77 protein-coding genes, 1 pseudogene and 1 riboswitch are annotated in these 89,003 nt (G+C 72.4%); of the genes and pseudogenes, 27 read left to right on the top strand and 51 right to left on the bottom strand.

Translation table 11 applies throughout. The features are described from left to right. Nucleotides 1-28: 28 nt before the first annotated feature. Nucleotides 29-1,294: a sugar ABC transporter substrate-binding protein gene (locus IIE03_RS16490; RefSeq protein WP_192863850.1), complete on the bottom strand. Its 1,266-nt coding sequence runs from the start codon at nt 1,292-1,294 to the stop codon at nt 29-31. A gap of 31 nt (nt 1,295-1,325) precedes the next feature. Continuing rightward, the gene (locus IIE03_RS16485; protein WP_192863849.1) at nt 1,326-2,411 is read right to left on the bottom strand and encodes a LacI family DNA-binding transcriptional regulator; all 1,086 of its coding nucleotides are present in this window, start codon (nt 2,409-2,411) and stop codon (nt 1,326-1,328) included. 125 nt (nt 2,412-2,536) lie between these two features. On the opposite strand from IIE03_RS16485, the gene IIE03_RS16480 reads away from it, so the two are divergent. Then, on the top strand, nt 2,537-4,558 hold the full coding sequence (locus IIE03_RS16480) for an amylo-alpha-1,6-glucosidase (protein WP_192863848.1): 2,022 nt from the start codon (nt 2,537-2,539) through the stop codon (nt 4,556-4,558). On the opposite strand, the gene IIE03_RS16475 is transcribed toward IIE03_RS16480, so the two are convergent. From IIE03_RS16475 to IIE03_RS16455, 5 genes are all read right to left on the bottom strand, one after another. After that, entirely contained in the window at nt 4,555-6,390 is a 1,836-nt protein-coding gene (locus tag IIE03_RS16475) for a serine/threonine-protein kinase (protein WP_192863847.1), read from the bottom strand. The two genes, IIE03_RS16480 and IIE03_RS16475, sit on opposite strands and share 4 nt — an antisense overlap. A gap of 359 nt (nt 6,391-6,749) precedes the next feature. Beyond that, entirely contained in the window at nt 6,750-7,370 is a 621-nt protein-coding gene (locus tag IIE03_RS16470) for a TetR/AcrR family transcriptional regulator (RefSeq protein ID WP_192863846.1), read from the bottom strand. Next, on the bottom strand, nt 7,367-9,079 hold the full coding sequence (locus tag IIE03_RS16465; protein WP_318843027.1) for an FAD-dependent monooxygenase: 1,713 nt from the start codon (nt 9,077-9,079) through the stop codon (nt 7,367-7,369). The genes IIE03_RS16470 and IIE03_RS16465 overlap by 4 nt, the downstream gene beginning before the upstream one ends. A gap of 225 nt (nt 9,080-9,304) precedes the next feature. Continuing rightward, nucleotides 9,305-9,793 carry a hypothetical protein gene (locus IIE03_RS16460; RefSeq protein WP_192863845.1) on the bottom strand — a complete coding sequence of 163 codons (489 nt, stop codon included), beginning with the start codon at nt 9,791-9,793 and terminating at the stop codon, nt 9,305-9,307. A 240-nt stretch (nt 9,794-10,033) separates the two neighbouring features. After that, nucleotides 10,034-10,678 carry a hypothetical protein gene (locus tag IIE03_RS16455; protein WP_193107587.1) on the bottom strand — a complete coding sequence of 215 codons (645 nt, stop codon included), beginning with the start codon at nt 10,676-10,678 and terminating at the stop codon, nt 10,034-10,036. 293 nt (nt 10,679-10,971) lie between these two features. Here IIE03_RS16455 and IIE03_RS16450 point away from each other — a divergent pair, with 293 nt between their 5' ends. Continuing rightward, complete coding sequence (locus IIE03_RS16450) at nt 10,972-13,281, top strand: rhamnogalacturonan lyase family protein (RefSeq protein WP_192863843.1); 2,310 nt, start codon at nt 10,972-10,974, stop codon at nt 13,279-13,281. Nucleotides 13,282-13,357: 76 nt separating this feature from the next. On the opposite strand, the gene IIE03_RS16445 is transcribed toward IIE03_RS16450, so the two are convergent. Further along, nucleotides 13,358-13,819, bottom strand: a complete 462-nt coding sequence (locus IIE03_RS16445; protein ID WP_192863842.1) for a DUF4395 domain-containing protein — start codon at nt 13,817-13,819, stop codon at nt 13,358-13,360. Beyond that, nucleotides 13,816-14,298: a thioredoxin family protein gene (locus tag IIE03_RS16440; protein ID WP_192863841.1), complete on the bottom strand. Its 483-nt coding sequence runs from the start codon at nt 14,296-14,298 to the stop codon at nt 13,816-13,818. The genes IIE03_RS16445 and IIE03_RS16440 overlap by 4 nt, the downstream gene beginning before the upstream one ends. A 262-nt stretch (nt 14,299-14,560) precedes the next feature. Here IIE03_RS16440 and urtA point away from each other — a divergent pair, with 262 nt between their 5' ends. The 12 genes from urtA (at nt 14,561) to IIE03_RS16380 (ending at nt 25,579) form a co-directional block, all read left to right on the top strand. After that, on the top strand, nt 14,561-15,829 hold the full coding sequence (gene urtA / locus IIE03_RS16435) for an urea ABC transporter substrate-binding protein (RefSeq protein WP_192863839.1): 1,269 nt from the start codon (nt 14,561-14,563) through the stop codon (nt 15,827-15,829). Between the two features lie 28 nt (nt 15,830-15,857). Next, the gene (urtB, locus tag IIE03_RS16430; RefSeq protein ID WP_192863838.1) at nt 15,858-16,739 is read left to right on the top strand and encodes an urea ABC transporter permease subunit UrtB; all 882 of its coding nucleotides are present in this window, start codon (nt 15,858-15,860) and stop codon (nt 16,737-16,739) included. Further along, nucleotides 16,736-17,803 carry an urea ABC transporter permease subunit UrtC gene (gene urtC, locus IIE03_RS16425; protein WP_192863836.1) on the top strand — a complete coding sequence of 356 codons (1,068 nt, stop codon included), beginning with the start codon at nt 16,736-16,738 and terminating at the stop codon, nt 17,801-17,803. The genes urtB and urtC overlap by 4 nt, the downstream gene beginning before the upstream one ends. Next, complete coding sequence (gene urtD / locus IIE03_RS16420) at nt 17,800-18,654, top strand: urea ABC transporter ATP-binding protein UrtD (protein ID WP_192863834.1); 855 nt, start codon at nt 17,800-17,802, stop codon at nt 18,652-18,654. Before urtC ends, urtD begins: the two co-directional genes overlap by 4 nt. After that, complete coding sequence (locus IIE03_RS16415) at nt 18,654-19,352, top strand: ATP-binding cassette domain-containing protein (RefSeq protein WP_192863833.1); 699 nt, start codon at nt 18,654-18,656, stop codon at nt 19,350-19,352. Before urtD ends, IIE03_RS16415 begins: the two co-directional genes overlap by 1 nt. Nucleotides 19,353-19,422: 70 nt before the next feature. Next, the gene (locus tag IIE03_RS16410) at nt 19,423-19,725 is read left to right on the top strand and encodes an urease subunit gamma (protein WP_192863831.1); all 303 of its coding nucleotides are present in this window, start codon (nt 19,423-19,425) and stop codon (nt 19,723-19,725) included. Nucleotides 19,726-19,734: 9 nt separating this feature from the next. Then, on the top strand, nt 19,735-20,205 hold the full coding sequence (ureB, locus tag IIE03_RS16405) for an urease subunit beta (RefSeq protein WP_192863830.1): 471 nt from the start codon (nt 19,735-19,737) through the stop codon (nt 20,203-20,205). Continuing rightward, nucleotides 20,205-21,905 (top strand): urease subunit alpha, encoded by a 1,701-nt coding sequence (locus IIE03_RS16400; protein WP_192863829.1) that lies wholly within the window; start codon nt 20,205-20,207, stop codon nt 21,903-21,905. Before ureB ends, IIE03_RS16400 begins: the two co-directional genes overlap by 1 nt. A gap of 10 nt (nt 21,906-21,915) precedes the next feature. Then, nucleotides 21,916-22,605, top strand: a complete 690-nt coding sequence (locus IIE03_RS16395; RefSeq protein WP_318843026.1) for an urease accessory protein UreF — start codon at nt 21,916-21,918, stop codon at nt 22,603-22,605. 97 nt (nt 22,606-22,702) lie between these two features. Further along, on the top strand, nt 22,703-23,464 hold the full coding sequence (gene ureG / locus IIE03_RS16390; protein WP_192863860.1) for an urease accessory protein UreG: 762 nt from the start codon (nt 22,703-22,705) through the stop codon (nt 23,462-23,464). 7 nt (nt 23,465-23,471) lie between these two features. Continuing rightward, nucleotides 23,472-24,344 carry an urease accessory protein UreD gene (locus IIE03_RS16385; protein WP_192863827.1) on the top strand — a complete coding sequence of 291 codons (873 nt, stop codon included), beginning with the start codon at nt 23,472-23,474 and terminating at the stop codon, nt 24,342-24,344. Continuing rightward, entirely contained in the window at nt 24,341-25,579 is a 1,239-nt protein-coding gene (locus IIE03_RS16380) for a HoxN/HupN/NixA family nickel/cobalt transporter (RefSeq protein ID WP_192863826.1), read from the top strand. The genes IIE03_RS16385 and IIE03_RS16380 overlap by 4 nt, the downstream gene beginning before the upstream one ends. Here IIE03_RS16380 and IIE03_RS16375 read toward each other — a convergent pair. Next, the gene (locus tag IIE03_RS16375) at nt 25,544-25,933 is read right to left on the bottom strand and encodes a MarR family transcriptional regulator (RefSeq protein WP_225997878.1); all 390 of its coding nucleotides are present in this window, start codon (nt 25,931-25,933) and stop codon (nt 25,544-25,546) included. The two genes, IIE03_RS16380 and IIE03_RS16375, sit on opposite strands and share 36 nt — an antisense overlap. An 86-nt stretch (nt 25,934-26,019) precedes the next feature. Here IIE03_RS16375 and IIE03_RS16370 point away from each other — a divergent pair, with 86 nt between their 5' ends. From IIE03_RS16370 to IIE03_RS16360, 3 genes are all read left to right on the top strand, one after another. Beyond that, entirely contained in the window at nt 26,020-27,075 is a 1,056-nt protein-coding gene (locus IIE03_RS16370; RefSeq protein ID WP_192863824.1) for a substrate-binding domain-containing protein, read from the top strand. A 165-nt stretch (nt 27,076-27,240) separates the two neighbouring features. After that, a riboswitch (cyclic di-AMP (ydaO/yuaA leader) is annotated at nt 27,241-27,409 on the top strand. After that, nucleotides 27,408-28,295: a C40 family peptidase gene (locus IIE03_RS16365; RefSeq protein ID WP_192863822.1), complete on the top strand. Its 888-nt coding sequence runs from the start codon at nt 27,408-27,410 to the stop codon at nt 28,293-28,295. (Overlaps the previous riboswitch by 2 nt.) A 43-nt stretch (nt 28,296-28,338) precedes the next feature. Then, nucleotides 28,339-29,265, top strand: a complete 927-nt coding sequence (locus IIE03_RS16360) for an alpha/beta hydrolase fold domain-containing protein (protein ID WP_192863821.1) — start codon at nt 28,339-28,341, stop codon at nt 29,263-29,265. A gap of 26 nt (nt 29,266-29,291) precedes the next feature. On the opposite strand, the gene IIE03_RS16355 is transcribed toward IIE03_RS16360, so the two are convergent. The 20 genes from IIE03_RS16355 to IIE03_RS16260 all read right to left on the bottom strand — a co-directional run bounded on the left by IIE03_RS16355 (nt 29,292) and on the right by IIE03_RS16260 (nt 55,361). Then, nucleotides 29,292-30,380 carry an NAD(P)-binding domain-containing protein gene (locus IIE03_RS16355; protein WP_192863820.1) on the bottom strand — a complete coding sequence of 363 codons (1,089 nt, stop codon included), beginning with the start codon at nt 30,378-30,380 and terminating at the stop codon, nt 29,292-29,294. Nucleotides 30,381-30,533: 153 nt separating this feature from the next. Next, nucleotides 30,534-31,160: an antibiotic biosynthesis monooxygenase gene (locus IIE03_RS16350; protein ID WP_192863819.1), complete on the bottom strand. Its 627-nt coding sequence runs from the start codon at nt 31,158-31,160 to the stop codon at nt 30,534-30,536. Nucleotides 31,161-31,286: 126 nt separating this feature from the next. Then, nucleotides 31,287-32,669, bottom strand: a complete 1,383-nt coding sequence (locus tag IIE03_RS16345) for an alginate lyase family protein (protein ID WP_192863818.1) — start codon at nt 32,667-32,669, stop codon at nt 31,287-31,289. Nucleotides 32,670-32,878: 209 nt separating this feature from the next. Beyond that, complete coding sequence (locus IIE03_RS16340; protein WP_192863817.1) at nt 32,879-35,203, bottom strand: HelD family protein; 2,325 nt, start codon at nt 35,201-35,203, stop codon at nt 32,879-32,881. A gap of 1,024 nt (nt 35,204-36,227) precedes the next feature. Then, on the bottom strand, nt 36,228-36,560 hold the full coding sequence (locus tag IIE03_RS16335; RefSeq protein WP_225997877.1) for an ArsR/SmtB family transcription factor: 333 nt from the start codon (nt 36,558-36,560) through the stop codon (nt 36,228-36,230). Further along, a complete protein-coding gene (locus IIE03_RS16330) occupies nt 36,557-37,030 on the bottom strand; it encodes an SRPBCC domain-containing protein (protein ID WP_192863816.1) in 474 nt (157 codons plus the stop codon). The genes IIE03_RS16335 and IIE03_RS16330 overlap by 4 nt, the downstream gene beginning before the upstream one ends. Before the next feature lie 29 nt (nt 37,031-37,059). Continuing rightward, nucleotides 37,060-38,295: an MFS transporter gene (locus IIE03_RS16325; RefSeq protein ID WP_192863815.1), complete on the bottom strand. Its 1,236-nt coding sequence runs from the start codon at nt 38,293-38,295 to the stop codon at nt 37,060-37,062. 35 nt (nt 38,296-38,330) lie between these two features. Next, nucleotides 38,331-38,693: a hypothetical protein gene (locus tag IIE03_RS16320; RefSeq protein WP_192863814.1), complete on the bottom strand. Its 363-nt coding sequence runs from the start codon at nt 38,691-38,693 to the stop codon at nt 38,331-38,333. Nucleotides 38,694-39,141: 448 nt separating this feature from the next. After that, on the bottom strand, nt 39,142-43,542 hold the full coding sequence (locus IIE03_RS16315) for an FtsK/SpoIIIE domain-containing protein (RefSeq protein WP_192863813.1): 4,401 nt from the start codon (nt 43,540-43,542) through the stop codon (nt 39,142-39,144). A 1-nt stretch (nt 43,543) separates the two neighbouring features. After that, nucleotides 43,544-45,505, bottom strand: a complete 1,962-nt coding sequence (locus tag IIE03_RS16310; protein WP_225997876.1) for a discoidin domain-containing protein — start codon at nt 45,503-45,505, stop codon at nt 43,544-43,546. Further along, entirely contained in the window at nt 45,502-46,827 is a 1,326-nt protein-coding gene (locus IIE03_RS16305; RefSeq protein ID WP_192863812.1) for a LysM peptidoglycan-binding domain-containing protein, read from the bottom strand. Before IIE03_RS16305 ends, IIE03_RS16310 begins: the two co-directional genes overlap by 4 nt. A 24-nt stretch (nt 46,828-46,851) precedes the next feature. Further along, on the bottom strand, nt 46,852-47,538 hold the full coding sequence (locus IIE03_RS16300) for a hypothetical protein (protein WP_192863811.1): 687 nt from the start codon (nt 47,536-47,538) through the stop codon (nt 46,852-46,854). Beyond that, entirely contained in the window at nt 47,535-48,212 is a 678-nt protein-coding gene (locus tag IIE03_RS16295; protein WP_192863810.1) for a hypothetical protein, read from the bottom strand. Before IIE03_RS16295 ends, IIE03_RS16300 begins: the two co-directional genes overlap by 4 nt. Further along, nucleotides 48,212-49,723, bottom strand: a complete 1,512-nt coding sequence (locus IIE03_RS16290) for a hypothetical protein (protein ID WP_192863809.1) — start codon at nt 49,721-49,723, stop codon at nt 48,212-48,214. The genes IIE03_RS16295 and IIE03_RS16290 overlap by 1 nt, the downstream gene beginning before the upstream one ends. A 9-nt stretch (nt 49,724-49,732) precedes the next feature. Beyond that, nucleotides 49,733-50,020 (bottom strand): hypothetical protein, encoded by a 288-nt coding sequence (locus IIE03_RS16285; RefSeq protein WP_192863808.1) that lies wholly within the window; start codon nt 50,018-50,020, stop codon nt 49,733-49,735. Between the two features lie 4 nt (nt 50,021-50,024). Next, nucleotides 50,025-50,321, bottom strand: a complete 297-nt coding sequence (locus IIE03_RS16280) for a WXG100 family type VII secretion target (RefSeq protein WP_192863807.1) — start codon at nt 50,319-50,321, stop codon at nt 50,025-50,027. Nucleotides 50,322-50,573: 252 nt separating this feature from the next. Next, a complete protein-coding gene (locus IIE03_RS16275) occupies nt 50,574-51,845 on the bottom strand; it encodes a lipase family protein (protein ID WP_192863806.1) in 1,272 nt (423 codons plus the stop codon). 135 nt (nt 51,846-51,980) lie between these two features. Continuing rightward, complete coding sequence (locus IIE03_RS16270) at nt 51,981-52,613, bottom strand: DUF6580 family putative transport protein (protein WP_192863805.1); 633 nt, start codon at nt 52,611-52,613, stop codon at nt 51,981-51,983. After that, nucleotides 52,613-53,017: a DUF4430 domain-containing protein gene (locus IIE03_RS16265; RefSeq protein WP_225997888.1), complete on the bottom strand. Its 405-nt coding sequence runs from the start codon at nt 53,015-53,017 to the stop codon at nt 52,613-52,615. Before IIE03_RS16265 ends, IIE03_RS16270 begins: the two co-directional genes overlap by 1 nt. A 205-nt stretch (nt 53,018-53,222) precedes the next feature. Continuing rightward, nucleotides 53,223-55,361 carry a DNA gyrase/topoisomerase IV subunit B gene (locus tag IIE03_RS16260; protein WP_192863803.1) on the bottom strand — a complete coding sequence of 713 codons (2,139 nt, stop codon included), beginning with the start codon at nt 55,359-55,361 and terminating at the stop codon, nt 53,223-53,225. Nucleotides 55,362-55,592: 231 nt separating this feature from the next. Here IIE03_RS16260 and IIE03_RS16255 point away from each other — a divergent pair, with 231 nt between their 5' ends. After that, a complete protein-coding gene (locus IIE03_RS16255) occupies nt 55,593-55,790 on the top strand; it encodes a DUF7455 domain-containing protein (RefSeq protein ID WP_192863856.1) in 198 nt (65 codons plus the stop codon). A 287-nt stretch (nt 55,791-56,077) separates the two neighbouring features. On the opposite strand, the gene IIE03_RS16250 is transcribed toward IIE03_RS16255, so the two are convergent. The 3 genes from IIE03_RS16250 to IIE03_RS16240 all read right to left on the bottom strand — a co-directional run bounded on the left by IIE03_RS16250 (nt 56,078) and on the right by IIE03_RS16240 (nt 59,710). Further along, a complete protein-coding gene (locus IIE03_RS16250) occupies nt 56,078-57,802 on the bottom strand; it encodes an RNA polymerase sigma factor (protein WP_192863802.1) in 1,725 nt (574 codons plus the stop codon). 268 nt (nt 57,803-58,070) lie between these two features. Then, nucleotides 58,071-58,427, bottom strand: a complete 357-nt coding sequence (locus IIE03_RS16245; protein ID WP_192863801.1) for a universal stress protein — start codon at nt 58,425-58,427, stop codon at nt 58,071-58,073. A gap of 11 nt (nt 58,428-58,438) precedes the next feature. Then, entirely contained in the window at nt 58,439-59,710 is a 1,272-nt protein-coding gene (locus IIE03_RS16240; protein ID WP_192863800.1) for a DUF4192 domain-containing protein, read from the bottom strand. A 141-nt stretch (nt 59,711-59,851) separates the two neighbouring features. Here IIE03_RS16240 and IIE03_RS16235 point away from each other — a divergent pair, with 141 nt between their 5' ends. Further along, nucleotides 59,852-60,577 carry a hypothetical protein gene (locus IIE03_RS16235; protein ID WP_192863799.1) on the top strand — a complete coding sequence of 242 codons (726 nt, stop codon included), beginning with the start codon at nt 59,852-59,854 and terminating at the stop codon, nt 60,575-60,577. Nucleotides 60,578-60,750: 173 nt separating this feature from the next. Then, complete coding sequence (locus IIE03_RS16230; RefSeq protein ID WP_318843025.1) at nt 60,751-61,893, top strand: polyprenyl synthetase family protein; 1,143 nt, start codon at nt 60,751-60,753, stop codon at nt 61,891-61,893. 106 nt (nt 61,894-61,999) lie between these two features. Here IIE03_RS16230 and IIE03_RS16225 read toward each other — a convergent pair whose 3' ends face one another. Next, nucleotides 62,000-62,371, bottom strand: coding sequence for an Rv2175c family DNA-binding protein (locus tag IIE03_RS16225; protein WP_192863798.1), 372 nt, complete (start codon nt 62,369-62,371; stop codon nt 62,000-62,002). Between the two features lie 118 nt (nt 62,372-62,489). Between IIE03_RS16225 and IIE03_RS16220 the strand changes: the two genes are divergently transcribed. Next, entirely contained in the window at nt 62,490-63,749 is a 1,260-nt protein-coding gene (locus IIE03_RS16220) for a protein kinase domain-containing protein (RefSeq protein ID WP_318843024.1), read from the top strand. Between the two features lie 38 nt (nt 63,750-63,787). Here the strand turns inward: IIE03_RS16220 and lgt are convergent, their stop codons facing one another. The 4 genes from lgt to IIE03_RS16200 all read right to left on the bottom strand — a co-directional run bounded on the left by lgt (nt 63,788) and on the right by IIE03_RS16200 (nt 68,398). Then, nucleotides 63,788-64,837, bottom strand: coding sequence for a prolipoprotein diacylglyceryl transferase (gene lgt, locus IIE03_RS16215; protein ID WP_192863796.1), 1,050 nt, complete (start codon nt 64,835-64,837; stop codon nt 63,788-63,790). 83 nt (nt 64,838-64,920) lie between these two features. Then, a complete protein-coding gene (locus IIE03_RS16210) occupies nt 64,921-66,270 on the bottom strand; it encodes a class II 3-deoxy-7-phosphoheptulonate synthase (protein ID WP_192863795.1) in 1,350 nt (449 codons plus the stop codon). Nucleotides 66,271-66,298: 28 nt separating this feature from the next. Further along, nucleotides 66,299-67,522, bottom strand: coding sequence for a pyrophosphate--fructose-6-phosphate 1-phosphotransferase (locus IIE03_RS16205; RefSeq protein ID WP_192863794.1), 1,224 nt, complete (start codon nt 67,520-67,522; stop codon nt 66,299-66,301). 141 nt (nt 67,523-67,663) lie between these two features. Beyond that, nucleotides 67,664-68,398, bottom strand: coding sequence for a lysophospholipid acyltransferase family protein (locus IIE03_RS16200; RefSeq protein ID WP_225997875.1), 735 nt, complete (start codon nt 68,396-68,398; stop codon nt 67,664-67,666). Nucleotides 68,399-68,465: 67 nt separating this feature from the next. Here IIE03_RS16200 and IIE03_RS16195 point away from each other — a divergent pair, with 67 nt between their 5' ends. Next, nucleotides 68,466-69,200 (top strand): hypothetical protein, encoded by a 735-nt coding sequence (locus tag IIE03_RS16195; protein ID WP_192863793.1) that lies wholly within the window; start codon nt 68,466-68,468, stop codon nt 69,198-69,200. A 71-nt stretch (nt 69,201-69,271) separates the two neighbouring features. On the opposite strand, the gene IIE03_RS16190 is transcribed toward IIE03_RS16195, so the two are convergent. Continuing rightward, nucleotides 69,272-70,216, bottom strand: coding sequence for an ROK family glucokinase (locus IIE03_RS16190; RefSeq protein WP_192863792.1), 945 nt, complete (start codon nt 70,214-70,216; stop codon nt 69,272-69,274). Between the two features lie 253 nt (nt 70,217-70,469). Between IIE03_RS16190 and IIE03_RS16185 the strand changes: the two genes are divergently transcribed. Then, on the top strand, nt 70,470-72,293 hold the full coding sequence (locus tag IIE03_RS16185; protein ID WP_192863791.1) for an AMP-dependent synthetase/ligase: 1,824 nt from the start codon (nt 70,470-70,472) through the stop codon (nt 72,291-72,293). Nucleotides 72,294-72,441: 148 nt separating this feature from the next. Further along, nucleotides 72,442-74,136, top strand: a pseudogene (locus IIE03_RS16180) (DEDD exonuclease domain-containing protein); the annotation flags it as partial. Nucleotides 74,137-74,319: 183 nt separating this feature from the next. Here the strand turns inward: IIE03_RS16180 and IIE03_RS16175 are convergent. The 5 genes from IIE03_RS16175 to IIE03_RS16155 all read right to left on the bottom strand — a co-directional run bounded on the left by IIE03_RS16175 (nt 74,320) and on the right by IIE03_RS16155 (nt 80,140). Further along, on the bottom strand, nt 74,320-75,768 hold the full coding sequence (locus IIE03_RS16175; protein WP_192863790.1) for a mannitol dehydrogenase family protein: 1,449 nt from the start codon (nt 75,766-75,768) through the stop codon (nt 74,320-74,322). 29 nt (nt 75,769-75,797) lie between these two features. Beyond that, nucleotides 75,798-76,685, bottom strand: coding sequence for a carbohydrate ABC transporter permease (locus IIE03_RS16170; protein ID WP_192863789.1), 888 nt, complete (start codon nt 76,683-76,685; stop codon nt 75,798-75,800). After that, nucleotides 76,682-77,569: a carbohydrate ABC transporter permease gene (locus tag IIE03_RS16165; RefSeq protein ID WP_192863788.1), complete on the bottom strand. Its 888-nt coding sequence runs from the start codon at nt 77,567-77,569 to the stop codon at nt 76,682-76,684. The genes IIE03_RS16170 and IIE03_RS16165 overlap by 4 nt, the downstream gene beginning before the upstream one ends. Further along, nucleotides 77,566-78,930 carry an ABC transporter substrate-binding protein gene (locus IIE03_RS16160; protein ID WP_192863787.1) on the bottom strand — a complete coding sequence of 455 codons (1,365 nt, stop codon included), beginning with the start codon at nt 78,928-78,930 and terminating at the stop codon, nt 77,566-77,568. The genes IIE03_RS16165 and IIE03_RS16160 overlap by 4 nt, the downstream gene beginning before the upstream one ends. Before the next feature lie 433 nt (nt 78,931-79,363). After that, nucleotides 79,364-80,140 (bottom strand): DeoR/GlpR family DNA-binding transcription regulator, encoded by a 777-nt coding sequence (locus tag IIE03_RS16155; protein ID WP_192863786.1) that lies wholly within the window; start codon nt 80,138-80,140, stop codon nt 79,364-79,366. Nucleotides 80,141-80,316: 176 nt separating this feature from the next. Between IIE03_RS16155 and IIE03_RS16150 the strand changes: the two genes are divergently transcribed. Continuing rightward, nucleotides 80,317-80,598, top strand: coding sequence for an Lrp/AsnC family transcriptional regulator (locus IIE03_RS16150; RefSeq protein ID WP_192863785.1), 282 nt, complete (start codon nt 80,317-80,319; stop codon nt 80,596-80,598). Nucleotides 80,599-80,812: 214 nt separating this feature from the next. On the opposite strand, the gene IIE03_RS16145 is transcribed toward IIE03_RS16150, so the two are convergent. The 5 genes from IIE03_RS16145 to ctaE all read right to left on the bottom strand — a co-directional run bounded on the left by IIE03_RS16145 (nt 80,813) and on the right by ctaE (nt 85,873). Further along, complete coding sequence (locus IIE03_RS16145; protein WP_192863784.1) at nt 80,813-81,448, bottom strand: superoxide dismutase; 636 nt, start codon at nt 81,446-81,448, stop codon at nt 80,813-80,815. A 96-nt stretch (nt 81,449-81,544) separates the two neighbouring features. Further along, nucleotides 81,545-83,215 (bottom strand): cytochrome bc1 complex cytochrome b subunit, encoded by a 1,671-nt coding sequence (qcrB, locus tag IIE03_RS16140; protein ID WP_192863853.1) that lies wholly within the window; start codon nt 83,213-83,215, stop codon nt 81,545-81,547. A gap of 56 nt (nt 83,216-83,271) precedes the next feature. After that, complete coding sequence (gene qcrA / locus IIE03_RS16135; protein WP_192863852.1) at nt 83,272-84,330, bottom strand: cytochrome bc1 complex Rieske iron-sulfur subunit; 1,059 nt, start codon at nt 84,328-84,330, stop codon at nt 83,272-83,274. A 5-nt stretch (nt 84,331-84,335) separates the two neighbouring features. Continuing rightward, nucleotides 84,336-85,115, bottom strand: a complete 780-nt coding sequence (gene qcrC, locus IIE03_RS16130; protein ID WP_192863783.1) for a cytochrome bc1 complex diheme cytochrome c subunit — start codon at nt 85,113-85,115, stop codon at nt 84,336-84,338. A 104-nt stretch (nt 85,116-85,219) separates the two neighbouring features. Next, nucleotides 85,220-85,873 (bottom strand): aa3-type cytochrome oxidase subunit III, encoded by a 654-nt coding sequence (ctaE, locus tag IIE03_RS16125; protein ID WP_192863782.1) that lies wholly within the window; start codon nt 85,871-85,873, stop codon nt 85,220-85,222. A 186-nt stretch (nt 85,874-86,059) separates the two neighbouring features. Between ctaE and IIE03_RS16120 the strand changes: the two genes are divergently transcribed. Both IIE03_RS16120 and trpD read left to right on the top strand, forming a co-directional pair. After that, nucleotides 86,060-86,500, top strand: a complete 441-nt coding sequence (locus IIE03_RS16120; protein ID WP_192863781.1) for a response regulator transcription factor — start codon at nt 86,060-86,062, stop codon at nt 86,498-86,500. A 100-nt stretch (nt 86,501-86,600) separates the two neighbouring features. After that, complete coding sequence (gene trpD / locus IIE03_RS16115) at nt 86,601-87,632, top strand: anthranilate phosphoribosyltransferase (protein ID WP_192863851.1); 1,032 nt, start codon at nt 86,601-86,603, stop codon at nt 87,630-87,632. Between the two features lie 142 nt (nt 87,633-87,774). Here the strand turns inward: trpD and IIE03_RS16110 are convergent, their stop codons facing one another. Both IIE03_RS16110 and IIE03_RS16105 read right to left on the bottom strand, forming a co-directional pair. After that, on the bottom strand, nt 87,775-88,194 hold the full coding sequence (locus IIE03_RS16110; RefSeq protein ID WP_192863780.1) for a cytochrome c oxidase subunit 4: 420 nt from the start codon (nt 88,192-88,194) through the stop codon (nt 87,775-87,777). After that, nucleotides 88,191-89,003: cytochrome c oxidase subunit I (locus tag IIE03_RS16105; protein WP_192863779.1), on the bottom strand; the 813-nt coding region annotated here is incomplete at its 5' end. The genes IIE03_RS16105 and IIE03_RS16110, both read right to left, overlap by 4 nt.

The raw sequence follows: 89,003 nt of genomic DNA, 5'->3' as shown, positions 1-89,003 counted from the left end.
GCCGTCGTCCCGGCCGGCCTGTCGGTCGTCACGGCGCGACCGCCTCCATCGACGACTGCACGGAGCTGAGGATCGCCTGCGGGTCGCCGCCGGCGAGACCTTCGAGCTGGGCGTTGAAGTCCGCGATCACCTCGGAGACGCCCTCGAGCGGCGGCACGCCCTGCGCGTCGTCGACCCCGTCCAGGAAGGCCGCCTGCTCGGGGAACTCCTCGCTCCACCGGTCGCGCACGGAGGCGACGGACGGCATGACGCCGAAGCCCTCGGCGAACGTCATCTGCTGCTCGTCGGCGACGAGGTGACGCACCAGGTCGATCGCGGCCTCCTTGTTCTGCGAGTCGGCCGCGACGCCCCAGCAGTTGGTGAACTGCAGGGTCCCGGCGCCGCCCGGGCCGCTGGGCAGCGGGACCACGGTGTAGTCGACGTCCGGGAAGTCGTTGGCCAGCGCGCCGGTGACCCAGTTGCCCTCGATGGTCATGGCCGCGGCCTGCAGGCCGAACGCCTCGCCACCCCAGCCCGCGTCGACCGCGGACGGGTAGGCGGCGATGCCGTCGGCGAGCATGTCCTGCACGAAGGCGAGCGCCTCGGCGTTCTCGGGGCTGTCGACGGCCGCCGAGCCGGCGTCGTCGAGGAGTCCGCCGCCCGCCTGAGCCATGAACGCGCCGACGCGCTGCCACTCGGGCCCGAAGGTGAGGCCCACCTGGTCGTCGGTGGTGAGCCGCTCGGCGACCGAGCGCAGGTCCTCCCAGGTGGCCGGGTGGTCCGACGCGGTGAGCCCGGCCTCCTCCCATGCGTCGTCGTTGATGATCAGCGCGAGCGTCGAGAAGTCCTTCGGGGCGCAGTAGAAGGTGTCGTCGTAGGTGAACGACTCGACGAGCGTCGGGTAGAAGTCCGCCTCGATCTGGTCGCCGTACGGCTCGAGCGAGCCGTTGGCGGCGTAGCCGGGGAAGCCGTCGACGCTCACGTAGAACAGGTCGGGCGGCGAGCCCGCCGCGAAGCCCTGGCTGAGCTGCTGCGGCAGGTCGGCCGCGACGCTGAGGTTCGCCTCGGTGCCCGACTCGGCCGACCACGCGTCCAGCGCCTCGGTCACCGCCCGGGTCTCGGCGTCGCCGGACGAGCCGATGAGCACCTCCAGCGGGCCACCGGCGTCGCCCCCGTCGCCTCCGTCGCCGGTCTGGCCGTCGTCGAAGCCGGATCCGCCGCACGCGGCCAGGGCCAGCGTCGCGGCCGCGGCGGTGAGGACCGCGAGCCGCCGGCGCACGGCCCGGCGGTTCGTCGATGTGGTCGTCGTTGACATGGTTCCTTCTCCTTCGGAGCGGGAGCCGCCGCTACCGGCGGTGCTCGGTACGGCTCGTCGTGCGCACGACGAGCCGGGGTTCGATGAGGACCTGGTGGTCCGGGACGTCTTCGGGCCGGCCGTCGATCTGGGCACGCAGCTGCTCGACGATGCGGGCGGCCACCTGGTCGATGGGCTGAGCGACGCTCGTCAGGCCGACCGCGCCGGCCACGGGGGTGTCGTCGAAGCCGGTGATCGCGACGGGTGCCCGGTCCGGCTCGGAGCGGGCGAGCTCTCGCACGGCCTCGAGCGCACCGAGCGCGATCGAGTCGCTGACGCAGACCAGCGCGGTGACACCGGGATCGGCGAGCGCGCGGTTCGCGGCCGCGGTTCCTTCGGCGACGCCGTCCTCCGCGCGCTGCACGACGGCGTGCTCCAGCCCGGCCTCCTCGTAGGCGGCGAGCCAGCCGGCGTGACGGTCGTCGCCCACGCCCGAACCCTCCGGCCAGCCGAGGAACGCGATGCGGCGATGGCCGGCGTCGAGCAGGTGCCTGGTGGCGGCGCGCGTCCCTGCGCGGCCGTCGATGTCGACCCAGGCGTGGTGGCCCGGCTTGGGCGGCACGCCCTCGGCGGAGGCCTCCGCGGCCCTTCCGGCGGGTTCCGGGTCCCACGGACGGCCGAACGTGGCGAAGGGGATGTCGTGGTCGCTCAGCCACCGGGTCCGCGTGTCGCCGGAGTGGGTGGCGGTCAGGACGAACCCGTCGATCCCCGTGGTCGTGCGCAGGTTCTCGTACTCGCGGATCTCGGCCTCGTCGTCCGCGGCCGCGAAGAGCATGATGCGCAGGCCCGAGCCTTGCGCCTCCTCGGTGAGCGCGTGCAGGAAGCGGTCGAGCACCTGGCCGCTGATGCCGTCCGCCGCCGGGGGCATCCGCAGCCCGAGCAGGAAGGAGCGGCGGGTGCGCAACTGGCGCGCCACGACGTTGGTCCGGTAGCCGAGCTCGTCGATCGCCCGCAGGACCCGCTCGCGGGTGTCCGGCCGCACGATCTCGGGCGAGTTCAGCACGTTGGAGACCGTCTGGCGGGACACGCCTGCCCGCTCGGCCACCGTGACCAGCGTGGGCGTCGACGCCTGTGTCATGTGCGCTCCCTCGCGACGTGCCGGCTCGTCGCCGAGCCGGGTTTGAACGATCCAAGAGTGGACGGTAGCGTGAACTCTTGGATCGTTCAAGTCGCTGCGCTTTTCGCGCCGAAGGAGTCGCCGCCATGGCTGGAGTCCAGCCCTTCCTGCACGACCTGCTCGTCACGCTCCAGGCCCCCAGCCAGGTCTGGTCCGCCGGGGACGGGCAGGTCCACCCGAACGGCGCGCAGGGCGTGTACCACGCCGACGTGCGCGCGCTCAGCTCCGCCGTCGTGCGCGTGAACGGCGTGCTGCCCGAGAGCGTCTCGGCCGGCCGGACCGGGCCGGGCGAGCTGGAGGCGGTCGGCCTCCTGCGCATGATCGACACGCCGGGTGCCGACCCGACGGTCATACTGTGCCGCCGTCGGACCGTCCGCCCGGGACACGTCGCCGAGCGGCTCGAGCTGTCCAGCGCCACCGCCGAGCCCGTCGCGGGGCGCGTGACCCTCCGCGTGGCGAGCGACCTCGCGCCCCTGGAGCGGATCAAGCAGGGCACGCCGTCGTCTCCCCTGCCACCTGCCGTGACGGGCGAGGGCGTGTCATGGCACGAGGGCGACGTCGGCGTCGTGGTCGCGGCGCCCGGCGCGTCCGTCGCTGCCGACGCCGACGGCGCCACGCTCACCTGGGACGTCACGGTCCCGCCGGGACGCCCGCTGACGCTCGACTGGTCGGTCCGGACGCGCGCGCCGGGCGTGGTGTCGGCGCCGGCGAGCGCCGCGCCCGAGTGGTCGGTCCCCGTGGTGGAGGCGGACGACAGGCGGCTCGCCGCCCTGGTCGCCCGCTCTCTCGAGGACCTGGCGGGGCTGCGCATGAGCGCCGGTTTCGCGCCGGAGGAGACCTTCCTGGCGGCGGGGGCGCCGTGGTTCTTCACACTGTTCGGGCGCGACTCGCTCTGGGCCGCCCGCATGCTGCTCCCGCTCGGTACGGACCTGGCACGGGGCACGCTGCGGACGCTCGCCGCACGGCAGGGCACGGTCACCGACACGGAGACGGCCGAGCAGCCCGGCAAGATCCTGCACGAGATCCGCGGCGGCGACCTCGACGTCGGCGGGGGCACGGTGCTTCCGCCGCTGTACTACGGCACGGTCGACGCCACGAGCCTGTGGATCTGCCTGTTGCACGACGCGTGGCGGTGGGGCCTGGCGGCCGACGACGTCGAGGGGCTGCTCCCGGCGCTGGAGCACGCGCTCGCCTGGATGCGGGACCACGGCGACAACGACGGCGACGGGTTCCTCGACTACGCCGACGAGTCGGGACACGGGCTGAGCAACCAGGGCTGGAAGGATTCCGGTGACGCGGTCCAGTGGCGCGACGGCACGCTCGCCGAGGGGCCGATCGCGCTGAGCGAGGTGCAGGCCTACGCGTACGAGGCCGCCATGGGCGGCGCGGAGCTGCTCGACGCGTTCGGGCGGGAGGGCGCGGGTGAGTGGCGTGCCTGGGCCGCGGATCTCAGCTCCCGGTTCCGGAAGCGGTTCTGGCTGTCCGACGACGACGGCCCGTACGTCGCGATCGCGCTCGACCGGCACGGCGCCCCCGTGGACTCGGTCACCTCGAACATGGGCCATCTGCTCGGCACGGGCCTGCTCGATCCCGAGGAGGAGCGACTGGTCGCGCGGCGGCTCGTGGCGCCGGACATGAGCTCGGGCTACGGGCTGCGCACGCTGTCGTCCCGGTCGGCCGGCTACTGGCCGTTGCGGTACCACGGCGGCACCGTGTGGACGCACGACACCGCGGTCACCCTGCTCGGCATGGCCCGAGCGGGGCTGGGCGAGGAGGCGGCGGTGCTCGTGCGGGGCCTGCTCGACGCCGCTCCGCACATGGGCTACCAGCTGCCCGAGCTGTACGGCGGCAACGCGGTGGGCGACGGGCCCGGCCCCCTGCCCTACCCGGCCGCGTGTCACCCGCAGGGGTGGTCGGCGGCCTCCGCCGTCGTGCTGCTCACCGCGATCCTCGGACTCTCCCCGTCCGACGGCGGGCTCGACATCGCGCCGATCGTCCCGTCACCGGTCGGGGCGCTCCGGGTCGAGGGACTGCGCGTCGCCGGGAGGACGGCCACGGTCGACGTCGACGCCCACGCGGGCGCCACGCTGTCGATCGGCGACGCCTAGCGTTGCGCCGCCCACGACCAGCCGTAGCCGTACTTGTGCCGGACCGCGACGGTGTCCAGCGGCTTCCCGAGGTCCGGCAGGGTGACCGTGAGCGTCACCTCGGCCGGGTCGGTGACGTCGCCGTGGGTCCAGAACGTGTCGGTCGCGGACGCCTCCTCGGGGACGCTGGGGCGGGTGGTCCCGTCGGCCGCGACGGCGTAGACGCCGAGCCACTCGCTCGGGGTCTGCGCGGGGTACTCGGGCGTTCCCGCCTGGTCGCAGGCGATGGTCAGCGTGACCACGCGCCCCTGCACGCCGTCGACCCCGGCCTTCCAGCACGAGGCCTCGCCGAGCCGCTTGACAGTGCCCTGCGCCCAGGGGTTGTCGTCGCTGCCGTCGGGCGGCGTGGCGGTCGGGGCCGCCCGGGTGGTGGGGTCCCCGGACGGCGAGGGACGCGCGCCCGCGGTGCGGCCCGACGTCGGCTCCGCCGCACCGGCTCCTCCCGGATCCGGATCGAGCAGCTGCAGGACGCCGAACGTCGCCCCGGCGAGCACCGCGACCCCGGCCACGGCCCCGGCGGCGACGAGCCCGCGCGACGCACGACGGCGGGGCGCGGGCGGGGCGCCGACTTGCCGACCCGGTCGGTCACGCGGTGACCGACCGGGTCCCTGGTCGGCACTTCGGTGAGCGATCGGCCGTTCGATCTGCCGATCATTCACGGACCGACCGACCAGAGTGGCCGCGGCCGGCGCGTCGCTCGCGGTGTTCCCGCCCCCGTGCCGCTCGTCCGGTCGGCCGGCGCGTGGCCGGCCAGGTCCCTGGTCGGCGCCTCGGTACGTGATCGTTGGTTCGACCTCGAGATCGTCCACGGGCCAACCGGACAGACCCTTCCCGGCCTGCGTGTCCCACGCGGCACGCGCCGCCGACGCGGCCTGCTCGCGCGCACCGCCGCCCTCGCGCGGCCCGGCGTCCGGTGCGGCACGCCCGCCGGCAGCCGCATCCGCCAGCTCCCGGAGCCCCGACACCTGGAGGATCGCCTCGATCGTCGGCCGCCGCGCCGGATCCCTGACCAGGCACGCGTCGAGGAGCGGCCGCAGGTAGTCCGGGCAGTCGTCGTACGACGGCTCCTGCGCCGCGACCCGGTACAACACGACGGCCGGGTGCTCCCCCTCGAAGAGGGCCTTGCCGGTGGCGGCGCGGTAGGCCAGGGCGCCGAGGGACCAGACGTCGGCTGCCGGCGTCGTCCGCCCGGCCTCCGCCTGCTCCGGCGCCATGTACAGGGGCGTGCCGACGGGCTGGCCCGTCATGGTCACGCGCGTCGCGTCGTTCAGCGCCACGACGCCCAGGTCGATCAGGCAGGGACCGTCCGGCCCGAGGATCACGTTGGACGGCTTCACGTCGCGGTGCACCAGGCCCGCGCCGTGGATGGCATGCAGCGCCTCGGCGATACCGGCGACCAGCGTCAGGACCGCGGCCCGCGGCAACGGCCCCTGCTCCGCCAGCGCCCGCGACAGGGTGGGGCCGGGGACGTACTCGGTGGCGAGCCAGGGCAGCTCCGCCTCGGGATCGGCGTCGACCAGGTTCGCGAAGAACCTGCTGCGTACCCCGGCGGCAGCCTTCACCTCACGGCGGAAGCGCGCCCGGAACTCGCCGTCGTACAGCTGGTCGCCCCGGATGACCTTGACGGCGACCTGCCGGCCGCGGCGGTCGGTCCCGAGGTACACGGACCCCATGCCTCCGCTGCCGATCCGCCCGCGGATCCGGAACGGCCCGATGGTGTGCGGGTCGCCGGGTACCAGTGCCGCGGGCTCGGCCTGGGGGATCGACCACTGCGCGGGCACGTCCTGGGGCACCGGACCGTCCTTCCTCTCTCGGCCGCGACGCGAACCAACCGTTCGCGAGATCAGCATGCGAATGCTATCGCCGCGCGACGCGCCCCCGGCCAGAACTGACAGGCCCACCTGGACACACCATCGGCCAGGACCGACGGGCCTACCCGGGCCACGCCGTGGGCAGAGCCGGCGTGCCCGCTCTGCCGCGCCGTCGGCCAGAACCGGCAGACCACCTGGCCGCGCCTGCCGCGGTGCGGCCGCTCCTCGACACGTGCCCGGTCTGGGATCGGCTGGTCAGGCCGGCGTCGTTTAGCTCTGGTACGCGCGACTCGACAACGGACGACCGCGCCCGGCCGCACGGCTGACTGTCGGCGCACAGGTCACGACCGCAGCAGTCCCGCCTGGCGGTAGACGCGGCGGAGGTGGTCGAGCATCTCCTCGGGGGTGATGTCGCCGGGCTGCAGCAGGCGGTAGAGCAGCGCGCCGACGGTCATGTCGAGCAGCGCCTCCACGTCGGTGCCGGGCGGGAGGTGACCCTCGGTGACGGCGCGCCGCAGCACGGGCAGTGCGACCCGCCGTCGGGGAAGGATGTGGTTGTCCCAGTAGGCGGCCATGACGCCGGGGTGGGTGAAGCGGGAGCCGAACGCCTGGGCGAGCAGCGCGCGGTAGCCCGGGGTCGCGAGGGTGCGCGCCGCCTGCGGCAGGGCGCTCTCGATCAGCGCGGTCATCTGGTCGTAGGTCATGTCGGGGTCGAGCTCGGCGGGATCGGCCTCGCGATGCGTGCGGCCGGGAAGCCCCTCGGCGGACGACTCGACGGCGGCCGCCAGCAGCGCCTCCCGCGAGGACCAGCGGCGGTAGACGGTGACCTTGCTGACCTCGGCCCGCCGCGCGATCTCCTCGATGCTCGCCCCGCCCACACCCCGCTCGACGAGCAGCTCGCGCGCCGCACGCAGGATCGCGGCGTCGGCGGCGGTGCTGCGGGGCCGCCCGGTGCGCGTCATCGGCGCTGCCCGAGCACGTCGGCGACCCAGGCGGCAGGGCGGACGGCGTCGGGGGCGCCGGCCACGCGCACGGTGCCCGAGGTGCGCCGGGCGAGGTGACCGTCCGGCCGGACCAACCACGTCTCGTCCAGCCCGTCGGTACGCCGCAGGACGACGACGTCGCCCGCGCCGGCCGTGGCGGACGTCGACCCGCCCGGCGCCGACGTACGGCCCGTCGACGTATCGCTCGCCGTCGCGGTCGCGCCGCCCGCCCCCGCCATCGACGTACCGCCCGCCGGCGCCGTCGTCGCCGGGCCGTTCGCCGGGACGACGGCGGCCCACGTGCCGCCGAGGTGCGCGTACAGGCGGGTGGGCGTGCCGTCGCCGGCGAGGCACGGGAGGTCAGCGACCCGGTCCCCCGGCCGTGGCGCGGGACCCGTGCGGCGGCCCAGCGGGCCGCGCCGGTAGCTGACCCAGAGCTGCGAGGCGGCCCACGTGGCCTTGCGCTGCACCCACGGCAGCCCGAACAGGGGCGCGACCACGCGGTCGCGCACGAACCGGCCGACGGCGTTGCGGGTGACGTCGATGGTCGTGACCACCGAGGTGCCCCGCAGCACGTCCTTGGCCAGTGGCCGGCGTTCCGCCTCGTAGGTGTCCAGCAGTTCGTCGCCGGCCGCTCCGCGGACCACCAGGGCGAGCTTCCACGCCAGGTTCTCGGCGTCGCCCAGTCCGGTGAGCATGCCCTGCCCGCCGAACGGGGCATGGGCGTGGGCGGCGTCGCCGGCCAGGAACAGGCGGCCGGCGCGGTAGCGGTCGGCCAGCCGGCGGTGGATCGTGAACTGTGAGAGCCACTCCGGCTCGCCCACCCGCACGGTACGCCCGGTGCGCTCCGGCAGGATCCGGCGGACACGGGCCAGGATCTGCTCCTCGCCGAGGCGCTCGCCGCCGGTGCCGTCGGTCCGGGGACGGCCGGTCCGCGTCCCACCAGCCGCCGTCGCATGGTCGGCCGCCGTCGGCTCGTCAGCTGTCGCGGCGCCCTCGCTCGTCCCTGCCCCGTCCGGGTCGTAGGCGAGGATCCGCCACAGGTCCCCGTCCGGATGGGGCATGGGCATGGCGCCGATCAGGCCCGTGGAGTGGATCCAGCCCGTGGTGCCGGTCCGGTCCAGGTCCCAGTCCAGGTGGACGTCGGCGAGGAGGAAGCGTTCGGAGAGGCGGACCCCCGGCGCGGTGATGCCGGCGAGCTTGCGCACCGTGCTCGAGGTGCCGTCGCACCCGACGGCCCAGCCGGCCCGCACGGTCTCCCCGGTGCCGAGGGTGGCGGTCACGCCGTCGTCGTCCTGCTCGACCGCGACCAGGGCGGTGCCCCACTCCGGCTCCACGCCGAGCTCCGCGAGGCGGCGTCGCAGTTCCCCCTCGACCCGCGCCTGCGAGATCACCATGGGCGGCGCGGCGGTCCGCAGCCCCGGGTCGCCGAACCGGAGGTCGACCAGGGGACGGTCCCCGAGGAACGTCGTGACCGACATCGCCCGCCGCGACTCGTCGGGGAGGGAACCGAGCGCGCCGAGCCGGTCCAGCACCTCCGAGCCGCGCGCGTGCAGGAAGTTGGCCCGCGACGTCGTCGCCGGCCCGGCCGCGCGGTCCACCACCCGCACGCCCACTCCCGCGAGCCGCAGCCCGCACGCGAGCGCGAGCCCGGTCGGCCCCGCTCCTGCCACCAGGACGTCGGCCACGACGAGCCCTCCCTACTTCGTGAACGGTACCGTTCACAAAGTAACTCCCGGGCGCCCCCCTGCGCAAGGAACCCCGGGGGGCGATCCCCCGGATGACAAGACCGGCCCTGGTTCCGGCAGAGGCGATGTCCCGTAAGGAAGACGTGGAGCACCCGGCTTCGCGAACATCGCGCCGGCCACCGCCACCGCGGGCTGCGCAACCGCGCTCCACCTGGGGCGTCGCGTTCAGGCCTCGTTCGCGCGGCGGATCTCGGCCAGGTAGTCGCGCGAGGCGTCGACGAATCGTTCGATGGCGGCCTTGGAGACCTTCCGTGCGACGTCGTAGTCCTCGCGCGAGGCCTTGGGGCCGATCACGTCCACGCTCTTCATCGCCTGTTCGCCGAGTTCGACGAGGTCGGGCGCCGTCACCAGCAGCCGCACGCGGTAGCCGCGCTCGATCACGACGGCCCGCAGCTCGAAGACCTCGCGCCGCAGCGCGTCGGGATCCAGCGCGGTCTCGCCGTTGGCCACGTGCCACCGGTCCATGCGGGCACGCCGGTAGTTGTGCAGCGCGCCACCGTACTCGGTGAACGCCTCCACCCGTTCCTGCCGCAGCCGCTCCGCCCGGGCGAGGCCCTCCTGCTGACGCACGGTGCTGCGCTGGATCCAGTACGTCGCCACGGACCCCAGCAACGTCCCGAACACGGCGATGAGACTCGTCGCGATAACCTCCACGCGCACACCCAACCACCCGCGCAGACAAAGGTGAAGCCCTGGGCACGGTGCACTCGGCCCGCGGCGAGCGGTCGGTCCGACGCCGAGCGGTCGACCAGACGCCCAAAGGTCAACCGCGGCCGAGCGGTCGGTCCCTGCCCGCGCCCATGACCGCGAGCCGCGGACCGCCGGACGGCGCCGTCGCCGTCGGACGACGACCATCGCCGTTCGAGGCCGTTCGGGACCACCACCGACCCGGCGTCAGACGCGCGGCTGGACCCAGCCGGTCCCGATGCTGCCCCAGGGCCGCTGGAAGAAGCCCGCCCACACCTCGCCGCCGAATCGCTCGCCGGCGCGCATGAGGCCCTTCCACGAGTGGTAGCCCGGCACCACGGGCACGTACCAGCGGTCGGCCGGCAGTCCCGGCGTCGGCTTCTTGTCGCGCCTGCGGTACGGGAGCAGCCGGGGGACGGCGTCGAACCCGTCCGGGGTCACGGGTTCGATCTCCAGGGCGGTCCGCCGCTTCTTCGTCATGCGCAGCGCGCCCATCACGGCGTCAGTGGCCCATTCCTGCGCCTTGCCCTCGAGGGTGACCGCGGGAGCGCCGGGCGGTAGCTCGAACGAGACGCCGGCCCGCCCGATCCGGTCCCAGGCGAGACGGTCCCAGGTCTTGCCGTGCCAGAACCAGATTCCCGACTCGTCGACGACGATCCCCCGCGACCGGACCGCACCCCGCATCGCGACGAGGAACAGCGCCGACAGGCCGCCGAACAGCAGCGCGAAGAATCCGCCGATCCACCGCGCCGCGCCGGCCGAGGGATCGAGGACCACCGTGAGGCAGCCCCAGGTCAGCGGCACCGTGAGCACCAGCCCCACGATGATCGCGATCAGATTCGTGCGACCCACGTCCAGCCGGTGAGCCTCGGGGGAGAAAGACGGCGGCGGGGCTTTGTCCGCCATATCAGCATTCGTCACACCGCGATGCTAGCGACGGGACCGCCTGCGTGGCGCCACACCGCCGGGCGCCATGCAGTTCCTTGCACACCATCGTCCGTCCGGGCGACCCCGGCCACCAGCACCACTTGAAACGTTTCACCCCCTTGCCCTCGCATTGACGCCCCAATCCCCTGCTCTCTAACGTTGCAGCGTCCGGCAACCGCTTTCCCACGCAAGCACCACGACCTCACGATGGAGTGAACGTGTCCACAACCCTGAGCAGACGTCTGAAAGCCCTGATATCCCTCGCGGCCGCCGCCTGCGTGACCGCCGCCCTCCTCATTGCCGCCCCGCTCACCGCCTCGGCACAGGTCGAGACGGACACCTGGTACATCGTCGAGTCCCGGCACTCGAACCTGGTCCTCAACATCGACGGAGGCTCCACCGCTCGGGGCGCCGAACTGGTCCAGTGGAACCGGACCGACGCGAACCACCAGCAGTTCCGCTTCCTGGACTCCGGGGACGGCTACTACCGCATCCAGGCCCGCCACTCGAACCAGGTCCTCGACGTGTGGGAGTGGAACGCCGACAACGGCGCGACCATCGCCCAGTACGACGACCTGAGCGGCACCAACCAGCAGTGGCAGGTCACCGAGAACTCCGACGGCTACCACACCTTCGTCAACCGCTTCTCCGGCAAGGCGCTCGACGTGTGGGAGCGGTCCACGGCGGTCGGCGCCCGGATCTCCCAGTACACCCCGAACGGCGGCACCAACCAGCAGTGGCGCCTGATCCCCGTCGACGACGGCGGCACCACCGACCCGCCCGGTGACGGCACCTACCAGGCCGAGGACCTCACCCGCGGCGTCTCCGTCATCCCCACCGGATCGGGCCACCTCGTCAGCTGGCGCCTCCTCGGCACCGACTCCCCGGACACCGCGTTCCACGTCTACCGCGACGGCCAGCGCCTCACGTCCTCGCCGGTCACGGGCGCGACCAACTACTGGGACGACGGCGGATCGTCCGGCTCCACCTACTCGGTGTCGGCCGTGAACGGCGGCACCGAGGGGACGCCGTCGAACGCGGAGATCCGGTTCGGCTCGAACGGCTACCGCGACATCCCGATCCAGCGGCCCGCGGGCGGCTCGACGCCGTCGGGCAGCTTCACCTACGAGGCGAACGACGCGAGCGTCGGCGACCTGGACGGCGACGGCGACTACGAGTACATCGTCAAGTGGTACCCGAGCAACGCGAAGGACAACGCGCAGTCCGGGTACACGGGCAACACGATCATCGACGCCTACCGGCTGGACGGCACCCGCCTCTGGCGGATCGACCTGGGCCGGAACATCCGCTCCGGCGCGCACTACACGCAGTTCCAGGTCTACGACTACGACGGCGACGGCGACGCCGAGATCGCGATGAAGACCGCGGACGCCACGGTCGACGGCCGGGGCACGGTGATCGGCAACGCCGGCGCCGACCACCGCAACAGCAGCGGCTACATCCTGAGCGGCCCGGAGTACCTGACGATCTTCGACGGCCGGACGGGCGCCGCGATCGACACGATCGACTACCGGCCTCCGCGCGGCAACGTCTCGAGCTGGGGCGACAACTACGGCAACCGCGTCGACCGGTTCCTGGCCGGCACCGCCTACCTGGACGGGGCGACGCCGTCGATGATCTTCTCGCGGGGCCACTACACCCGCTCGGTCATCTGGGCGGTCGACTTCGACGGGCAGAACCTCTCCACCCGGTGGATCTTCGACTCCGACGTCGCCGGCAGCCAGTACGAGGGCCAGGGTGCGCACAGCCTCTCGATCGCCGACCTGAACGGCGACGGGCGCCAGGACGTCGTGTTCGGCGCGATGGCGATCGGGGCGAACGGGCAGCCGCTGTGGAACACCGACCTAAAGCATGGTGACGCCCTGCACGTGAGCGACTTCGAGCCGTCCAACCCCGGCCAGGAGGTGTTCATGCCGGGCGAGTGGAGCACCATGCCCTCCTCCCGGCTGGTCGACGGCGACAACGGGCGGATCCTCTACCAGACGTCGCCCGGCGGCGACAACGGCCGCGGCGTCGCCGCGAACATCTGGTCCGGCAACCCGGGCAGCGAGTACTGGTCGGCCGCGGTCGGCGGCATGCAGAACGCCAACGGCTCCAACATCGGCTCGAAGCCCTCCTCGATCAACTTCTTGTCGTGGTGGGACGACGACGGCGAGCGCGAGCTGCTGGACGGTACGCACATCGACAACTACTCGCCGGGCTCGCGGCAGCTCACGGGATCGGGCGTGTCGTCGAACAACGGCACCAAGTCCACCCCGGCCCTGTCGGCCGACCTGTACGGCGACTGGCGCGAGGAGGTGGTCTGGCGCACGAGCGACAACTCGGCCCTGCGCATCTACTCCACGCCGTACGAGACGGACCTGCGGATCCCCACCCTGATGCACGACCCGCAGTACCGCGTCGCGATCGCCTGGCAGAACACGGCCTACAACCAGCCCCCGCACCCGAGCTTCTACATCGGGAGCGACATGTCCCCGGCCCCGTGGCCGGACGTCGTCACCCCGTAGCGACGAGAGCTCATGATCGACGGCGCCGAGCCCTTCCCGAACGGGCAGCCACCTGCCGGGAGGGGCTCGGCGGCCGTCACGCCGCGCGGATCACGCCCCAGCGGCGCAGCAGGAGGTACATCTCGCAGCCGAGGCACAGCCCGAACACGGCGTTGAGCGCGGCGGCGACGAACGCGACCGCCGCGGCGATCGGGACCGCGGCGAGCACACCGAACAGCCCGAGCACGACGCCGATCCCGGTGACGACCAGCCCGACGAGCTGCGCGAACCGCGGCGGCCGCCGGTCCTCCAGTTCCTCCGGCGACCCGAGGCGCGGCCGGACGAGGGTGCGGAAGATCCACCCCTGCCAGGTGCCCTCCGCACCGCGGACCGTGCCGAGCACGAAGCTCAGCGCGATCACGACGAGCAGCACCAGGCCGGCCGTACTCGCGCCGAACAGCATCACGATCGCCAGCAGCAGCGCGGTGATCCCGGCGCCGAACCGCGGCCCGCGCGGGTCGATCATGCCGTCGCTCCTCGTGCCCGACGGCGTCGTCATCGCTCCGGCCCCTTCGCCGCGACCGCCGCACGGGCGTCCGCCGTCGTGCCGTGTTCCGGGGGCGCGGCGTGGTCCTGCGAGGTCGCGCGGGCCAGGGCCTCGCGGGCCTGCGCGGGCGACACGCCACCGCTCATCCGCGCGACCTCCGTGCCGTACCGGTCCAGGACCAGGACGGTCGGGGTGCGCAGAACGGCCAGTCGGCCCGTGAGGGCGAGATGATCCTCGACGTCGAGCTCGTGGTGCACGACGCCGTCGCCGGCCTGCGTCCCGAGCACCCGCGCGGTCGACCGGCACGCCGCGCACACCTGCGTGGTGAACTGCACGAACGTGGCCCGCGTCCCGAGGTCCACACCGTGGGACGCCCAGTCGACGCGACCGTCGGCGGCCCGCGGGCCCCGCACCGCTCCCTGGCGCCGCGACCACGACACACCGACCAGTGCCGTCAGCACGACCGCACCGCTCAGCAGCAAGATTTCCATCGCCGTCCCCGTCCAACCGGTCTCCGGGACCGGACCTTCCGTTCTCCGCATCCCATCACATCGACAACACCTTTGTGAACCATCGTCTTGGTCTATGGACAGCTGCAGAGGTAACGGACGGGAGCCAGGCGAAACACAACGCGCCCCGGCGAAACACGAAAGTTACCGCGGCCGCACGGAGCCGACACGTCCGTCCACTTAGGTTCATTTGAACCTAATCGCCGGCCTGCCCCGGGCCGCACGCCACGAACGGAGCACCCCCATGCGCCCTCGGTCCCTGTCGCGCCACGGCGTGACACGCCTGAGCACCGTCTCGCTCGCCGCCCTCGCCGTCGTCGCCCTCAGTGCCTGCGGAGCGCGCGTCGACAGCGGTGAGGCCGCCCCCACCGCAGCTGAGAGCTGCGTCGACACCTCCGGCGACACGGTCAAGGTCGGCTTCCTCAACTCGCTGTCCGGCACGATGGCGATCTCCGAGCAGACCGTCCACGACTCCCTCCAGCTCGCCGCCGAGGAGATCAACGCGGACGGCGGAGTGCTCGGCAAGCAGCTCGAGATCGTCTCGGAGGACGGCCAGTCCGAGCCCACCGTCTTCGCCGAGAAGGCCGGCAAGCTCATCACCAGCGACTGCGTCGCCGCCGTCTTCGGCGGCTGGACGTCGGCGTCGCGCAAGGCGATGCTCCCAGTCTTCGAGGCCCAGGACTCCCTGCTGTTCTACCCGGTGCAGTACGAGGGCCTGGAGTCCTCGCCCAACATCTTCTACACCGGCGCCACCACCAACCAGCAGATCGTGCCCGCGCTCGACTACCTCGCCGAGCAGGGCACGGAGTCGCTGTTCCTCGTCGGCTCGGACTACGTCTTCCCCCGCACCGCGAACAAGATCATCAACGCCTACGCCGAGGCGCACGGCATCGAGATCGTCGGCGAGGAGTACGCGCCCCTCGGCCACACCGACTTCTCCACGATCGTCAACAAGGTGAAGTCCGCCGACGCCGACGCCGTGTTCAACACCCTCAACGGTGACTCCAACGTGGCCTTCTTCAAGGAGTACAACAACGCCGGGATGTCCGCCGACGAGATGCCCGTCGTCTCGGTGTCGATCGCCGAGGAGGAGATCGGCGGCATCGGCGTCGATAACATCGAGGGCCAGCTCACCGCCTGGAACTACTACCAGACCGTGGAGAGCCCCGCGAACGAGGCGTTCGTCGAGGCGTTCAAGGCCAAGTACGGCGAGGACCGACCCACCTCCGACCCCATGGAGGCGGCCTACACCTCGCTCCACCTCTGGAAGGCGATGGTCGAGAAGGCCGAGTCGTTCGCCGTCGCCGACGTCGTGGCCGCAGCCGACGGCGTCACCTTCGACGCCCCCGAGGGACAGGTCGTCGTCAACGGCGACAACCACCACATCGCCAAGACGGCGCTGATCGGGACGATCGGCGAGGACGGCCTGATCCACACCGAGTGGAGCTCCGGGGAGCCCATCGAACCCGACCCCTACCTCGAGGGCTACGACTGGGCCGACGGCCTGTCCTGACCGGGCCGCCGGACGAACGGACCCTGGCATGGACATCATCGCCCAGCTCTTCGCCGGACTGAGCCTCGGCTCCGTCCTCCTCCTCGCCGCCCTGGGGCTCTCCCTGACCTTCGGCCAGATGGGCGTCATCAACATGGCCCACGGGGAGTTCATGATGGCGGGCGCCTACACGGCGTTCGTGGTCCAGGGTGTCGTCGGCGACGCCGGCGTGAGCCTGTTGCTCGCGCTCCCGCTCGGCTTCGTCGTCGGCGGCCTGCTCGGCCTCCTGCTGGAGGCGACGCTGATCCACCGCATGTACCGGCGGCCGCTGGACACGCTGCTCGTCACCTGGGGTGTCGCGCTCGTGCTCCAGCAGGTCGCACGGGACGTGTTCGGCGCGCCCAACGTGGACGTCCGCGCGCCCGCCTGGCTGTCGGGCGCCGTCGAGATCGGCGGGCTCGCCCTGCCGCGCACCCGGCTGTTCATCCTGGCGCTCGCCGCGGTCTGCGTGGTCGCCCTGGCGCTCGCGCTGCGGGCGACGCCGCTCGGCCGGCGGATCCGCGCCGTCGTGCAGAACCGGGACCTGGCCGAGGCGTCCGGCATCTCGTCGCGGACCACCGATCGGGTCACGTTCTTCATCGGGTCCGGGCTCGCCGGCATCGCGGGCGTCGCGCTCACGCTGCTCGGCTCGATCGGGCCGACGCTCGGGACCAACTACATCGTCGACGCCTTCCTCGTCGTCGTGGCCGGCGGGATCGGCCAGGTCAAGGGCACCGTGATCGCGGCGACGGCGCTGGGCCTGATGCAGGCGTTCTTCGAGTACTCGACGACGGCCTCGGTCGCCAAGGTGCTCGTGTTCGTCGCCGTCGTGGCCTTCCTGCAGCTACGACCCCAAGGGCTGGTCTCGGTCCGGACGAGGAGCCTCGCATGACAGTTCTCAGCGCACTCGCGCGGCCCGGGCGCACCCGGACCCTCGCGGCGTACGGTCTGGCCGCCGCCCTGCTGCTGCTCGCGCCGACCGTGCTCAGCCCCTTCCGCCTCGACCTGCTCGCCAAGTTCCTGTGCCTCGCCATGGTCGCCGTCGGGATCGGCCTCGCCTGGGGTCGCGGCGGCCTGCTCACCCTGGGCCAGGGCGTCTACTTCGGCCTCGGCGGCTACCTCATGGCGATGCACCTCAAGCTCGCGGACGCCGGCCCCGGCGGAGTGCCCGACTTCATGCTCCTGTACGGGACGGGGCAGGTGCCGGGGTGGTGGGAGCCGCTGCGCTCCCCGATCGCGGCGATCCTGCTGATCCTGCTCGTGCCGGCGGCGCTGGCCGCGGCCCTCGGCTGGGCCGTGTTCACGCGGCGCGTGCGGGGCGCGTACTTCGCGATCCTGTCCCAGGCGCTGGCGGCCGCCTTCACGATCCTGCTGATCGGCCAGCAGCAGACCACGGGCGGGACGAACGGGCTCAACGGGTTCCGCGCGTTCTTCGGCTACGACCTCGCCGATCCCGCGAACCGGCTCATGCTCTACTTCATCGCCGCCGCCGTGCTGCTCGGCATGGTGGCGGTGGCGCACCAGCTCGCCACGTCCCGCTTCGGGGAACTGCTGGTGGCGGTGCGCGACCAGGAGGACCGGGGCCGGTTCCTCGGCTACGACCCCGCCCTCGTGAAGGTCGTCGCCTACGTGGTCGCCGCGGTGATGGCCGCGATCGGTGGCGCGCTGTTCGTGCCGATCGTCGGGATCATCTCGCCGGCCGACGTCGGCGTCGTCCCGTCCATCGGATTCCTCATCGGGGTCGCGATCGGCGGGCGCGCAACACTGCTCGGCCCGGTGCTCGGGTCCATCGCGGTGAGCTGGGCCCAGACGTCGATCTCCGAGCAGTTCCCGTCGGGCTGGATCTACTTCCAGGGCGCGCTGTTCATCCTCGTCGTCGCCTTCCTCCCCGGCGGCCTCGCGTCCGTCGCCGGAGTCGCGCGACGGCGGCGCACCGCGGAAAGGAGCCGAGCATGAACGACATCGACCTGACCGCGGCCGACGCGCTGCTCGGGACGGACACCGCCCGTTTCCGGCACGACTACCTGGAGGTGCGGGGCCTCCGCGTCGAGTTCGACGGCTTCGTCGCAGTGCGCGACGTCGACCTCACGGTCACCCAGGGCGACCTGCGGTTCCTCATCGGCCCGAACGGCGCGGGGAAGACGACGCTCATCGACGCGGTGACCGGGCTCGTCCGGGCGACGGGCTCGGCAGCGTTCGGCGGGACGGAACTGCTCGGGCGCACCACGCACCGGATCGCGCGTGCCGGGGTGGGCCGGACGTTCCAGACCGCCAGCGTCTTCGAGGAGCTGACGGTGCTGCAGAACCTCGACATCGCGGCGGGCGCGCGGCGCCGGCCGCTGTCGCTGCTACGGCGCCGCGCAGACCCGCCGGCCGCCGTCGACCAGGCGCTGGAGACGATCGGGCTGACGGCGCTGCGGGACACCCCGGCGGGCGTGCTCGCCCACGGCCAGAAGCAGTGGCTGGAGATCGGGATGCTGCTCGTGCAGGACGCCCACCTGCTCCTGCTCGACGAACCCGTGGCCGGGATGACCCAGGCCGAGCGCGAGGAGACGGGGCAGTTGCTGCGCCGCATCGGCTCGCAGCGGGTGGTGGTCGTCGTCGAGCACGACATGGAGTTCCTTCGTTCCTTCGCCGACTCCGTGACCGTGATGCACCAGGGACAGGTGCTGGCCGAGGGCACGGTGAACGAGGTGCAGAACGACCCGGCTGTGGTCGAGGTGTATCTCGGCGCGGACGCGGCGTCATCGGACGCCACCACGACGGGGTCGGCGGAGCCTGTCGCGACGGAAGGAGACCACTCGTGATGCTCGAGCTGAGCGGCGTGACCACGGGCTACGGACGCACCACCGTGGTGCATGGCGTCGACCTGACCGTCCCCGACGGCGCGCTCACCGCCGTCCTGGGTCACAACGGCGCGGGCAAGACGACGCTCCTGCGCGCGGTGCTCGGCCTGCTGCCGCTCCGCGCCGGGGCAGTGCTCCTCAACGGCGCGGACGTCACCGCGCTCGCGCCCCACAAGCGGGTGCGACGCGGGATTGCCTACGTACCGCAGGGCCAGCAGTCCTTCGGCCAGCTGTCCGCCCGGGAGAACCTGCAGGTGGTCGCCGACGCGTACGGGCGGGCCGGGCGGCGCCGGACGGACGAGGCGCTCGATCTCTTCCCCGCTCTGCGCGACCTGCTCGGCCGCCAGGCCGGGCTGCTCTCCGGTGGGCAGCGCCAGCAGCTCGCGATCGCCCGGGCGCTGGTCACCGGGCCGCGCCTGCTCGTCCTCGACGAGCCGGTCGAGGGGATCCAGCCCAACGTGGTGTCGGAGATCTACGACGCGATCTCGGCCCTGACCTCCTCCGGCGACCTGTCCGTGCTGCTCGTCGAGCAGCACCTCGGCTACGCCGTGGAGCACGCCGCCGAGTTCGCCGTCCTCACCTCGGGCCGCATCGCCCACCGCGGCCAGGGCGGCGGCCCGTCCGCAGCGGCGGACGCCCGGAAGGCGCTGGCCCTGTGACGACGCCCTGGACCGTGCCGCCCGACCACGACCACGCCGTCGTGGTCGGCGTCGGCCGAAAGGAGCTTCTGTGCGACTGACCCCTGGCGATGTCGAGAAGTTGCTGCTCGCGACCGCCGGGATGGTGGCGCGGGACCGGCTGGCGCGCGGCGTGCGGCTGAACCACCCCGAGTCCGTGGCGCTGCTGTCCTGCTGGGTGATCGAGCGGGCGCGCGAGGGCGCCGACGTCGCCACGCTCATGGACACAGGCCGCGAGGTCCTCACCCGCGAGCAGGTCATGGACGGCGTCGCCGAGATGCTCACCGACGTCCAGGTCGAGGCCACGTTCCCCGACGGCCGCAAGCTCGTCACCCTGCACCACCCCATCCAGTAGGAGGCCCGCATGGCCGCACACACGTCCACGGGACCCGGCGCGGTCCGGGTCGCCCCCGGCAGCATCGAGATCAACGCCGACCGCGCGCCGCACGAGCGCCTGTCCCTCGTCGTCCTGAACACCGGCGACCGGCCCGTGCAGATCGGCTCCCACCTGCACCTGCCCGACGCGAACAGCGCCCTGGAGTTCGACCGGAAGGCCGCGCACGGCTTCCGGCTCGACGTCGCGTCCGGCACGTCACAGCGCTTCGAACCCGGCGCGAGTCGCCGGGTCGACGCCGTGACGATCCGCGGGGCGCGCCGCGTCCCGGGGATACAGCGCGGCAAGTCCGACGACGGCGCGCTGGGGCCGGTCGCGGCGCCCGCTCCGGTCGAGCCGTCCGACGCGGGTGGACCGGTCGGCGAGGAGCAACCCGCCGGGCCGACGGAGCCGCCGCCCGCCGACGCCCCGGCGCCGGACGACGGGCAGGAGGACCGCTGATGGCCTGGGTCGACCGCGAGCGCTACGCCGCCCTGTACGGCCCGACGGTCGGCGACCAGGTGCGCCTGGGCGACACCGACCTCTGGATCGAGGTCACCGAGGATCGCACGGCCGGCGGTGAGGAGGCGGTGTTCGGCGGGGGCAAGTCGATCCGGGAGTCGATGGCGCAGTCGACCCGGACCCGCGCCGAGGGCGCGCTGGACACGGTGATCACGAATGCCGTCGTCCTGGACTGGTGGGGCGTGGTGCGGGCGGACGTCGGGGTGCGGGACGGCCGGATCGTGGCCCTGGGCCGGTCCGGCAACCCGGACATCGCCGACGGCGTGCACCCGGACCTGGTCATCGGGCCCTCGACCGACGTCGTCTCGGGCGAGGGCCGGATCCTCACGGCGGGCGCGTTCGACCCCCACGTGCACCTGCTGTCGCCGTCGCAACTCCACGAGGCGCTGGCCACCGGGATCACGACGGTCGCGGGCGGCGGCACCGGCCCGTCTGAGGGGTCCAAGGCGACGACGGTGACCGGGGCCGGGCATCTGCGGCACGTCCTGCGCGCCCTCGACCAGCTGCCGGTCAACGTGCTGCTGCTCGGCAAGGGCAACACGATCGGTGCGGACGCCCTGGCCGAGCAGGCCCTCGCGGGGGCGGGTGGCTACAAGATCCACGAGGACTGGGGCGCCACCCCGGCCGCCCTGGACGCCGCGCTGCGCGCCGCCGAGGAGTGGGGCCTCCAGGTGGCCCTGCACTCGGACTCGCTCAACGAGGCCGGGTTCGTGCAGTCGACGGTCGACGCCATCGACGGCCGGTCGATCCACGCCTTCCACGTCGAGGGTGCGGGCGGCGGACACGCGCCGGACATTCTGACGATCGCCGGCCTCCCGCACGTGATCCCGGGTTCGACGAACCCGACGCTCCCCCACACCGTCAACACGGTGGCCGAGCACCTCGACATGCTGATGGTCTGCCACCACCTGAGCCCGGCGGTCCCGGAGGACCTGGCGTTCGCCGAGTCCCGCATCCGCGCGACGACGATCGCCGCGGAGGACGTGCTGCACGACATGGGGGCGCTGTCGATCACGTCGTCCGATGCCCAGGCGATGGGCCGCATCGGTGAGGTGATCACCCGCACGTGGCAGGTGGCGCACGTGATGAAGCACCGCCGCGGCCCGCTGGGCAGCTCGGAGCCGGCGGACAACGAGCGTGCCCGCCGCTACGTCGCCAAGTACACGATCAACCCGGCGATCGGCCACGGCGTCGCCGATCACGTGGGCTCGGTGGAGCCGGGAAAGCTGGCGGACCTCGTGCTGTGGGACCCGCGCTTCTTCGGCGTCCGGCCGGACCTCGTGCTCAAGGGCGGCGTGATCGCGTGGGCGGCGCTCGGCGACCCGAACGCGTCGATCCCCACGCCGCAACCCGTGCTGCAGCGTCCCGCGTTCGGCGACGCGATCGCCGCCGACCTCTCGCTCGCATTCGTGGCACCGGCCGCGATCGAGGACGGCCTGGCGGACCGGCTCGGGCTGCGTCGCGAGCTGGCGGCCGTGACGCCCACCCGCGGCGTCGGAAAGGCGGACATGCGCAACAACGACGTACTCCCCCGGATCGACATCCGGCCCGACACATTCGAGATCCGGATCGACGGCGACGTCGTCGAGCCCGCGCCCGCCGTCCGCCTGCCGCTCGCGCAGCTCTACTCGATGTTCTGAGGGAGCGGACGTGACCTCGGCCCACGTGCTCTCGGTGGCGATGCTGCTCGCCGACGCCCGCCTGCCCAGCGGCGGGCACGCCCACTCCGCGAGCCTCGAACCCGCGCTGCTGGGCGGCATGCCCGTGGCCGCGGTGCCCGCCTGGCTCGTCGGGCGCGCGACGACGGCGAGCCTGGTGGAGGCCGGCACGGCGGTCGTGACGGCGCGGGTCCTTGCCATGGCGGACGACTCCGGGCTGGCCGGCGTCGTCGGCGCGTGGGCGGCCCGGACGCCCGCGCCCGCACTGCGCGACGCCGCCCGCCTGCTCGGGCGCGGCTATCTGCGGCTCGCGCGCGCCCTCTGGCCGGAGATGCCCGCCGTACGAGCCGTGGTCGCACACGCCGCCGCCCACGGACCGCTCCCCCGCGCCGTGGTCCTGGGCGCGGTCGCCGCGGCGACCGGCCTGCCCCCGGCCGACACCGTACGCCTCACCGTGTACGACGACGCCCAGACGGCGGCCGCGGCCCTGCTCAAGCTCGAACCCCTGGATCCGGTGGCGCCCGCGCGCTGGGTCCTCGACGCGTGCGCCGCGGCGGAGCCACACGTGCCCCGCGTCGCGGCGTGCATCACCCCGGAGGAGATCCCCGCCTCCGGTTCCCCGCAGACCGAGGGCTGGGCGCAGGCCCACGCCCTCCTGAGCCAAAGGTTGTTCCGTGCCTGAATCCCTTGTCTCCGCATCCGCCACCGCCCCCACCACCGTCCCGGGCGCGCCGTCCGAGCCGGCCACCGACGCCCGGCCAGGTTCGTCCGCCGGCCCTCTGGCCACGTCGTCGGCCGATGCCGCCCGGCCCACCTCCCGCGCGCTCCGCCTCGGCGTCGCCGGGCCCGTGGGCGTCGGCAAGTCGTCCCTCATCGCGACGATCTGCCGGGCGCTCGGCGCCGAGCTGCGCCTCGGCGTCATCACGAACGACATCTACACCGACGAGGACGCGCGATTCCTGCGCTCGGCCGGAGTGCTCGAACCGGAGCGCATCCGCGCGGTGGAGACGGGCGCCTGCCCCCACACCGCGATCCGCGACGACGTCACCGCCAACCTGCTCGCCGCCGAGGATCTGGAGCGCGACTTCGCCCCGCTGGACCTCGTGATCATCGAGTCCGGCGGGGACAACCTCACGGCGACGTTCTCCCCCGCACTGGTGGACGCCCAGATCTTCGTCCTCGACGTGGCCGGCGGCGGGGACGTCGCCCGCAAGGGTGGTCCCGGCATCGGCCGGGCCGATCTGCTGGTCGTCAACAAGACCGACCTCGCGCCGTACGTGGGCGTCGACGTCGCGCGGATGGTCGCCGACGCGTCCGCGGCGCGTGAGAACCGTGCGGTCGTGGCGCTGTCCCGCACCGACGACGCGTCGGTGGCCGAGCTGCGCTCCTGGGTGCTCGACGTGCTGGGCAGTTTCCGCTCCGGCGCGCACGTCGCGCAGGATCCCGGGCCGATGGCGCCGCACTTCCACGCCGACGAGGACGGCGGCTACGTGCACAGCCACGACGAGCCGGGCGCCCACGACCACGACCACGCCCACTGACCGCCCGATGCCGCACACGTCCTCACCTGCTCGGGAGGCCCTGCCGCGGCGGATGCTTCCCGAGCCGCGCGAAGTCGTGGCCGAGCCGGCCGGACCCGAGCTGCCAGGTTGGCCCTACCCACCGGACCAGGCCGCCCCGCGGGTGACCCAGGTGGCCGTCGAGCGTCCGGCCCGGCCCGGCGCGCCCGTGCGGGTCCGGACGTCCGACGGGCTGCTCGCCGCGCGCCTCGTCAGCCGTGACAGGGTGCACGCCGAGGTCGCGCTCGTCGCCGGCGGAGCCATGCTGCTCGGCGGGGACCGCGTCGTCGTCGGCATCCGCGTGGATGCCGGTTGCGCGCTCACGCTGACCGATGTCGGCGGCACCGTCGCATACGACGGCGACGGCGCCGCCTGTCACTGGGACACCGACATCCGGCTCGGTGCCGGGGCCGCCCTGACCTGGGCGGGCCTGCCGTTCGTCGTCGCCGCGGGAGCCGACACGCACCGCGCCACCACCGCGCGCCTCGGCCCCGGCGCCCGCCTGGCCCTGCGGGAGACCGTGGTGCTCGGCCGGTCCGGAGAACGCGGTGGCCACATCGTGCTCCGCACCGACATCGCCGACGACGCCGGTCCCGTCCTGGTCGAGGAACTGACCGCCGCCGGCGAGCACCCGGTCCCGGGCGTCCTCGGCGACCACGCGGTGATCGACACCGTCACCACCGTGCACGGCGGTCCCGCGACAGGATCGGATCACCCGTCGGCTTCCGGCGGGGCCGTGACCCTCCGCCTCGAACGCGGCGGGACCCTCACCCGGTGGCTGGGTCCCGCCACACACCTCAGTCCCCTCGGGCCCCCGGCCCTCCCGGTCCCCGACACCGCAGAACTCTCGGAGGAAGCATGACGAGCAGCACACCCGTCGGCCCACATCCCGCCCGGTCCGCTCGGTCCGGCCGCCGCGGACGCCGTGGCGCCACCGTGCCGGTGATCATCGCGCTCCACGTCGTCGGCGTCGGCGGCCTGGCCGGAGCGCTGGCCCTGGACGGCGGCGCCGGGGCGATCACGCTCGCGATGGGCCTGGCCGCCTACGCGCTGGGGCTTCGCCACGCCTTCGACGCGGATCACATCGCGACCATCGACAACACGACCCGCAAGCTGGTCCGGGCGGGGCGGGACGCGCGCGGTGTGGGGCTGTGGTTCTCGCTGGGGCACTCGACGGTGGTGCTGGGTGCGGCGCTGCTGCTGTCTCTCGGGGTCGGTGCGCTGGCGCCGATGCTGGGTGACGAGTCGTCGCCGCTGCGCTCGGCCACGGGCGTGTGGGGCCCGCTGGTGTCGGGGACGTTCCTGCTGGCGATCGCCGCGGTCAACCTCGTCATGCTCCGGCGTGCGCTGCGCGCCAGGACAGCGGCCGCCGCCGGGGACCAGACCGATGCCGGGCACGCCACCGGAGGACCGCGCGCCGGAGAGCCCGGCCCGGGGAGCGACACGCATCACGCGGGCGGGCCGGTCACCTGGGCGCTTCGCCGGTTCGGCTGGGCCACGGACAAGCCGTCGCGGATGTACGCCGTCGGGCTGGTGTTCGGGCTCGGGTTCGACACCGCCACGGAGATCGGCCTGCTGGCGATCACCGCCTCGGCGGCACTCGGCCAGGTCGCGTGGTACGCGGCCCTGCCGCTGGCGGTGCTGTTCGCCGCAGGGATGTCGATGCTTGACTCGGCCCAGGGCGCGGTGGCCCGCCGCGTCTACGCGCACGCCGGGTCCGGCGGACCGGAGGCCGCCGGCGTCGGCGGGCGGCCCGCCGCCGGTCAAAGCGGCATGCAACCTGCCGGCGGCGGGAGCAGCACACAACCTGCCGGCGTGGTCGGCGGTCGCCCGGGCGCGGCGCCGCGCCCAGGGGTCTCCGCCCGCACCCGGGTGCGGTACGACGTCGTCGTCACGGGGATCTCCGCCCTGGCGGCCCTCGGGATCGGCGCGGTGACCCTGGTGCAGGTCGCGGCCGAGCACGCCCCGTGGCTCGGCCGGTTCCCGGTGGCCGCCCTCAGCCTCGAGCCCTACGGCGTGGTGCTCACGGTCGTGCTGCTGGCGGCCTGGGGCACCGGACTGCTACTGGCCCTGCGCCAGCCGCGCCGTGAGGCGTGACAGGACGTCCCGCCCGCGGGACGAGAGGTACACGCGGATCACGCGGCGGTCGAGGCCGTCGACCTCGCGGTAGACGAGAGCCTTGGTCAGGAGGTCGTCGACCCGGCGGCCCAGCGTCGCCTTGTCGACGAGAACGGCTTCACGCAGCTGGGACATCGTCAGCCCGTCGCCGGCGCCGAGGGCGTCGAGCACGAGCCATTCGTCGAGGGCGAAGCCCTCCGGGCGGAGCACGTCGGCCGCGTTCCGGGCCGCGCGGCGCGCCGCGAGAACCGACTCGCGCAGCATGGCGGCCGCCATCGCGTCGCCCACGTCGTCGTGGCGCGTCGCCGTGACCGTCTCACTCCCAGTCCGCATGCCCGCACGCCCTTCCTGTGTGCTCGTACACTACCCGCCAACACAGGCCGAGCCCAGAGAACGGGCCCATCACGGGACGGGGCGTCATGTCGGACTTCGTCGTCGGTGCCCTGCTGCACTTCCAGGGCCCCGGAGGGATCTACGGTCCGTCGTGCCAGGCCGTCACGGAGCTCGCCGTCGCCGAGATGAACGCGTCCGGAGGGATCCTCAGCCGCCCGGTGCGCGCGGAGTTCCTCGACGCGGGTCAGCCGCTCCCCGTCGTGCGGCAGCAGGTGAACCGGGCGCTGACCGCGGGCAGCATCCACGCGCTGACCGGCTGGCACACCTCGGCCGTGCGCAACGCCGTCGTCCCCCTGGTGCAGCAGCGGGTCCCGTACGTGTACCCGGCCGCGTACGAGGGCGCAGAGACACGTCCGGGCCTCTACGTCACGGGGGAGGTCCCGTCGGCGCAGCTGTTCCCCGCGATCTCGCGGCTCCGGGCGGAGCTCGGCGTACGGAGCTGGTATGTCGTGGGCGACGACTACGCGTGGCCGAGGCGCACGTTCCAGGCGCTGTCCACCCAGGTCGCCTCGCTCGGCGTGGAGTTCGCCGGCGCCCGGTTCCTGAACGAGCAGGGCGCGAGCGCCGCTCAACTGGGCGCGGTCGTGAACGACGTCGAGGCGTCGCGGGCCCACGGCGTGCTGCTGCTGATGGTCGGGCAGAACGCGGTCCGGTTCAACCGGGTGTTCGCCCGACGCGGCCTGGACGAGCGGATCGTCCGCCTGAGCACGCTCATGGAGGAGAACATGCTCATGGGCAGCGGCTTGGCCGGCACGGCCAACCTCTACTCGACCGGCGGCTGGTTCCGGAGCCTGGCGACCGGCGGGGCGCTCGACCTGATCGGCCGCTACACCGCCCACCACGGGGTACATGCCCCGGCTGTCGGGGCGGCGGCCGAGGCCTGCTACGAGGGCATCTTCGCGCTGCGCACGATCGTCGAGCGTGCGGGGAGCGCCGCGGTGGCCGCGACGGACCGCTCGGTCGACGGCGTCGTCTACGAAGGGCCGCGCGGGCCGATGCGGTTCCAGGGCAACCACGCCCAGCACCGTCTCTACATCGCGCGGGCCGACGGGTTCGATTTCGACCTCATGGGCGAGCTCTGACCAGCCCGAACAGGTCGCCAATGTGACATATACCACGGAGAACAATTCGGTCAAGCCATACCTCGACGGACTCGGAACCCGTAACCCGATTGTGACTTCTCGGCGCGACGGGGTTACGGTCGGTCCCGCTCGCGGCACCCCGCGAGCGCCCGAGGCGGACGCCGAGCCCTGTCACCGCCCGGGAACTGCAACCAGATGGCAGGGGCGGGGGAACCAACGTAAGCGGGCACCGTCGGGTGTCCTTGGGGTGAAGCCGCACAGGTAGTACTGCGGCCGGGTCATTCTCTCGATCCGAATCCGACAGCTCACCTCGTAGGCGTCGGGAGAAGAACGTGACCACTCGCACTCCCGGGCGCCATCGTGCTGCCCGCACACCCCTCACCCCGCTGACTCCGCTCACCCGTGCCGCCGCGCGGGGCCTCTCCGGTGTCGCGCGCCGCGGCGCCCTCGTCGCCGCCGGGTCCGGCCTGGCCGTCTCCCTGCTCAGCATCCCGTCGGACGCGGCTCCGGCGGACGACCGGAGCCCGGCCACCGCCGAGTTCGAGGCCGTGCCGGGCGCCGTCGAGGCAGCTGCCGCGCAGGGGCTGACCACGCAGCGACTGACCGCGCAGGGAACGATCGTGCAGGAGGCGGCCGTGCGGGAGGCCGCCGCACAGGACGTCAGGCAGGAGGCCGTGGCGGCGCCGGTCGTGCGCGTCGCCGCCGACATCGAGTTCGCGGCGGAGACCGGGACGATCAAGGTGACCCCGGCCCCGGAGCCGGAGCCCGAGCCCGAGCCGGAACCGGAGCCCGTCGTGGAGGCCGCGGAACCCATCCAGGAGACGGCCGCGCCGGCTCCCGCCGAGCAGCCCGCCGAGCCGGTGGAGGAGGCCGCCCCGGCCGCGGCCGCCGGCTCCGGCGTCGTCGCCATCGCCATGCAGTACCTCGGTGTGCCGTACGTCTGGGGCGGCTCGACGCCCGCCGGGTTCGACTGCTCCGGGTTCACGTCGTACGTCTACGCCCAGGTCGGCATCGACCTGCCGCGCACGTCGTCGGAGCAGCGCTACGCCGGCACCCAGGTCTCCGCCGCCGAGGCCCAGCCGGGCGACCTGATCTGGAGCCCCGGGCACATCGCGATCTACGCGGGCAACGGCATGCAGGTCGAGGCACCGGTCCCGGGCGAGACCGTGCGCCACACGAAGATCTGGCAGTCCAGCCCGACCTTCATCCGCGTGGGCTGACCCCTCGGACGCCGGGTGGTCGGCGCTCGGTACCGTATGGCCCATGCCCTCGCCGCTGCGCAACCCGCGCCTGGCCGCCGTCGCCGCCCGCGGCGTCCAGGCGCTGCACTCCGCCGCCGGACGGCGGCTCACCGTGGCCGCGCGACACCGGCTGCCCGAGTATCCGGGCGTGCCCGAGCCGCTCGTGGTCCCCACACCGCACGGGGAGGTGACGGCCTGGGCGTACCGGCCGCCGGAGGAGGCGGGCCCTCCCCCGCCCGTGTACGTGAACCTGCACGGCGGGGGCTTCGTGCTTCGGGGAGCCGACCAGGACGATCCCTGGTGCCGTCTGCTGGCGGCCGAGGCGGGCGTCGTCGTGCTGAACGTCGACTACGACGTCGCCCCGCAGGCGCGGTTCCCCGTGCCCCCGCACCAGGTGCACGCGGTGCTGGACTGGGCGGCCGAACACGGCGCCGCTCACGGGTGGGACGGACGACGCCTGAGCGTCGGCGGGCAGAGCGCCGGCGGCGCGCTCGCCGCGGCGGCGTCCCGGCTCGCGTTCGAGCGGGCGCGCCCGCGGGTCGCGCTGCAGGTGCTGCACTACCCGCCGCTCGACCTCACGGTCCCCGCGGCCGAGAAGCACTCCCCCCTCGCCAAGCCGCTGCTGCGCCCCTGGATGGGTGACATGTTCGACGCCGCCTACATCCCCGACGCCGGACAACGCGCCGACCGGCTGGCGTCACCCGCGGCGCCGTCGGACACGGCGGACCTGACGGGGATCGCCCCCGCCGTGGTGATCGCCTGCGAGCACGACATCCTGCGCGCCGAGGCCCGCCGCTACGCCGACCGCCTGGAGTCCGCGGGCGCCCTCGTCGCCTACCGCGAGATCCCGGACAGGGACCACGGCTACGACATCTCCGACGACGCCACGGGCCGCGAGACCTACACGTGGATCGCGAAACTCCTGCGCGAGACCCACGCGACCGCCTGACCCGACGCCACCAGATCGGGCGGCGTCTACGCCTCCAGGCGCACCAGCTCGCGCGTGAGGTGGCGGCGGACCGCGAGCGCCGCGGCCCGGCCCGCGCGGTTGCCACCGATGGTGCTCGCGGAGGGGCCGTAGCCCACGAGCTGCACGCGGGGGTCGCGGGCGGCGGTGACCGCGGTCTGCACGTCGGCGGTGCCCGGCAGGAGCGGGATGCCGCCGTGCTCGCTGCGCAGGTGGAGCGGGGCGAGGTGGGTGACGGCCGGGCGGAAGCCGGTGGCCCAGAGGATCGTGTCGACGGGCTCGTAGGCGGACTCGTCCGGGTCGCGGGCGTCGTCGTCCCAGCGGACGCCGCCGGGTTCGATCCGGGAGAACATGGGGCGGCGACGGTCGTAGACGCCGAGGCGGGCGGCCGCCTGCTCCTGGGGGCGCAGGGCGAGGCCGGTGACGCTCACGACACTGGCCGGCGGCAGGCCGGCGCGGACCCGTTCCAGCACCTGGCCGACGGCCTCCCGGCCGTCGAAGTCCTCGCGCCAGACCGGTTCGCGGCGCGTCACCCACAGGGTGTCGGTGATCGGGCCGAGCTCCCCGAGGAACTGCACGGCCGAGGCGCCGGCGCCCACGACGAGGACGCGTCTGCCGCGGAAGTGCTCGGGGCCCGGGTAGTCGTGGGTGTGGAGCTGCTCGCCGGCGAACGTCTCGGCGCCCGGGTAGTGCGGCACGAACGGGCGGGTCCAGGTGCCGGTCGCGTTGACGAGGGTGCGGGCGAGCCAGGTGCCGGCGTCGGAGCGCACCTCCAGCAGGTCGTCCCGGCCGGTCACCGAGCTCACGCGGACGGGCCGGCGCACGGGCAGGCCGTGCTCGGTCTCGTAGCGGCCGAACCAGGCGGGCACGGCCCGGTTCGCGCGGTCCGTCGACCGCCCGGGCGCGGGCCCGTCCGGCAGGTCGGCGACGCCGTGGACGTCGTCCATGGTGAGTGAGTCCCATCGGTGCTGCCAGGCGCCGCCGGCGCGCGGCTCGGCGTCGAGCACCACGTGCGCGATGCCGAGCCGCTTCAGGTGGTACGACGCCGACAGGCCCGCCTGGCCGGCTCCGATCACGACCGAGTCATACACGTCCACACGGGGCACAACCCCACGCCCGGCCGTTCCATGCCCGGATGTGACCAGCCCGACGGCCGGCCGACCCGGTCACGGTCCCCCGGCCACGACAGGCCCGTCGCGGTCCCAGGAGGGAGGGCAGACGGGGGCGAGCCGATGGGTGGTGCCTGCGTGTCACGCCATCTCGGGGACGTGGAGGTGGGCGAACGCGACCTCCATCTCCTCGACGCCCTCGACGGTCGCGTCCACCTCGCTCGCGATCCGCTCGCGAACGTCCGCGGCCATGTCGCGGCTCGCCTCGATCCCCCCGAGTCCGTCGAACGCCGCCGTGCCGACGATCCGGCCCGCGCCGCGGTCGACCATCAGGCTCGCACCGCAGAATCCGTCGAACTCCTGGATCTGCGGCAGGGCGGCCATGCGGAACAGGTCGATCGCGTGGTCGATCATGCCCGGGTCGCAGGTCAGCCAGGTGAGTCGCGCCCAGGCGCCGTCGGGCACGGGGTGGTCGTGGTGCACGACGGCGACCTCCCACTGGTGGACCTCGCTGCCGCCCGTGCCGCCGAGCGCCCGTTCGGCCCTCTCCCGGAGCGGGCGCACGGCGTCGGCGCTGGCCCGCATCGCGTCCTCGGACCGCCACGAGGTCGTGGCCACGACCCGGCAGATGTCACGGTCGTAGAGCACGGACATCCCGGCGCAGCCGTCCATGGCGGTGACCGTCGGGTAGATCTCCTCGCGAACGAGCCGCAGGCCCTCGTCGAGCATGGCGGGGTCTCCCCGCACCTCGGAAGTGCGTACGTACATGACAGGCTCCCAGCCTCGGGGCAGCGCCCGGACGGCACTGCCGTCCCTCCCACACTCCGCCGCCGGACGACGGCGTGCAAGCGGAGACCGCGCCGCCGACCGCACCGCCTCCCGCACCGCTGGTCGTCACGGGCAGAGTTCCGGGTCCGAGGAGCCTCTCGGGCCGGCGGGGGCGCCGTGGGTGAGCGGTTCCCAGGCCGTCAGGAGCTCGTTGGTGCCGAACGTGCGCCAGGCGTCGTCGTGCCGCCGCGACCACGTCATCGGGCAGCCGAACCGGCCGGCGAGGACGGACAGCGCGGACGACGGCAGGTACTCCAGCCGTCCGTCGACCGACCCGCCGCAGAGCCAGGACGGCACCGCGTCCGTGAGCTCGATCTCGGCGTGCAGCTCGAACGCCGCCGCCAGGCGCGGGCCGACCCGCGGGTACAGATCGTCGCCCTGGATCGACGTCGTCATCAGGACGTGCGACATCGCCGTGAGGCCCAGGGTGGTGTGGCTGAGGTCGCGGCACGTCTCCTGCGCCACGCCGTTCCGGAAGTCCCGCTGGCCCTGCCAGAAGGCGATGATCTCGTGCTCGGTGTCGTACGGGCTGCCGGACGCCTCCCGCGGCAGGTCGCCGTCGGACTCCAGGTAGACGTACGCCCGGGCCCGGTTGCGGAACACGGACACGGCCCGGTCGTAGACCTCCCGGTCGTCGAGGAAGACGGCGATCCCGACGGCCGCCTCCGTCATGGCCAGCTCCCAGTTGCCGTTGGCGTACGAGCGCTCGGTGACCTGCGGGAGGTAGACGTCGCGGAGCATCCTCTCGAACCGCTCGGCGTCCGTCTCGGGCCAGCCGCCGCCGGTGTGGCGGATGATCTCCGCCGCCCGCGCCCAGATCGCCCCGGCCCAGGCGGCCTGGAGGCGGGCGTTCGTGTTGGTGTGCCCCCGGATCGTCGACGACCAGGCGTTCATGATCTCGATCGACTTGCGCGCGTGCGCCTCGTCCCCGGTCACGACCCAGGCGAGCGCCTGCGCGTAGGCCGCGTGGGCGTCACGGCGCTCCTCGGTGCAGCCGTGGTCCGGGTTCTGGTGTCCCCCGCACTCCACCACCGCGCGGGGCTCGGCCCGGTGGTCGAGCGATCCCCACTTGGATCGCATCATCTCGGTGAAGACCTGGGCCGCGGGATCCTCCCCCGCCTCGACCCGGCGCCTCATGGCGTCGAGCAGGACCTCGTCGACGAACACGCCGGGATGGACGAAGCCCTCCCCGGCCGGCTCGCCGGATCCGGCCTGCCCGGATTCGCCCTTGCCGGACCGGGGCGCCGGCCGGACCTCGCTCACGGCGTCCGGGACGTCGGGCGCGCGCGTCCGGCCGGACTCGGCAGACTCGGCGGACACAGCGGTCTCGGACGCCGCGCTCGGCGTGACCGTCGGCTCGGCGAGCGCGCGCTTGACGCCGACGGGGCTCTGGGCACACCCGCTCACGGCGATCAGCACGGTCAGCACCAAGGCGACGGAAAGGCGCACGACAGAGAGCCTGACATAAAGAACGGAAATCGGTGCGGTAAACACGGCGCGGGGCCCTCGGCCCGTCAACACCATGGCGCTGCACCGTCGCCGGACCGTCAACGGGCCGCCCGCGAACGCGGCCGCGCGGAACTCGGCCGGCCGGGCCCGCGGTCTGCCGGTCGCCCGGCGACACGAACGATCGGCCGGCCGCGCCCGCCACGAGTCTCTCAGCTGGTCAGCACCACCAGCCGCTGCGTCGCCCGGGTCATCGCGACGTAGCGGTCGACCGCGCCCTCGATCCCGGTCCCGTACGTCTCCGGGTCGACCAGGACCACCAGGTCGAACTCCAGGCCCTTCACGGTCTCCGGCGTCAGCCACCGGACCCGCTCCACCCCCTCGAGCCCATCGGTTCCCTCGAACGCGGCGCCCTGGAACGCGGCGCCGGCGACCACGCACGCCGTCCCCTCGGCGTGCCCGGCCAGCCATTCCCGCAGGACCGCGACCAGATCCGTCGTCGGCCCGTACCGAACCGGGACGCCGGTGCCGCGGACCGACGTCGGCACGTTGGCGTCCGGGAGCTCCGCGCGGATGACCGGCTCGGCCTCCGCCATGACCTCCTGGGGCGTGCGGTAGTTGATGCTCAGCGACGCCTGCTCCACGCCGGTGAACCCGACCCGCTCGAGCCGTTCGGGCCAGGACTCGGTGAACCCGTGCCGGGCCTGGGCCCGGTCGCCGACGATCGTGAAGCTGCGCGACGGGCAGCGGGCCAGCAGCATCTGCCACTCCGCGTCCGTCAGCTCCTGCGCCTCGTCCACGACGACATGCGCGAACGGGCCGGCGAGCAGGTCGGGGTCGGCGGCGGGCAGCGCGGCGTCGTCGACCAGCGCGGCGCGCAGGTCCTGTCCGCGCAGCATGGACATCACGCCCAGGTCGGAGTCGTCGGTGGCGATGAGGTCCTCCACGACGTCGGACATGCGTTCGCGCTCGGCGGCCGCCGTCGCCTCCTGTCGCCTGCGACGCCGGGAGGCCTCCGGGTCGCCCAGCCGCAGCCGCGCCGCGTCCAGCAGGGGCAGGTCCGACGTCGTCCACGCCTGGGCGTCCGGACGCTGCAACCGGCCGACCTCGTCGCGGGTGAGCCAGGGCGCGCACCTGCGCAGGTAGGCGGGCACCGACCAGAGATCGCCGACCAGGTCCGTGGGCTCCAGCAGCGGCCAGGCCCGGCCGAACGCGCGGGCCAGGTCGCGGTTCGCCGCGAGCGCCCGGCGCAGCGGGGCATCGGCGGGTTCGCCGGCCAGCCCGTACGCGTCGAACTGGTCGTCGGCGGCGGACGCGCCGGCATGGTCACCCGGGTACCCGCCGGAGTGCTCCTCGGCATACGTGTCGGTGCCGGTGTCGACACCGGCCCCGTCGTCGGCCGCGGCCGCGACGGACTCCGCGAGCTTGTCGGCGAGGACGTCCACGAGCGCGTCCCAGACCTGGTCGCGCGCGTCGTTGTGGGGCGTGCCGGGCTCGGCCGCCGCGAACGCCTCGGCCCAGTCCTCCGGGGCGAGCCAGACGTCGTCCCAGGGCGTCTCGACCAGCATCCCCTCGCTGGGCGGCGTCTCGTAGAGCCCGACGGCGGGTTCGATCGCACGCACCATACCGGCGGACGCCTTGAGCCGGGCCACCTCGGGATCGGTCTCGGCGGCCGCGGTGACCCCCTCCGGAACGAGGTCCCGCAGCGTGCTGGTCCGCACGCCTTCCTCCCCGAGGCTGGGCAGCACGTCGGAGACGTAGGCAAGGTACGGCTGGTGGGGGCCGACGAACAGGACGCCGCCGCGCCGGTGCCCGAGGCGCGGGTCGTGGTAGAGCAGGTAGGCCGTGCGGTGCAGGGCGACGACGGTCTTGCCGGTGCCCGGGCCGCCGTCGACGACGAGCGCGCCGTGCGAGTCCGCACGGACGATGGCGTTCTGGTCGGCCTGGATGGTGCCGAGCACGTCCCGCATCCGGGGTGAGCGGCTCGCCCCGAGGCTCGCGACGAACGCGGACTGGTCGTCGAGCGCGGCGTTCCCCTCCAGGCCGTCCGCGGTGAACACCTCGTCCCAGTAGTCCGTGATCCGGCCGCGCGTCCAGCGGTAGCGGCGTCGGCTCACCAGTCCCATCGGGTCGGCGTGCGTGGCGGCGAAGAACGGCTCGGCGGCGGGAGCGCGCCAGTCGACGAGCAGGCGGCGGCCGACGGCGCCGTCGTCCGTGAGGCCGAGCCGCCCGATGTACACGGTCTCACCCTCGGTCGTGACGATGCGGCCCAGGCACAGGTCCACGCCGTACCGCCGCAGGGTGCGCAGGCGGGCGGTCAGCCGGTGGACCTCCTGGTCACGGTCGAGCGCCTGCTGGCCGCGCCCGGCGGGTGTCTTGCGCGCGGCGTCGAGGCGGGCGGTCAGCTCCTCGATCGAGCGCTCGATGCTCTCCGCGACGGCGGCGAGGTACCGCTCGTCCTTGGCGATCAGTGCCGGGTCGTCCTTCGCCGCGAGGCGTTCGGGCAGGTCGAACACACGGGTGGTCAGGGGGTTCATGTGCGCGCTCCGGTCGCTCGTGCCCCGGTCGGGGCATGGGTGCGGGATTCCCGCCAGGTCCGTGGCGGGCGGGACCGTGGCTCGGGTGCACCACTGTGCGGCAGGAGGGGGGCCTTGCCGCAAGACCCCCTGTGCGCTATACGTTGAAAAGGGAACGGAGGGCAAGCCTCTCCGTTCCCGTTGTGCTCGTGTGGTCGGGGGCTCTCCGTACTCCTCTCCGCAGGGGGTCGCACACGTAGGCACACGGGGCTATGCCTGGCGCCTGCAATGGGAGTCGTCGGCGTGTCGCACACGTGAGTGAGCCGCGCGTTCTAGGTTCGAAGCGTGGCAGGCCGCGAGGACGCGTTGGTGTACTCGGCCTGGCGGACTCCCTGGCCTGGTGGTGGGACTGGTGCACGCTCAAGAGCGTCGACCCGACCTCGTGCGACGCCCGCCAGCTCGCATTGTTCGTCACGGACTTGCAGTCGGTGCCCAAGGAGCTGGGCCTGGCGAGCGTGGTGCGCGCGTTGCCGGGTGATCCACGGCGCCGCGCCGCCTCGACGATCGCATTGCGGTGCGTGCACATCAAGCAGTAGCGCGTGGGCACTGGCCAACGGGCGTGCGAAGCTAGCGGCCTCACCGAGATCGACACGACGGCGATGCCGCGCCTGGCTGGCCCGATGCTGCGGCGGTGGGTGAACCGGTTGGAGCTAGCGGGCGCCGATCCGGTCGCGGAGTGGTGGCGGGACGAGGTCAGGTCGCCGTCGTCAAGCCGGGCTCGTTGACCAACAGCGCGATGCGTCTGGGTGACATCACCCCGCCGTGGTTGCGGGACCTGGCCACAGAGGTACTCCGGGGCCGGGTCGGCAGCTCGACCGAGCAGGCGGGCCGGTACCCATGCGTGGGGATCCCCGGCGTGGACCTCGGCGAGCGGCGGATCAACGTCGACCAGCTCCAGATGCGCCTGTCTCGCCACACCTACCTGCAGCAGACCCGACTGTGCCCACTACGTGGCCGACCCAGCAACATGCCGGAGGTGGGTGTGTCAGAGGTTCTCGGCGATGTGCTTGATGGCGGACAGGCGCTGGTCCCATGCGGTGCCGATAGCGTCGAGGTGGCGGGCCATGGCGCTGAGCTCGGCCCCGATGACGTGGTACCGCACCTCGCGGCCGACGTGCACGGTCTCCACGAGGCCGACGTCGTGCAGGACAGCGAGGTGTTTCGCGATGGCCTGCCGTGTGACGGGTAGGTGCCGGGCCAGGGCGGACGCTGAGGCGTCGCCCTGGCCGAGGGCGGTCAGGATGCTCCACCGGGTCTCGTCGGCCAGGGCGCTGCACATGGCGATCAGGGTTCCGTCCGGCGGCGTTGCGCCGCTCATCCGTGGTCCTCGAGCAGGGCGACGAGCTTGTCGAGTTCCCCGTCCCACCCGCCCCGGTGGTCGGTCATGAGTTGTTCCGGGTTGCTGGTGTGCTCAAAGCCGGTCTCGACGACCGTGAGCCGGGTGCCGCCGGAGATCGCTTCGAGTGTGAAGGTGAAGACCGTCGCGCGCTCGTCGTCGACGGTGTCCGACAGCGGGCCTTCCTCGTTGCACCAGCGGTAGGAGACCTCCCGCGGAGGTTCGAAGGTCTCGACCCTGATCGGCACCCGACGCTCGCCCAGCCAGCCGATCGTGCCGACGGCACCGGTGCCGGAACCGGTGAGGGTGACCTGGCCGAACCACTGCGAGATCAGCTCGGGTTCGGTGACGGTGCGCCAGACCTTCTCCAGGGACGCGTAGATGAGGATCGTGCGTCGCACGGTGAAGGTGTCGATGTCGATCACTGCCTGGGGGTTGCGCGTGTTCTCCATGATTGTCTCCGTCTCTTGTGTGTCGCTGGTCAGGGGGCGGTGGCAGGTTCGGGTCGAGGTTCCTGGGGTTCGGCCGCATGCGATGAGTGCACGGGGCGCAGTGAGCGGCTGGCGATCGCGGCGGCGATGGACGCGGTGGCGAGCGTCGCGGCGACGACGATCGCCGCGGGGACGTCACCGATGTCGACCGCTTGCCCTCCCGCGAAGGCTCCGATGGCGTCGCCGAGGTTCCCGGCCGACGCAGGCAGCGACGCGGCAAGAATGGCGCCGGGGCCGGCGAGGTGTTCGACGCGGTGCTGCCAGGGGCTCGTGATGCCCGCGCCGCACATGCCGAGACCGAGCAGGGCAACCACCGCGACCACAGGGTTCGCTCCCCACAGGACGAGCAGGGTCAGCGAGGCGGCGACGGCCAGGGTGCCGAGGGCCAGGGCGCGTGGGGCTCCGGTGTCGGCGAACCTGCCGCCTGCGAACGAGCCGATCGCCGCGGCGATGCCGAAGCCCATCAGGCATACCCCGACCCATGGTCCGGAGATCCCGGCCACGGTGCCCAGGAACGGGACGAGATAGGTCTGCGCGGCCGAAGTGCCGGCGAACAGCAGGACGCCCACGGCGAGCACCGCGAGCACGCGTGGGTGGAGTGCGAACCGCAGCTGACCCAGCATCCGGACCTCGGCCTCGGCCGGTACGCGGGGCACCGCGAGCAGGGCGACCAGGAGAGCGGTGGTGGCTGCCAGGACGAGGGCGAGGAACGACACCCGCCACCCCACCGCTTCGCCCAGCAGGCGGCCCAGTGGCATCCCTACCGCTCCGGAGACGGCGAACCCGGAGATCACGACCGCCATTGCCCGGCCGACCCGTTCCCGCGGGACGATCGAGGTCGCCGTGGTGATCGCCGCTGCGATGAACAGTCCCTCCACGGCGCCGATCACGACGCGGGCCGCGATGAAGGTCTCCAGACCGGCGCCGAGGGCGGGTAGCAGGTTCAACCCGGTGAACACGGCCAGAGCGGCCAGCAGCACCGGCCGCCGGTCGAGCCGGGCGGTCACGAACGTCAGCAGCGGCCCGCCGAGTGCGATCCCGATCGCATTCGCCGAGACCAGCGCGCCCACCGCTGACAACGGGACGGCCAGGTCTGCGGACATCAGGTCGAGCATGCCCGCCACCAGCATCTCGGCACACCCCATCACGAACGTCCCCGTGAACAGGACGCCCAGGACGATGGCCGCTGGTGAACGACCTCCTGCGGAACTCCGTCGGTCAGACATCGGGACCTCCTAGATATGCAACCCGTTAGTTGCATTCAACCATCACACAGTCGTCGACTAATTGCAACCCCTGGGTTGCATGTGGCGGAGAAGGCTGCTCGGAAGTCAGCGAGCAAGGGCGCGGCGATGCGTTCGGTGTAGTCGGTGTAGTCGGTGCCGTTCAGCGTGCACGCGACCGGAGCAGCCCCGGTGGTCGCCGATTGCGTCACGAGGCGTAGCTGGCGGCGGGGTCCATTCAGGAGCGCGCACGACGCGTCACAGGGCTCTTCGCGGTCGGGCAGAGTGTCCAAGTGCGCGACGGCGGTGGTCAGGGTGTCGCGCAGGGCGCGTAGGGGGGTGAGTCGTTCGGCGGTCTCCTGGATACGTTCGGCGAGCATCGGCCGGTAGGTGGCCCGCACCGTGTGGCAGGGTTCGGATTCCCACACGTGACCAGGTCACGCACCGCGGTAGGGGCAGGTCCAGGTGCTTGGCCTGGGCGACGAACGCGAGCCGGTCCAGCGTACGGGCGGTACCCTTCGTCTGCGCGGGTGGCGGGCAGCAGGCCCTCGGCCTCGTGGTAGCGCAGGGTCGAGGCCGGTACCCGGGGCGAGCACCAGCTGTACGAGCTGCACGATCAGGAACAGGCCGAGCGCCGGAGGAACCCCGATGTTCCACTCCACCGGTGCGCAGCACTCAGCGCTGCCGCGTGCCTCTGATCCGGCCCGTAGTACCCGGTCCGGGGGCCTGCGTGGGTCCAGGGGCTCTGGGGCAGCAGGCGCAGGCCATCGCGCGAGCGGACTCAAGACCCAGATTCAGTGCAGAAGGTCGAAAACCCCCGACCACACATCCTCCGAACCCCGCCCCGCGTCAGGTCCCTGGCGCCGTCGGGACCAGCACCGTCGTCAGGTCTCCCGAGCCCAGGTGGACGAGCGCCTTGCCCGGCGCCACCTGGCTCGACACCGCCGAGCGGGGCAGGCTCGCGCCCACCAGGTCGCCGTCGAACCGGTCCTGCGGGCTGAGCAGCGCGCCGCGCCGGTTCTTCTTCGCGTCGACCTGCCACCCGGAGAACCCGCTCGCCACCTCGGACGCCTCCCCGCCGAGCACGAGCGCGCGCCGGTGGTCGCCCGCCGTGCGGAACCACGAGCGCAGCCAGCCCTTGGCCGGGCAGTCCGCCACCAGTTCCGCGTCGTCCACCAGGAGGACCACGGGGGCGCCGTCCGGCTCCAGGTGGGGCGCGAGCGCCTCCTCGGTCAGCGCCTCGGGGTCCGTGAGCACGGTCCGCACCCCGTCGCGCCCGGCGAGGTCGCGCAGCGGGCTCGGCCGTGGCGCCGCGACCACCAGCTCGGTCCCGCCGCGCAGCAGCGACTCCGCCATGACGGCGAGCATCGTGGAGCGGCCGGACCGCGCCGGGCCGCCCACGATGAACGACGGCGCGTCGCCGGCCAGGTCCATCCCGAACGCGGTCAGGTCGTCGCCGCCCACCCCGAGCAGCGCCCACATCGGCGAGGCCGCCTCCGGCCCGGCGTACCGGTAGGCGGCGTCGACCGTGATGGTCGACGGCAGGTCGTCCACCCGGAACGGCCCCGTACCGGGAGCCACGACCTCGCGTTCCCGGACGCGCGCGGCCGCCGCGCGCGCCGCCGCGCTCTGCGCCCGCCCCGAGGGGTCGTCGCCCAGGATCGCGATCTGCGTCTCCGTCCCGCTGCCGCCGCGGTAGGCGCGGCCCGGCGGCACCTCCTCCGGCAGCTTCTTGTGGTTGATCCCGGCCATGCCGTAGTCCATCCGGTCGGTGAGCCGCAGCACGACGACGTCGTCGGTGAGCGTGCTCATCCGGCCGGTGAGCAGCGCGCGGTCGCCGGAGATGATCAGGTGGATGCCGGCGCTGGCGCCGTCGCGCATCAGCTCGGTGACGATGTCGAGGAGCGCCCCGCCGTCGGCGTCGCCGTACGTGGTCAGGAAGCTGTCCCACCGGTCGATCAGCACGAGCGCGCGCGGCAGGCGGTCGGCCGGGTCCGCCGTCTCCCGCTGCTCGGTGACGTTGGCGAAGTTGCCGGCGGCGAGCACCTGCTGACGCCGGCCCAGCTCTGCCCGCAGGCGCGTGAGGAGCCGGCTGGCCCGGTCCGCCTGCCCGCGTTGCACGACGGCGCCCGTGTGCGGCAGCTCGTCCAGCACGGCGAGCGCGCCGTTGCCGCAGTCGAGCGCGTAGAGGTGCAGATCGCGCACGGACATGGCCGTCGCGGCCGCGAACGCCGTCGTGCGCAGGGCGGTGGACCGGCCGGTTCCGGCGGCACCGACGACGTACCGGTGCCCGAACTCGTCGAGGTCGATCTCGGCGGGTCCCTGCCGCTGCCGGCCGGGCTCGTCCTCGAGGGCCCACGCGAACGCCGACGGGTTCGCCGGCTGGGCGATCCCCGCGAGCGGGAGCAGTCCGGGCAGCGGCGGGAGCCAGGGTTTGCGGGGTTCGGCCCAGCCGCCGTCGCGCGCGGCGGCGCGGAGGGTGTCGACGAGCGCGGCCAGGTCGGTCTCGACCTCCTGCCGCCGTTCGGTCCTGCGGGGTCTCGGGGCCGGGTTGCCGAGCTCGGCCACGGCGACCCGGCCGGCGAACGGGGGCGGCACCGCGACGACGTCGGCCCGCGTGAGCCGGCGCCCGCCGACCCGGGCGGACTGGAACGGCACGACCGACGACGCGCCGAGTCGCGCATAGGCGCGTCCGGGCTGGGACTTGGTGATCTCCGAGGCGTCCGGGGCGTCGATGACGTCCTGGGACTCGCTCTTGTCGGTCATGCGCAGCGCGACGCGCAGGTTGGTGTTGGCGCGGATCTCCGGCGAGACGACGCCGGACGGCCGCTGGGTGGCCAGGATGAGATGGATGCCGAGGGAGCGGCCGCGCTGGGCGATGTTGACGAGCCCGGTGACGAAGTCGGGCAGCTCGCGGGCCATGGAGGCGAACTCGTCGATGACGATGAGCAGGCGCGGCAGGGTGGGGCCGGCATGACCGCGGTTCTGGGCGTCGAGGTAGTCCTCGAGGTCCTTGGCGCCGATCGCGGCGAGCACGTGCTCGCGGTGGGTGAGCTCGGCGCGCAGCGAGTCCAGCGCCCGTTCGACGAGGTGGGAGTCGAGGTCGGTGACCATGCCGACGGTGTGCGGCAGGAGCTCGCACCGGCTGAACGCGGCGCCGCCCTTGTAGTCCACCAGCACGAAGTTCATGGTGTCGGGCGTGTTGACGACGGCGAGCGAGGCGACGAGGGTCTGCAGGAACTCGGACTTGCCGGATCCGGTGGTGCCGCCGACGAGCCCGTGCGGACCGTCCTTGATGAGGTCGAGACCGAACGGCCCGTCGAGGGAGACGCCGACGGTGGCCAGCGTGCTGCCCGCGTTTCCGATGCCGCGCCAGCGGGCGGCGAACAGCTCGGCGTCGGCGTCCTCGATCCCGAGGACCTCGACGAGGCGGGCGGAGTCGGGGATCATCCCGGCGCCCTCGGTGGCCGTGACGTCGTGCACCGCGGCGACGGCACGCGCGACCGGCTCGTACCAGTCGTCCGCGACCTCGTCGGTGGTCACGGCCCGCAGGTCGTCCGCGTCCTGGCGGCGCAGCGTCATGGCGCCGTCGGGCCGCACCTGCGCGACGACGGTGCACTCCTCGGGCAGGAGCTGCTCGTCGCCGTCGAGGCAGACGACGCTGACGCCGACGGCGGGCCCGTCCCGCAGGATGGCGACGACGCCGGGCAGGGCACGCAGCCGGCGGGCGCCGTCGAGCACGACGACGACCTGCGGGCCGAACCCCGCCTTGGCCCCGCCGACCTCCTGCGTGGCCGCGCGCCGCTGCGTGATGATCGCGTTCACCTCGGCGACGCGGGCAGCGAGCGTGTCGGTGCTGGTGCCGAACAGGGCGACGGCGTCCTGCCCGAGGCCGGGACGCACGTGCGGCAGCCAGGCGGCCCAGGTCCACTGCGCCACGTGCTCGGGGCTGGTCAGGACGTACACCTGGACGTCGCGGGGGCTCTGCAGGACGCCGAGCTGGCCGACGATCCAGCGGGCGCGGCGGCGCGGCCAGTCGCCCGGCCCGGCGATGCCGACGACGCCGGCCTCGCGCAGCGACACCGTGACGGGGACCGCGTTGACGGTGGCCTTGGTGCGCCGCCGGTGCTCGGGCTCCTCCGCGTCCTCGACCTCGACGCGGCTGGTCGCGTCGGCCAGGCCGAAGCGGACGGCAAGGTGGTCGGCGTCGGTGTCGCGGCGTTCCCAGAGGCGGCGGGTCGGGGTCGTCGCGATGATCCGCAGTTCGCCGGCACCGGGGCTCGACATGCGGCGGCGGTGCTGCTCGAGCCGCACGGCGTCGAGCACCTCGGCCTCCAGGGTGGCGCGCTCCTCGGCGTGCTGCCGCAGGCGTTCCTTGTGCGTCGTCTTCCCGTTGCGCTTGTTCATCCACCAGTTGCCGAGCCCCATCAACGGCGAGGCCAGCGCGAACATCAGGAAGTACGGCGACTGGAACACCATGGCCATCACGACGCCCAGCACGGCCGGCATCGCCATGGCGAGCCACGGCAGCGGGTTGCGCGCGGGCGGCGGCGGTTCGGCCGGGAGACGGAAGTGGGTGGCGGGGTCCGGCGGCAGGAGCCGCGGCGGCCGGTTGTAGTCGAGCGTGCCGGGCTCCTTGCCCGGCCGCAGGTCGGCGTCGGCACGCGTGGCGGACTGCACGGTGAGCACGCTCGGGCCGAGCCGCAGCTGGGTGCCGGCCGGCCATTCGACATCGTCCTCGCCGAGCGGCTCGGCGAGGCGGTCGTGGTGCACGGCCTGCCCGGCCGATCGCGGTTCCGGGATCCGGCGCACCGTCACGCGTCCGTCCAGCGCGACGACGACGGCCACGGCGGGCAGTCCGCCCTCGCGCCGCTCGTCGACGCGCACCCGGCCGTCCGGGCCGATCTGCAGGACGGACTCCCCCACGCCCAGCCGCACGACGGCGCCGGCCCCGAGGCCGCCCGTGACGCAGAGGTCCACCGGCCCGCCGCCCCCGGCGCCCTGGTCCGCCGGCGGGGTGAACGTGATCCGCGCGCCGTCCCGCAGGCCGGAGTCGGCCGCGAGGACGGGCTCGCCGCCGGCCGCGGTCGCGGGGACGGCGACGTCGTCCACGAACAGGGCGGCCCCACGGGGCGCCCCCACCTCCGCCGCGATCCGCTCCGCGAGGTCCGCCACCGGCGTCGCCTCGTCGACCTCGAGCCACAGCAGCGCCTCGCGCACCCCGTGGTGCGCGGTGATCAGCACCCGCATGTCAGTCGCTCCCGCGGCGCACCGCCGCCTGCTCGTCGTACCGCACGTGCGGCAGGAAGCCGCTGCGCAGCCACCCGTCGTCGCGCGCCGTGAACCGCCACTTCGCCGCCGACCACGAGCCGAGCACGATCACGACCCACCCGAACGCGGGATCGGCGAACCGCTCGGCCAGGAAGTCCTTGTCCGCCGACGACGGCGGCTGCGACAGCACCAGCACCCCGCCGTCCCCGACCTCCATCTCCTGCTTGACCTGGTCGAACCCGCTGACGTGCTCCACCTGGTCCGGGCGCGGCAGGCCGTCGCCGACCATGACCACCCGCGGCTCGCCGGACCACGGGTTCCCGGTGAACTCCCCGAGCCAGCGGCGCAGCACCTCGTGCCGCGCCCGGACCGAGCCGTCCAGGCTGACGACCCCGCGCGCGAGGGAGAAGTCGACCAGCACGCGCCCGGTCTCGCTCATCCCCAGGTTGACGAGCCGGGCGAACTGCGCCGTCGACCCGTCGGACACCGGCGCCGCCTGCAGCTTCGACAGCGGCGCCATCCAGCTCTGCCCGTCCTCGCTCACCGCCCAGGGCTCGGGACCGACCGAGGCGGGGTTCGTGAGCCGCAGGCGCAGCGTGCTGCCCTCGATGAACACCCCGGTCACGCCGGGCACGTCCAGCCCGTCGCGCTCGCACGCGGCGATGAGCGCACGCAGCGCGTGGTCCACGGTCCAGGCCGCGGAGGTGTCGGTGCGCAGCACGCTGTCGTCGAACGGGGTCCGGTCCCTGCGGCGCTCCCGCAGCGTCCGGCCGAGGCGCACCGCGGCCAGGACCAGTCCCGCCAGGACGAGGAGGCCGCCGACCGCCAGGAGGACCGGCCCGAGGACCGCGCCGACGGCGCTGGTGAGCTCGCTGCTCTCCGCCTCGGCCGACTCCGGCGCCGCCAGGCTCGGGCTGGGCGAGGGCGACGGCGACGGGGAGGGCTCGTAGCCGGGCAGCAGGCCGAACCTCACGCCCTTGCCCACCGCGTCCTCGGGCAGCCGCAGCACCCATCCGGGACGCAGCTTGTGCGGGTCGGCCAGGAATCGCCCGTCCGGCTGGCGATGGCCCTCGGTGAGGTCGACGATCTCGGGCCACCGCTCGGCGTCGCCGAGGAACCGGTCGGCGATCCCCTCGATCTTCTCGGGGTTCCCGTCCTGCTTCTTCTTGACGACGTAGTAGACGACGGAGCCCGGCGGTCCCTCCCGCTCCGGGACCGGGCGCTCGGTCGGCGAGGGCGACGGCGGTGCGGGGGCCTCGGTCGCCGGCGGCGGCGCGGGGCTCTCCTGCTCGGGCGCGGGCTCCTGCTCCGGCTCCTCCTGCTCGGGCTTCTCGGTGGGTTCCGTCTTCTTCGGCTTCTCGGGCACCGGCGTGCCGAAGACCTGGAACTCCCAGAGGGAGTGGCCCGCGATGCCGTTGCGGGTGATGCCGAACATCCGCACGTACCGGCCCCGGCCGGACACGTCCAGCACGTCGGTGCCGCCGTCGGCCGGGTCGACCGTCGCGAGGGTCGTCCAGGTGGCGGCGTCGTCCGACACGTCGATCGTGTAGGCCGTGGAGTGGGCGGCCTCCCAGTCGATCCGGATGCGCCGGACGTCGGCCTTCACCTGCAGGTCCACCCAGATCCACGACGGGTCCTCGTGATGGCTCGCCCAGCGCGTGGCGAGGCTGCCGTCCACGGCGTGCTTCGCCACCAGCTCCGGGTCGTTGTTCTCCACGGCGGACACCCGCACGGGCTTGCCCTGGCTCAGCAGTTCCGGCTCGGCGGCGGCGGGTGGGGCCGGGACCAGCCACGTCGCCAGGAGCGCGGCGGCCAGCAGCGCGGCGGCCCGCGCCGGGGCCCTCCTGGCCGTACCGGTCCAGCCGGTCTCGTTCCCGCGCCGCCGCGAGGTCGCGCGCTGCCTCGTCGTTCCGTGATGCCTCGTCGTTCCGTGGCGCCTCATCGCTGGTCCACCCGCCGTACCGCCGTCTGCTCGTCGAAGCGCACGTCCGGGAGGAAGTCGCTGCGCAGCCACCCGTCGTCGCGCGCCGTGAACCGCCATCGTGCGACCGGCACCTGTCCGAGGACGATCACCACCCAGCTGAAGCGCGGGTCGGCGAACCGGGAGTTCAGGAGTTCCTGCTGCGCGGCGACGGGCGCCTGGGACAGGACGAGCACGCCACCCTCCCCGAGCACCAGCTCGGGGACGACCTGTTCGAGGCCGGCGACGTGCTCGGCGGTCTCCTGCTGCGGCAGGCCGTTGCCGACCATCACGACGCGCGGGCTGCCGGACCAGGGGTTGCTCGTCAGCTCCCCGAGCCAGCGCCGCAGCGCCTCGTGCCGCGCCCGCGTCGAGCCGTCCAGGCTGATGATGCCGCGCGCCCGCGCGAAGTCGATCATCACACGGCCGCTCTCCCCGACGCCCAGCGTCACCAGGCGCGAGAACCCGCCCAGTTGCCCGTCCGACGCCGGCTCGGCCTGCAGCCGGGCGATCTGCGCCGTCCAGGTCGTGCCGCCGTCCCCCGCGATCCAGGGCGCCGGCGCGGAGTCGTGCGGGTTCTGCAGCCGCAGCCGCATCGCCGGGCCCTCGATGAACACGGCCGTGAGCACGGGCACCTCGATCCCGCCGCGCTCGCACGCGGCCACCAGGACGCGCAGCGCGCGGTCCGTCATCCAGGCCGACGACGTGTCGGTGCGCAGCAGGCTGTCGTCGAACGGCTCGGCGGTGCGGCCGGCTCGCCGACGCCGCAGGAGCAGGACGACGCCGGCCGCCAGGCCGCCGGTCACGAGCAGCGCGCCGAGGGTGATCAGGGCGGGGACGAGCCAGCCGGCGGGGCCCGCGCCGTCGTCGCCGGCGTCCGGGGCGGCGGCATCGGTCGCTCCGGGGGCGGTCGCGCCCTGCTCGCCCGTTCCCGGCGCGCCCCCGGGCTCGGCGGCGGGCGGGGTCACCTCGAGGAGGGGGCCGGTGCGGATGCCGTCGCCCTCGGCGTCGTCGGGCATCAGCAGGATCCAGCCGGGCAGGAGCACCTCGGGCGTGGTGACCGTGGTGCCGTCGGGCTGGACGCGGCCCTCGTTGAGCTCGAAGATCTCGGTGTACCGTTCGCCGTCGCCGAGGTAGCGCTGGGCGATCTCGAACAGGAACTCGGGCTCGGCGTCGCCCTTGTCCTGGACGACGTAGTACTTGACGTCCTCGCCGTCGGCGGCCGCGGCCGCTGCCGTGGGGGCGGACAGGACGGCCGCGATCACCGCGAGAGCCAGGGTGATCAGGTGGCGGATTCGGGACACTGGTGCTCCGGGCTGTCGATTCGTCTACCGGCCGGCGGGGCCGGTCCCGTCGAGGGGCGTGAGGGGATGCGCGCCGGGGCCGGCCCAGCGGAAGGTGGACATCAGGGCGTCGAAGAAGATGACGAGCGCCTCGGACACCAGCTCGCCCTCCTCGGTGTTCCAGACCGTGCTGAAGGACATCACGAGCCAGTCGCCCTCGGCGTCGTCGCGGGAGATCACGTAGACGACCTGCTTGGTGGACACCACGGGGAAGTCGCCCTCGTGCCGCACGTCGTGGGAGGTCGTCGTGACGCGGGCGCCGGGGCGGCCGTCGACCTCGACGAGCTCGCTCTCGTCGTAGTCCTCCCGGAGGATGCTGGCCGCCACCTCGACCGGGTTGCTGCCGGCGTCGGCGACGAGCTCGGCCTCGGTGATGGAGCAGGGCGTCATGATGCCGTTCAGGGGCTCGGTCGGGAGGTACACGGCTCCGGCCCCGGCCTCGGTGGCCTCGGTGAAGGTCTCGCGCAGGGCGTCGCGCATCAGGTGGCGGTGCGGCTCGGCGGAGTCGCGCGGGAGGTCGTCGGGCAGGGCCTGGCGGACCACCTCCTCGATCGCCTCGTCGAGCTCGCGGGCCTGGTCCGGGCCGGTGGGGAACCGGACCCATCCCGGCGGGAAGAACATTCCCCAGACGTCTGTCGGCTTGGCTCCGGCCAGGGCGGGGTTCTCGGTCATGGTCCACTCCGGACGATCTTCACGGCGGGCAGCAGCTCGTCGAGCAGCTCGGTCATCAGGCCGGCGACGAACAGGTCCTGGGAACGCCAGACGAGCACGGTGTCGGCCAGGACGTCGTCGTGCTCGGCGCGGCGGCCGAGGGCCACGCTCACCCAGGCCGTGCCGCTCTGCCCGCCGAGGTCGAGCCGGGTGACCCGGACGCCGTCGCCGTCGGGCAGGTCGAGATGGTCGATCTCCGGGGGTGCGAGGGGCGCGCCCCCGGTGGCGCCCAGGGCGGCCATGAGCCCGTCGCCGTCGTCGTCGAGGCTGCTGAGGCCGACGGCGACGAGGACGGGGATGGGCGTGCACCCCAGGACCCCCACGGCGGCGACGACCCGGTCGCCGGCCGGGGCGACGCTGTCGGCGAACTCCCGCAGGTTCCGGACCGAGTCGGCGGCCGTCCGTTCGAGCTCCGCCCGGAAGTCGTCCGGGAGGTCGAGGTTCCGGTACTCGTCGTCGACCACCTCCTGGGGGGTGATCGAGTCCGCGACGAGGGTCAGCGCCTCCCGCTCCCAGCGGTCGACGACCTCCGGGGGATCCTCGCCGGTCGCGGGCACCGCGAGCCACCCCGCGGGGGGTTCGACGTTCCAGGTCCAGTCGGTGACGCGGGCGTGCGTCCGTTCCGCCGCGCCCATCAGCGGTCGTCCATGACGTTGTTCTCGCTGTAGAGGCCGCTGTAGTCGGCGTCCTTCCACCAGTCGAACGTGCTGCGCAGGTCGTTCGGGCTGAAGTTCGTCGGTGTCACCGCCATCCCCCAGAGCGACGTGATCCAGCCGAAGCTGAAGGCCCACGGCCCGAGCTTCGCGTAGAGGGGGATCTTGGCGGGGGCTCCGCCGAGAAGGTTGACGATGTTCAGGTCGATCTTCTTCAGGTCGGTGATGTCGTTGACGCTCAGGACGCGGTCGCCTCGCCAGCTGCCCCGGACGAAGACGTCCCCGAAGCGCGACTTCTCGACGCTCCAGAAGTTCTTCGTGTAGAACTTCCAGAACGGCGGCTTGACCGTGGTGTTCCCGATGAAGTCGTCCCACCGGTTGAGGTTCTGGGTGATCGTGTGGAACTGCCGGTCGAGCGATCCCAGCAGGGACCGCTCCGCGGGAGAGAGCGGATTGAGGCGCCAGGCGGGCATCGGCCTGCTGAAGTTGATCGGGGGGACCGGCCTGCTGAAGTTGGGAGGCAGGCGGGCGCGCAGGGTCTCCCGGAGCCGGGAGACGGCGGCGAGCCGGTCGACGGCCGCGTCCCGCCAGCCGCCGCCACGGGTGGCGACCTTGATGCTCTGCAGGCCCTTGAGCGCGCGGGTGGCGACGACGCCGACACCGATGAACGCGATCCCCACGACGCCGATGATGACGCTCAGCCAGCTGCCCTCGCCCCAGGCGGCCAGAATGGTGCTCGCGATCGTCGACAGCACCGTGACCACCACTCCGAGCAGCGTCACGATGCCCAGGCCGGGGATGAGGATCGCGAGCACCGCCAGCGCCATCCCGATGTAGCCGAGGATCTCGACGATCTTCTTGAGGACCTTGGCGATCCTGTGCCGGAGCGCCTCCTGCCAGGAGTGGTGCAGCCCGTCGTCGCCCCAGTTCTCCCTGATCTTGGCGGCCGCTCTCTCGGCGGCCCCCCGGAGGGCCTCCAGCGCTCGGTCCGACTTGTCCTTCGCGTCGGCGATCTTCGTCTCGGCCTTCCCGATCGCCGCCGTGCGGTCCGACGACGCCTGGCGGTCCTCGTCGGTGAGCGGATCGTCCTCGGGCCGGTCCTCGTTCACGGGATCGGGCATCCCCTCGGCGTGTCCGAGCTCCCGGTTGGCGGCCTCCGCCTCCTCGAGCGCCTGCCCCGTCAGGGTGCGCGCGGTCCTGAGCTCCGGCTGGTAGCCGACCAGTGCGTCCTTCACGTCGGTGTACCGGTCGGCCACCTTGGACAGCGCCTCGTTGCTCTCCCGCGCGCGTTTGCGCATCGCGTCGGCCGCCTGTCCCTTGAGGAGCCGGACGTCGCCGTCACCGATCCGTTTCAGCAAAGCGGCCTGGTCGGTCATCGCCTGGGCGATGTCCCTGTAGTGGCTGATGATTCCGTCGAGTCCCTCGGCCGTGGCCGGGACGGGATCGGAGTCATGACCGAGCAGGTTCCATTCGCCGTCACGAGCGCCGCTCATCCAGTTCTCCTATGCGGGCTGTTCGTCGAACGAGGAGGCCAGCGCGTCCTCGGTCTCGTTCCAGGCCTCCTTCGCCTGGTCCATCTTCTTGGTCAGGTCGTCGAGCTGGACCTGGAGCTTCTCGCGCTTGACCCACCAGTTGTCGATGAAGTCGTCCATCGCGTTGCGCACGAGCTCGTGGCCCCAGATGTCGCCGCCCTCCCACATCGCCGACATGTTCTTGAACTCGTCGTTGATGTTCTTGAGATCCGTGGCGGCGTCCTCCAGGACCTCCTTGGTGACGATGACATCGGCCATGGCGTCACTTGTTCAGCGCGTTGGCGAGCTCTTCGTCCGTCTTCCGCAGTGCGTCCGCGGCCTGCTTCAGGTACTCGCCGATCCCGTCGAGCCCCTCCATGACCTGCTTGCCGCCCTTGTCGAGCTCCTGGTACGACTCGTCGAACCGCTTGGACGACTTGTCGGTCACGTACCCGTCCTGGACCAGGTTCTGAACCATGTTGCGCAGCTGGTCGAGCTTCGCCTGCATGTCGGACGCCTCCTGCTTCATGCGCTGGGCGGCGTCCTCCATCTCCTGGAAGGTCACCTTGATGTTCGACATGGCAGTGGTCCTTTCGCTGGGAATCCGGTGGAACGGGCCCATCGTCCGGAACCAGTCGAAACGGACACGCAACGGCGCGGGAACGGAAGCTGAACGTTGGCGCACGTCGGGACGACGAATCCGCAGGTCACAGCGGCCTTTCAGCGGGCGGGCGGGACCAGCGGCGCGAGCGGCCGTGTCGCCCACCACGACATGAACGTTGTTAACAAAGGTGGGTAACGACGTTCATGTCGTGGTGGGCGACGCCGGGCGTCAGCAGGTGGGGCGGAAGGGGCGGTCGCGGAAGCGGCGATCGACGAAACTCACCACGCTCGGCGCCGCCGTCACCATGGTCGTGACGTGTTCCCCGAGGTGCCACCGCCAGCGCACGTCGGCTCCCGCGGCGCAGTACTCCTCGCGCAGCGCCACGGCCTGGCCCGGCGGCACGATCTCGTCGAACAGGCCGTGGTAGAGGAACAGCGGTGCGTCCGGCGGGTTCGCCCCGGCGCGGTTCTCGGTGAACCGTGCCTGCCAGGCCTCGGTGTAGCGGGGGTCCTGGTCGGCGTAGACGTCGATGTCCTGCAGGGCGTACGCGAGCGCCGTGTCGACGCACGCGTCCTGCTCCCGCTCGTACAGGCGCCGGCCCCGCTCGTTGAGGTAGCTCCGCAGGTCCAGCTCGGGGTAGGCGGCGTCGTACCCGAAGGCGGCCAGCAGCATGAACCCGAAGCCCACTCCGCCGTTCAGCCGCTCGGACACCGCGGTGAGGTCGGCGGGCACGCCGCCGGCCGCGACGCCGACGACGTCGAGCTCCGGCGCGTGCTCCCGCCACAGCTCGGCGGCCCAGACCGCCGCGCCGCCGCCCTGCGAGTAGCCGACGACGGCGACCTTGCCGCCGGGATCCAGCCCGGCCGCGGGCAGGTTGGTGGCGGCGCGCACCATGTCGAGCACCACGCGGCCCTGCGACCTGCCGACCATGTAGGTGTGCACGCCGGGGGTGCCGAGTCCCTCGTAGTCGGTGATCACCACGGCGTACCCCTGGAGCAGGAATGGCTCGACGAGCGGCCGCTCGTAGTCGAGCCAGCGCGACGGCGCGCAGTCGTCGCCGACGCCCCGCGTCCCCGGGGCCACCGTCACGATCGGGCGCGGGCCCTCGCCGCGCCATGCGCGGTGCGGCACCAGGACACGGCCGGTCACGGGGATGTCCTGGCCGGTGGCGTTGGTGGAGTGGTACATGACCATCCAGGTGCGGGCGCTCAGGCCGGTGGCCTGCTCGCGCGTCCTGATCACCTCGCCGTCCGCGCCGTCGCCGAGGTCCGCGGGCGGGTCGTAGAAGTCGTCGGGCGGGACGGGGAAGATCGTGCCGGACCGGAGGCGGCCGTCGTCGTCGGGCACGGCGGCGGACGTGCGTGGCGCGGGCGCGGGCGACGTGGGGACGCCGGCCTGCGCGACGGCCGGGACGAGCGGGATGGTCAGGGCGGCGACGGCGGTGAGCGCGAGCCCGCGGAGCCGGAGCGTGCGGACAGGGAGACGGGGACGGTTGCACATGGATGCCTCTCCTTCGAGGTCGTCCTCGGATGCTCGGCGCTGAACATCCGGCCCGGGCGGGGGCGCTATTTACTGTAACTACAATAAGTAGCGCCGCCAAGACTCGCCGCGGGACGGCGAGAAGGGGTACGGAGCCTAGCGGGAGAGCGGCTGAGGGCCCGCGACCGCGAGGACGCGTTCCGCCCGGTCCACGAGGGCCGCGGCACCCGCCGCGAGCGGGAGCAGCACCAGGTTGCCGAGCAGCATCGTGCGGAAGAACGGCAGGCCGGCCACGTACGAGGCCAGGAGCCCGTCCGGGCCGGGAGCGTAGAAGGTGCCCCGGGTCTGCAGCCACACGCCGAAGTTGGTCCACAGGAAGAACCAGACCGACCCGCCGATCCCGAGCCCGAACGCCGCACCGAGCCGGCGCCACCCGGTGGTGCGGCGCACGAGCAGCGCCCCGAGCCCGATCACGGCCCACGCCGTCCAGGTGAACAGCAGGATCGACGTGTTGCCGAGCAGCGCGTCGCTCACCGCGGCGGCCGCGAACGGCACGAGCACCGCCGCGCGATGCCGCAGGATCACGGCGGCGAAGAACGTCGCCGCCGTGATCAGCTCCAGGTTCGGCGGAGCGCCCAGGTCCGCGCGCACCAGGCGCCACACCACCGCGAGCGCCACGACCGCGACCGCGACCGCGGGCCGCCACCAGCGGCGCGTGAGGTCCGCGAGCGTCAGGTCGCGCGCGGGTGGCCGGTGGGACCGGTGGGAGTCGGACCGGGCGCCCCGCATCAGAACGTCTCCAGCTTCCAGGTGATCTCCTGGCCGTCCTCGGTCTCAAGCGCGCCGGCGCCCTCCGTGGCCTGCTCGCCGTCGACGTAGAGCGCCCAGAACTCCTTCTCGGCCTCGTCGGCCGTGTAGCCGCAGATGCCGGTCACGAAGGCGGTCTCACCCTCACCGGTGGTCTCGGCGGTCGGGTCGTTCTCCAGGAGCAGGTCGAGGGCGGTCTCGCCGTCCTCACCGGAATAGGTGAAGTCCTCCCGCTCGACGCAGGCCGGCGCGAGCCCACCGGGAGCGGACGACGCGGCGTCGACGGCCTCGTCGGTGTTCTCGCCGCCGGAGCCGCAGGCCGCGAGGACTGCGACGGCGGCCGCCGCGGCGAGCAGCTTCAGGGACGGGATCGTGGTGCGTTGCATGGTCACCGCCTCATCGTAGGAACGCGCGCCGGGAACGCGCATGCCCGTCTCGTGGAACGCGTGCCGGGCCGCGCGTCCGATCGGAGGCCGCCCGTTCCCGCCACGAAGCCGACGGACGCGGCGCGGCCTGCGTCACGGCGTGGCCTCCGTGGGGCGCGACCTCCGTGGGGTGGAGCGCCGGCTCCGCGGGAACGCGGCGCCGGGGTCACACGTCGATGCGCTCGCGGTCCAGCTCGTTCGCGCCGTCGACGATGAACTTCTTGCGCGGGGCGACGTCCGAGCCCATGAGGAGGTCGAACACGCGCTCGGCCGCCTCGGCGTGCTCGGCGGTGACACGACGCAGCGTGCGGTGGCGAGGGCTCATCGTGGTCTCCGCGAGCTGGTCGGCGTCCATCTCGCCGAGGCCCTTGTACCGCTGGATGTCGTCCTTGTACCGCCGGCCGGCCTTGTCGAGCCTGCGCAGCGTGGACTGCAGCTCGGCCTCGGAATAGGTGTAGATGTACTCCGTCTTGCGCCGCCCGCCAGCGGGGAGCTCGATCCGGTGGAGGGGCGGCACCGCCGCGAACACCCGGCCGGCCTCGATGAGGGGCCTCATGTAGCGGTAGAAGAGCGTCAGGAGCAGGGTGCGGATGTGCGCGCCGTCGACGTCGGCGTCGGTCATGAGGACGACCTTGCCGTAGCGGGCCGCCTCGAGGTCGAACGAGCGGCCGGAGCCGGCACCGAGCACCTGGATGATGGCGGCGCACTCGGCGTTGCGCAGCATGTCGCTGATCGACGCCTTCTGGACGTTGAGGATCTTGCCGCGGATCGGCAGCAGCGCCTGGAAGTCGCTCGAGCGGGCGAGCTTGGCGGTGCCGAGGGCCGAGTCGCCCTCCACGATGAACAGCTCGGACTTGCTGACGTCGTCGCTGCGGCAGTCGGCGAGCTTCGCGGGCAGGGAGGAGGTCTCCAGCGCGTTCTTGCGCCGGCTGATCTCCTTCTGCTTGCGCGCGGTGATGCGGGCGCGCATCTCGGCGACGACCTTCTCCAGGAGCAGTGCGGCCTGCGTCTTGTCGTCCCGCCTGGTGGAGGTCAGGTGCGCGTGGATCTCCTGCTCCACCACGCGCGAGACGATCTGCCGGACCGGTCCGGTGCCGAGCACCTCCTTGGTCTGCCCCTCGAACTGCGGTTCCGCGAGGCGGACGGTGACCACGGCGGTGAGGCCCGCCAGCACGTCGTCCTTCTCGATCCGCTCGGCGTTCTCCTTCGTCGAGACCTTCAGCTTGCGTGCGTTCGTCTCGACGGCCTTGCGGATCACCTTGAGCAGGCCCTGGTCGAACCCGGTCTGGTGGGTGCCGCCCTTGGGCGTGGCGATGATGTTGACGAAGGACCGCACCTCGGTCTCGTAGCCGGTGCCCCATCGCAGCGCGACGTCGACCTCGCAGTCCCGCTGGACGGCCTGCGGGGTCATGTGGCCCTTCTCGTCCAGGACCGGCACCGTCTCGGAGAACGTACCCGATCCCTGGAGGCGCCAGATCGCCGTCACGGGCGCGTCCGGGGCGAGATGCTCGACGAAGTCGATCACACCGCCGTCGTGCTTGAAGACCTCCTCGTGCGGGCCGGACTCCCCCGGCGTGCCCGGCAGGCCGCGCTCGTCCCGGATGCGGATCTCCAGGCCCGGCACCAGAAAGCTGGTCTGCCGGGCGCGGGTGACGAGCTCGTCGTAGCTGAAGACGGCCGTCTTGGGGAAGATCTGGCGGTCCGCCCAGTACCGCACGCGGGTGCCCGTCACGCCCCGCTTCACCTTGCCGACGACCGTGAGCTCGGAGTGATCGGTGAACGGCTCGAACGGCACGTCCGGCCCGGCGCCCGACGGCGGGTCCGCGAACACCCCGGGCTCGCCGCGGTGGAACGTCATCCGGTGCGTCTTGCCGGCGCGGTCCACCTCGACGTCCAGCCGCGCCGACAGCGCGTTGACCACCGACGCACCGACGCCGTGCAGGCCCCCCGACGCCGCGTACGAGCCGCCGCCGAACTTCCCGCCCGCGTGCAGCTTCGTGTAGACGACCTCGACGCCCGACAGGCCCGTCTTCGGCTCGACGTCGACCGGGATGCCCCGCCCGTCGTCCGCCACCGTCACCGACGAATCCGCGTGCAGCACGACGTCGATCCGCGTGGCGTGCCCGCCCAGGGCCTCGTCGACGGAGTTGTCGATGATCTCCCACAGGCAGTGCATGAGGCCACGCGAGTCGGTGGTGCCGATGTACATGCCGGGTCGCTTGCGCACCGCCTCCAGGCCCTCCAGGACGGAGAGGTGGCGGGCGGTGTAACTGGATTCCTTCTCAGGACGGGCGGTCGCGGTCACGGGGCACAGCGTAGACGAGGTATCCGACACCCCCGTGCTCGCCACGCAGGACAGACGCGGGTAGAGGCATAGCGGACGGCGGACGGACCGTGTGACGACGATTCATCCGTCAGCGCAATCGGCGCCTCGGGCTACGGAAACTGTGAGGGACACCGCTATGCTCACGGCGAAAGCGGGCCCCTGAGGGGATGGGACCCGACGGACCGATGGTTGGATAGGGGCGTGACGACCATGACCACCGAACAGCTCACCGCCGCCGACCGTTGCGACCGCTGCGGGGCCCAGGCCTACGTGCGAGTCGTCCTGCCCACGGGCGAACTGCTCTTCTGCGGCCACCACGCCCGTGCACACCAGCCCGCCTACGCGGGTGTGGCCACCCACGTCCAGGACGAGACGGACCGTCTGCTCGCCGAGCACGGCCAGAACTGATCACCAGGACCACCCCAAGACCACAAGAACGGCCGGCCCCCGAAAGGGAGCCGGCCGTTCTTCGTCTCTCACGGGTCGTGTCGCCGCGGGTGGACCGCGCCACCGCGGGCCGGTGATCGGTCGCGGACCGGTGATCGGTCGCGGACCGGTGATCGGTCGCGGGCCCGTGATCGGTCCGCCCTTGAATGATCGGCAGAACGAACTGCCGACCATTGACCGGACGACCGATCAGGCCGCCGGTCGGTCACGCGGTGACCGACCGGTCGGGGCCCGGCCGGGCCGGCGGATCAGTCGAGGTAGTCCCGCAGCACCTGGGAACGCGACGGGTGCCGGAGCTTCGACATCGTCTTGGACTCGATCTGGCGGATGCGCTCGCGCGTCACGCCGTAGACCTTGCCGATCTCGTCGAGCGTCTTGGGCTGACCGTCCTGCAGGCCGAACCGCATGGAGACGACGCCGGCCTCGCGCTCGCTGAGCGTGTCGAGCACCTGGTGCAGCTGCTCCTGCAGCAGCGTGAACGACACCGCGTCCGCCGGCACGACGGCCTCGGAGTCCTCGATGAGGTCACCGAACTCGCTGTCGCCGTCCTCGCCGAGCGGGGTCGCCAGGGAGATGGGCTCCCGGCCGTACTTCTGGACCTCGACCACCTTCTCCGGGGTCATGTCCAGTTCCTTGGCCAGTTCCTCCGGCGTGGGCTCGCGACCCAGGTCCTGGAGCATCTGACGCTGCACGCGGGCGAGCTTGTTGATGACCTCGACCATGTGCACCGGGATGCGGATGGTGCGGGCCTGGTCCGCCATGGCGCGGGTGATCGCCTGCCGGATCCACCAGGTGGCGTACGTCGAGAACTTGTAGCCCTTGGTGTAGTCGAACTTCTCGACCGCGCGGATCAGGCCGAGGTTGCCCTCCTGGATCAGGTCCAGGAACAGCATGCCGCGGCCCGTGTAGCGCTTGGCGAGCGAGACCACGAGACGCAGGTTCGCCTCGAGCAGGTGGTTCTTCGCGCGCTTGCCGTCGTGGGCGATCCACTTCAGATCGCGCTCCATCCGGCGCTGGTCCTTGTCGTTCCGGTCGAACTCCGTGCTGGCGAGGCGCTCTTCGGCGAACAGGCCGGCCTCGATCCGCTTCGCGAGCTCGACCTCCTGCTCCGCGTTCAGCAGCGCGACCTTACCGATCTGCTTCAGGTAGTCCTTGACCGGGTCCGCGGTGGCCCCGGCGGTGACGACCTGCTGCGCGGGCTGGTCCTCGTCGTCCGTGTCGGAGACGACGAAGCCGCCGCCCTCGTCGACGGTGTCGACCTTGCGCTTCCTGGTGGTCGGCGCAGGCTCCTCCTCCTCGAGCGGCGGGGTGGAGATGTCCGACAGGTCGTTCTCGACGAGCACCGGAGCGTCCTCCGCCCCCTTGCGGCGGCGCGGAGTCGTCTTGGCCGCGGCCGTCTTCGCGGCCGTGGTCTTCTTCGCGGCCGGCTTCTTGCGCGTCGCGGCCTTCTCGGCCTCCGCCTCGGCCTCGTCCGTGACGGACTCCGACACGGAGGGCTTCGTGGCCGCCGCGGCGGCGGCCGCCGGCTTCGCGGCCGTGGTCTTCTTCGCGGAGGTGGTCTTCCGGGTGGTGGACGACTTCGTCGTACGACGAGTGGTCTTCGCGCCGGCGGCCTTCGTGCCCGACGCCGAGCCCTCGGCGTCGTCCTCCACGCTGGCCTTCGCGGCGACCGCACCGGAGCGGCTCGCGGCGGCGGCCACGGTCGCCGAGGCGGGCAGCCCGACATCGACCCCAGAGCCGGCGAGGGCCCGGAGCACGGCCTTGAGCCGCTTGGCATCGGCCACCTTCGCGGCCTCGCAGGCCGTGCGGAAGTTCTCGGCATCGACTCGGCCGGCGGCCACGCCGGTGCTGAGGAGCTCCTTCAGAGCGGGGTGCTCGAACTCGCGGGGCAGGTCGCGCACGGGGGCGCGATCAAGAGCTGTGTCCTGGGAGTTGACGGGAGTGGGCGCCACAAACCGACCTTTCGGGGTCATCGAGGATCCGGTGGTTCCGCTGCCGGGGCCTGCACTGGACCTCGTCGGGATCGGCAACGAACAAGGGATATTGTACCGTTGGCACCCTTGCACGCCTCAGCCGACGTGGCCAGTCCAGGAATTTCAGGGCTGATATCACAGCCTCACACCTGCGGAGCCCGTTGATGGCGGGCGTTTCCCGGGTTCTCGTTGTCGTTCTTCGGGGATAGAGAGTCAACGAACCGAGCGGCCCGAAGATTCCCGAGCGGGACGGTTCCCGGGCAGGACGTCAGACCTTGACCGCGAGCACCGGGCACGGCGCCTCGATGAGGATGCGCTGAGCACCCGATCCCAGGATGAGCTTGCCCACCGGGCTGCGGCGGCGCAGCCCGATCACCATGAGCTCGGCACCCGTCTCCAGCGCGATCCGGACCAGGTCGTCGGCGAGGTCCCCGGTGCCCGGCTCCAGGCGGACCTCGACGCCGACGGCGCGGAGCCGCTCGGTCAGTTCGCCCGGGTCCCGTCCCGGCTCGCCGGGGCCGGCCACCACGACGAGCGAGGTCCTGCGCTCCTCGGCCTCGGCCACGGCGGCGTCGAGCGCCGCCTGTCCCTCCGCGGTGGCCAGGTTGCCCACGACGATCGTCATGGGCACCGACGCTACCCGAAAACAGGCCCGGGAACTCCGCCGGAACGCTCCCCGGACACGGCCGCGCCCGGTGTGTCCCCGGGCCGGTCGGCCAGGGCCTCCTCCCGCGCCCGCTCGCGCTCGAGTTCCGCGGTCTCCCTGCGCACCCAGCCCGGTGGCAGGCCAGCTTCCAGGGCCGTCGAGACGAGCCTGGCCAGCGAGTAGTCCGCGTCGATCGCGAGCGCGGCGGCGAGCCTGCCCGACGCCACCGCACCGTCGCCACCCCACCAGGCGATGAGGCCGAGCAGGGTGAGCGGCGCCGGCTGCCGGGCGCGCGGCACGTGCGCGACGACCGCCTCCAGGATGTGCACCGCCGGCCCGACCCGCTCGTCGGCGGGCCGGGCCGCGCCGTCCGGGTCGACGATGCGGGCCATGGCCCGCCCGGCAGCGGCGTCCGTCTCGGCGTCCACCCGCCCCTGGGCGGTGCGGAGCACTACGTCGTCGTCCGCCGTTCCCTCGTCGGCGGTGATCCACATGAGCAGTGCGTCGCGGACCCACCGATCGCCCATCGCCGCGGCGAGCCGGCCCAGCACGGCCGGCTCCGGCTCGACGCTCTCGCCCGGTTCCGCGGCGCCCGCGCGCCGTACCGCGACGCGCCACTCCTCGAGCGACCTCGCGGCCCACTCGGCGGTGGTGGCTCGCGCGGTCGCCCACCGGCCGGCGGCCCGCCCCGCCGAGCGCCGCGCCTCGGGTGAGGCACGGGCGATGCGCAGCCGGTCGGCGCGGCTCGGCGCGACCGTACGGCCGGCGAGCACCATGGTGGCGGCGATCCGGCTGTGGACGATGTCGTCGACCGGCCGGCCCTCGGCCGGGCAGCACAAGGTGTCGGTGCAGTCGAGCGCGCGGTAGCCGCCGGGCGTCACCACCCACGACTCCGTTCCCGGCAGTCGTGCCTCGATCCGGGCGGCGGTCGCCTCCATCGCACGCCGGACCCGGGTAGCGGCGTCGACGGCGGCCGGCAGTGCCGTACCGGTGTACCCCACGACGACCACGCGATCCGCCCCGTCCTTGGTCGCGACCCTGGCCAGCGACTCTGCCGCCACCTCGGTGGCCGGGCGCCCGTCGGCGCACCGCCCGTCGAACGCGTCCAGGTCGAGCCGGGCGACCAGCCCGACCAGCTGGCGCGCGCCGCGCACGCTGACCACGACGACGGACTCGGACGGCTGGTAGCCGAGCCGGAAGGGGACGAAGGCGATGAGATCCTGCGGGCCGCGGACCCGCACGGTGGTGGCGTTCGTGTTCATGGCTCCCATCACACGTGTGCCGTCGGCGCGGCGCAGGGCTCCCGGCGGGCCCTTGTCGACGGGCTGCCGGTATCCCCAGATCGGGTCGGTATCGGAGCCGCATGTTCACGCCTCGGCGGTCCGAACGGCTACCGTGTCGGGGTGCCGAGAATTCTCCCGCCGGGCTCCGTGACCCCCTCGGCGAAGCCCGCGAAGAGCGACCGGGGCGGCAGCGACCGCCCGGCCACCACCCGCGCGCACGCCACCGCCCGCGCGCATCCGGTCGCCCGCGTGGCGGCGACCGCCGCGGCCGCCGCACTGCTGTTCTCCGGGTGCGACGCGCGCGAGGCCGTGGGCGACATCGCCGACGAGTTCGGCAACGCACGCCAGGTCAGCGAGGAGCCGGACACGAGCGCGAGCGCCGCGGCGGATCCGGCGGACGCGGACGCCGCCCCGTCCGTGTCCCCGAGCGCGAGCCCGTCGCCGGAGGTGCTGCCGAGCTTCGACGCGAGCAGCGTGGTCGGGGACTTCGCGCCGGGGTTCCCGAAGGGCGTGGTGTCCGTGCCGGACGGCGCGGAGCTGCTGGCGACGTCCGCCGCCCCGGTCGCGGATTCGAAGCCCGCGACCGTGCAGGTGACGCTGAACCTGTCGGCGAAGAGGTCTCCGGCGAAGCTGCTCGGTCAGGTGGGCGCGATCCTGACGAGGAACGGTTTCGAGCGTCTGGAGGCGCCGGCCGAGAGCGGCATGTCGGAGCAGGCCGCGTTCACCCGGACCACGACCGTGAAGGACGCCACGGTCAACGAGTCGTTACTAGTGGGCGTCCTGAAGGACGGTGACCGCTCGCTGCTCACCCTGAGCGGGACCGTGGCCGCCGGGAAGGGCACCTAAGAGGCCGCGCGAGTGGGTAGCGTCGTCGTAGGTGGTGCACCAGTGCGTGCATCGCAAGGCGGAGGAGCGAAGGAAGGGCGGAGCCCTTTCGAGTGACGACAACGCCGCGAGGCGCGTGCTGGGGTGCCCCCTACGACGACGCTACCCACTCGCGCGGCCTCTAAGCTGGCGTCGTGGTACTCATCTCCTCCCCCGTTCCCGCGACGCCCGCCGCGCTCGTCGACGTCGAGCACCTGCGATCCCGCGTGGACGAGGCGCTCACGGCCCACCTGGCGTCCCTGGCCGCGGAGATCGCGGGCGTCAGCGGGGCGGCCGGCGGTGCCGCGACCGCACTGACGGATCAGGCGTCCGTGCTCCTGTCCGGGGGCAAGCGCCTCCGGGCCGCGCTGTGCTGGTGGTCGTTCCGCGCGCACGGGGGTTCGGCGTCGGGCCCCGCCGCCGAGTCGGTCGTCCGCACGGGCGCCGCCCTGGAGCTCTTCCAGGCCGCCGCGCTGCTGCACGACGACGTCATGGACAACTCCGACACCCGGCGCGGCGCCCCGACCGCCCACCGCTCCTTCGCTGGGCGGCACGCCGCCTCGGGCTGGTCAGGCGACTCGGCGCGGTTCGGCGAGGCGGGGGCGATCCTGCTGGGTGATCTGGTCCTGGTCGCGGCGCAGCGGGAACTCACGGCCGCGCTCGCCGGGGTGCCCGGCGTCGCCTGGGAGGTACGTGCCGCGTTCGACCGCATGCAGACCGAGGTCGTGACGGGTCAGTATCTCGACGTGCTCGTGCAGGCCGAGCCGTGGGGGACGGACCCCGCCGCGGACGAGTCCCGGGCGCGGGCCGTCCTGCGGGCCAAGGCGGCCGGGTACTCCGTCGCCTCACCGCTGGAGCTCGGTGCGCTGCTCGCCGGCGCCGGTCGCGAGCGAGCCGCGCTGGTGCACACCGCCGGAGTCCCGCTCGGCGAGGCGTTCCAGCTGCGCGACGACGTGCTGGGCGTGTTCGGGGACCCCGCCGTGACGGGGAAGCCCGCCGGGGACGACCTGCGCGAGGGCAAGCGCACGGTCCTCGTCGCGCGGGCCATGGCCGGGCTGCCGTCCGGGCCCGGGCGCGAGCTGCTGGTCGGTGCTCTCGGCGATCCCGGGTTGTCCGACGACGGCGTCCGGCGCGTGCGCGAGATCATCGTGGAGTCCGGGGCGCTGGACGGCGTCGAACGGCTCGTCACCGAGCTGTACGGGACGGCGACCGAGCGTCTCGACGGGGCCGAGCTGACCGAGCCGGGACGCGAGATGCTGTTCGCGATCGCGCGCGCCCTGGTCGACCGCGAGGCCTGACCGGCAGTACCGCGAGGCCTGACTGTCGGTGGCGCCTGACTGTCGGTGGCGCCTGACTGTCGGTGGCGCCTGACTGTCGGTGGCGCCTGACTGTCGGTGGCGCCTGTCAGTAGAGCGCCTGCGCCACCCGGCGTACCTGGGCGCGCTGGCCCCGGCGCAGCGCCTCGAGCGGGGTCATGCCGAGCGAGTCCTCGTGCTCGTGGAGCCATTCGATGATCTCGGGGTCCTTGAACCCGGCGTCGGTGAGCAGCACGATCGTGCCGCGCAGGGTGGCGATGACCTCGCCGTCCTGCAGGAAGCCGGCGGGCACCTGCCACACGGAACGGTCACCGTGCTTGACGGCGATCACGTGCCGGTCCCGCACGAGCCGGCGAGCCCGTCCGAAGTCGATGCCGAGGGCATCGGCGAGATCGGGCAACGTCAGCCACTCGTCGACGAGGGCGTCCAGATCCGGGCCGTCAGGCGTCGTGGTGCTCACCGGCCGATCCTATCCGGCGGTGCCGCCGTCGTGGAGTCCAGCCGCGGCGTCGTCGCGCGGTCCACGGACAGAACATTCCATACCCGCACGTCACCCTGCACCCGTACACTGTCGGCCCGTGGCTCCCGTGACACAAGACCCCCTGGTCGGGCGGACGGTCGACGACCGGTACCAGGTCACCGCGCGCGTCGCGAGCGGAGGGATGGCTACCGTGTACCGCGCCCACGACACCCTCCTGGACCGCGAGCTCGCCCTCAAGGTGATGCATCCGCACCTCGCCAAGGGCGACCAGGCCGCCGACTTCGTCGCCCGCTTCCAGCGTGAGGCCCGCGCCGCCGCCGGTCTCTCGCACCCGGGCGTCGTGGCGATGTACGACCAGGGGCGCGACGGCGATCTCAGCTACCTGACCATGGAGTACGTGCCGGGCACGAACCTGCGCCACCTCGTCCGCGAGGGGACGCTCACCGTGCGGCGTACGTTCGCGCTCCTCGACCAGGTGCTCTCCGCGCTGACGGCCGCGCACGACCACGGCGTCGTGCACCGCGACATCAAGCCGGAGAACGTCCTGCTGAGCGAGGACGGGAAGAGCGCCAAGGTCGCCGACTTCGGTCTGGCGCGTGCCGTCACCGAGATGACGCAGACGACCACGGGCACCGTGTTCGGCACCGTCGCCTACATGGCCCCGGAGGTCATCTCTACCGGGCGGTGCGACGTCCGGGCCGACGTGTACGCGGTGGGGATCATGGCCTTCGAGATGCTCACCGGCAAGCAGCCGTTCGCCGGGGACACCCCGATCCAGGTCGCGTACGCGCACGTGAACAACGACATCCCGGCGCCGTCCACCGTCGTCGAAGGGCTCGGCGAGGCTGTCGAGCGTCTCGTGCGCACGCTCGCGGCGCGCAACCCCGCCGGCCGCCCGGCCGACGGCCGGGCGGCCCTACGACTGCTCCGTGCCGTCTGGAAGGCGCTGCCCGCGGAGGTGCTCGACGCCACGCCGGGAGACCTGGGCACACCGGACGCGCCGTCACGCCCCACGCCGACCGAACCCACCGTCCCGGCCCGGGTGGAGGCGACGACGGGCATCCCCCAGACGGTGCTGCCCGCCCTCGGGCCGCGCCGGGCGAGCGGTGCGCAGCACGCCGGCGCCGTCCCGATCACCAGGCCACGCCGCCGGGAGCGCGTCGGCCCGCTGATCACCGTCGCGATCCTGCTCCTGCTGCTCCTGATCGGGATCGCCTGGGTGGACGACGGCGGCAAGTTCGACTGGGTGCGGCAAGGACAGAGCCCGTCGCCCACCGCGTCCGCCGACGCCGCGCGGGCGGACGGCGCGAGCACGAACGTTCCGGCTTCACCGTTCACCCGCGCACGAACCACGTAGAGGTCGCGCGGCTGAGGGATCGTGCGCGCCGACGCCGCCTACTCGCGCGATCTCGCCTGCGCGTCGGCATCCTCGGACCCGGCGTCCGCGGACCCAGCGGCATCCGACCCGGAGGCCTGGGCCTCAGCGCGGTCGGACGTCGCGCCGCCCGCCTCGGCGTCACCGGTCTCCGCGCCGCCGGTCGTCGCGCCGTCACGCTCCGCGCCGCCGGTCGTCGCGTCGGCGGGCTCGTCGTTCCCGCTCGGCTCACGCCCCGGCACGAACACCGACTCCTCCCGCTCCGGGTGCTGCCGCCCCCGGAGCACGAACAGCACGATGCCGAGCAGCGCCACCACGATGGACACGGCCGAGTTCGCGGGCAGTCCCAGATAGGTGTCGCTCGTCGGGTCGATGCGCAGCAGTTCCAGCCACGCCCGCCCCACCCCGTACCAGACCATGTACAGCGCGAAGAGGCGCCCCCAGCGCAGGTGGTAGCGCCGGTCCAGCGCCAGCAGCAGCCCGGCTCCGACCAGGTTCCACAGCGCCTCGTACAGGAACAGCGGGTGGAACAGCGTGCCCGCCGCCGCGCCGGCGGGGAACATGGCCGCGGCCGGGTCGATCTCCAGGCCCCACGGGAGCGTGGTCGGGTTGCCGAACAGCTCGTGGTTCCACCAGTTGCCGCCGCGCCCGATCGCCTGCGCCACCAGCATCGCGGGCGCGAGCGCGTCCGCGAACGACCAGAACCGGATGCCCGCCCGGCGGCAGGCGATCCACGCGCCGACTGCCCCGCCGATCAGCGACCCGAAGATGGCGTTGCCGCCGTCCCAGATGCGCACGACGTCCCAGGGGTCGGCGCCCGCGTAGAAGTAGTCCTGCGTGTGCGTGAGCACGTGGTAGATGCGCGCGCCGACGATGCCGAGCGGCACCGCCCAGAGCACGATGTCGAGCACGACATCGGACGGCGCGCCCCGCCGGGTCAGGCGCCGCTGCGTGAGGTATGCCGCGGCGGCGATCCCCGCGAGCAACCACAGGGCGTAGACGTGGATCGTCAGCGGGCCCAGGGGGATGGCGTTCCACTCCAGGGGCGGGCTGGGGATCGCGTAGTGCACGGATCACTGCCTCTCTCGTCGAAGCTGGCGTGCGGGTGCTGGCACCTGCGATGCGGACGATACCCGCGACGCCGTGGCGCAGACTACTGCCTGATCATCTCCGCCACCTGGAACGCGAGTTCCAGGGACTGCTGGTGGTTGAGCCGCGGGTCCACGAGCGTCTCGTAACGCAGCGCCAGGCCCGCGTCCGAGATCTTCTCCGCACCGCCGAGCACCTCGGTGACGTCGTCCCCCGTGAGCTCCACGTGCAGCCCGCCGGGAACCGTGCCCAGCGCCTGGTGCACCTCGAAGAACCCCGCGACCTCGTCGAGCACGTCGGACAGCCGGCGCGTCTTGTACCCCGAGTCCGACGTGATCGTGTTCCCGTGCATCGGGTCCGTCACCCAGGTGACCTTCACACCCGCCCAGGTGACCGCCTCGACCAGCGCCGGCAGCACGTCGCGGATCCTGGCGGCGCCCATCCGCGTGATGAACGTGAGCCGCCCGGGCTCGTCGTCGGGATTCAGCCGCTCGGCCAGCGCGAGCGCGTCCTTCGGCGTCGTCGTGGGACCGAGTTTCACCCCGATCGGGTTCGCCACCCGCGACAGGAAGTCCACGTGCGCGCCGTGGAGCTGCCGCGTGCGCTCCCCGATCCACAGGAAGTGCGCGCTCGTGTCGTACGCACGGCCGGTGCGCTGGTCGTGGCGGGTCAGGGCCCGCTCGTAGTCCAGGACGAGCGCCTCGTGGCTGAGGAAGAACTCGACCGAGCGCAGCGCGTCGAAGTCCGCGCCGCACGCGTCCATGAACCGGATCGCGCGGTCGATCTCGTCCGCCGTCCGCTCGTAGCGCGCGTAGGCCGGGTTCGACATGAAGCCGCGGTTCCACTCGTGCACCTGGCGCAGATCGGCGAAGCCGCCCGTGGTGAACGCGCGGACCACGTTCGCCGTCGCCGACGAGATCCGGTACGCCTGCTCCAGTCGCTCCGGGTCCGGGACCCGGGACTCCTTGGTGAACGCGTGCCCGTTGACCATGTCCCCGCGGTAGGCGGGCAGCGTGATGCCGTCGCGCGTCTCCTCGTCGCTCGACCGGGGCTTGGCGTACTGCCCCGCCATCCGCCCCATCTTCACCACGGGGGTCGACGCGGAGTGCGTGAGGATCACGGCCATCTGCAGGATGGTCCGCACCTTGTTGCGGATCCGGTCCGCGTGCGCGTCCGCGAACGACTCGGCGCAGTCCCCGCCCTGGAGCAGGAACGCCTCGCCCCGGCCGGCGGCGGCGAGGCGTTCCCGCAGCGTGTCGGCGTCGCCCGGAGCCGCCAGCGGCGCGGCGTGCTCCAGGCGCGTCGTCACCGCCGCCAGCGCTTCCGGATCGGGCCAGACGGGCTGCTGGCGCGCCTCGAGCGTGCGGAAGTGATCGAGCCCTGCGGCCAGGGCGTCGTCGGCGACGGTGCTCATACCGCTCCTGAATCCGGGCCGGCGGTGGTCAGTGCGCCGCCGCGGCGGGCACCAGCGGCTGGCCGAGTTCGGCGAGCATCTCGCCGAACCACGGCGCCGACGTGTCGAACGCCTTGCCGCCCTGGATCCGCGGGAACGGGATGGCCTTGAGCCGGTCACCGTCGGTCTCGTCGTGCCCGATCACGCCCGACTCGGAGCGCAGGGCGCACTCGACGGCCAGGTCGGTCATCGACTTGATCAGACGCAGGTCCTCGGCGTTCGCGGCCGCGGCGCGCGAGTAGTAGCCCGACTTCTGCACCAGCACCTTCTCGGCGCCCAGCTTCTCGGCGAACTGCTTGGCGAACCACTGGCCCGGGTTCACGAAGTCGAGCTTCACGTGCCCGAACGGGTCGCGTTGCACCTCCTCGCCGGCGGCCTCGAGCTGCGCGACGATCTCGTTCAGGCCCGCGCCCTCCGACAGGAAGATGTTGACGTTGCCCTGCTCGTCCATGATAGTGCGCAGGCGCTCGGCCTCGGCGTCGATGTCGATCTCCAGCTCCGGCAGGAACACGGCGTGGACGTCCCAGCGCTCGCGGCTCAGCCCGAGGCTCGGCACCCACTCCTGGGCGTCGAGCCACTTGCGGTACTCCGCCGCCGTGGCGGCCGTGAGCCAGCCGCAGTGCCGGCCCATGACCTCGTGGATGATGAGCATGCGCGGGCCCACGCGGTTCTCGCCGATGATGTTCGCCGCGAACCTCGCGCCCTCCTCGGCGGCGGTCCACGCGCCCAGGGACTGCCGGATCGGCACCACGTCGTTGTCGATGGTCTTGGGCAGGCCCACCACCGTCAGGTCGTAGCCGTTCTCGTGCAGGTACGCGGCCAGGTCAGCGGCCGTCGTGTTCGTGTCGTCGCCGCCGATGGTGTGCAGCACGTCCACACCGTCCGCCTTCAGCCGCTCGGCGGCGACGTGCAGCGGGTTCTGCCCCTCCTGCACCAGCCCGCGCTTCACGCAGTCCTCGACGTTCGTCAGCTTCACGCGCGAGTTGCCGATCGGCGACCCGCCGAAGCGGTGCAGCACGCCCGCCTTCTTCCGGGCCTCGTCGTCGACGACGACCTTGGTACCCGTCAGCAGGCCGTGGTAGCCGTGCTGGTAGGCGATGATCTCGATCGTGGGGTCGAGCTCGGTGTAGCGCTCGATCAGTCCACCGACCGCGGACGACAGGCAGGGGGCGAAGCCCCCGGCGGTCAGCAGAGCCACGCGACGAACAGCCATCGCAGATGCACCTCTCGGGTTGGGGAGTTCCGGCGGGCCGGCGCGCCTGCCCGGCGGCGCCTGCCCTGTCCTCGCCATCCTACTGACGCACCCCGGTGCGAGCCCTGCCCTTGTCCACAGGTCGATCAACGCCGCCGGTGGTCACCGCGGCGGGCGCCGCGTCGGCAGGTACCGCGTCGCCGGCGTCGGCGCCCGGCCGGCCGCCGTGCTCGCCTTCTCCGTCGCCGCGTACACGTCGACGTACTCCTGGTCGGACAGCGCGAGGATCGCCTCCATGATCTCGTCCGCCACCCGGCGCAGCGTCGCGTGGTCCGTAGCCTTGTGGGACAGGTGGGAGAAGTCGAGCGGCTCGCCGATGCGCGCGCCGAGCGGCATGAACTTCGGCACGGCGCGCCCCACGGGCTGGGCCTCGTCGGTGCCCACCATCACGACCGGGATCACGGGCACGCCGGACTCCAGCGCCATCCGCGCCACCCCGGTCTTCGCCTTGTACAGCCGCCCGTCGGGACTGCGCGTGCCCTCCGGGTAGATCCCGAGCAGGTCGCCCTCGGCCAGGACGCGGAGCCCGGTGCGGATCGCGGCCTCGCTCGCGGCTCCTCCGGAGCGGTCGATCGGGATCGTGCCGATCCCCGTCATGAACCAGGCGGTGATCCTGCCCTTGACGCCACGGCCCGTGAAGTAGTCCGACTTGCCGAGGAACTTGACCTGTCGCGGCAGCATCAGCGGGAGGATGAACGAGTCGATCACGGCCAGGTGGTTGCCGGCCAGGATCGCCGCGCCCCGGCGAGGCACGTTCTTCCTGCCCTCGACCCACGGACGGTATGCCAACCGCAGCAGCGGGCCGACCAGGACGTGCTTCATCACCCAGTAGAACAAGAGTCCTCCTCGCACGGCGTCGTGGCGGAGTCCGTTCCGGCCCGACATCCAAATTAGAGTGTGCCCCATGGCCGCTTCGAACACGGACGACCGCGACGACGACCTGCCCGACGAGCCGACACCTCCCGCAGACCGTAGCGAAGACGCCGGCGGGGAAACCAACGACCACGCGCCGGACCCCGACGAGCTGCCCGACGAGACCGTCGACGCGCGCTTCGCCGACCTCGTGGCCTCGCTCGGCGACCTCGGCGCGGGCGCGGCGGGACCGCCCGTGCGTCCGCCGCAGCCGGACGGTTCCGACCCGGCCGTGGGGCTTCGTCGTGCCGACGGCCTGCGCGACGGGGACGACGTGCGCGGCACGCCCGGCCCCACCGGTGGTGACGACTCGGCGGCCGTCCCCCGGCCGCCGGACGACGACCGGCCGTTCGGCGCGCAGGGCGAGCTCCCCGACGGGCGGTCGTTGCCCCCGGGCACCTGGCGCCCGTCCGGCCCGCGCGACTGGCCCGCGACACCCGAGGTGGAGGCGCTGGAGGAGGCCGAGACCCACTTCACCCCGCCCGAGCCCGAGCCGCTGCTGAGCGACAAGGATCCGCTGCTCACGATGGCGTGGATCGCCGTGGCGGGCATCCCGGTGCTCGCGCTGCTGAGCGTCATCGCCGTGGCCGCCGTTCCGGCGCTCAGCATCCCGCCCCTGGTGGGACAGGTTGCGCTCGGGCTGTTCGTCGCCGGCCTCGGTGTGCTGCTGTGGCGGATGCCGCACCGCCGGGACCCGGAGGACGACGACCCGGGCGCCGTCGTCTGACCCGGACCGGGCCGGACCTCAACCGGCGCCGAGCCGGACCGCCCGCGCCTCCTCGCACAGCGCGGGCGAGTTCAGCGCCGCGCCAGGTCCGCCGCGCCGACGATGCCCGCCTCGTTGCCGTGCCGGGCGAGTTCGATCTGCGCCACGGGCCGGTGACCGAGCGCCGAGAGCTGGGCCTCGTAGCCGCGCCGCACAGGGCCGAGCAGCAGTTCACCGGCCGCACCGACGCCGCCGCCGATCACGAAGATCTCCGGGTCGAGCAGCGCGGCCACGGACGCCGCACCCTCGCCGATCCACCGGCCCAGCGTCGCGAGCAGCTCGATCGCCAGCTCGTCACCCTCCTTCGCCGCCCGGGTGACCTGCGGCCCGCGGATCTCCTCCGGGGACCCGCCGGCCAGCTCCAGCAGCCGCGCCGCGCGATCGGGGTAGGCCACGGCGGCGTGCTGCGCGTCGCGGACGAGCGCGGAGCCCGAGGCGTACTGCTCCCAGCAGCCCTCGTGCCCGCAGCCGCAGTAGTGCCCCTCGGGCACGACCCGCATGTGCCCCACCTCGGCGGCGGCGCCCCACTTGCCACGCACCAGCTCGCCGCCCACGATCACGGCGCCGCCCAGGCCGGTGCCGACGGTCAGCATGATCATGTCGGTGGCCGCCCGGCCCGCGCCGAACCGGAACTCGGCCCAGCCCGCGGCGTTGGCGTCGTTCTCGACGACGATCGGCAGGTCGGAGTCGATCAGCGCGCCCACTTTCTCGGCGAGCGGGTACTCGCGCCAGGCGATGTTCGGCGCGAAGTTCACGCCCTGGCGGTCGGGGCTCACGAAGCCCGCCGCGGCCAGCCCGATCGCGCCGACCTCGTGCTCCTTGGTCAGCTCGGTCACGGCGTCGGCGATGGCACGGTCGATGTCGGCCACGTCGTCGGCCGCCGTCTCGCGCCGCACCTGGGCGAGGATCCGCCCGTCCTCGTCGACCACGCCCACGGCAATCTTCGTGCCGCCGATGTCGACTCCGATGGCGTGCATGACGTCGTCCTTCACTGTTCGGGGGATCCTCGTGACGAGCGCCCGTGGCCCCGGCCGCGAGGGCCGACGCACGGGCGCGGACCACCAGGGTATCCGCCCCTCACGGCCCCGAGGCACCCTGTCCGCGTGGTGGCCGCGGCCAGGATGCCAACGGTTGAGACGCGATCTCATAACTACCTGAGACTCGGTGTATCTCCGCGCGTCGATCAGCGGTATCTTGGCAGCCACGATCTTTACTGCCACTGGAGTCAGCATGAACGAGGTCCACGCACCGCAGCTCGTCGAGCTGCCCCCCACCTACAACACCAACCAGGTGCTCACCGACCGGGTCACCGCCGATCCGGCCAAGCCCCTGATGGAGCGGCCCGACAACGCGGGCGGCTGGACCCCCGTCACCGCGAGCGAGTTCGACGCCCAGGTGGTCGCCGTCGCGAAGGGTCTCGTCGCCCGCGGCGTCCAGCCCGGCGACAGCGTCGCCATCATGTCGGCCACCCGGTACGAGTGGGCGCTGCTGGACTTCGCGATCTGGGCCGCCGGCGCCGTCACGGTGCCGATCTACGAGACCTCGAGCGCCGAGCAGGTCGAGTGGATCTGCAGTGACTCGAAGGTCACGATCGTGGTCGCCGAGACGGCGGCGCACGCCGAGACCGTGAGCGAGGTGCACGACTCCCTCGGCGACCTGCGCGAGATCCTCGTGATCGCCGACGGGGCGATCGACACCCTCGTGGCCGACGGCGCCGGTGTCGAGGACGCCGAGATCGAGCGCCGCCGCGCGATCGCGGGCCTGGACGACCTCGCCACCATCATCTACACCTCGGGCACGACGGGACGCCCGAAGGGCGTCGAACTGAGCCATCGCAACTTCGCGTCGCTCGCGGTCAACGCCGTCAAGGACAACCCGGAGGTGTTCGCCGACGGCGGCCGCACCCTCCTGTTCATCCCGATGGCCCACGTGTTCGCGCGGTTCATCCACGTGCTCGCCGTCGCCGCCGGGACGACCACGGGCCACTGGGGCGACACGACGACGCTCGTCGACCAGTTCGGCAGCTTCAGGCCGACCTTCATCCTCGCGGTCCCCCGCGTGTTCGAGAAGGTGTACAACACCGCCGAGCAGACCGCGGCCGCCGGCGGCAAGGTGAAGATCTTCCACTGGGCGGCGCGCACGGGCATCGCCTATTCGCGGGCGCTCGACACGCCGTCGGGCCCGGGCCTCGGCCTGCGGATCCAGCACAAGATCGCCGACACGCTCGTGTTCTCGAAGCTGCGGACGCGGCTCGGCGGGCAGGCGAGGTACGCCGTCTCCGGCGGCGGCCCGCTGGGTGAGCGCCTAGGGCACTTCTACCGCGGCCTCGGCGTCAACATCCTCGAGGGCTACGGCCTCACCGAGTCCACCGCGCCCATCAGCGTGAACAAGCCGGCCGCCCAGAAGGTCGGGTCGGTCGGGCTGGCGCTGCCGGGCTGCAGCATGGCGATCGCCGACGACAAGGAGGTCCTGCTCAAGGGCCACGGTGTCTTCGCGGCCTACCACAACAACCCCGAGGCCACCGCGGAGGCGTTCACCGCCGACGGCTGGTTCCGCACCGGCGACCTCGGCGAGATCGACGACCGCGGCTTCCTCACCATCACGGGCCGCAAGAAGGAGATCATCGTCACGGCGGGCGGCAAGAACGTGGCGCCGTCGGTGCTGGAGGACCGCATCCGCGCGCACGCCCTGGTCAGCCAGTGCGTCGTGGTCGGCGACAACAAGCCGTTCATCGGCGCCATGGTCACGCTCGACGCCGAGGGGCTGCCGGGCTGGCTGAAGATGCACGGCAAGCCGGCGATGAGCGCCGACGAGGCGCGCACCGACCCGGACGTGCTGGCCGCCCTGGACCAGGCGGTGCAGCGGGCGAACGAGGCCGTGTCGAAGGCGGAGTCGATCCGCAAGTACACGGTCATCCCGGGTGACCTGACGATCGAGAACGGCTACCTCACGCCGAAGCAGTCGGTACGCCGCGCGGTGGTCCTCAAGGACTTCGACGCCGAGGTGGAGCGCCTGTACGCGGACAAGAACAAGGACTCGCTCCACCTGATCTGACCGCCCCGTCGGGCCGGCCGGTCGGTCATCGCGCGACCGACCGGCCCCTGATCGGTCGGCCGTCGAGCGGTCGGCGGTTCGTGCTGCCGATCACCCGAGGAAGGACCGGCCGGCCGCGGCGCGCCGGCGATGTCGGTGACCCGTACTAGTGTTCGGGCCCGTGAGCACCACTGGCTACCAGGCGACGTTCGAGGAGCTGGGGACGCCCCTGCGGGACGTCACGTTCGTCGTGGTCGACCTCGAGACCACCGGGACCCGGGCGAGCGAGGGCGGGATCACGGAGATCGGGGCCGTGAAGGTACGCGGCGGCGAGAAGCTGGGCGAGTTCCAGTCGCTGGTCAATCCGGGGCAGCCGGTGCCCGCGTTCGTGGCCCGGCTGACGGGGATCACGAACGCGATGGTGGCCACGGCGCCGGACATCGAGAAGGTGCTGCCCAGCTTCCTGGAGTTCGCGCACGGTGCGGTGCTCGTGGCGCACAACGCGCCGTTCGACGTCGGCTTCCTCAAGGCCGCGTGCGAGCGGCTGGACTACCCGTGGCCGGGCTTCCCGGTGGTGGACACGGTGCCGCTCGCCCGCAAGGTGGTCACGCGGGACGAGGCGCCCAACCACAAGCTCGCCACGCTCGCGCGTCTCTTCCGCGCGGAGGTGGCGCCGGACCACCGCGCGCTGTCGGACGCGCGCGCCACGGTCGACGTGCTGCACGCGCTCTTCGACCGTCTCGGAGCGATGGGCGTCACCCACCTGGAGGATCTGCGCACCGCCGCCGACCCGGTCCCGCCGGAGGTGCGAGCCAAGCGCCACCTGGCCGACGACCTGCCCGAGGCACCGGGCGTCTACCTGTTCCGGGGGCCCGGTGACGAGGTCCTGTACGTGGGGACCAGCACGAACATCCACAAGCGGGTGCGGTCGTACTTCACCGCCGCGGAGAAGCGGCGCCGGGTCACGGAGATGGTACGGATCGCGGAGCGCGTCACGCCGGTGGTGTGCGCGACGCCGCTCGAGGCACAGGTCCGCGAGCTACGCCTGATCGCCGAGCACGAGCCGCGGTACAACCGCCGCTCCAAGCATCCGGAGCGCGCCGTCTGGGTACGGCTCACGGACGAGCCGTACCCGCGCCTCTCCGTGGTCCGGGACACGACGTCGGGCCTGGCCCACATCGGGCCGTTCGGCGGATCGCGCGCCGCCAAGGAGGCGGTGGCGGCCCTGCACGACGCCCTGCCGCTGCGCCAGTGCACCGCGCGGATCGCGCGCGTCCCGCGCGTGCCGGGCAGCCCGTGCGCGCTGGCCGGCATGGGGCGCTGCTCGGCGCCGTGCGTCGCGAGCGACGGCCCCGACGTGGCGTACGACGACGTGTCCGCCGCCGCCCGCCGCGTCCTCGACGGCGACCCGTCGCCCGTCGTGCAGGCACTGTCGGCCCGCATCGCCCGCCTGGCCGCCCAGGAGCGCTTCGAGGAGGCCGGTGAGGTGACACGGCGCCTGCGGACCTTCGTGCACGGCGCGCAGCGCGCCCAGCGCCTGGATCCGCTCGCCCGCTGCGCGGAGCTGGTCGCCGCCCGACCCGCGGGCGTGGCCGGGGCACCGGGCGAGCCCGGCGGCTGGGAGGTGGTGGTCGTACGGCACGGCCGACTGGCCGGCACCGCCGTCAGCACGCGTGGGCAGGACCCGCTGGAGGTGGTGTCCGCCGTCCGGGCGACGGCGGAATCCGTCGCGGCACCGGTCGCGCCGTCGCCGGCGAGCCACCCGGAGGAGGCCGACCTGATCCTGGGCTGGCTCGACCAGCCCGGCGTGCGGCTCGTCGTCGTCGACGGCGAACTGACCTGCCCCGTGCGCGGCGCCGCCGCCCACGCGGATCTCGCGTGGGCGGCGGACCGGGTGCGCGAGGAGGTCGCGGCCTCCGATCACGAGGGACACCCCGACGTCACGCCCTCCGTCCCCGGGGTCCGCGCGGCCGGGACGCCGACCGACCTGTCCGACGCCACGCCCGGACCGCCGTCGGACGGGATCCCGGCGGACCCGGCGGGTGGTTCACTCCCCGACGAGCCGCTTGAGGGTGGCGGCCGCGCCGAGCGTGTGGAGCTTGTCGAGCGCGTCGAGGTAGGGCTCGGTGAACCGGGGCTCGTCGACGAGGTCGCCGAACAGCCTGGGATCCCGCAGGAACGCGAGCGGGTCGGACCGCTGTGACCGCGCGCGCGGCACCAGGACCTCGGCCAGCCGGTCGTTGACGTCGATCGGCCGCCCGTCCTCGTCCACGCCCTCCGCGTAGCGGGCCCAGCTCGCCACGACCGCCGCCGACAGGCGCACGTCCCCGCCCGCCGCGAGCCGCTCCCGGATCACGGGCACCAGCCACTTGGGGATGCGGTCCGACGACTCCATGCAGAGCCGGGCGATGGTGTCGCGCACCGCCGGGTTCCCGAAGCGCTCCAGCAGCGTCGCACGGTAGTCGTCCAGGTCGATGCCCGGCACCGGCCGCAGCGTCGGCGTCGCCTCGGACTCCATGTAGGCGCGCAGCAGCGCCGCGATCGCCGGGTCCGCGGTCGCCTCGTGCGCGTACCGGTGCCCGGCCAGGTAGCCGAAGTAGGCCATCGCCTGGTGCGACGCGTTGAGCAGGCGGAGCTTCATCAGCTCGTAGGGCTCGACGTCGTCGACCAGTTGCACCCCGGCGTCCGCCCACTCCGGGCGGCCGAGCGGGAACTCGTCCTCCAGCACCCACTGGAAGAACGGCTCGGCGACCACCGGCCAGCGGTCCTCGACACCGATTCGCTCGCGCACGAGCTCCCGGTCCGCGTCGGTGGTGACCGGCGTGATCCGGTCCACCATCGAGTTCGGGAACGCGACCTCCGTACGTATCCAGTCCGCGAGCTCCGCGTCCCGGAGGCCCGCGAACGCGGAGAACACCGTCCGCGCCTTCTCGCCGTTGCCCTGCACGTTGTCGCACGACATCACCGTGAACGGCGGGATGCCGCGCTCGCGGCGCCGCGCCAGCGCCTCCACCACGTACCCGAAGACGGTCGTGGGGACCGCCCCGGGCGCGGCGTCGGCGACGACGGCGGGGTGTGCCGTGTCGAACTCGCCGGAGACCTGGTCGAAGTTGTACCCGCCCTCGGTGATGGTGAGGGACACGATCCGCGTGGCCGGGTCGGCCAGGCGCTCGACGACGGCCTCGGGGTCGTCCGGCGCGAGCAGGTACTCCACGATGCTGCCGACTGTGCGGTGCTCCAGCGTCCCGTCCGGGTGCTTGATCACCAGCGTGTACAGGTTGTCCTGGGCGGCCAGGGCGTCCCGCATGCGGGCGTCGCCCGGCAGCAGCCCGACGCCGCTGATGCCCCAGTCCCGGTGCCCCCCGCGACGCAGCAGGTCGTCGATCACCACGGCCTGGTGTGCGCGGTGGAAGCCGCCCACCCCGATGTGAACGATCCCGGGGGTGACCCCGGACCGGTCGTACGGGGCCTCGAGGGCCGCCAGGTCTGCTGTCATCGATCGGTCCTCGCTCACTTGTTCACGTGTCACTTGATGGCACCCATCGCCAGCCCTCGCACCAGTTGCTTCTGCGCGACCCAGCCGGCGATCACGACGGGCACGATCGCGATCGTCGACGCCGCGGACAGCACCGACAGGAACTGCCCTCGTCCGTCGACGAAGCTCCCCAGCACGGGCGGTGTCGTCCGGGCGACCTGCGTGGTCAGCAGGTTGGCCAGGAAGAACTCGTTCCAGGCGAAGATGAAGCAGATCAGGCCGGCCGCGGCGACGCCGGGCAGGACGATCGGCAGCACCACGCGGAAGATCTCCGTGCGCAGACCGGCGCCGTCGATCTGTGCGGCCTCGATGATCTCGCGCGGCACCTCGGCCAGGAACGACCGCATCATCCAGACCGCGATGGGCAGGTTGATCCCGACGTACAGGATCGTCAGCCACGTGATGTTGTCGAGGCCGCCCACGGCCTGCAGCAGCATGTACACGGGGATGATCGACGCCGCCACCGGCATGAACTTCGTGGAGATGAGGAAGAACAGCGGGTCACGCACGTTCCGCACGGGCCGGACGCTCAGTGCGTACGCCGCCGGGATGGCGAGCGCCAGCACCAGCAGGGTGGACCCGAGGCTCGCGCTGGCCGAGTTGATGAGGTACGGGAGCATGCCCCGGTCGAACACGGCCTGGAACCGGTCGAGCGTGAGATCCGGGGCGAAGGTGGGTGGCAGGGTCGCCGCCTGGCTCTCCGGCTTGAAGGCCGTGAACACCATCCACACGACCGGGAAGAAGAACGCGAGGACCGCGATCCACGTCACAGTCGTGAGCGCGATGCCGCGGATGCGGCGGGTCGCCCACCTGGCGGGCTTGCGGACCGGGGGCGCCGGGGCCTTCGTGACCGGCAGGCCGAGCGTGGTCGTGGTCATCGGTTCATCAGCCCTTCCTCCGAGAAGACCTTGAACAGCGTGCGCAGGGCCACCGTGGCCACGATGATCGTGACGATCACCGTCATGACGCCGTAGGCGGCGGCCTCACCCACCTCCAGGCCGATGAACGCGCGCTCGTAGAGCAGGTACGACAGGGTCTTGCTGCCGCCCGTTCCGTTGGTCATGATCGCCACCGGGTCGAAGACCTGGAGCAGCAGGATCGTCGCGAGCAGCACCGTGATCTCGACGTACTGGCGCAGGTGCGGCAGCGTCATCGAGGTGAACGTGCGGAGCGGCCCCGCGCCGTCCACCGACGCCGCCTCCAGGACCTCGCGGGACTGCGACTGCAGCCCCGCGAGGAGGATGAGCATGGCGAACGGCGTGTACTGCCAGATCAGCACCATGATCACGGTCGCGGCCGGCAGGTCCGTGTTCCACGCCACCGGCGGGAGACCCACCAGAGACAGGCCCCAGTTGGCCATGCCGTACGTGAAGTCGAGGATCGACCACTTCCAGATCAGCGCCGCCGCGGCGGGCATGACGAGGAACGGCGTGATCATCAGGGTCCGGGCCACGCTCTGGCCCAGGAACTTGCGGTCCAGCAGCACGGCGAACAGCAGGCCGAGCAGGGTGGCACCCACCACGGCCGAGCCGGTCACCACGACGGTGTTCCCGAGCGATGACAGGAACGAGCCGTCGGAGAGGACCTTCACGTAGTTGTCGAACCCGACGAACCCGCGCTGTCCCGGTCGCAGCAGGTTCCATTCCTGGAACGAGTAGTAGAGCGTCGCCACCAGGGGGATCTGCGTGAGCAGGATGGCGACGATCAGCGCCGGCCAGAGCAGCGCACGGGAGATCGCCAGGCCGCGGCGCCCTGTGGTCACTGTGCGTCCCCGGCTTCCTGCGCGAGCTGCTGCCCGCGGTCGAGGACGGGTCCGAGCTCGGAACGCCCGGCGAACACGTCGGACAGGTCCTGCGACACCTGGTTGCCCAGGTCCTGGAACTCGGGGATCGTCACGTACTGGATGCCGGTCCAGGACTGCTCGTACAGCCCCGGCTGCGTCGGGTTCACCGCCAGCATGATGTCCTGCGTGATCGGCGCGAACGACTCGGCGGCCTCCACGTACTCGGGGATCTCGTAGGTCGACTGACGCGCGCCCGGGGGCACCCGGGTCCAGCCGAGCTCCTCACCGACGAGCTGGTGGTACTCCTTGCTGGTGGCCCACTTGACGAACTCGATGGCGGCGTCCTGGTTCTGCGTGGTCTGCGGGATGGCCAGGTTCCACGACCACAGCCAGCCGGACTCCTCGGTCTCCTTGACCGGGGCGTGGGCGTAGCCCATCTTGCCCGCGACCTCCGAGGCCTCCGGGTCCTCGAGCATGCCGGCGGCGACGGTCGCGTCCACCCACATGGCGGCCTTGCCCTGGGTCATGGTGTTGAGGCACTCGGTGAAGCCGGTCGAGACGGGGTCGGCAGGGCCGGCGTCCTCCACGAGGTCGACGTAGAACTGCACGGCCTCGCGGAACTCGGGGTCGTTGACGTGGGCGTTCCAGTCGGCGTCGAACCAGGTGCCGCCGAACGTCTGGACCACGGTGGTCAGCGGGGCGAAGAGCTCACCCCAGCCGGGCTTGCCGCGCAGGCAGATGCCGGTCACGTCGTCGGAGTGCACCTCGCGGGCCGCCTCGGCGACCTCGTCCCAGGTGGGGTTCTCCGACAGGGTGATCCCGGCCTCGTCGAGGATCTCCTCGTTGTACATGAGCATCGACGACTCGCCGTAGAACGGCACGGCGTACAGCCGGTCGTCCACGGAGACGACGTCCTTCACCGGGGCGAACAGGTCGTCGACGTCGTACTCGGCGTCCGAGCTGAGCGGTTCCGTGAGGTCGGCGAGCCACTCGTTCTCGGCCCAGATCGGCACCTCGTACGAGCCGATCGTGACGATGTCGTACTGACCGCCGCCGGTAGCGATGTCCTTGGTCACGGCGTCGCGCAGATCGTTCTCCTCCATCTGCACGAAGTTCACCGTGATGTCGGGGTGGGACTCCTCGAATTCGCCCTTGAGTTCCTCCATGTCCTTCATCTGCGGGTTGTTCACGGTGGCGAGCGTCAGCTCGACCGGACCGTCCCCGCCGTCACCCGTTCCGCCGCCGCCACCGCCGGCACCCGCGCAGCCCGCCATCGCCAGCGCGCCGGCGGCCAGCACTGCCGGAACCGTGGCCCGGCGCATCCTCGTCGTGAGCGTCATCGCTCTTCTCCTCGTCGTTGCGTGTCGTGGCGATCTCCTCGGAGGCCGTCCGGGTGGGCCGTCTCTCTCGGCCTCGCCCGACGCCGCGTTCCTCGTCGGTCGCCATGCGGCGCGGCCTGGTCGTGGACGCACCGCGGGGTCAACACGGTCATGCTGGGCCGGGCCCGCAACGCGGTCAACGAACGGCATGCCGAACCGGTCAACGTCACCGGGAGAACGGGCACGAGGTCCGGTCACCTCGTGACCGCGATCACACGCCGACGACGGAATCGTGCGGCTGAAACGCACAACCGCACACCGACAACGTCCACGAACCGGAAACGGTCCCGCGCGAACCGGTCAACGCGGAGGTCACGCGGAGATCACGCACACGTCACGCGAAGGTCACGACGCGGGATCGGACTCTCCGCGCCTGGCACACTTTTACCGGTGCTCAGACCTGGACCACGTGGGCGCCCGCCTCGCTGAAGACGCGCGCCCGGGCCGCGGGCAGCTCCACGCCCGTGATCACCACCTCGAAGTCGGTGAGCTCGGCGAAGCGGACGAAGCTCGTCACGCCGAACTTGTGGTGCGCCCCCACGAACACCTTCCGGTGGCTCGACGCGATCGCCGCGGCCTTCACGTGCGCGACGGCCGGGTCGGGCGTCGTGAGCCCGTCCGACACGGTCACCCCGTTCGCCCCGATGAACGCCAGGTCCATGCGGAAGCCGCGCAGCATGTCGGTCGCCCAGCCGTCGACGACGCCGAGCGTGTTTCCCCGCACCCGGCCGCCCACGATGATCACCTGGAGGTTGTCCCGGCTCGAGAGCTCCGACGCGATCGGGAGGGACGTGGTCACGATCGTCAGGTCGCGGTCGTCCGGCATCGCCCGGGCGAGGAGCAGGGACTGGAAGCCCTCGTCGATGAAGATGGTGCGCGCCTCGCCGACGCGCCGCGCGCCCTCCTCCGCGATCCGCGCCTTCTCCTCCGGGAAGTTCTGCGTGCGCTCCGCCAGCGCCGTCTCGAACGTGCTGGACTCCACGGGGAACGCCAGCCCGTAGCTGCGCCGGATCAACCCTTGGGCCTCGAGCTTGCGCAGCTCGCGGCGCACGGTCTCCTGCGACACGCCGAGCAGGCGGGCGGACTCGCTGACCTCGATCCGCCCCTGACCGCGCACAAGGCTGAGCAACTCCTTCGCCCGCGACGACGTGCGCTCCGTGACATCACTCATGCCGTACCTCCCGTCCGTCACGCCACCTCGTCAGGCTCCACCTCATAGGGCCCCATCGTGCCAATCCCGGGGCCAGGAGTCCACGTGCGGCGTGGCGGCCGTCACAGCGGCGCGTGGGCCCGTGGCGGCCCGCCGGTCCCGTCGTGCCCGCCCGGCGAGATGACTACGATGGCGCCATGCTGACCGCGATCGTCCTCATCGACGCCGAGACCTCCCGCATCCCCGAGGTCGCCGAGGCCGTCACCGACATCCCCGGCGTGACCGAGGTCTTCTCCGTGACCGGCAAGGTCGACCTCGTCGCGATCGTGCGCGTGCACGAGCACGAGGAGCTCGCCGGCGTGGTGTCCGACGCCGTGAACAAGGTCCCGGGCGTCACCCGCACCGAGACCCTGATCGCCTTCCGCGCCTACTCCAGCAAGGACCTGGAGCAGGCCTTCGCCCTGGGCCTCGACGACTGACGGTGTCGTCCGGAGCCGCCGGGCTCAGCCCTTACGGTCCCCGACGGACGACGACGGCGGTCCGTGGTCCCGTCGGAGCGGAAGGGACCACGGACCGTCGTCGTACTCACCGGACCGAGAACGTGCTCGGGGCCGCGCGACGAGGCGCAGGGCCCCACCGTTCCGGCCGGCCCGGTTCCGGCCGATTCAGTTCCGGCCGGCTCGCGGCCTCAACTCAGAGCTTCGCCTGCGGGACGATCAGGCCCGATGTCTGGGCCTTCGCGCGCGCCAGGCGCTCGGACGCGTCGGCCCAGTTGACGATGTTCCACCAGGCCTTGATGTAGTCCGGGCGGACGTTCAGGTAGTCCAGGTAGTAGGCGTGCTCCCAGCAGTCGAGCAGCACGATGGGCGTGAGGCCCATCGGGATGTTGCCCTGCTGGTCGAAGAGCTGGACGACGACGAGCTTCTCGCCGATCGAGTCCCACGCCAGGATGGCCCAGCCCGAACCCTGCACGGTCGTCGCGACGGCCGTGAAGTGCGCCTTGAACTTCAGATACGAGCCGAAGTGCTCGTCGATCGCGGTCGCGATCTCGCCGGTGGGCTCGCCGCCGCCCTCCGGGGACATGTTGGTCCAGAAGGCGGAGTGGTTGACGTGACCGCCGAGATTGAACGCGAGGTTCTTCTCGAGCTGGTTGATCGAGCCCAGGTCACCCTTGTCGCGCGCCTCGGCGAGCTTCTCCAGCGTCTCGTTGGCGACCTTGACGTACGTCGCGTGGTGCTTGGAGTGGTGCAGCTCCATCACCTTCGCCGAGATGTGCGGCTCCAGAGCCCCGTAGTCGTAGCTCAGGTCAGGGAGCGTGTACTCAGCCATTGTGCGTAGTTCCTCCTCGATGAGACGACGACGGCCCGACTCCCCGCCCGCCGGAACGGATGAGGAGCCGGGCCATCGCTTGGTTCCGCAGGTCGCTCAGTGCTCCTGCGAGTCTGTGCCGTCCGTGCGGCCGGAGCCGACGGCAGCCGGTGCGGCATGCCGGCCGCCCTCGATCGCGTCGTGATCCCCGTGGGAGTGCGCCGCGGCGAGCTCCGCCGGAGTCACCGGCTCCACCCGGTCCTCGTAGAAGAAGCGGGAGAGGCTCTGCCAGCGCTTGTCCGCGCCGTAGCCCTTGCGCTTCACGCCACGCGCGTCCATCTTCGGCTCGATCTCCAGCGGAGCCGGGGCGTCGTAGTTCACGCGCAGCCAGCGCTCCTGGTCGCCCAGCGGCGTGTGGACCTCGATGTACTCGCCGTTGGCGTACCGCACGACGCGTCCGGACTCGTGCCCGTGCAGCACCAGCTCCCGGTCCTTGCGCTGCAGGCCGAGGCAGATGCGCTTGGTGACCACGAACGCCACCACCGGCAGCACGAAGAACAGGATCCGGTACGCCCACGTGATCTGGTTGATCGACATCCCGAAGTGCGTGGCGATGAGGTCGTTGGACCCCGCGGCCGCCAGGAGGATGAAGTCCGAGAGGAACGCGACACCGAGGGCGGTGCGGACCGGGACGTTGCGCGGCCGGTCGAGCACGTGGTGCTCGCGCTTGTCGCCGGTGACGCGCGCCTCGACGAACGGGTACACGATGAGGAACGTGAACAGGATGCCGGGCACGATGACGGCCGGGATCAGGACGTTCATCGACAGCGTGTAGCCGAAGATCTCCCACTCGAAGCCCGGCCCCGGCATGAGCCGTAGCGAGCCCTCGAGGAACAGCATGTACCAGTCGGGCTGGGCGCCGGCGGACACCGGGGACGGGTCGTACGGCCCGTAGTTCCACACGTTGTTGATCGCCATGGTGGCGCCCATGAGCGTCAGCACGCCGAAGATGATGAAGAAGTTGCCCGTCATCTTCGCCACGTAGACCGGGAGGGCCGGGTAGCCGACGACGTTCTTGTCGGTACGGCCGCCGCCCGGGTACTGCGTGTGCTTGTGCAGCACCATGAGGAACAGGTGCAGCGCGATGAGCGCCACGATCAGCGCCGGCACGATGAGGATGTGGATCGTGAACAGGCGCGGGATGATGTGCTCGCCGGGGAACTCGCCGCCGAAGATCATGTAGGACATGAACGAGCCGATCACCGGGATCGACTTGACGACGCCGTCGGTGATGCGCAGGCCGTTGCCGGAGAGCACGTCGTCCGGGAGCGAGTAGCCGGAGAAGCCCGCCGCCAGACCCAGGATCAGCAGCGTGAAGCCGACGAGCCAGTTCAGCTCGCGCGGCTTGCGGAACGCGCCGGTGAAGAACACGCGCATCATGTGCACGACGATCGCCGCCATGAAGATCAGCGCGGACCAGTGGTGCAGCTGACGCATCAGGAGGCCGCCGCGCACCTCGAACGACATCTCGAGCGTGGACGCGTACGCCACCGACATCAGCTGACCGGTCGCCGTGGCCGGGTGCTCGCCGTGGTACTCGGTGAGCTCCATCGACGGCTCGAAGAACATGGTGAGGAAGATGCCGGAGATGATCAGCGCGACGAAGCTGAACAGCGCGATCTCGCCGAGCATGAAGGACCAGTGGTCCGGGAAGACCTTGCGCGCGAACTCCTTGACCGCGGCGCCGATGCTCGTCCGCTGGTCCAGGTAGTCCGCCGCCTTGCCCATCCCCGTCGTCGGCTCCGGAGCCGCCGCCCCGTCCGTCGCGGTGTCGTGTGCGGTACTCACTTCAGACGCTCCCAGAAGCTCGGGCCGATGGGCTCGGCGAAGTCGTCCTGCGCCACGAGGTAGCCCTCGTCGTCGACGGTGATCGGCAGCTGCGGCAGCGGGCGCTTCGCCGGGCCGAACACCACCTTAGCGCTGTCCGCCACGTCGAACGTCGACTGGTGACAGGGGCACAGCAGGTGGTGGGTCTGCTGCTCGTACAGCGCCACGGGGCAGCCGACGTGCGTGCAGATCTTGGAGTAGGCCACGATGCCGTCGTACGACCACTGCTCGCCCTCGGGCGACTGGTCCGACTTCAGGTCCTCCGGGCGCACCCGCACCATGAGCACCACGGCCTTGGACTTCTCGGTGATCCACTCGTGGGACTCGCGGTACTCCTCGGTGGTCTCCGGGATGACGTGGAAGGCCGAGCCGATGTTCACGTCGCTGGCCTTGATGGGGCGGCCCGACGGGTCGATCGCGAGACGGGTGCCCTTCTTCCACATCGTGTGCTTGAACTTGGACACGTTCCAGTCCCCGCCCACCGAGCCGATCAGCGGCACGGCGATGGTCAGGGGGAAGAGCGCGAGCGCCGAGAGGGCGGCGCCCTTGAGCACGCCGCGGCGGCCGACGACGCCCGAGTCCTCCAGGCCCTCGTTCAGATCGCGCACGGCATCGGCGCGGACCTCGTCGGAGCTGCGGATCGGGTGCCGGTCCTGGACCATCTCGGCGTCGCCCATGAGGGCCTTGGCCCAGTGGATGCCGGCGATGCCGATACCCAGCAGGGAGACGGCCATGCCGACCCCGAGCAGCAGCGTGGACGTCCGCACGCTCTCGGTGGTGCCTTCCGGCGGCACCGCGACGTACGCGACGATCATGCCGACCGCGCCGAGGCAGGACAGGACGAACAGCAGCGTGACGATCCGCTCGTTCCGCTTCGCGGACCTCGGGTCGATGTCGGTCAGACGCCGCTTGTGCGCCGGGACGCCCGGATCCGCGAACTTGTCGGACTGCACGACCTCGGTGCCCGCGCCGGACGGCTGCGTCACCTCGGTCGAGGCGTCGTGGGGGTGGTTCATGTCGCTCACGAGGACTTCGCTCCGATCCAGACTGCCGCGCCGATCAGCAGGCCGAGGCCGACGACCCAGGCCCACACGCCCTCGCTGACCGGGCCGAGGGAGCCGAGCGAGGCACCGCCCGCGGAGCCCTCGCGCTGCTCGACCAGGAAGGCGATGATGTCGCGCTTCTCGTCGGGGGTGATGTTGGCGTCGTTGAAGACCGGCATCGACTGCGGGCCGGTCTGCATCGCCTGGTAGATGTTGCGCTCGCTGGTGTCGAACAGCGACGGGGCGAACTTGCCCTCGCTCAGCGCGCCACCGGCGCCGACGGCGTTGTGGCACATCGCGCAGTTGGTGCGGAACAGGGCCATGCCGTTGGCGGGATCACCGAGCTCCGCGTCGACCTGCTCGTCGGTCGGGATCGCCGGGCCGGGGCCGAGCGAGGAGATGTAGGCGGCGAGCGCGGCGGTCTGCTCCGGGCCGAACTGCGGCGGCTTCGCCATCGCCTGCGGGCCGTTCGCCTGCATCGGCATGCGGCCGGTCGACACCTGGAAGTCCACGGCGGCGGCTCCGACGCCCACCAGGGAGGGCACGCCCTCGGTGCCCTCGGCGTTCGGGCCGTGGCAGGTGGCGCAGTTCGCCTGGAAGAGCTTCTTGCCCGTCTCGATGTCCTCGGTGCTGACGGTCTCTGCCTGCGCCTCGGTGGGCGCGAGAGCGGCGTAGATGCCGCCGGTGACCAGCAGCGCCATCAGCAGGAGCACGACCGGCGCCAGCCGGTGATGCCTGCGGGCGGCGAGTGCCTTCACGGATTGATCCTCGTCTCGTGCGTGAGTACTTGCATCTTCTCTTATGACGCCCTGGGGGCCCGCGATGTGACATCCCGTGCCGGCGCGGCCGCGGCCGGCAGGGCCTACTGCAGGATGTAGATCACGAAGAACAGCGCGATCCACACCACGTCGACGAAGTGCCAGTAGTACGACACGACGATCGCGGTGGTGGCCTCGTGGTGCCCGAACCTCCGGGCGGCGAACGAGCGACCGAGCAGGAACAGGAAGGCGATCAGGCCGCCCACCACGTGCAGCCCGTGGAAGCCGGTCGTCAGGTAGAAGACCGAGCCGTACGCGCTGGACGAGATGCTCACGCCGGCGTGGACCAGCTCCGCGTACTCCATCACCTGGCCGCCGATGAAGAACGCGCCCATGAGGTAGGTCAGCGCCATCCACTCGTGCATGCCCCAGGACCAGAAGGCCCAGACGCTGCCCCTGCGCCGCGGCTGGAAGCGCTCGGCGGCGAGCACGCCCATCTGGCAGGTCACCGAGGAGAGCACCAGGACCGTGGTGTTGACCGCGGCGAACGGGATGTTGAGGTGCTCGGTCTGGGCCGCCCATTCCTCGGCCGGCAGGACCTGCCGCACCGTGAAGTACATCGCGAACAGGGCCGCGAAGAACATGAGCTCGCTCGCGAGCCAGACAATGGTCCCGACCGACACGGGGTTCGGACGGTTCACTGTCACATGCTGATGGGTGTGGGTGGCTGCAGCCGTTGCGGTCGACACGTCAGCCATTATGGCTGACGTGAACCCCCGGTGATGACCGAGCGGGCCACCGAGCGCGCGAAGAATGTCACAAAGCCATCACTTGGTGACGCGCAAAAGCACAGTGCCATGAAAACGTGGGCGGACCACCCTGCCGCCGAGGCATCCGATGTGCCACGATGCCGGGGGACCTGACCCGCGAGAGGATGCCCTTCGATGACTGACGTGACCACAGCTCCCTCCCCCGCGTCCGAGGCGACGGCGGGCCATACGACGCCGTCCGGCCCGGCCCCGCGGATCCTGCTGTACAGCGACGACCACACCGTGCGCGAGCAGGTACGTCTCGCCGTGGGCCCGCGGATCTCCGCCGACGCGCCGCCGATCGTCTGGCACGAGGTCGCCACCCCGGCGGCCGTCGTCGACGCCGCCGATTCCGGCCGGTGGGACCTGCTCGTGCTCGACGGCGAGGCGGACAAGGCGGGCGGCATGGGGGTGTGCCGCCAGCTGAAGAACGAGCTGTACGACTGCCCGCCGGTGCTCGTGCTGACCGGGCGGCCGCAGGACTCCTGGCTCGCGTCGTGGTCGCAGGCCGACGACACCGTCGCCCGCCCGCTCGACCCGATCACCCTGCAGGCGGCCGTGGCCGGCCTGCTGTGAGCGCGCTCGGCGCGATGACCCCCGCACAGACCGGAAGACCAGGACCAGGACCGACGAAGTGGCCAGTACAGTGACGAACGCAGCGACCGGTGAACCGACGATGGCGGGCCTGCTGGCCTCCCTGATGGCCGGCGACGACCTGGGCAAGGAACGCGCGGCCTGGGCGATGGACCAGGTGATGACCGGCGAGGTCTCCCCCGTGCAGCTGGCCGGGTTCCTCGTGGCGCTACGCGTCAAGGGGGAGACCGTCGACGAGCTCGGCGGCCTCGTCGAGTCGATGCTCGCGCACGCCACCAGGATCGACGTACCGGGCCCCACGGTCGACCTGGTCGGCACGGGCGGCGACCGCGCGCACACCGTGAACATCTCGACGATGGCCGCCGTCGTGCTCGCCGGCTGCGGGATCCGCGTGGTGAAGCACGGCAACCGGGCCGCGACGTCGTCGTCGGGCGCGGCGGACGTCCTCGAGCAGCTCGGCATCAGGCTGGACCACGCGCCCGAGCGGGTGGCGCAGATCGCCCAGGAGGCCGGCATCACGTTCTGCTTCGCGATGGTGTTCCACCCGTCGATGCGGCACGCCGGCGTCGCCCGCAAGGAGCTCGGCGTCCCGACCGCGTTCAACTTCCTGGGGCCGCTGACGAACCCGGCCCAGCCGCGCGCGACGGCGGTCGGCTGCGCGGACGCGCGCATGGCGCCGCTGATGGCGGGCGTGTTCGCCGAGCGCGGCACGAACGCCCTGGTGTTCCGCGGGGACGAGGGACTCGACGAGCTGGCGGCCACGGCCGGCACCACGATCTGGGAGGTGCGCGGTGGCGAGGTCCTGGAGCACCGCCTGGACGCGGCGACCGACCTGGGGATGAGCCGCATCAAGGTCGAGGACCTGCGGGGGGCGGACGCCGCCTACAACGCGGAGGTCGCGCGCCGGGTGTTCTCGGGCGAGGACCAGGGTCCGGTCCGCGAGACCGTGCTGCTCAACGCGGCGGCCGCCCTGGTGGCCGACGGCACCCTGGAGGGCACGGCGTCAGGTTCCCTCACGGATCGCCTCTCGGCGGGCCTGGCCCACGCGGCCCGGTCGATCGACACGGGCGCCACCCAGCAGGCCCTGAACCGCTGGATCGAGGCCGCCAGGTAGCTCCCGGGCCTCGCGGCCGACCACCCTCGTGCCGACCACGCCGACGGCAGATCGAGGACCCAGAACCTGGTCCGGACACGGTCCGGACGCGCGGAACCCCCATGAGCCCGCGGGCTCATGGGGGTTCCGGCGTGCTGCGGGGTCAGTGCGCGTGCGTGCCGCGCGAGAACTCGAACACCCAGCCGATCAGGGCGATGATGCCGAGCGGGACCGCGATGCCCATGATCCACCAGCCGACGGCCATGGCGAGGAAGGCGAGCGCCGCGGAGCCCGCGATGGCCAGCGGCCACCAGCTCCACGGGGCGAAGACACCCTGGTCCCCCGCGCCGTCGGCGATCTCGGCGTTCTCCGAGTCCTCCGGGCGCTCGTCGATCCGCTTCGCGGTCAGCATCAGGTAGAAGCCGACCATGAAGACCATCGCGCCCACGAGCAGGATGCCCAGCGTGCCGACGGGCTCCCAGTGCCCGTCCGGACTGATGCTGTACGTCCAGAACCCGTACACGATCGCCGCGAGGAAGAACAGCGGCGCTCCCGCGATGAACAGCCTGGTCTCGATCTTCACTTGCCGCTCTCCTCTTCCCCGTCCTCGACGACGACCGTGGTGCTCTGCTCCTGGGCGCCCGACCCGGAGACCACGCGTTCCTGGCCCTGGATGTCGGCACCCCGGCGGTCTGCCTCGCCCAGGACGTTCATCAGCACGTCACGGTTGTACTCCGGGTGGTCCATCGCGGCGACCTCCGGGTGGTGCAGGTCGAACGCCGGCGACTCGCTCCGGATGCGCGGCAGCGAGGTGAAGTTGTGGCGCGGCACCGGGCAGGCCGTGGCCCACTCCAGCGAACGGCCGTAGCCCCACGGGTCGTCCACGGCGACCTTCGGCGCGTTGCGCGCCGTCGTGTACACGTTCCAGAGGAACGGCAGCGTCGAGGCCGCCAGGATGAAGGCGCCGACGGTCGACAGCTGGTTGGCGATCGTGAAGCCCTCCTCCGGCATGTAGTCCGCGTAGCGGCGCGGCATGCCCCACACGCCCAGCCAGTGCTGGATGAGGAAGGTCATGTGGAAGCCGACGAACAGCAGCCAGAAGTGCAGCTTTCCGAGACGCTCCGAGAGCATCTTCCCCGTCATCTTGGGCCACCAGAAGTAGAAGCCCGCGAACATCGCGAACACCACGGTGCCGAACACCACGTAGTGGAAGTGGGCCACGACGAAGTAGGAGTCGGACAGCGAGAAGTCCAGGGCCGGGCTCGACAGGATGATGCCGGTCAGGCCGCCGAACAGGAACGTCACGAGGAACCCGATGCTCCACAGCATCGGTGTCTCGAACGTGAGTTTTCCTCGCCACATCGTGCCGATCCAGTTGAAGAACTTCACGCC

Source organism: Myceligenerans pegani (assembly GCF_014892515.1).
In the GTDB taxonomy this organism is placed as follows: domain Bacteria; phylum Actinomycetota; class Actinomycetes; order Actinomycetales; family Cellulomonadaceae; genus Myceligenerans; species Myceligenerans pegani.
This window is presented reverse-complemented; position numbering and strand designations above follow the sequence as displayed.

What these genes read in the sequence shown, in the direction of transcription:
- IIE03_RS16295 (WP_192863810.1), bottom strand. Translation starts at nt 48,212, where the DNA reads ATGGGCGCGGCGGAACGGACGCACGCCCGCGTCACCGACTGGACCTGG.
- IIE03_RS16185 (WP_192863791.1), top strand. Translation starts at nt 70,470, where the DNA reads ATGAACGAGGTCCACGCACCGCAGCTCGTCGAGCTGCCCCCCACCTAC.
- IIE03_RS16175 (WP_192863790.1), bottom strand. Translation starts at nt 75,768, where the DNA reads ATGACAGCAGACCTGGCGGCCCTCGAGGCCCCGTACGACCGGTCCGGG.
- IIE03_RS16150 (WP_192863785.1), top strand. Translation starts at nt 80,317, where the DNA reads ATGCTGACCGCGATCGTCCTCATCGACGCCGAGACCTCCCGCATCCCC.
- IIE03_RS16415 (WP_192863833.1), top strand. Translation starts at nt 18,654, where the DNA reads ATGCTCGAGCTGAGCGGCGTGACCACGGGCTACGGACGCACCACCGTG.
- IIE03_RS16265 (WP_225997888.1), bottom strand. Translation starts at nt 53,017, where the DNA reads ATGCAACGCACCACGATCCCGTCCCTGAAGCTGCTCGCCGCGGCGGCC.
- IIE03_RS16375 (WP_225997878.1), bottom strand. Translation starts at nt 25,933, where the DNA reads ATGCGGACTGGGAGTGAGACGGTCACGGCGACGCGCCACGACGACGTG.
- qcrB (WP_192863853.1), bottom strand. Translation starts at nt 83,215, where the DNA reads ATGGGCAAGGCGGCGGACTACCTGGACCAGCGGACGAGCATCGGCGCC.
- IIE03_RS16195 (WP_192863793.1), top strand. Translation starts at nt 68,466, where the DNA reads ATGGCCGCTTCGAACACGGACGACCGCGACGACGACCTGCCCGACGAG.
- IIE03_RS16350 (WP_192863819.1), bottom strand. Translation starts at nt 31,160, where the DNA reads ATGTACGTACGCACTTCCGAGGTGCGGGGAGACCCCGCCATGCTCGAC.
- IIE03_RS16190 (WP_192863792.1), bottom strand. Translation starts at nt 70,216, where the DNA reads ATGCACGCCATCGGAGTCGACATCGGCGGCACGAAGATTGCCGTGGGC.
- IIE03_RS16145 (WP_192863784.1), bottom strand. Translation starts at nt 81,448, where the DNA reads ATGGCTGAGTACACGCTCCCTGACCTGAGCTACGACTACGGGGCTCTG.
- IIE03_RS16445 (WP_192863842.1), bottom strand. Translation starts at nt 13,819, where the DNA reads ATGACGACGCCGTCGGGCACGAGGAGCGACGGCATGATCGACCCGCGC.
- IIE03_RS16360 (WP_192863821.1), top strand. Translation starts at nt 28,339, where the DNA reads ATGCCCTCGCCGCTGCGCAACCCGCGCCTGGCCGCCGTCGCCGCCCGC.
- ureB (WP_192863830.1), top strand. Translation starts at nt 19,735, where the DNA reads ATGGCCGCACACACGTCCACGGGACCCGGCGCGGTCCGGGTCGCCCCC.
- IIE03_RS16285 (WP_192863808.1), bottom strand. Translation starts at nt 50,020, where the DNA reads ATGGCCGATGTCATCGTCACCAAGGAGGTCCTGGAGGACGCCGCCACG.
- trpD (WP_192863851.1), top strand. Translation starts at nt 86,601, where the DNA reads ATGGCGGGCCTGCTGGCCTCCCTGATGGCCGGCGACGACCTGGGCAAG.
- urtA (WP_192863839.1), top strand. Translation starts at nt 14,561, where the DNA reads ATGCGCCCTCGGTCCCTGTCGCGCCACGGCGTGACACGCCTGAGCACC.
- IIE03_RS16300 (WP_192863811.1), bottom strand. Translation starts at nt 47,538, where the DNA reads ATGACCGAGAACCCCGCCCTGGCCGGAGCCAAGCCGACAGACGTCTGG.
- ctaE (WP_192863782.1), bottom strand. Translation starts at nt 85,873, where the DNA reads ATGGCTGACGTGTCGACCGCAACGGCTGCAGCCACCCACACCCATCAG.
- IIE03_RS16400 (WP_192863829.1), top strand. Translation starts at nt 20,205, where the DNA reads ATGGCCTGGGTCGACCGCGAGCGCTACGCCGCCCTGTACGGCCCGACG.
- IIE03_RS16280 (WP_192863807.1), bottom strand. Translation starts at nt 50,321, where the DNA reads ATGTCGAACATCAAGGTGACCTTCCAGGAGATGGAGGACGCCGCCCAG.
- IIE03_RS16275 (WP_192863806.1), bottom strand. Translation starts at nt 51,845, where the DNA reads ATGTGCAACCGTCCCCGTCTCCCTGTCCGCACGCTCCGGCTCCGCGGG.
- IIE03_RS16370 (WP_192863824.1), top strand. Translation starts at nt 26,020, where the DNA reads ATGTCGGACTTCGTCGTCGGTGCCCTGCTGCACTTCCAGGGCCCCGGA.
- IIE03_RS16290 (WP_192863809.1), bottom strand. Translation starts at nt 49,723, where the DNA reads ATGAGCGGCGCTCGTGACGGCGAATGGAACCTGCTCGGTCATGACTCC.
- IIE03_RS16335 (WP_225997877.1), bottom strand. Translation starts at nt 36,560, where the DNA reads ATGAGCGGCGCAACGCCGCCGGACGGAACCCTGATCGCCATGTGCAGC.
- qcrA (WP_192863852.1), bottom strand. Translation starts at nt 84,330, where the DNA reads ATGAACCACCCCCACGACGCCTCGACCGAGGTGACGCAGCCGTCCGGC.
- IIE03_RS16240 (WP_192863800.1), bottom strand. Translation starts at nt 59,710, where the DNA reads ATGAACACGAACGCCACCACCGTGCGGGTCCGCGGCCCGCAGGATCTC.
- IIE03_RS16160 (WP_192863787.1), bottom strand. Translation starts at nt 78,930, where the DNA reads ATGACGCTCACGACGAGGATGCGCCGGGCCACGGTTCCGGCAGTGCTG.
- IIE03_RS16245 (WP_192863801.1), bottom strand. Translation starts at nt 58,427, where the DNA reads ATGACGATCGTCGTGGGCAACCTGGCCACCGCGGAGGGACAGGCGGCG.
- IIE03_RS16330 (WP_192863816.1), bottom strand. Translation starts at nt 37,030, where the DNA reads ATGGAGAACACGCGCAACCCCCAGGCAGTGATCGACATCGACACCTTC.
- IIE03_RS16255 (WP_192863856.1), top strand. Translation starts at nt 55,593, where the DNA reads ATGACCACCGAACAGCTCACCGCCGCCGACCGTTGCGACCGCTGCGGG.
- IIE03_RS16490 (WP_192863850.1), bottom strand. Translation starts at nt 1,294, where the DNA reads ATGTCAACGACGACCACATCGACGAACCGCCGGGCCGTGCGCCGGCGG.
- IIE03_RS16205 (WP_192863794.1), bottom strand. Translation starts at nt 67,522, where the DNA reads ATGGCTGTTCGTCGCGTGGCTCTGCTGACCGCCGGGGGCTTCGCCCCC.
- IIE03_RS16270 (WP_192863805.1), bottom strand. Translation starts at nt 52,613, where the DNA reads ATGCGGGGCGCCCGGTCCGACTCCCACCGGTCCCACCGGCCACCCGCG.
- urtD (WP_192863834.1), top strand. Translation starts at nt 17,800, where the DNA reads ATGAACGACATCGACCTGACCGCGGCCGACGCGCTGCTCGGGACGGAC.
- IIE03_RS16440 (WP_192863841.1), bottom strand. Translation starts at nt 14,298, where the DNA reads ATGGAAATCTTGCTGCTGAGCGGTGCGGTCGTGCTGACGGCACTGGTC.
- IIE03_RS16480 (WP_192863848.1), top strand. Translation starts at nt 2,537, where the DNA reads ATGGCTGGAGTCCAGCCCTTCCTGCACGACCTGCTCGTCACGCTCCAG.
- IIE03_RS16470 (WP_192863846.1), bottom strand. Translation starts at nt 7,370, where the DNA reads ATGACGCGCACCGGGCGGCCCCGCAGCACCGCCGCCGACGCCGCGATC.
- IIE03_RS16385 (WP_192863827.1), top strand. Translation starts at nt 23,472, where the DNA reads ATGCCGCACACGTCCTCACCTGCTCGGGAGGCCCTGCCGCGGCGGATG.
- urtC (WP_192863836.1), top strand. Translation starts at nt 16,736, where the DNA reads ATGACAGTTCTCAGCGCACTCGCGCGGCCCGGGCGCACCCGGACCCTC.
- IIE03_RS16250 (WP_192863802.1), bottom strand. Translation starts at nt 57,802, where the DNA reads ATGACCCCGAAAGGTCGGTTTGTGGCGCCCACTCCCGTCAACTCCCAG.
- IIE03_RS16485 (WP_192863849.1), bottom strand. Translation starts at nt 2,411, where the DNA reads ATGACACAGGCGTCGACGCCCACGCTGGTCACGGTGGCCGAGCGGGCA.
- IIE03_RS16170 (WP_192863789.1), bottom strand. Translation starts at nt 76,685, where the DNA reads ATGACCACGACCACGCTCGGCCTGCCGGTCACGAAGGCCCCGGCGCCC.
- IIE03_RS16310 (WP_225997876.1), bottom strand. Translation starts at nt 45,505, where the DNA reads ATGAGGCGCCACGGAACGACGAGGCATCACGGAACGACGAGGCAGCGC.
- IIE03_RS16120 (WP_192863781.1), top strand. Translation starts at nt 86,060, where the DNA reads ATGACTGACGTGACCACAGCTCCCTCCCCCGCGTCCGAGGCGACGGCG.
- IIE03_RS16315 (WP_192863813.1), bottom strand. Translation starts at nt 43,542, where the DNA reads ATGCGGGTGCTGATCACCGCGCACCACGGGGTGCGCGAGGCGCTGCTG.
- IIE03_RS16155 (WP_192863786.1), bottom strand. Translation starts at nt 80,140, where the DNA reads ATGAGTGATGTCACGGAGCGCACGTCGTCGCGGGCGAAGGAGTTGCTC.
- IIE03_RS16380 (WP_192863826.1), top strand. Translation starts at nt 24,341, where the DNA reads ATGACGAGCAGCACACCCGTCGGCCCACATCCCGCCCGGTCCGCTCGG.
- IIE03_RS16325 (WP_192863815.1), bottom strand. Translation starts at nt 38,295, where the DNA reads ATGTCTGACCGACGGAGTTCCGCAGGAGGTCGTTCACCAGCGGCCATC.
- IIE03_RS16210 (WP_192863795.1), bottom strand. Translation starts at nt 66,270, where the DNA reads ATGAGCACCGTCGCCGACGACGCCCTGGCCGCAGGGCTCGATCACTTC.
- IIE03_RS16340 (WP_192863817.1), bottom strand. Translation starts at nt 35,203, where the DNA reads ATGAACCCCCTGACCACCCGTGTGTTCGACCTGCCCGAACGCCTCGCG.
- urtB (WP_192863838.1), top strand. Translation starts at nt 15,858, where the DNA reads ATGGACATCATCGCCCAGCTCTTCGCCGGACTGAGCCTCGGCTCCGTC.